The organism is Flavicella sediminum (assembly GCF_006381105.1).
GTDB lineage: Bacteria > Bacteroidota > Bacteroidia > Flavobacteriales > Flavobacteriaceae > Flavicella > Flavicella sediminum.
Map to the genome: position 1 here is coordinate 1 of NZ_VDET01000021.1, position 97,110 is coordinate 97,110.

Consider the following 97,110-nt stretch of genomic DNA (forward strand, 5'->3'; position numbering starts at 1 on the left):
TAATTCTACTTGGTTATCACCAAGAGCTTTTGCTTTTTCATTGTCCCACAAGTAATCAACGTAATTGAATTTTTTTATAATTGTATCCATAAGAAATATTAATGTATCTGATAACAAATATATTTTAAGAAAATTAAGATTCTGTCCTGTGCTGTACTGCAAAGAGGTTTTTAATTGAATTGTAATAGCTCATTTTCTACCTTATCCTTATCCTTAATTTTGGGTTTACCAAGATGTAATATTTAAGAAAAACTAGGAAATGGCGAGGGGAGTTTTTTTTTGAGTACCGTTGCAAGCATGCTAACTAAAAGAAAGCCATGTAGAACAAATCAAAGAAATATTAGTTCACTATTTCACAAAAAAATAGCGTGCTAATTTCTGTTAATTTAAAAAATAGGGATTACTTTTTTCTACTTTAAAAAAAACAAATTATTTTTTTAGAACCTAGGAATGTTTCCTTAAAAAAATTGCTATAACATCAATTTTTCATATATTTGTGTGCGCACACGAAAAATATTAGGTGTTCAACTTAAAAGTATATAAATGAATTTATTTAATGTAGAGAAGAAAGTAATACTGATCACAGGTGGTGGTGGTGTATTAGGCGGTCAAATGGCTGAGTATTTATTAGGAAATGGCGCAACTGTAGTCATTTTAGATTATAAACAAGAAATTGTTGATGTAGCCATAGAGAGATTTAAAAAAATCAGTCCAAATGTTTTTGGATTTGTTTGTAATGTGTTAGACGAAGCAAGTACGAAAATAGTTTCTGATCAAATTATTGCAGACTTAGGTAAAATTGATGTTCTAATTAATGCAGCTGGAGGAAATATGCCAGGGGCTACTATTGGAGAACATCAAAATATTTTTGATGTAAAAATTGACGATTTTAAAAAAGTAGTCGATTTGAATTTGTTTGGTAGTATCATTCCTTCTTTGGTTTTTGGAAAAGCAATGACAGAAAATAAACAAGGAGTAATTATTAATATTTCTTCAATGACGGCACAAAGTGCTATTACTAGAGTTGTAGGATATTCTGCTTCAAAAGCTGCAATTGATAATTATACCAAATGGTTGTCTGTTGAATTGGCATCGAAGTTTGGAGATGGTATGCGTGTAAATGCGATTGCACCTGGATTTTTTATTGGAAATCAAAACAGAGCATTGTTAACAAATGAAGACGGTACTTATACTGATAGAGCGAATACCATTATTCAAAACACTCCAATGAAACGTTTTGGAGAAGCGGATGAATTAAATGGATCGATTCATTTTTTATGTACGGATGCTTCAAAATTTGTAACAGGAATTGTAATTCCTATTGATGGTGGATTTAGTGCCTTTAGTGGTGTGTAATTAAAAGTTTAGAAAAATGGAACAAACATGGCGTTGGTACGGGCCAAATGATCCCGTACAATTATCAGATATCAAACAAGCAGGGGCAACAGGAGTCGTTTCTGCATTGCATCAAGTGCCAAACGGAGTGGTGTGGTCAAAAGAAGCAATTCTTGAAAGAAAAAATAGTATTGAAGCAGCTGGTCTGACTTGGTCTGTAGTAGAAAGTATTCCTGTACATGAAAATATAAAAACTCGTTCAGGAGATTTTCAGGTCTATATAGAAAATTATAAACAAAGTATCGAAAATTTAGCAAGTTGTGGTATTCACATTGTGTGTTATAATTTTATGCCGGTTTTAGATTGGACAAGAACAGATTTAGAATTTGAAGTAGAGGATGGTTCCAAAGCCTTACGTTTTGATGTGGATGCTTTCGCTGCTTTTGAATTATTCTTATTGAAAAGACCGGGTGCCGAAAATGAATATTCGGGTGCACAAAAAGCCAGAGCTAAAGAATATTTTGATTCGTTAAATGAAGTACGAAAAACAAAATTAGTCAATAATATCATTGCAGGTTTACCAGGAGCGGAAGAAGGTTATACTTTAGATCAGTTCCAACAAATATTGGATACATACAAAGATATTGATGCTGAAAAATTAAAAGAAAATTTAGTAGCTTTTCTAAAGGAAATTATACCCATAGCTTCAAAAAATGAAGTTTTAATGTGTATTCATCCTGATGATCCTCCTTATCAAATTCTTGGTTTGCCTAGAGTAGTAAGTACTGAAGAAGATTATGCTTATTTGTTTGAACAAGTACCAGATATTGCAAATGGAATTACCTATTGTACAGGTTCTTTAGGCGTAAGAGATGATAATAACCTGGTGCAAATTTTTAAAAGATTTGCCGACAGAGTACATTTCTTACATTTAAGAAGTACACAAAGAGATGCCAAAGGTAATTTTTACGAAGCCAATCATTTAGAAGGAGATGTAGATATGTATGGTGTCATCAAGGAAGTGTTGATTGAAGAAAAACGAAGAATTGCTGAAGGAAGAAAAGATGCTTTGATTCCTGTACGACCAGATCATGGTCATCAAATGTTAGACGATTTGTCAAAAAGAACCAACCCTGGTTATTCAGGAATTGGTAGATTGAGAGGTTTGGCTGAATTGAGAGGTTTGGCTCTGGGGATTTCAAAAAGTATGGAAAATGCAATTTAAAAAAGACGCAACAATCGATTTGGAAAATTTATTTCTGAATTCCGAAACGGCTAAAAACTTGTATCATAATTTTGCAGCTAAAATGCCGATCATTGATTATCACAATCATTTATCGGCACAGCAAATTGCAGAAAACAAACCTGTAGAAAATATTACAGATGCTTGGTTGGCCGCAGATCATTACAAATGGCGTGCAATGCGTGCCAACGGAATTGATGAAAATTTTGTGACCGGTTCAGCTTCTAAAAAAGAAAAATTTCAAAAATGGGCAGAAACGGTTCCTTACGCTGTAGGAAATCCTTTATTTCATTGGAATCAATTAGAATTAAAAAGGTATTTTGATATTGATGAAATATTACAAGCTTCAACAGCAGATGCCATTTACGACAGGGCAAATGCAGTTTTAGCGACTAAAACGCCAGCACAATTATTAGAAGATAAGCAAGTGCAACTAGTTTGTACTACTGATGATCCTACAGATTCATTGGAGTACCACCAGCAAATAGCTTCAGGTAATTTTTATACAAAAGTATTGCCAACCTTCAGGTCTGATAATTTGTTTTTTATAGGAGAAGAGAATTTTTCTTCTTATTTAAAGAAATTAGAAACTGTTTCTGGAATTACAATCTCCAGCTTGAAAAGTCTTTGCAAAGCCATTGCGGTGAGAATCGATTTTTTTGAAGAACACGGTTGTAAAATTTCTGACTATGGGATTACAGGAAAATTAGTTATAGAAGAAATTACAGATGAAGAAGTTAGCGCAATTTTTGATCGATTTTTATTAGGAATGCCATTGTCTGATTTGGAAATAGGGAAATATAGAACGTATATTTTGTTTTATTTGGCTCGTAAATACCATGAAAAAGGATGGGCACAACAATACCATTTAGGACCTATAAGAAATAACAACAAGCGTCTGACGGAATTGTTTGGTGCAGATGCAGGTTGCGATTCTATGGGGGATGATTCCATGGCGGCGCCTTTGTCTAAATTTTTAAATCAGTTAGATTATGAAGGGAAATTGGCCAAGACGATTACCTACAATCTAAACCCTGCATATAATGAAGTATTTGCAACCATGATGGGAAATTTTGCCTCTGGTGGTGAAGCAGGAAAAATGCAATGGGGTGCAGCTTGGTGGTTTTTAGATCAAAAAGATGGAATTAAAAAGAATTTGGAAACCTTGGCTAGCTTAGGCTTGTTAAGTCGCTCTTTAGGTATGTTAACCGATAGCAGAAGCTTTTTGTCTTTTCCTAGACATGAATATTACAGAAGAGTTTTATGCGATTTGTTAGGTGATCAAATAGAAAAAGGAGAGCTTCCTAATGATCTAGATTTTTTCGGAAAGTTGGTTGAAAATATTTCATACTACAACACCTTAAATTATTTTCAATTTGACGCGTAAGTAACGAAAAATAATTTATAAAGTTTAAGATGTCAAGTCATACAAATGATTTGGCATTTTTTTTTGTGCATAACAGGCTATTGTAAAAGCTTTCAAATTTTTAGGGCCCTTCCTTTAGCCTGCTAGGGCAATTTTTAGTACTTTTGCAAAAATTAAAATTACAAGAATGCTTACAGTATCTAATCTATCCGTACAATTTGGGAAACGTGTTTTGTTTGATGAAGTCAATACAAAATTTGTACAAGGAAATTGTTATGGAATTATCGGGGCCAATGGTGCAGGTAAATCTACTTTTTTAAAAATATTAACTGGTGAAATGGAGCCTATGTCAGGCCATGTTGCTCTTGAAAAAGGGAAGCGTATGTCTGTGCTGTCACAAGACCATTTTGCTTTTGATGAATTTCCTGTATTGGAAACAGTCATGATGGGAAACAAAGAAATGTTTGCTATTAAAAAAGAGATAGATGATTTGTATGCCAATTATACAGATGAAAACGCTGATAAAATTGGTGAATTGCAAGTAGTTTTTGAAGAAATGGGAGGTTGGACTGCAGAAAGTGATGCAGCAACAATGTTGTCTTCTTTAGGAATTAAAGATGATTTGCATTATACTTTAATGGCAGATATTGATGGTACGCAAAAAGTACGTGTCTTAATTGCACAAGCTTTGTTTGGTAATCCTGATGTATTGATTATGGATGAGCCTACCAATGATTTGGATTTTGAAACCATTGCTTGGTTAGAACATTTCTTAGCAAATTATGAAAATACGGTAATTGTTGTTTCGCATGACCGTCACTTTTTAGATGCGGTTTGTACACACATTTCTGATATTGATTTTGGAAAAGTAAATCAGTATTCTGGGAATTATACTTTCTGGTACGAGTCGAGCCAATTGGCTGCAAAGCAAAGAGCTCAGCAAAATAAAAAATCAGAAGACAAGAAAAAAGAATTAGAAGAGTTTATCCGTCGTTTTTCTGCAAATATGGCCAAGTCTAAACAGGCTACCAGTAGAAAAAAAATGATTGAAAAATTAAATGTAGAAGACATCAAGCCTTCTAGTAGAAGATATCCGGCCATTATTTTTGAAAGAGAAAGAGAAGCGGGAGATCAAATTCTAAATATTGAAAATTTATCTAAGGAATTAGATGGTGAAGTTTTGTTTAAAGATGTAAATATCAATTTAAGCAAAGGAGATAAAGTAGCAATTATTTCTAAAAGTTCGAAAGCTGTTTCTACATTTTACGAAATTATCAATGGGAATTTAGAAGCAGATTCTGGTGAATATTCTTTTGGTGTTACTACCAATCAATCGTATTTACCCTTAGAAAATGCAGCGTTTTTTGAAAATGCAGAATTAGATTTAGTAGACTGGTTACGTCAGTATGCGAAAACAGAAGAAGAAAGAGAAGAAGTTTTCTTAAGAGGATTTTTAGGGAAAATGATTTTTAGTGGTGAAGAAGCTCTAAAAAAATGTAATGTACTTTCTGGAGGTGAAAAAGTTCGTTGTATGTTGTCTAGAATGATGATGAAAAGAGCCAATGTGTTAATGCTAGATGAGCCAACCAATCACTTGGATTTGGAATCGATTCAAGCCTTGAATAATTCGTTAACTAATTTTAAAGGAACCGTACTTTTCTCAACACATGATCATGAGTTTGCACAAACTGTTGCCAATAGAATTATTGAAATTACACCGAAAGGAGTTATTGATAAATATGCAACTTTTGATGAATACTTGTCAGATCCAAAAGTAAAACAACAAAGAAAAGCGATGTATAAATAATTGTTTTTATTAAAACTAAAAAAGGAGATTTTCTATGAGAAGGTCTCCTTTTTTTTATGTCAAGTATTTTGTATTGAATTAAGTGATATATTTAAAACTTAATAATTAACCTAAACCTTAAAAGATGAAAAAATTACTAGTAGTATTCGTTGCCTTATTTATGTCGGTAGCAATCAATGCCCAAGCTAAAAAAAGTATTGAAGATTTTGCAGAGAAAGCAGGACTTACGACGGAACAAGTAACACAAATTAAAGCGCTGAATAAAGAAAAAGTAGCGGCGATTAAGGCAATTAAAGCAGAGAAGTTAGACAAAATGGTGGCTAAAGAAAAAATTAAAGCCATCAATAAAGCTACCGCTCCTAAAATAAGAAAAGTATTAGGAAAAGAGAAAATGAAAGAATATGCTGCTTACTGGAAGAAAGCTAAAAAATAAGAATATTTAAAAATTTCAATGAATTTATAGAGAAACCTTAGGGTTTCTCTATTTTTTTACGTGTACATACATTTTACAAACGCATACAGATATTTGGTTTTAGTGTAAATACTACATTTGAGGCATAACCAAATATGTAACATTAAAATAGAACACCCATGAAAAAATTATTGAGTATTGCCTTATTACTGTTTATAACCGTTTCTGTATCGGCACAAAAAACATCAAAATGGATTGACAAAAAAGCCAAAGTTGTATCTCAAGATATGAAAAAAGTGCTTTCGCTTTCAGATGAACAAACAACGGCTATGTATGATATTGAAGTCGAAAAGCTAGTGGCTATCTATGAAGCTAAAAAGAAAAATGGCGGTAAGAATATTTCTAATGATGCCCACAAAGCTTTGATAGCACCTTTTGTGGCGAAACAAACCGAAGTTGCTGGTGGAAGAAAGAAAATGAATGCCTACTATGTGTATATGAAGGAAAAAAGAGCTAAAAAATAATTCTAAAATAAAGTAAAAGTCCAATCAATTTGATTGGACTTTTTTTTTGAAATAAACTTTAGGAGAGTAGTTTGTTTTCAAGAAATTAATACAGATAGTTTTCCTACTTTTGCAGGGTTATAAAAAGAATATTCGTAGAATTAAAAAACAGAACACATATGTCATTAATAAAATCAATTTCAGGAATTAGAGGAACCATTGGAGGAGGAATCGGCGAGAATTTAACCCCTTTAGATGCTGTAAAATTTGCCAGTGCTTATGGTACTTGGTTGTTGAACAGAAATGCAGGAACTACTTCCGGAAAATTAAAAGTGGTTATTGGTAGAGATGCTCGTATTTCAGGAAAAATGATCAGCAGTTTGGTCAGCAATACTTTGGTTGGATTAGGAATTGATGTGATTGACTTAGGCTTGTCTACCACGCCAACGGTTGAGGTAGCTGTTCCTTTAGAAAAGGCGAATGGTGGAATTATTATCACCGCTTCTCACAATCCAAAACAATGGAATGCATTGAAATTATTAAATGAAGAAGGAGAATTTTTAAATGGTGAAGAAGGCGAGAAAATTTTAGTTTTGGCTGAAAACGATGGCTATTCTTATGCAGAAGTAGATGATTTGGGAGCCTATACAAAAGACAGAACCTATGTTAAAAAACACGTTGATGCTGTTTTAGCTTTGGAATTGGTAGATGTAGAAGCGATTAAAAAAGCAAAATTCAAAGTGGTTTTGGATGCTGTAAATTCTACAGGAGGAATTTTTATTCCTGCTTTGTTAGAGGAATTAGGTGTTGAATGTGTCAAATTATACTGTGAGCCAAATGGTCAATTTCCACACAACCCAGAACCATTGAAAGAACATTTAGGGGATATCTCAGCTTTGGTTGTTAAAGAAAAAGCAGACTTAGGAATTGTTGTCGATCCCGATGTAGATCGGTTGGCTTTGGTAAATGAAGACGGTTCTATGTTTGGTGAAGAATATACCTTGGTAGCTTGTGCTGATTATGTTTTAGGAGAATTAAAAGGAGGAAATACCGTTTCTAACTTGTCTTCTTCTAGGGCTTTAAGAGATGTAACTGAAAAGCATGGCGGAACCTATACAGCAAGTGCTGTTGGTGAAGTAAATGTAGTGATTGCTATGAAAGCAACAAATACGGTTATTGGAGGTGAAGGAAATGGAGGAATTATTTATCCAGAATCACATTATGGTCGTGACTCATTGGTTGGAACAGCATTATTTTTATCACATTTGGCAAAATGTGGTATGTCCTGTAAAGCATTAAGAGCTTCTTACCCAAGTTATTTTATGAGTAAGAACAAAATTCAGTTGACACCAAGTTTAGATGTAGATAAAATTTTGGAAGAAATGGCCAAAAAACACGCTGCTGAGGATGTGAATACGATTGATGGTGTAAAAATTGATTTTCCAACAGAATGGGTACATTTGCGTAAATCAAATACAGAACCTATTATTCGAATTTATACCGAAAGTACTTCTCAAGAAAATGCGGATGCTTTGGCAAATAAAATTATCGACGAAATAAAAGAAATTGCAGGTTTGTAAATTCTGATAAATATCATTTTGAATGCAGTTGACTTGCTTAATTTTGCACTTCAAATAAAGGAAAGGAATAATGAAAAAAATACTAGTATTAGTACTTGTGATGTTGTCAACGGTTGTTTCATCACAAGAACAAGAACCTACGGAAAAAAGAACCAACAAAGGAAGATTCTTTTTGTATTGGGGTTGGAATCGTGGGTATTATACAGATTCGGATATTCGATTTAAAGGAGCGGATTATGATTTTACCTTGTCGGATGTAAAAGCATCAGACAGACCAACAGAATTTACCGTGAATAATTATTTTCACCCAGGTAATATTACCATTCCACAAACAGATTATAGAATTGGGTATTTCTTTAAAGAAAATTATTCCATTTCTATAGGGGTAGATCATATGAAATATGTGGTGGATTATGGACAGGAAGTTGGTATCAATGGTCAAATTGATGCTTCTTATGGAACAGATAAAACCAATTATACAGGAGCGGATACTGAAATTTTAGATGCTGATTTTTTAGAATTTGAACATACGGATGGTTTAAATTATATAAATGTGGAGCTAAGTCGTTTTGATGATGTGAGTCGTTTTTTTGGAATGCACAGCAAAAATTTCTCGATCAATTTATCAGAAGGAGTAGGAGTTGGAGTTTTGTATCCTAGAACCAATACCACGCTTTTAGGAAAAGAAAGACATGATGATTTCCATGTGTCTGGTTTTGGAGTTTCAGCACGTGTGGGCTTAGATATCGCCTACAAAGGATTTTTTATTATGACCGAGTTTAAAACGGGGTATATCAATATGCAAGACATTAAAACATCGACTAGCTCAGCAGATTCTGCAAGTCAGACGTTTGGATATATTCAACCAACACTTGTGTTAGGAGGACGATTTTATCTTAAGAAAAGAAAGAAATAATAGTTTGAATTATAACTGTAAAAAAAATCCTAGTGTTTTACTAGGATTTTTTTTGTGCTTTCTTTTGGAACCTTGTCCATGTGCTTGAAACGTTTGTGTGTCCAAAAATAATACTCAGGTGTTTCTCTGATTTGTTTTTCTACTTTTTCTAAAAACAAATCTGTAATTTCATAATCTGGGGTTCCCTTCGGACTTTCAGCTAAGAGTTCAAAATCTATTTCATAATGACTTCTTTTGACTTTGTTTACGGTCATGTAAATAATAGAAAAATCGTGCTTTTTAGCCAACATCTCTGCACCAGTATGTATGGGTACGGTAACGCCTAAAAAAGGTGCCCAATAATGTGTCTTACGAATTCGTGGAGACTGGTCGCTTAGCAAACCATAAAGGGAATTGATATTGTTTTGTTTGTTTTCAATAATTTTTTTAATGGTAATTGCAGTAGGGATAAAATCAGAACCAAATCGACTGCGATTTTTTTTGATCAACTTGTCGTAATAAGGGTTGGAAAGTTTGGCATAAGCACCTACACAGTTCAAGCTTGTCATACTTTGAATATTAATAATCCATTCCCAATTGGCATAATGTGAGCCCATTAAAATGGCACTTTTATCCAAAGCTTCTATCTTTCTAAATACATCCGAATTTTTGTATTTATAGCGTTTGTTTATTTCTTCTTCAGAAATGGTAAACGATTTGATCATTTCAATAAAAATATCTACAAAATGATGGTAGAATTTTTTTCGAATTTTTTTCAATTCTTTGAGGTCTTTCTCTGGAAAAGAAATTTTTAAATTGTTTAAAACGACTTCCTTTCTATAATTAAAAACATAAAAAAGGAGTACATAAATACAATCAGATAAAAAATGCAATACCCAAAAAGGAAGTATGGAAAACAACCAAATAATAGGATAGGTTAATAAAAATACAATTCGATGCATAGAACATTATAATTTGACTGCAAATATCGGATATAATTTTATCTTTGACTTTAAAATAAACTATAAAAATGGGACAATTAGTTTTAGTATTAATAGCAGTAAACGTACTTATTTCATGGAAAGGATTGAACGATAATTCTTTTTTTGAAAAGTATAAATTTCAAATAGGTCCTATTGCCCATGGCGAAAAGATTAGAATGTTAAGTTCTGGTTTTTTACATGTGGATTATATGCATTTAGGTTTTAATATGTATGCCTTGTATATTTTTGCCGATGTGGTGATGTATAGAATGGGAGCTGTTGCCTTTTTAGTTTTGTATTTCGGAAGCCTTTTTGCTGGTAGCCTACTTTCGTATGTTTACAACAAGGGGAATAGTTATTACAGTGCTGTTGGAGCGTCAGGAGCTGTTTCTGGGGTTGTATACAGCGCCATTATGTTCAATCCTGATATGAACTTGAATTTTATTTTATTTCCTTTTATAGATATTCCTGGCTATGTTTTTGGAGTAGGGTATTTGTTGTATTCTATATATGGAATGAAAAAGCAACTTGGAAATATTGGACATAGCGCTCATTTAGGTGGAGCTATTGGAGGTTTTGTTTGTACTCTAGTATTGGCTCCAGAAATTCTTCAAGAAAATACATTTATGGTTATTCTATTAGCTGTACCCATTGTATTGTTGTTGGTTTTCGAAAAAAAGTTTCAAAAATAAAAAAGCTTCCCGGTTGGGAAGCTTTTTGAGCGAAAGACCAGGTTCGAACTGGCGACATTCAGCTTGGAAGGCTGACGCTCTACCAACTGAGCTACTTTCGCGTTTGGTATTGCGGTTGCAAATATACTACGTTTTTTAAATGTTGCAAGTTTTTTTTTAATAAAATTCACCATCTTTTCGTAACACCTTGATAAAGTGGTACCCATAAATTTCATAGCCTTCATTTAAATAAAATTTATGCGATTTTCTATTTCCTGTATAAGCATTTAGCTCTGTGGCTTCGTATCCAATTTCCTTTGCGTAGTTGTAAATCCACTCAAATAGCTGTTTTCCAAGTTGCTGTCCTCTGAAGGCTTCATCAATGACAACATGGTCGGGTTCTACTGTTTTACCAATATAATGTCTCGTTAAAAACCAAAGTCCGCTGATACCAACCAATTTAGCATCTATATATATACCTATACATTTGTAGTTCTGTGTAGACATATCTTTTAAACGTTCTTTTAAAATGTGTTCAGGGGTCGTTTTGTTTAGTTGTTGTAACAAAGGAATGATTGAGACCAGTTCCTTGGTAGGGATTATTTTTATTATTGGTTTCGTCATAAAAAATAGAAATAGATGAGCTATCAAAAATAGCAAATATTAATTTTTAGAGGCTTTTTAAGGGAAATAAAAATCACTTCAGACTTATGTATCTTTAAATTTGAAATTAGACCATAAAAAAATCTGACACTCCTAAGAGTATCAGATTTTTTATTGGCTTTTTTTCAAGGGGTTATAGACTTTCTCTTTCTTTAGAGAATAATTTTGAATTTGGTTTCTTGGGTAAAGTTTTTTGCCAAGCGCTAATTTTAGTTTTCAAATCGCTAACAACCGAAGTGTTTTGCTCCTTTACATCTGTTTTTTCATAAACATCACTGGCAATATCATAAAGTTCCACATAGCTTAAATCATGATTCGCAACTAATTTCCACTGTGCATCAACTACAGCATAAGATACCCAGTGATAAGGTTTTGTTTGGTTGATCGGCCAATGTGCTCCAATTTTCCAAAATAGTGGTTTTGTTCTGCTCAAATATTTTTCACCCATTAATGTGGCTACCTGACTAAGTCCGTCTGGTTTGTAATTTTCGGGTAGTTTAGCCCCAGCAATTTCACAAAAAGTTGGTAATATATCCACTGCAGAAATTAAAGAAGAATTGTCAACAACTCCTGCTTTTATTTTTCCTGGCCAACGCGCAATAAATGGAACTCCAATACCTCCTTCAAATAAGGCAGCTTTGTATCCTTTTCTACCTCCTGTTATTCCTTTAGAGGCTCCAATACCATAACCAACACCTGTTGCAGTATCTAAATAGGTTTTTAATTCCTTAACTGTAGTTGAGGCTCTTGCTGGGCCGTTGTCAGAACTAAATACAACCAAGGTGTTGTCTGTAATCTTTAATCGATCAAGTGCGTCTAAAACGTCTCCAATTCTATCATCAGCATGAGACAGAACCGAAGCATAGATATTATCAGCTTCTTCCAATTCAGGAAAACGCCATTGGTATTTAGGAACTACATGATGTGGTGTATGTGGTTCATGCATCCATAAGTTTATAAAAAAGGGATTATTTTCTGTGGTGTTCTTTTCTATAAATGCAATGGCATTTTGAGCATCTTCATGCACAGGCATTTGTTCTCCAGAGCAATTAAAAGCGCCATAGGTATCATAGCCATATTTAATTGGAGTTGGTGAGTCTGGAATCATATTGTTTGAAAGATGCCATTTACCAAAATGAGCCGTTGCATAACCACTTTCTTGTAACAATCGAGGCAATAAAGTGGTTTCGTAATCTAACCAATCGGGCATGTTTCTTTTAGCATTACTTGGTACCCAAGCAAAATGGCCGTCAATATTATGTCTAGCAGGAAATTGTCCGGTCATAATAGCTGCTCTACTTGGAGAACACACTCCACTGGCAACGGTAAATCGTTGAAAATCGGTTCCTTCTTTTACCAATCTGTCTATATTTGGTGTTTTTACGTAAGGATGACCATGGGCGCTTAAATCTCCCCACCCCCAATCATCGGTAAAAATAAAAATAATATTAGGTCTAGATTCTGTGCTTTCTGCTGTTTTGTTATGGGTTTCTTGTTTACAGCTAAAAAATAGCAGGCTTGTACAAAAGCAATAGTGTAGTAGTTTTTTAAAGTGCATATGTATAGGTTTTTAACAAAAGTATTTAATTCAAAAAAAAGGGAGTTGCTCAATTACTATTATTTCGTTCTCATTTCAATCATCTTAAAAAAAGTATGATAGATAGTGGTTTTAAGCTAGAGGATCTAGGTCTTAATGGGCTAGTTTGTTTTATAAAAAGTGTTTAAAAGGTCCGTTTTTAGTAGGTTTTTATAGGGAATACAATAATTCAGCAATTTATTGGGTCATTAGAGAAAGCTAATTGGTATTGAATTTATGATTTTTACATTTAAATATCGGAACATGAAAATTAGAACGCTACCCTTTCTCGTTTTTGGAATTTTGCTTTTTTTTATTTCTTGTAAAAAAGAGGTTGCCATTCTAGAATCGACGTTTATCAAAGCTCAAGAACCAGGAGCTTATATTTTGGATGCACCTGAAGATTGGTGGCATTGGTGTATGGCACCTATTTACGACAGCTCAGAAAAATTGCATGTGTTTATGTCGGCAATTCCAAAAGATGGAAGTTGGAGTAGAGATAGTAAAATTGTACATTATACGGCAAATTCACCAAAAGGACCTTATACGTTTGTGGACACTACTTTTACAAGTAAAACACATACCTATCACAATCCACAAATATCACAAGTAGATGATACCTTTGTTTTGGTTTATCTGTTGAAAAATAGAGATACCCCTGGTGAAAATCAGGAAATAGGTATTGCTACAGCAGCTTCTTTAAATGGGCCTTGGACAGAAAGTCCTTTCAATCCAATTATAAAAGCTTCGGGGAAACAAGGCAATGGCGCTACTATTGTACATGCTTCCAATCCAACTTTTGTTAAGGATAAAGATGGAAAATATAGAATATATTACAAGTCAATGACAGATGCTTATGGTTCAAAAAGATTTCGAGAAATTTCGTTAGCAACGAGTACTAAAATTGAAGGACCCTATGTCAATTATGAAAAAAATCCATTGATAAGTTATGCCGATAAAGGTTTAGACATTGAAGATTGTTATGCTTTTTTATACAAAGATTCTTATTTTATGATTGTTGAAGACCGAAAAGGTATAAAAGATATGTTGGATGGGAACTTGGTAAAGCCAGGAAGACCAGGAGGGTGGCGTCCGGGACTGATTTATAAATCGGACGATGGTTTGGAGTGGGAAAGACCAGAAATAGGGTATAAAACAAACAAACAATATTTTGGCGACAAATTGGCTAGAACAGAACGTCCGCATATTTTATGGAAAAATGGAGCTCCTGAATATCTTTTTCTTGCCTGTCACGATGATGATCCCTCTGCGGGTTTTTATGTGAAGATAAATGATTGGATTCCGAATTAAATTGATATATATAGCTGTGTTAAAAAGTAAAGATTACATGATGAAACTAATAAAAAAAGCAAGTTTTGTTTGCCTGAGTTTTCTTGCAATTTCTTGCGCCTCTTTGCAAGGGCAAACCACTTGGGAAAATAGTGATGGGAGTCATTTTCAACCGAAGGAATTTTATCCCAAATTTAGTTGGGAATCAACGCCCATGTATTATATGTTTGGAGATCCAAAAAGAGTTCTGACATCGAAGGAAATTAAATTTATAACGGAGCGAACAGAATTTATTTGTATTGAAAAGTCACATGGATTGCGACAGTTAGGTGCTGCAGAATTGGGGGCTAAACACGAAATAGCAGCCATTAAGAAAGTCAATCCCAAAATAAAAGTGCTTTTCTATTTCAATTCAGCCTATGCATGGCCATTTACCTCGTATAATAAAAATTTCACGTATAAAACGATAGAACAGCATCCAGAATTAAAGAAGTTTTTAATCTTAGATCCTAAAACTTCGGAATTGGAACAACGTGATCAGACTTTTTATTTTGATGTTTTAAATCCAGAATTTCGTGATTGGTGGGTAGCTACCGTAGCAAAAGGTGTTGAGTTTTCTGGAGCTGATGGGGCTTTTATAGATCAAATGCATGGTTTTGCTTGGTTGCGACAAGACAAAAGCAAGGAAGTACAGAAAGCCATGGGAATGATGATGGCAGCACTAAAAGAAAAATTAGGGCCTCAAAAAATACTCTTGGGAAATAATGCCCATGTAAGGGCTGCACAGTATGTTTTTCCTTCAATTGATGCCAATATGTTTGAGCATTATAAAACAGAATTTATAAGTAAAGAAAGCCTCGTAAAAGATTGGGCAGATATGTTGCGAATTTCGCAAGCAGGAAAAATGTCCATTTTTAGAATAGGTGTTGAATACACAAAAACGGCCCAAAAAAATAAACAATTTTATAAAGGAAGAAGTCGGAATGAAAGGTTTGTCGTTCTTGCGAAAGAAAAAGTAGCATTTTATCATGCCTGTTACTTAATAGGGGCACAACCTTATTCTTATTTTCAATATGGCTGGGGTTGGCAGCTTTCACATGGTTCTTTGGTAGATTTTCCGGAGTTTCAAAAAAAATTAGGCGCACCTAAAGGAGCTTATGTCAGAAAATCGGACAAAGAATGGGAGTTTACCCGGGAATTTGAACACGCCTCCGTTTGGGTGGATTTGGAGAAAGAGCAAGCTGAGATAAAATGGAAATAATGAAAAACACCTAGTTTGATTTCTTAAAGAAAGAGAATTTATGGGCAGATGTAGATAGAGTTAGGAAAATATAATTAATTTTATCAGTTCGCAATAGACAGCTTTACTATAAACAGAAGATTACTATTTTTTAATAGAACAAAATATGAAACAAATTCTTTGGGCATTGTTAACACTTATCCTCGTTTTCAATGGGCACTCTCAAGAGATAAATTTTTTACAAGCTCCAGAAAATCAACAACTTTATGCTAGAGATACAACGAATTCCGCCGAAGTTTTTCTGGAAGGAGAATTTAAAGAAAAAGCAAAGTCTAAATATATTGTTTTAAAAGTTTTTAAAAACGATAAACTGTTTGCCTCACAAAAATCACGAATAAAAAAGAACAAATTTGCAATTTCTACAAAAATTGAGGCAGGTTTACATCAATATAGATTTGAGCTGTATATAAAAAATAAAAAACAAGAGAAGCTTTGTTTTGTTGCCGATGATGTGGTCTGTGGAGATGCATATATTATTACCGGACAGTCTAATTCTCATGCCAGTAGCACCTTGTCAACCTATAGCAATCCTTTTTGTAGAAGTTTTGGTGTAAAAACAGGTTATAAAAGTTATACGGAAGCACATAAAAAAATAAGATGGGGCTTAGCTACCGGAAATTGTCCAGATTTAAAACGAGAAATTGGAGGATGGTTTACCGTAAATCCTTTGGGTGTTGGCGTTTGGGGAATGGAGCTAATGCGACTTTTGGTTGAAAAACATCAAATGCCAGTTTGTATTATAAATGGTGGAAGTGGATCTTCATCGATAGAACAAAACATGAAAAAAACATCCAAACCTACTTTGGATACTAGTTTTGGTCGGTTAGCATATCGTGTTGAACAAGCGGGATTAAAAAATAAAATAAAAGCTATTTTCTGGCATCAAGGAGAGTCTAATTCAAATACAGAAAAAAGTTACAAAGCCTATGCGGCTAATTTTGATACGCTTTTAACGGATTGGAAAAAGGAATACAACAGTCTTGAAAAAATATATCTATTTCAATTACATCCCGGTTGCGGAAAACAGGCGGTATCGTTTCATGCGGAATTAAGAGAAGTACAAAATCAGTTGGTAGAAAAATACGATATGTTGGAAATTATGTCGACTCTAGGAGTACCTGGACATGATGGCTGTCATTTTTCATACAAAGGCTATTTAGAGTTTGCCAATCGAATTTTTCCTTTGGTGTCTAGAGATTTTTATGGAGTAAAAGTAACTCATACAATAACACCACCAACGTTGCTAGAAGCAAGTTATAAAAGCCCTAAACAAATAGTGTTAAGCTTCGATCAACCTTTATACTTAGAAGAAAAGAAGGAGGTAAATGGAGTGCGCTATTTCTTAAAAGATCAGTTTTTCTTTAGCAATGAACAAGGAAAAACCAATGCAATAGAAAAAGTTGAAAATATTAAAGTTGTTGGAAATACGTTGATAATTTCCTTGGTATATGACGCAACCTACAAATACATTAGCTATTTGCCAGGTAAATTTTATACAGGTACCAAAGTTATTTATAACGGACCTTGGCTATTTGGTAAAGAAAATAATATTGGTGCCTTAAGTTTTTATCAAAGGCCTATTAAAACAATTGAAAAAAAAATAGTTCAAAAAAAACAAAATGATTTTAAAGGCTTCCAAATGATAACGGCAGCTTTAAATGGTGTCAACTACAAAGTTGTACTTCCTAAAAAAGCCAATAAAAATAGAGATTGGATTTGGAGAGCACGTTTTTGGGGACATGAACCTCAAACAGATATTGCCTTGTTAGAAAAAGGTTTTCATTTGGTGTATATAGAAGTTGCAGGTTTGTTTGGGAATGAAAAAGCACTGCGTATTTGGGATGATTTTTATGGGTTGATGACTACAAAATACCAATTGAATTCAAAAGTAGTTTTGGAAGGAATGAGTAGAGGTGGTTTGATTGTTTTTAATTGGGCAAATAAAAATGCTTCAAAAGTGGCTTGTATGTATGTCGATGCTCCTGTGTGCGATTTTAAAAGTTGGCCAGCTGGCAAAGGTTTAGGTGAAGGTTCTGCAGGTGCTTGGAAATCGTGTTTAAAAGTATATGGTTTTTCTGAAGAAGAAGCAATGGGATACAAAGGGAATCCGGTAGATCATTTAGAGAATATTGCGCTGAATAAAGTACCTGTTTTAAGTGTTGTTGGAAATGCGGATAAGGTAGTTCCTGTTTCAGAAAACTCATTGCTTGTTCAAAAAAAATTACAACAACTCGGTTGGGATGCAACCATCATTGGCAAACCAGGAATCGGTCATCATCCTCATTCTTTAAAAGATCCTAAACCAATTGTCGATTTTATTTTAGAACATACAGGGAATTCAATCAAATAATACTATTCGGAGTTTTATTTGATGGCTAACTTCTTTAGAGATGAAAACTTGGGTTTTTATAGTTTAAAAAGAGTTGCTTTTATAAAAGAATGTTCTGCTTCTGTGTTGTGCTCGTTTACTTATGTGGATAGCATTTTTTTGAGACAAACCGCTTTGGTCCAATAGGAAATACTGTATTTGCAGTAATAAAGAAAGTTCTTGATTGATTAGAGAAAGAGTTTCATGGAAAACGAGCTTATCTTTGCTAAAAAAGATAGCTGGAGGAGTAATACGTTGCCTTTTAATTGCGATTGTCTTTTAATAATTAGAATTCAGAAAATTATGAATAAAATTAAAAGGCATGCCCTTTTTTTAGCAGTACTTCTTGCTATATCCTTGAGTTCCTATGCACAAAACAAAAAACAGGGAACAACGAAAAAAACTAATATAATATTTATTTTGGCAGATGATTTGGGCTATGGAGATATTTCTAGCTACAATGAAAATTCAAAAATAAATACGGCACATATAGACAAGTTGGCTTCTCAAGGCGTTCTGTTTACAGATGCACATACTAGCAGTTCTGTTTGCACGCCTACACGTTATGGAATTTTAACAGGACGTTACAATTGGCGTTCAAAATTAAAATCGGGAGTGATCAAAGGTTTTAGCACAGCTTTAATTCAGCAAGACAGGGCTACCATAGGAGATGTACTCAAATCAAATGGTTATAAAACGGCGGCAATTGGTAAATGGCATTTAGGTTGGGATTGGGCAAATATTGAAGCAGGAGAATCAAAAGTCAATTATTCTAAAAAAATTAAAAACGGACCTACAACACTTGGTTTTGATTATTGGTTTGGTTTCTGTGGTTCTTTAGATATGGAGCCCTATGTTTGGGTAGAAAATGAGCAACCGACTATGGTTCCTACTAAATTTACACAAAATACAGGACAAGCGATGTGGAGGAAAGGACTGACTTCGGATGATTTTGATCATGAGCAAGTCTTGCCGAAAATTACTGCTAAAACAGTCACCTATATTCAGGAAAACGCAAATGGAGAAAAACCATTTTTCTTATACATGCCTTTGCCAGCTCCCCATACACCTATTTTACCAACCCCTGAGTTTAAAGGGAAAAGTGGTTTAGACAATCCTTATGGTGATTTTGTATTGATGGTAGATGCAGTGGTAGGAGCAGTGATGAAAGCTTTGGAAGATCAGGGAATCGCTGACAATACCATGGTGGTTTTTACGAGTGATAACGGATGTTCTAATCAAGCAAATTTTAAACAATTAGCGAAAAAAGGACACGATCCTAGTTATGTTTTTAGAGGACATAAAGCCGATATTTTTGAAGGAGGACATCGGGTGCCATTTATTGTTCGTTGGCCTGAAGAAGTCAAAGCAGGAACTTCGAATCAATTGGTGTGTACCACAGATTTTTTTGCAACAGTAACGGATGTTTTAGGACTAAAAATTGAAGACAATGTAGCGGAAGATAGTTTTAGTTTTTTAGCTGCCTTAAAGGTAAAATCCAAAGCGGAGGTTCGAGAAAGCATTGTACATCATTCTATAAATGGTTCCTTTGCGTATCGTAAAAATAATTGGAAAGCCGTTTTTTGTCCAGGTTCTGGTGGTTGGAGTTTTCCAAGACCAAATTCAAAAGAAGCCAAAGCTTTACCAAAATTTCAATTGTACAATTTGAAAAAAGATATGGGTGAAGAAGATAATTTAGAAAATAAAAAACCTGAATTATTAGAAAAATACCGTGATGAATTGGCACAGCTTGTTTTAAAAGGAAGAAGTACGAAAGGTGCGGTTCAAAAAAATGACGGTGCTGAACGTTGGAAGCAGTTAAGTTGGATGCAAGACAAATAATAGAAGAATAAAATAGCGCAATACAAATTAAAATAAATAAAAACCATGAAGTTAAAACAATTTTTTAAACTCCCTGAAAATCAATTCAAAAAGGGAATTAATTCAACCTCTTATTTCTTGCTTTTATTTGCATTGTTTTCTTTCGTTTCTTGCAAAGAAAAAGAAGGAAAGACTGCAGGTGAAAAAAAGAAACCGAATATTGTTTTTGTAATTACCGATGATCAAGGGTATGGAGATTTAGGACATACAGGAAATCCGATTATCAAAACACCTACCATTGATAAATTTGCAACTGAGTCTGTGAGTTTAACAAATTACCATGTGGGTACTACATGTGCACCTACTAGAGCAGGTTTGCTAACAGGAAGAAATTGCAATAGAAATGGAGTTTGGCATACCATTATGGGGGCTTCTATGTTGAATAGAGAAGAAGTTACGATGGCAGATGTGTTGCAGCAATCTGGCTATAAAACAGGTATGTTTGGAAAATGGCATTTGGGAGATAACCATCCGTTTAGACCGTATGAAAGAGGTTTTGATGAAGCTTTTTACCACGGTGGTGGTGGGGTGGGTCAAACACCAGATTATTGGGATAATGATTATTTTGATGATTCTTACTACAGAAATGGTGTTCCAGAAAAACAAGAAGGCTATTGTACTGATATTTGGTTTGATGAAGCCATGCGTTTTATTGAAGCTAAAAAAGAAGATCCTTTCTTTTGTTATTTGAGTTTAAATGCTCCACATGGTCCTTATAATGTGCCTAAAGAGTATTATGATATGTACAAAGATGAAACTGCTATTAGTGAAAAACAAAAGCGTTTTTATGGAATGATTACCAATATTGATGACAATTTTTCTAAGTTGTTGACTAAATTGGAAAGCCTTGGAATTGCTGACAATACAATTATTGTTTTTACAACAGATAACGGAACAGCTAGAGGTTATAAAGTTGATGAGAAATCAAATAAATTACTAGGCTACAATGCTGGAATGCGTGGTACTAAAGGAAGTGAGTATGACGGAGGTCATCGTGTACCTTTTATTGTTAGATGGCCAGATGGTGGTTTGACAGGAGGAAAAAGCTTGGGGAACTTAGTAGCACATGTAGATATGTTACCAACGTTTATGGGCTTAACAGGACAAAAATTTACTCCAACAAAAACCATGGATGGTGCAGATTTGAGTTCTTATTTATTAGGAACAGCTGAAGCTCCTAAAAGATATTTAGTAACAGATACACAGCGTGTGCCTTGGCCTGTAAAAGGAAAGAACAGTTGCGTGATGGATGATAACTGGAGATTGATCAAAGGACGTGAGTTGTATAATATTTCTGAAGATCCGGGACAGGAACATAATATTGCCGATGCACATCCTGAAAAAGTAGCAGAAATGAATGCTTTTTATGAAAGTTGGTGGAAAGACGTTATCAAGGAAACAAAATTTTCTGTGATTAATTTAGGTGTGGATAAAATAGATGCTTTGTCTTGTCATGATGCACGTACAATAGATTTTTACCCACCTTGGAACCAACAATTAATTAGAGCTGGTAAACCTATGGAGCCTGCTCCATTTACGGTAAACTTTGTAAAAGCAGGTAAGTATAAATTTCATTTAAGAAGATGGCCAGCAGAAAGTGGCTTGGCACTTGGTGCAGATTTGAAAGATGGAAGAGCAGCTACCTCACATACAGAAGAAATTGTGAATGGAAATGCATTGAAGTTTAAAAAAGCTTATTTAAAAATAGGGAAAAACAAAGTAGAAGTAGCTGTAGATAATAAGGCAACAGCGGCTGTATTAGAAATGGAAGTTGCTGAAGGTGAAACAGAGCTACTAGCTTATTTTGATATGCTTAACGGAAAACCTTGCAATGCGTTTTATATTGATGTTGAAAAAATAGACTAAAGATTTATCCTTTTTACGATAAGCGTATTTCAGAAAAGGTCATTCTAAATGTATTTAGAATGACCTTTTTTTGTACACCAAAGTATCTGATTTTATAAAACTTTCTTTCTCTATAGGAGGGTGAAGGAAGCTATGAATTCTTTTTTATCCGACTTACAACTCATCAACCATGCATACATTGTTTTAATTTGTTTGGTGAATTTTACGCCACTTATATTTCAAATTGAGTTCCTGCTAATTGAAGGTTGATGTCGTTTTTGTCAAGTTGCTAAATGGGTACAGTATAAAAAAACTTAGTAACGAAACTGATTGTATAGCTACCAATGAATGCAATTGTTGAATATCGCAAATGGAGTCATGTCTGAATGTGTTTTAACTTAAGGCTTCAGGTATTGGTTAGCGTGTATTTACAAGGTAAATATCTATTGGATAAGAGGAATATACGTTAAGTAATTGGTCTTATTGAAAAAGGCTATTGGAGAATGCTCTATATAGTCTTACACAAAGTATAGCTTGATGTGGCAAGGAGTTTATTGTACCCGTATAGTTGTATATAGGAGGGGGGAAAAGTGTAACGACACAAATATTTTATTCTGAGTAGCGATAAATGATTTTAGGGAAAAAATAAATGCTAGTCGTTCAAAAATAACGTGCCGTTATACTAAGTTACGCAGGGGTAGTAGCGTTCTAAGGTGTGGATATAATATTATTTTTTTATAAGCTTTAGAGAGGGGCTAATAAACACCTTCCAGTTTTTTTATTTAAGTGAAATTTTGTTCCAACTAAATATTGGGCTGTTTTTTAAAGGAACCATATGTATGGAAACAAATCAAAAACAAGTGGCAACTTTTAGTTGGAACGATATTTTTTATTTAATGATTTACAGGAACTAAAACAATCGATTTTAAGCTAGATGATTTAGGATTTCCTTCCACTAAAGAAACAGAAATGCTATGTTTTCCAGGTTTTTTAAACTCTAAAATCCCCATTTTGTAATCAACGTATTTTGCCGTTGCAGCTTGTTGATTTTGAATACGAATGTCTTCATCTGTTTCAATTTTCCATACCAATCTGTCTTCACCAGCATAACAAAGATTTACATAGTAATATCCAGCTTTTTGAACATTTACATCCCAAGTAACCTGACCATTTTTTTCCCAATTACCAACTTGATTGGCATGTTTCCATTCTCCAAACTTTTCCATCCAACGGATGTTCTTTTGCTCCGCATTGCTAACGTTTCCAAATTCAGTAATTAATTCAGTTTCTCTATTTGGGTAAATTCCTAATTCTTTGTCATCAACTGCTACTTTAGTTTTACTGGTCAACTCAATAATAGAAATAAGTTTTTCTGGTGCTTTAAATGGTACGTCAAAAACAACCCAATTATCTTTAGTTTGTGTGAATTTAATTTTCACACTTTTCCCTTCTGGATTTAAAATTTTTGCCGATTTAATTTTTGTCTTTACACCAGGTACGTATAATTTTCCATCCGTAGGCCAATCTGAAACCGCTAAAAACATAGCATTGTCTTTCGTTGTTACATCACCCCAAGGTAATTTGTATTCCCAAGGAGAAGGATCAGCATCATAAACAACTTGTGGGTAACGTTTCAACCATTTTCCAGTCTCTCTTAAAAATTCAGCACCAATTTCAGGAACTGTACCTAAATTGTTTGGCCCTACATTAAATAAGTAAGAACCTCCACGTGCCACAGTTTCTACCAATCTTGATAAAATGACTTTAGGACTCTTAAAATTATTGTCGTACCAAGCATACGACCAAGAATCGTTATTGGTATCACAGGTTTCCCATAAACCATTAATTCGTTTGGTTGGAACCTCCATATCACCTACACTGGCATAATCTCCTAATCCGTAACCAACTCTACTACACATCATTGCCTTAGGTTGTAATTCTCTGACCATAGCCGCTAATTCTACGACGTATTCTTTTTTCATATCACCAGGGGTATCAAACCATACAAAATCTATTTGACCATAGTTTGTACAAATTTCTTTAACCTGGGGTTTACATTTGTTATAGAAATAGTCTTTAAAAGTAGCTTCTTTACCATTGGCATCTGTTTTTGGCCCTCTAGCTCCTCCAGGAGTTGTCCAGTCTTGATTGTGTGAATAGTAAAAACCAAATCCAAGTCCAAGTTCATGACAAGCATTTGATAATTCATGCATCGGGTCTCTTCCAAATGGACTAGCATCTACAATGTCGAAATCACTTACTTTTGAGTCAAACATGGCAAAACCTTCATGATGCTTACTTGTAATAACAATGTATTTCATTCCGGCATCTTTTGCCAATTGTGCTATTTTTTTTGCATCAAATTCTGTTGGGTTAAAATCATTGGCAATTTTTTTATAATCGGCAACAGGAATACCTGCCATTCTAGGATTCATAATCCATTCGCCAATACCATAATATGTTTTATCATTCCATACGCCACCTAAATTGGAAAATAAACCCCAATGGATAAACATACCAAAATTGCTTTCGTCAAAGAATTTTCCTTTTCCATTTTTTAAGGCATCTATTGAAACGCTGGTTTCACCCCACATTTCTTCCATTCCTTTCTCTTTCTTGTCTTGAGAAAAGCTTAGGTTTGAAATACATAAAACCGCTAAAACTAACAATACGTATTTGTTTCTATTTTTTAAAATCATCTCTTAAATTTTTTAATTTCCCTATCAATCGTAAAAATTATATTTTCTTTTTATTGAAAAGCTAATACACTACAAAAGTAACTGTAGATGCTAGAAAATGACTTTCTCTGTTCTTTCATTCTATTGCTCAAATAGTGTTTTGTACTTAAAACAGTGGGCTATTTGTGTTTTTATTGCTTAAAATGGTGGATAAACTAAAATCCCCCTGCTTTGCATAAATGAAAAGTCAGGGGGATTTAAATTGCAACAATTACAAATTAGTAACCTTCGTTTTGTTTCCAACCATAGTTTAAGTTAATTTCTAACTGTGCTTGGGGTATTGGCCATAACCATTCATTGTCGGGCCATAATATTTTACCTGTAAAATCAGCTGATGCTGCTTTTAAAGTTCTAACAGAACCTTGTTCTGCTTCCCAAACAATATTTATGTCTTCCGTTGAGGTTGTAAGTCTGTCTGTACGAATCAAATCGAATTTACGTTTGTATTCACCTGCAAATTCACATCTTCTTTCTTTCCAAATAGCCAATCTAAAATCTTCTTGAGATAAGGCTGGAGTTAAATCGGCCAAGCCTGCTCTGTTTCTAATTCTGTTCACAGCGTTATAGGCTTCGTCACTTGGTGCTCCGTCAGCTTCATTTTGTGCTTCTGCAAAAATCAATAAAGCATCTGCAAATCGGTATAAGACTGTATTGTTGTCTGCATATCTAAAATCAGATCCTTCAACCAAAGTCAATACATCCGTATCAACAAATTTTCTAAACATTGGTTGCGTGAGGTATGTTGCTCCATTAGGAACGTCATATCTTGTTAAGATATTAAAATCTCTTCTTTCGTCACCATCTTCAAATTCATCGTATAAATGAGGGGTTGGTAAGAAAATACCTGCATTGTTCGTTCTAGGAAATTTTAAATCATCTACAGTAGCTGTATTTCCGGTATCATTGCCATCTTTATCAAGTAAAACAGGAACATCAGTAGCTCTTCCCCAATAATCTTTTCCATTACTAGCAGCTCTTCCTTCACGTGTCATCCAGTTTCCAATATCAGTTATTGGAAGATAGGATATTTCTAACATAGATTCTTTAGAAAATGAGTTGTTTTTATCCCAAGCAACTCCATATGCAGGTGCTGTTGTTGAGGCTTCAAGATTTAATGAATGTGGTGAATTGTCTATTACATCTTTAGCCATGTCTCTAGCCAAAGCATAATTAGAAGCTTCTCCAAATACAAATTCACCTGTTGAAGTACGTCTTTTTCCAGCTCTTGTTAAATAAACTTCTGACAAAATAAGTTTAGCGGTCCATTTAGTAATATGTCCATCATGCAATCCGTCAGAACAGTGTTCTCCTGCAAAAAGCAAGTCAGGAATAATAATTTGGTCATAAATAGCATTTACATCTGACCTAGGAATTTCCCAGTTGGCTGCATTTGTAATGATTGGCATATCTCCATAAGCTCTGACTAAGTTGTAATAATAAAAAGCTCTAAGTGCTCTTGCTTCTCCAACAATGAGATTGATGATCGCTTCATCAATATCCATGGCAGAGGCATTTTTAATAACATTGTTTGCTCTTCCAATTCCAATCCACCAATCAAAATACACATCATGATTGTCGTCAAATAATTCAAACGAAGGTGTGATATTATGCTTAGCCATTGGAATGGTCCAAACATTACTTCCTTTTTTACTCACAACATCATCTGTGTATAAATCAATACACATCCATCGTCTACCAAAAACATTGGCCATTCTTTCATACACACCATCTACTGCATTTCTAGCATCTTCAGGAGTTTTGTAAAAATTTTCAGCAGCAATAAATGTTGGTGGTTCTTCATCTAAAAAATCACTACAAGAAACAAGTCCAAGCGAAATGAATAGAATAATTACTATATTTTTTATATTTTTTTTCATAATCTATATCTTATAAATAGTTACTAAAACTTTAATTTTACTCCGACTCTTAGTATTCTTGCTAAAGGATAAGCTCCTTTATCATGACCTATTGCTCTTGTTGCAGAACCTCTAATAGAAACATCAGGAGAGTATCCTGTATATTTGGTCCAAGTATATAAGTTAGAAGCTGAAGCATAGATTCTAAATGAGGATAGATTCATTTTTTCAACTGTAGATTTCGGAAATGAATATCCAACAGTAATGTTTTGTAAACGAACAAAAGAACCATCTTCTATATATCTTGAACTAAAGATGCTTTGTCTGTTTTCAGTACTAACTCTTGGATAAACTGCACTAGGGTTTTCTGGAGTCCATCTTTCCATAACAATTGCCAAGGCTTGTCTATCCGCAAATTCAAATAATCTCATGTTTTGAATGGCAGCAATATCTTTTCCTATTTGAGAGTCAATAAAGAAGGAAAGATCTACGTTTCCAAAAGTAAACGAATTGTTAATTCCAAAGGAAACATCTGGTTGTGCACGTCCAATTACTTGTCTGTCAGCTTCATTGAAATCTCCACTTCCATCCAAATCTTCATACAACTGATCTCCAGGTCTGCTTCTATCAGCGGTAGCAGGTACGCCTCCGTTAAATCCATTTACAAAGGTATAATCACCGCGAGTAGGATCTGCATTGTATAAATCAATTTGTTCTTGATTAGTTAAACCTTGAAATTCTACAAAATCATCAAACTGTGCAATTCCTGTAGTTTGGTATCCGTAAAAAGCACCTACTTCTTCTCCAATAATTAAACGCTGTGTTCCTCCAGGAATGTAACCAGGATCCCAACCACTTTGTATATAATCGGATCCCATCTGGGTGATCACAGTTTTTCCAGTACCTAAATTAGCATTTACGGTCCAAGAAAATTTCTTATTATTTATAATATGGGCTTTAACATCCATTTCAAATCCTTCGGTTTGCAATTGTCCAAAATTTTCAGTGTAGGTACTAAAGCCAGATTGAATAGCAATGGCGTTGTCTGCAAATAAAATATCATTTGTTTCTTTAAAATAATATTCAAAACTACCTGTAACTCTGTTTTTTAATATTCCGTAATCGATAGCAAAATTTAACTGACTTGTTGTTTCCCAAGTAAGGTTTTCGTTTGTTAATTGACTTGGACTATAGTAGGTAGTTAATGCTTCGTTAAAACCTGTAATTCCTGCTTCATACTGATCTAAAGATTGGTAAGCAGAAATTCCTTGATTTCCAGAAAAACCATAACTGGTACGAATTTTTAACTCGTTTATAAAATCAATGTCTTCCATAAAGCTTTCTTTAGAAATTTTATAGGCAATGGCAGCAGCTGGGAAAAATGCCCATTTGTTGTTTGCAGAAAATTTTGAAGAACCTTCATATCTACCTGTTAAGGTGGCTAATATTTTACTTTTGTAGTTGTATGAAATTCTACCAAACCAAGAAGATAAAGCGGTCTTGGTGTAACTTACACGGTCAGGGTCGTTAAAAGTAGCTGTTTCCGGAGCATAAAAAGATAATAAGTCATTTGGAAAACCAAAGTTGGAAACAAAAACGGCTTCAGATTCTGTAGACTCTAAGGACTGACCTATAAAAGCCGTAACGGAATGTTTTCCAAATTTACCTCTATAGTTTATCGTATTTGTAATTGTAGAACGTGTATTTCTTGTGTCAGAAGTTTTAGCTCTTCCTCCTTCAGAAAAACGACCTAAGACATCATTTTGGTAATAGCGTTTGGCGGTGTTTTTGTTTTGATGACTCAATGCTGTTTTAAACGTGAAATTTTTATTGAATTTGTAATCTAGCTTCATGCTACCTACTAATTGTGTCAATAAATTGCTGTATTCATTTGCTAATAGTGAAGTTAGCGGCGAGTACCCATCAAGAAATTCAGGGTCATCATCATCTTCATTTTCTATAAATTTTTCATAAGGTTTGGCATTAAAGGCTCTTTTAATTGCACTTGTAGCACCTTTCCCGTCATTGTCTCCTGTGTTCACAGCTTTTTGGTTAGAGGTAACATGCGCATAATTAATAGATGTACTAACACTTAATTTTTCTGAAACAGCAGCTTTTAAATTAACTCGGGTCGTTATTCTATCTAAATCGGTACTTTGTACAACTCCTTCAGCACTTAAAATATTGGTTGAAATTAAATAGTTTAAGTTCTTGTCACCACCACTAAAATTAATATTGGTGTTAGAAGACATTCCAGTTCCAATAATTGTTTTTTGCCAATTTGTAGATTCTAATAAACCCAAACGAGCAGAATCTAATTGAGTTGAATTACCAACGGTACCGTTCGCATGAAATTTCGATTCGTTGTTGATAATTGTATATTCATTAGCATCTAATAAGTTGATTAAATTAGGTACTTCTATAACAGAATAATCATGATCAATACGAATAACTCCTTTTCCTACTTTTCCAGTTTTTGTAGTAATTAAAACAACTCCATTTGCCCCTCTCGATCCATAAACAGCGGTTGATGATGCATCCTTCAAAACTTCAATAGATTGAATGTCTGCAGGATTGATCATTGATAATGGACTGATACTAGAACTCTCTAAATCTTGATCTCCTAAACCAGCAGCGGCTGTGTTGTCCATAGGAACTCCGTCAATTACATATAAAGGTTCACTGCTTGTTAAAGAACTAAGTCCCCTAACAACAATAGATGCTGCAGAACCAGGCGCTCCAGAAGCTTGAGTTACAACCACCCCAGATGCTCTACCCGACAAGGCTTGTTCGATTCCGATTCCTCCAATTTTCGTAAGCTCTTCTGCTTTTATTGAAGATACAGAACCTGTTAAATCACTTTTCTTAACCGTACCATATCCAATAACAACGACTTCTTCAAGTTCATTACTAGCTCTAGTAATAACGGCATTCAGAATAGTTGAATCACCTACAGTCATTTCTTTAGTTTCCATTCCTATAAAAGAAAACACCAAAACATCTCCTGTTTTTGCTTTCAAAGAGTAATAACCGTCAAAATCTGTTACGGTTCCTCTTGCAACTCCTTTAATTAAAACAGTCACTCCTAATAGGGGCTCACCTGTTTCATCTTTTACGCTTCCAGTTATGTTTTTTTCTTGTGAAAAAACCCCAGTGCTAAACACTAGAAGGAAAATGGTTAAAATTTTTTTCATATTTATTTGTTAAAATTAGTTTAGGCTAATTTAGATAGATGCTTAAAAACAGACTTTCTTTAAATAACCATAAGTTTGCTCATTTTGTGCAATATACCAAAACGCTAGGCTTTTCGTGGGCTTAGAGTTTTGAAAGTAAGTATAGGGATTGAAATTATTTCAATTTAAGTAATTTTTAAGGAAGCTCTTTATTAGTCAATTTGAGCATGATTATGATGAATTCGAGAAAGCGTTATTTTGAATGGTTGTGTAATTTTATCCTATAAAAAAATAGTTATTGCCAAGTAGTTAGAAAATACTTTAACATTAGTGTTTGATGAAGTTAGTGTTAATTTTTTTTAAGATACTTATGCAACCCGTTGTTAGATTTAAAATAATTTTAAAAGAATGTCGGTCATGAAAAATTCTATAATCACCTGTTTGCTTGTTGCTTTATTTTTCGCAAATCCTATGATAGCTCAAAATAAAGAAGAACACACTAATTTACCAGAATTTTCTTGGGACACCATGCCCTTGTATATGCATTTGCGCAAGGCGACTGCTTTTTCAAAAGAAGAAATTAAATTTATAGCAAAACACCCTTTAATTACCTTTGAAAAAACGACTGGAAGTACAAGTTATGGCTCTACAGAAAAAGGAACTCTAAAAGCAGCTGCGGCAGTGAAAAATATAAACCCTGATACAAAAATATTGTATTATAAAAATGTGGTTATTAATTGGAGTGGTTATGGTGAAGATGAAGCTTTCTTAAAAAAACACCCAGAAGCAATTTTGAGAGATGCGAATGGGAAAAAAGCTTTAATGCCAAATAACAAAACAGGCTTCTTTGATTTGTCGCAAGAAAATGTTCGTAGGTATTGGTTAGATCATGTTACAAAAATGGCGAATAATCAAGAAATTGATGGTTTGTTTATGGATGCGAATATCAAAGTATTGGTTCCAGGTTTTTTTAGCGCTCGTGTAGGAAAAGAAAAACAAGCGGCAGTTGAAGCTGGCTATTTGACGATGATGAAAGAATTAGACCAAAGATTGGGAAAAGACAATTTGTTAATTGCAAATATTTTAAGAGTTCGTCCTGAATTTAAAGACGCTGGTAGAACTTATTTAAAGTTTTTTTCAGGCTCATATATAGAAGGATTTGAACATGAAAGCTTTGGAATGACCTACGAGGATTATTTAGCAAAAGGAATTGAGGCAGTTCAAAAATCAGCAAGAGAAGGAAAAGTAATTGCCATGTCTATGGGAATAGGAAAAGCATCTAAAAATGCGGTAGCTGGTATAGATGATGTAAGGCAAAAAGTAAATGCGAATGACGATTTAACGAAACGTTTGGACTATATCTTGGCCATCTTTTTGGTTTGTGCAGAAAAACACAGTTATATTTATCCACATGACGGATATGGAATTACCAAATCTGCAGTGTGGTTAAAAACATTTCCACAATACGAGAAAAAATTAGGGGCACCAAAAGGTTTTGCTAAAAAAGAAGGATATGTGTATACCCGATCTTTTGAGCATTTAGATGTTGTTTTGGATATTCAAAAGAAAACGGCAAAATTAAATTGGAAATAAACCGGAATAAAACCATGAGCTTTAACTATTTATTTTCTTTTTTCACATCGGTTCTATTAGCAGTAACTGCTTGTCAAAAAACAGCTAGCGAAACAACAGAAACGATTGAGGCGTCAAAAGAAGAACCGGTAGAAGAAATTGCAAACCCAAATTTGCCAGAATTTTCATGGGATACCATGCCCTTGTATATGCATGTGCGTAAAAAATCGGCCTTTACAAATGATGAGATTGAATTTTTAGCTGAATTTCCATTGATCACCTTAGAAAAAAGTACAGGTTATGAAACTTATGGATCTAATGAAAAAGGAAGCATTGAAGCAGCTAAGGCAATCAAAGCCATCAATTCAAAAGCAACCATACTCTACTACAAAAATGTAGTGATCAACTGGGGGAATTATGAAGAAGATGAAGAGTTTTTAGAAGCGCATCCGGAAGCTTTATTAACAAACAGTGATGGAGAAAAAGTATTCATGCCAAATGGTACGACTGGTTTTTTTGATATTTCTCAAAAATATATTCGTGACTATTGGTTAGAGCATGTGCGTAAAATTTCAGAAAGTCCTTTTATTGATGGAGTTTTTATGGATGCCAACATTAAAGTATTGGTAGAAGGTTTTTTTAATGGTAGAGTTGGTGAAGAAAAACAGCAGGAAATAGAAGCAGGGTATTTTAACATGATGGAAGATTTGAATACGCAAATAGGTGAAGACAATCTTTTAATCGCAAATATTTTGAGGGTTCGACCAGAGTTTACAGATTCTGGTAGAGAGTTTTTAAATTATTTTGACGGTTCCTATTTAGAAGGTTTTGACAATGCAAATTTTGGAATGACTTATGCTGAATATTTGGCTAAAGGGATAGAAGCTGTACAAAAATCGGCAAGAGAAGGTGAAGTAATTGCCATGTCTTTAGGCTTAGGAGAAGCATTAGAAGGTGCCAATGTAGGAATTGATGATGAGCGAGAATCTGTAGAACTCGACGAGGATTTAAGTGCTCGTTTGGATTATTTATTGGCGATCTTTTTGGTGTGTGCAGAAAAACACAGTTATGTTTACCCCCATGATGGTTACAATAGTTTAACCTCTGCTACTTGGTTAAAAACATTTACACAATACCAAAAAAGGTTAGGAGCACCAAAAGGCTATGCAAAAAAGGAAGGCTATGTTTATACTAGGTCTTTTGAATATGTAGATGTAACTTTAGATATAGAAAACAAAACAGCAATATTAGCTTGGAAATAAAAAAGAAGTAAAACAAAAACAATAATAAAAATGAAAAAAAGAAATAGTTTTTTGATAGGAATTTTAGCAGTTTCTCTTTTTTCTATGCCAGTACAGGGACAGAAAAAAAGCAACAACATACAGCCAAATATCATCATTTTTTATGCAGATGATTTGGGTTGGCAAGACACTCAGTTAAATAACTTAGATGAACCAAGTCCTTGGGAGACCCCCAATATTTCTAAATTAGCTGAAGAGGGTTTAAATTTTACCAATGGGTATTCACCAGCACCTACTTGTGCTCCTTCAAGAGCTGCAGTGCTTTCTGGTTTGCATCCAACAAAAACAGGGATTACACATGTAAGTGGAGGAAGTCTCCCGGTACCTGCAGGTCGTTCAAATTATATGGCACCTTTTTTTCCAATAGGATTGATGCCGGAAAACTTTACGATTGCTGAAGCTTTAAAAATGAATGGTTATAAAACGGGGCATGTTGGTAAATGGCATGTTGGAGGTCTTGAGATTCAAAAATCAACCAATCAAGGTTTTGATTTTGCTTATGAATCTAGAGGTGCGCATCAAGGGCCAAAGAAACCCGTTACTCGTTTAACTGAATTTGCAACACATCAAAAAAGTGATCCCTATCAATTGAGTGATGAAAAATATGCTCCTTTTACTAAAAATGCTCCTAATGGAATTTCGTATCCTAAAGATATGGTTACTGAAAAAGCACTTGAATTTATTACCAAAAGTAAAGACGAACCTTTCTTTTTATATTTAGCACATTGGTTGGTACATGCTCCTATTCATACCAAAAACAAAGAATTGTTACAATATTATTGTGATAAATTAGGAATCGATTTTCCTACAAAAAACATCCCTATTAAAACTGGCGGACAAACAAACCCTTTTTATGGATCTATGGTAACTACTTTAGATTGGAGTTTAGGACGTGTGGTAGATTTGTTAAAGAAAACAGACGACCCAAGAAATCCTGGAAAAAAATTATATGAAACTACCTATATTATTTTTTCTTCTGATAACGGAGGGGTAGAAAAAGCAAATGGAGACATTGTTACCGATAACTTTCCTTTAGATGAAGGTAAAAAATATGCGCAAGAAGGTGGAATTAGAGTGCCAATGGTTATTGCTGGTCCAAATATTCCAAAAGGAGAAACAAAAGATGTATTGATCAATCAATTAGACTTTTTTCCAACCCTTTTAAATATTACAAATAGCAAAATACCTGCTAAATATAGTTCAAATTTAGATGGATTAAATATCTCTAATGTTTTGTTTGATAATGAAAGTGTTGTAAAAAATAACAATGGAGAAACAAGAGAAGATTTATGGTGGCATTTTCCTCATAATTCAGATACTCAAATGCAATCTGCTATAAGAAGTGGCGATTATAAATTGTATAAAAACCATATCAAAGGTAATTATGAATTATACAGATTGTATAAAGACGGAAAAAGAGCAGATTTAGAAGAAAAATTCGATATAGCTAAACAAAATCCTAAAGTAGTAAAAGACTTGTCTACAAGATTAGAAAAATACTTAAAGGATAATGATGCTAAATACCCATATAAAAGTACTACAACACCTAAAGGAGGAAAAGCTTTAGAAAATGTAGCTGCTATTCCTGTTATTAGCAATGATACTTTCGATGCAGGAACTCGTAAAGTTGTTGTTACCTTAGAAAAAGGAAAATCTAAAGTACTAGAAAGTTATGCTTTGATAAAAATTGCAAACAAAGGAAGTAGAAAAGGAAAGCATTCTACAACCTTTATAAAAGCACCTTTAGAGGTTAGCAAAAATAATTTAGAATATACATTTACGGTTCCTAAAGACATTATTGAATATGGTGTTATTTTAATTGATGAAAATAGATTTATGGTTAAAAGTGAATTTCATCAAGTAGATGTAGCCAATACACCAATCAAAAAGGTGAAGAAGAACAGGAAAAACAAAAAGAAAAACAAACAATAGAAAATAGCGTATAAATAATTTTTAATATGAAAATCAAAAAAAGTTTTTTAGGTTTATTTCTCCTTTTACTATTTATTTCGAATGCTGTAAATAGTCAGGGTAAAGGTGATTTAATAAAACCCAATGTCATTATTTTTTATGCAGATGATTTAGGTTGGCAAGACATACAATTAAACGATTTAGATGAGCCATGTGCTTGGGAAACTCCCAATATTACAAAATTAGCGAAGGATGCTGTAAATTTTACAAATGGATATTCTGCTGCACCCACTTGTGCACCTTCTAGAAGTGCTATTTTAAGTGGACTACATCCTGCTAAAACAGGAATAACAAATGTTGTTGGAGGTGGTATTCCCAAAGCTCAGAGAGGCGCTAAGTATATCAGTCCTTATTTTCCAGAAGGATTAATGCCAGAAAATTTTACCATTGCAGAAGCTCTAAAAATGAATGGTTATAGAACAGGGCATGTGGGTAAATGGCATGCAGGTGCGCTTCAAATTCAGAGTTCTTCTAATCAAGGTTTTGATTTTGCACATGAGTCTAGAGGAGCACATCAAAGTCCTAGAAAACCAGACAATCGTGTGACTGAGTTTGCGACACATGATAAAAAGGATGCCTATCGTTTAAGCGAGGAAAAGTATTTTCCTTTTACCAAAACAGCTCCTAATGGAATTTCATATCCAAAAGATGAGGTTACGGAAAATGCACTTAAATTTATTACCGAAAGTAAAAACGAACCTTTCTTTTTGTATTTAGCACATTGGATGGTACATTATCCTATTCACACTAAAAACCGTGACTTGTTACAATATTATTGTGATAAATTAGGAATAGAATTTCCAAAAGAAGATGTACCAATGACCAAAGGAGGACAAAACAATCCTTATTTTGGAGCCATGGTTACTACCTTAGATTGGAGTTTAGGTCGTGTGGTAGATTTGTTAAAGAAAACAGATGACCCAAGAAATCCTGGAAAAAAATTATACGAGACTACTTATATCTTTTTCTCTTCTGATAATGGTGGAGCAGAACAGCGTAAAACAGAAATAATGTCTGACAACGCACCTTTGGATAAAGGTAAAAAATATACAGAAGAAGGTGGAATTAGAGTTCCAATGTTTGTGACAGGTCCAAACGTTTCAAAAGGAAAAACAAAAGATGTTTTAATCAATCAATTAGATTTTTATCCAACAATTTTAAACCTTACCAATAGTAAAATTCCTGCAAAATACAGTGCAAATTTAGACGGACTTGATATTTCAAATGTTTTATTTACGAAGGAGAATGATGTAAAAAATAGTCATGGTAAAGTTAGAGAAGATTTATGGTGGCATTATCCTTATGGAGACGAAACTAAGAATCAATCAGCTATACGGTCTGGAGATTATAAATTGTATAAAAACTTTATCACAGGCTCCTATGTATTGCATCGTTTGTATAAAAACGGAAAACGCCATGATTTAGAAGAAAAGTACGATATCGCTAAACAAGAACCTAAAATAGTAAAAGAACTGTCTAGTAAGTTGGAAAAATATTTAAAAGACTACGATGCAAAACTTCCTTATAAAGAGCCTTCTCAATTTAAGGGTGAAAAAGAGGTAGTTGCTATTCCAACAATTATTTCCGATTCCTATAATGCAAATTCTCGTAAAGTTTCTATACAGTTAGAAAAGGGAAAAACGAAAGTAACTGAAGGCTATGCCTTGGTGAAAATATCAGATACTCCAAAGAAAAATGGAAGGAGAGGAAGAATACATTCAACCTATATAAAAGTACCTGTAGATTGTAACAAAAATAAATTAGCGTACACCTTTACGGTTCCCAAAGAAGCAAAAGAATATATTTTTATTGTAATTGATGAAAATAGATTTATAGTGAAAGGGAAATTGCATAAAATCAAGTAATATGTAACATGAATAAAATCTTCCAGACCAGTCTTTTTTATGTCTCTATTGTTTTTTGTACAAATAACACAAGGACAAACAAATTTAAAAAGACTAAAGAATAGCCGTCCTAAGCTTATTTTTTTTATGATGGATGATCAAGGTCTGGGAGATTTATTGTGTATGGGAAACCAGGTGGTAAAAACACCAAATATTGATGCTTTTTATCAAAAATCAACACGTTTTACAGAATATCATGTAAGTCCACTTATGCCTTTACATGAGTTGCTTTAATGAGCGGTTGGAGTCATGTATACTATTCTCGAGCGTTAAATAATGGTCTTAGATGTGTTTGCTCTATTCAATAACTTAAACACAATAAATCTAAAATTATAGACTTGTAAAATATGTAATACCGCACATCGAAAATTTCACTTAAAGAAAAAGTCATAATTGAGACTTTATTTAGGTTTATGTTGTAGAATAATTGAATAAGATACAGTTTTGATTGGATTAGATATGAAATTAACTAAAAAGAAACAACAAATTAGTATCCTCAAAAAACAACAAAACAATAACGATGAATAATTCCAACGTTTCTAATAGAGAATTTATAATTACATCTAGAGGTGTTTGGAAACCAACTATTTTATCAATTATATTATTTTTTATTATGATGACTGAAAACACAAAGGCACAAGGAGGTTTTGCCAAAGATCTAACGTTTCTTAAAAACCACACAGAAATTATTGTATTAAGACAAGGACAGAGTGCTGTTGTTGTCGCTCCTTTATTTCAAGGTCGTGTTATGACAAGTGCTACCAATGCTTCTAAAGGTGCTGGTTTTGGATGGATTAACAAAAAAGTAATAGAAGCAGGTTTTTTAACAGAAGAAGAACGTAAAGGAAAAATAGAAAGTCAAATTTATGTTTTTGGAGGAGAAGAACGTTTTTGGTTAGGACCCGAAGGAGGACAATTTTCCATCTTTTTTAAACCTGGAGCAACGTTTGATTTTTCGAATTGGAAAACTCCAGCGGTGATAGATACGGATGCTTTTACTTTAGTGTCTAAAACGGAATACACAGCTAAATTTAAACATAGTTGTGAACTTATAAACAAGAGTGGAACTATTTTTAAAATGGGAATTGCTCGTACCGTAACTATTTTAAATAAAGTAGCTGTAGAAGCTGTCATCAAAAAAGAATTATCAGATAAAATTGAATTTGTAGGGTATCAAACAAAGAATCAAATTACAAATATTGGAGAAAAACCTTGGGTTCCAGAATCAGGTTTACCGTCTATTTGGATGTTAGGAATGTACAATCCATCACCAGAAACAACGGTGGTTATTCCTTTTGTAGAAGGAGATGAAAGTGAGTTGGGAGAAAAAGTGAATGATACTTATTTTGGAAAAATATCAGAAGATTACTTAAAAGTAAAAGAAGATGTTTTGTTTTTAAAGGGAGATGGTACCAAGCGAGGAAAAATAGGTGTAGGACCTAAAAGAACGAAAGGGATTGCAGGAAGTTACGATGCTAATGGAGGAGTTTTAAACATCGTAACCTATAATCAGCAAGAAGCAAAACATGGATATGTAAATTCTACTTGGGAAGAGCAAGTAGAACCTTTTGCAGGAGATGTATTAAACGCATATAACGATGGTGCTCCAGAGCCAGGAGTCGCTCAAATGGGGCCTTTTTATGAGTTGGAAACTTCATCACCAGCAGCAGCTTTAAAGCCTAAGGAAACAATGACTCATATTCAAACAACAATTCATTTACAAGGAGATAAAGAAGATTTGAATAGACTTTCAGAAGCTTTACTAGGAGTAAGTTTGAATGAAATTACAAATGCCTTTTAATAAAAGGCTGACCCAAGAATCTAAACAATATTTAAATACCACAATGAGCACTAAAATATTCATTCAAAGTTTACTGTTAACAGTCTTTTTAGGTCTATACGGATGTAAACAAAAAGAAACAACAAAAGGAGTAGCAACGCAAGCTTTTGACCAAACAGCTAATTGGGCAATTTTAGAGAAAGCAGATGCCGTTAAAGAAGGAAATATTTATACATGGAATATTGAGGTAAAACATCCTGTAGAGTATTTTGTACAAGTTGTTTTTGATGCTTTACCAACAAATACATCTGTAGCAAAAGTAAAGGTAGATGATCAGGAGTTAGCTGGAACATTTCAACAAGATTATACAACGTACAACCACAAAATAGTTTCTGAGTTTCAAAAATCAATAAAAATTAGGGATGTTGCTACTAAGCATCTAATAACTATAGAAACGGAAGTCGATTTTAAACAACTAAGATTAGTTCCTTCTTATAAAACCCCCGTAGGTTCTGGAGTACATCAGAAAGAGTGGTTGAAAATGCATGAATCACCAGAAAAACAAGCCGCTTTAGCATGGTTTAAAGAGGCTAAGTTTGGAATGTTTATTCATTGGGGACTGTACTCTCAAGCAGGAGGAATGTGGAAAGGAACTAAAATTAACAATTCACCTTATCCAGGACCAAAAGTAGCAGAATGGATTATGCATGCTTTTCAAATTCCAAGAGAGGTATATGCGCAGTTAGCAAAAACATTTAATCCAGATACCTCTTTTGCTCAGAATATTGCCAAGTTAGCTAAAAAGGCAGGGATGAAATATGTAGTGATTACTTCTAAACATCACGATGGTTTTGCTTTGTTTGATTCAAAAAGTTCTGAGTATGACATGGTAGATGCTACTCCTTATAAAGCAGACGCAGTAAAAGAATTGTATGAAGCTTGTTTAAAAGAAGGTTTAGATTTTGGAGTTTACTATTCTCATGGAAATGATTGGAATGATGGAGGAGATGGTAATTATGCGAATGTAAAAAAAGTAAATGATTCTTTAGGAATTTACACACATAGTTCAGGTAAAAACACCTGGGATCCGAGTCCAAATACTCATGCGGAATATTATCAATCTAAAAGTTATCCTCAAATTAAAGAGCTAATTGCTTTGTTACCAGAGTTGCGTTTAATTTGGTTTGATGGTGAAGGATTTACGACCGAAGAACAATCTTTTCATTTTTACAAAATGGTGTACGATGCAAATCCAAATATTTTGGTAAACAGAAGAGTAGGTTGGGACTTTGGAGATTATTTAGATGCAGGAGATAATAAAATACCATCAGCAAAAGAAAAAATAGATAAGTATTGGGAAACTTGTGGAACCACTAATAATTCTTGGGGATACAAGGTGTACGATCATGACTGGAAAAGCACGAGAGAGTTGTTGTACTATTTTGTAGATATCCTATCAAAAGGTGGAAACTATTTATTAAATATAGGTCCTGATGGAAAAGGACATGTACCAGAAGCGAGTTCAAAAGGACTTTTAGAAATGGGAGAATGGATTGCCACTAATGGAGAAGCTGTTTATGGAACAGCACGTTGGATTGTTGCGAATGAGGGTAAAGAAGAAACACTTTTAGACGGAACAGGTCATAGAGCTGCAAAAGGATTCAAACGTAGTTTTACAAAAAGCGATTTTTGGTTTACAACGAAAGACAATTCGGTTTATGCAATTTCATTAGTGCCTTCTTCTACAACGATATTAATTCGTTCTTTAAACAAAGAAATAGGAGTTATTAAGGACGTACATATTTTGAATGGACACCCAATTAAATATTGGTCACAAACAGACAAAGGGCTTTTAATTTATTTAAAAACAGCCGTTACTGCCGAAAATGGTTTTGTTGTAAAAGCAAATTTCAAACTAAATTAAGCGAGCCAAAATAAAAAAAGCATGGAAAAATCAGGGTTATTATGTTTAAACTTACTACTACTTTTTTTCTATAGTTGTTCCAATCAAAAAACAGATATTTATGTAAGTCCAACTGGAAATAACACAAATATTGGGACAAAAGAAAATCCGTTAAAAACGATTGAAAAGGCCTTGGCCTATGCACATTCCATAAAAAAGGAGAAAAACAATGCAACGACAATTCATCTTTTAGAAGGGGAGTATCATTTGTCTTCGACTTTGGTTATTGATGCAGAATTAAGTAATATTTCAATTGTTGGAGTAGGAGCAGATAAAGTTACCGTGAAAGGTTCCAAAATGCTAGAGGCAAAATGGGAACTGCTATCAGAAAATATATGGGTAACAACTATTGATCCTACTTTAGATTTTAGTCAATTATTTATTAATGATGAAAAGCAAGTTTTAGCTAGGTATCCTAATTATGATGAAAATGCAGGCTATTGGCAAGGTTTTGCTGCCGACGCCATTGATCCAAATCGAATTTCAAAATGGAAAAAACCGAAAGGTGGTTTTGTACATGCTATGCACAGTGGGCGTTGGGGTGGATTTCATTTTGAAATAGTAGCGATGAAAGAAGATGGTGAATTGGAGCTCATTGGAGGACATCAAAACAACCGTCCATCAAAAATGCATGCAAAATATAGAATGGTAGAAAATGTGTTTGAAGAATTGGATGCTGCTAAAGAATGGTATTTAGACAAGGATACGCACAAATTATATGTTTGGAATGATAAAAAGGTAGATTTAAATAAAGCTAAAGTCGAAGTAAGTGTTCTAAAACATTTAATTGAAGTAAAAGGAAGTGTGGAAATACCTGTGAAAAATGTGGATATTTCGGGAATTAGTTTTCAACATGCTGCCCGAACATTTATGGAAACCTATGAACCCCTTTTGCGAAGTGATTGGACTATTTATAGAGGTGGTGCTTTGTTGTTAGAGGGAGCAGAAAATGTAAGTATTCAGGATTGTAAATTTACAAATCTTGGAGGAAATGTGATTTTTGCTAGTGGATACAATAGAAACTTAAAAATTACAGGAAATCATATTTACGATTGTGGAGCCTCTGCTATTTCGTTTGTAGGTGATGCTTCTGCTGTTCGTTCTCCTGCTTTTCAATACAATGAAATTGTGGCTATAAAAGATATGGACACTTTGGTTGGTCCGAAAAATGAAGTGTATCCGTCAGATTGTCGTGTAGCAGATAATTTAATCCACAGAATAGGACGTGTAGAAAAACAAGTAGCAGGAGTTCAGATTTCTATGGCGATGAAAATTCATGTAAAAAACAATAGTATTTACGATGTGCCGCGTGCAGGGATTAATGTAAGTGAAGGTACTTGGGGTGGTCATATAATTGAATACAACGATGTGTTTAATACGGTTTTAGAAAGTAGCGATCATGGTTCTTTTAATTCTTGGGGAAGAGATCGTTTTTGGTACCCTAATCGAGCAACATCAGAAGGTTTGGTAAAAGCAAATCCGAAAATGCCTTTGTGGGATGCCATGCACACCACCATTATTAGAAATAACAGATTTCGATGCGATCATGGTTGGGATATTGATTTAGATGATGGCTCTTCTAATTATAAAATTTACAATAATTTATGTTTGAATAGAGGAATAAAATTACGTGAAGGTTATTACCGTGAGGTTAAAAATAACATTATGGTCAACAATACGTTTCATCCTCATGTTTGGTTTTCTGCAAGTGATGATGTTTTTACAAATAATATTGTGATGAAAAAATACGCAGATATTCGTTTAAAGGCTTGGGGGAAAGAAGTAGATGCTAATTTGTTTCCAAGCAAAGGTGCCTTGTTGAAAGCACAAGCCAAAGGAACAGATAAAAATAGTGTTTTTGGAAATCCGTTATTTGTAAATCCTGAAAAAGGAGATTTTACAGTTTCAGAAAATTCACCCGCACTAAAAATTGGTTTTAAAAATTTCTCAATGAATCAATTTGGCGTTCAAAAACCTGCCTTAAAGGCCATTGCAAAGCAACCAATAATTCCAACTTTGAAAATAGAATCTTCAGAAAATTCAAATTCGAAAACTAAAAATTGGAAGGGAATAACACTTAAAGAAATGGAAACCATAGAAGAGCAGTCTTCTTTTGGAACACACAATATGGATGGAGTTATTGTGTTAAAAATTGATAAAGAAAGTAAGTACTCAAAATCGACATTGAAAGAAGGAGACGTGATTGTGGGAGTTGAAAAAGAAAAAATTAAAGATATTTCTAGTTTTATAGACACCTATGGGAAATATGATTATCGAGAGAAAAGCCTATTTACGATAGTTAGAAATCAAAAGGAAATGGTGATTGTATTTAATAAATTATAGCAATGATGGTAGTGAAACAGTTAAAGGCAAAATTTCTATTTGCGTTTTTGTTATTTTCTTTTGTCATAGGAAACGCGCAAACAGACGATCAGTCGAATGGGATGTATGCGAAAATGTATACAACAAAGACTTGGCAAAAATTAGATGTGAATAAGGATGGTAAAGTTGTTGAAAACGAGCATACAGATCAAAGAGTTTGGAAGCGTTTAAAGGCATTTGACACAGATAAAGACCAGCAATTGAGTTTTAAGGAGTATGCCGCTAAAGTCAAAATTCCTTATTTGGAAACGGGAGGAAAAAGAAAACTAAATGTTTTGTACAAAAAAACAAAAGAAGAAGATTTGTACTTAGATATTTATTTTCCTAAAAACACAAAAGAAGGAGAACAAGTCCCTGTTGTAATTTATACCCATGGTGGTGGTTGGGCAGCCGGAAGCAGACATGGAGCTGCCAAAGCTTCTTTTAAAACGGTGCATTTAGCGCTTTTAGAAAAAGGTTTTTGTGTGGTGGCAGTTAGTTACAGGTTGTGGAAAAAAAATGGTACGACTTCAATGCGAGATTGTGTGATAGATTGCAAAGACGGGCTACGTTATTTGTCAAAACACAGTTCAGAACTAGGAATTGATAAAAATCGATTTTATTCTTTTGGAGATTCGGCTGGTGGACAAATTTCTCAAATGTTGTTGTTAAGTTCTTCTGAGAGTTTGGTTGGGGATCCAGATTTGGCAAAATACACCTATAAAATGGCAGCAGGAGTATCGTGGTACGGACCCTGTGATTTTGAAAAATCAAGTTTGTTTAACCATGATAATCGGGCTAATTTTAGAGATCGATTTGGACCTCGAATTTTAATGCCAACTACCAAAGTAAAAGATAAATTGGCTTTGTATAGAGAAATGAGTCCTATCAATTATTTAACAAAAAAAAGTGCTCCTTTGTTAATGCTACAAGGAGATAGTGATACCACTATCCCTGTAAAACATGCGTATTATATGCAAGAAAAATCTAAGAAAATCAAGGCTCCTGTTACAATTCGTATTGTTAAAAATGCAGGACATAATTGGCGTAAAGTGGGAGCAGATATCAATCCGACTAGGGGAGAGATTGAGCAAACGACTATTGATTTTTTTGTTTCAAATAAAAATTAAAAATACATTTTCATTAAATAAAACGAGAGTTATGAGTGTTTATACAAAAAAGGTTATGTACTTATTTATAGTAATAAGCCATGTTTTCTACACGGAAAGTTACGCGGTTTCTAAAGGACCCAAACCAAATATTATTTACATTTTAGCGGATGATTTAGGCATTGGGGATCTGACTTTTTACAACAAAAAGGGAAAAATACCAACACCTAATTTGGATAAGATGGGGGCCGAGGGAATGAAATTCACAGACGCCCATACCTCGTCGTCGGTTTGTACACCTACCCGATATGGAATTTTAACCGGAAGGTACAATTGGAGAACTCCTTTAAAAGAATTTGTGACTTGGGGAAACTCTCCTACGTTGATTCGTAAAGACCGATTGACGGTAGCCAAATTGTTGCAAAGTCATGGATATCAAACAGCAAATATTGGAAAATGGCATTTAGGATTGAATTGGTCTATGAAAAATAACAGTCCCGATTTTGAACATTTTTCAGACAGGAAAGATCGAGTAGATCAAAATAAAATAGATTTTTCTAAGCCGTTAAAATTTGGTGCTTTGAATTTAGGTTTTGATTATTCTTACATGATTCCTGGGTCTTTAAATATGCCTCCTTTTGTGTATTTGGAAAATGACAAGGCAACGATGCTTCCTACAAAGAAAACAGAAAGAAAAAGAAGTGAATACCCTTACTCTAGTTGGATCAAAGGAGTTGTTGCAGATGATTTTGTACACGAGCAAGTATTGCCAACTTTTGTCAAAAGAACGGTCTCTTATATCGAAGAAAATGCAAATAAAGAAAAACCATTTTTTATTTACATGCCTTTGCCTTCGCCGCACAGTCCTGTGTTACCAATAGCTCCTTGGAAAGGAAAAAGTGGTATCAACGAATATGCAGATTTTGTGATGATGGTAGATGATTTGATGGGAGTTATTTTTAAAACACTAAAAGAACAAGGGATAGAAGAAAACACGATGGTTGTTTTTACAAGTGATAATGGTTGTTCAGGAACAGCAAACCTTCCCTTGCTAAAAAAGAAAAATCACAGTCCGAGTTATATTTATAGCGGTTTTAAAGGAAGTTATTTAGAAGGTGGACATAGAGTGCCATTTATGGTAAAATGGCCTGAAAAAATTAAACCAAATTCTGTATGTGAGGAAACTATTTGCACCACTGATTTTATGGCAACCATTGCCGATTTGTTGGGCTATTGTTTAAAAGATCATGAAGGAGAAGATAGTTATAGCATGCTTCCTTTGTTAATTCAAAAAGGTAATTTTGTGAGAGAAGCCACCATTCATCATGATAAGTATGGGGTGTTTGCGATTAGAAAAGGAGATTGGAAATTGATCGTGTCTCCAAACTCAGGTATTGATGCAGCAGGGAAACCAGCAAAACATAAGAATAAATCTTCAGAAGATATATTGTACAATTTAAAAACAGATGTTAAAGAAACGACGAATATTGCCCATAAATATCCAGAAAAAGTAAAAGAATTGAAAGAGTTGTTAATTCAACAAATAAAAGAAGGAAGAAGTACCAAAGGGAAAATACAAAGTAATGATGAAATTACGACTCCTTGGCCACAAGCTGCTTTTGCCTTTCATTAAAAAGAAGTATTATTGCAATTAAACAGCTTAAAATTCCGTGTTACAAAAACAAGCATCTAAAAACGATTGTTGGTAATTATTTTGTAGACTAATAAAAAATAAAAAAATCAAGTATGAAATTAGTGAGCTTCCTATTCTTGTTTTGTTGTGGCTTTATGGCAAAAGGACAAATTTCTTATGAACCAGATGAAACACTGGTTTATAAAACAACACCACAAACAAGCTTAAAGCTGCATGTTTTTAAGCCAGAAAATCATAAAAAGAAGGACAAACGCCCTGTAGTAGTTTTCTTTTTTGGAGGAGGTTGGTCTGGTGGTTCGCCTAAACAGTTTTACCAACAAGCACGATATTTTTCAGAAAGAGGAATTTTGGCTATTTCAGCGGAATATAGAATTTTCAGCAAACATAAAACAACACCTTTTGATTGTGTGCGTGATGCCAAATCTGCCATACGTTGGGTGCGCGGACATGCTTGTGAATTGGGAATAGATCCTGATAGAGTGATTGCCTCTGGCGGTTCAGCAGGTGGACATTTAGCTGCAAGTACAGGTGTTATTGAAGGAAATGAAGAAGTAGGAGAAAAGTTGAAAATTAGTTCGGTGCCCAATGCCATGCTTCTTTTTAACCCGGTAATTGATACCACAGAAAAAGGCTATGGATTGAAGAAAGTAGGGGAAGCTAGAAAAACGGAAATATCGCCTACGAGTCATGTTCGAAAAGGAATTGTACCCACTTTAATTTTTCATGGAACAGCAGATAAAACAGTTCCGTTTGAAAATGTACAACGTTTTACAAAATTGATGAAAGAAGCAGGGAATAGCTGTGATTTGGTGGCATTTGAAGGAGAAGGGCATGGTTTTTTTAATGGCTCTTTTTTTAGAAAGAAGAGTACCGATGTTATTTTTAATGCAACCATGGAAAAATCTATGGAATTTCTAAAAGAACTTCAATTTATTGCTAAATAAATTGAAATGCTTATCTACAGCAATTACTTGTGTAATTTGAGTATGTAGCTGTCTTGTAAATCTTCGTAATAGCTCGGTTTAGTCGCATTTATTTTAGGAATGGCCGTATTCAGCAATTGTTTGAATGATATGAGAAAATAAAAGTTGAATTAGTTTTTTAGTTTAGCCTTTGTAATATTATACATCCAAACAATGAATCCATTTAGAATAAGTAAAACACCGCTATCGTATTTATTTTTCATTTTTTTCTACGGTCATATTGTACAAGCACAGCAAGTCGACTATAATGTAGATTTTGAACATTTTTTATCTAAACACGACATGGTGTGGGATGAAATTCCTACTACTTGGGAAACCGCAGCCTATACAGGAAATGGAAATGTTGGATTTTTATTCTACAAAACAAAAGGACAAGGAGATAATGTAATGTCTATTCATTTAGGTAGACATGATTATTCCGATCATAGAGAAGCTTCTAAAACAGATCAAATGTTATGGATCAAAAGAAGTCGTTTGCCTTTAGGCTATTTTAATTTAACATCTAAAGGAACTGTTACAGGAGTAAATTTAAAATTAGATTTATGGAATGCAGAGTTAACAGGTACTGTTAAAACAAGCCTAGGAAGTTATAACATAAAAGGATTTTCGCATAGTGGTGAAGATGTAGTTTATTTTGAAACAGATGCAAAAAACGAAGATGTAAAAATTACTTGGCATCCTAGAAAACCAGTTCCTCCAGTATACAGTGTTTTAAAAAAAGGAGGTGGTCCTAAAGCAGGAGGTTCATGGGCTAGAATGCGTGCAGAAGTTTTAGAAATGCCCGAAGAACCAACTTTGAGTAAAAAAGATGGTTATGAATTTTGTTTTCAGCCTTTGTACAAACACAGAGGTGAAACAACTACTGGATGGAAAATATCTGGTAAATCTAATGGAAAACAAGAATTGATGACAAGTGTGCATCATAGTTATCCTGAAAGAAATTCACTAGAAAAAGTAACTCAAAACTTAGATAAAGGATTTGAATTGTTACAACAAAAACAATTTGTAAAAACACATCAAAAATGGTGGCATGAATATTACCCTTTAAGCTTTGTAACTTTTAACGATCCTGAAAAAGAATCTTTCTACTGGATTCAAATGTACAAGTTTGGTTCTGCTACTAGAGGTAATGGACCTATAATGGATTTAATGGGACCTTGGTATCACGATACTTTTTGGCCAATGGTTTGGGGAGATTTAAATGTAGAATTACAATATTGGACTCATTTAACGGCCAACCGTTTAGAGGTGGGACAATCTTTACCTAACAATATAGATAAATACACCAAACATTTAGAAGGTAACGTACCAGAAAGATGGAAAGAAAGTGCTGCTATTGCTGCTTTGTTCCCTCAAAACATGGATGCTTATAATGGAGCAAAGGTTCCAGACATGTTGGTATGGATTTTAAACGATTATTGGTTGCACTGCGAGTTTGCAGGAGATCATGAGCGTATGAGAGACAATTTGTTTCCTATTCTAAAAAAAGCAGTAAATAGTTATTTAAATTATATTAAAGACAATCCTGTTGAAAGTACGGATGGTAAAATTCATATTAAAAATAGTTGGTCTCCAGAATACCCTAGCGGACATGGGCAAGATGTTAATTTTACCTTGGCATTAATCCGTTGGGGTTGTCAAACATTGGTTGACATAGATACTGAATTTAACCTACAAGATCCTTTAAAAAAGGAATGGCAAAACTTATTAGATAATTTGGTAGATTTTCAAGTAGACAAAAACGGACTTAGAATAGGAAAAGATATTGCTTTTGAAAAACCACACCGTCACTACTCACATTTATTAGCTTTTTACCCCTTATCTATTATTACTCCAGAAACCAAAGAAGATAAAAAACTATTAAAAACATCTTTAGACCATTGGTTAGACGTAACTTTTAATAGTGATATTAAAGTAAAAGCAATGCCTGTTACAGGGTATACTGCTACAGGAGCTGCATCTATGTACGCATGCTTAGGAGATGCAGACAAAGCTTATTATTATCTTGATTTTTTAATCAAACATAAAAACATTTCACCAACCACCATGTATGCAGAAGGTGGAAATCCTGTAATTGAAAGTCCTTTGTCTTTTGCAACAAGCGTACACGATATGTTGTTACAAAGTTGGGGAGGAAAAATTAGAATATTCCCTGCCACTCCAAAAAAATGGGAAGATGCTACGTTTCACAACTTTAGAACTCAAGGAGCTTTTTTAGTAAGTGCAAAAAAAATAAAAGGAATTACCGAATTTGTTGCTGTAAAAAGTTTAAAAGGAAAAAAATGTTTTATTCAGACAGATATAGAAAATCCTAAATTTTACATCAACAATAAAAAAATAAAGCTTCAAATAAATAGAAATGGATTTTATCAGATTCCACTAAAAGAAAATGAAACAGCAATTATTACTTGTAAAAAACTAGAAAAGACAGATTTATCAATTAATGAATTACCTGTAAAAGACAGTGATACCAATTTATTTGGATACAGTAAAAAAACAAAAAGACTACCTAGTCATAACTTTTACTCTAAATAAAAACAATGTTTAAATTAAACAAAATTCATTTCACGCTACTTCTAAGTATATGTTCTTTTGGTCTAGTTGCTCAGGAACGTAAAATTCAACCTACTTGGGAATCTTTGGCTCAAAACTATCAAGTGCCAGAATGGTTTCTAGATGGTAAAATTGGTGTTTGGATGCATTGGGGAATTCCATCTTCTATTAAAGGAGATAGACCACACGACGGTTCTCATTACGGAAGATGGGTATATGGTACCGAAGATTACATTCCTAAAGTACCTAGTGAAGCTGTAAGGAAAGCAGTAACCAAACTTAAAGCCTGGCATATAGAGAATTATGGTCCTTTAGAATACTTTGGATATGAAGATTTAATTCCTCAGTTTAAGGGAGAAAATTTTGATGCTGAAGCCATTGTAAAATTTGTAAAAGAGTGTGGTGCTAGGTTTATTATGCCTGTAGCCACACATCACGATAATTTTGACATGTACGATTCTTCTTTTCCCTACAATTCCGTAAAAATGGGACCTAAAAGAGATGTGTTACAAGAATGGAAAAATGCGGCTTATAACAACGGATTAAAATTTGGAGTTTCTACACATTTATATTGGTCTCCTCGTTTTTTTAATGGAGCTAGAAAATACCAAAAGCCAAATACTCCTGAATGGAAATTGTTTAATATGGATTATGATCCTGTAAGATTTGCTAGTCAAGACAGTTGGAATAAACATTGGTACCAACGCTGTTGGGATGTGATTGAAAAATACAATCCAGACATGTTTAACAACGACTCTCCCTACCCTGATTTAAAAACAGGAAAAGGAATTGGATTAAAATTGTTTACAGATTATCTTAATAAAGACTTAAAAGAAAACAACGGAAAACAAACCACCGTACTTTCTTTTAAAGATGCTAAAAAAAACAAAGCTGCTTTTACCTATAATATGGAACGTGGTATGTCTGGTGAAATACAAGAACATCCTTGGATGTGGGCTACAGATATTTCTGGTACATGGTTCTATAGAAAAGGAGCTTCTAATAGAATACTCCCATCTGTTTTAATAGGAAATGCTATTGATGCTATTAGTAAAAACGGAGTGGTGATGATTAATATTGCACAAAAAGGAGATGGTACTATTCCTGAAAATCAAATTAAAATATTAAGCGATTTTGGAACTTTTGTAAAAACAAATCAAGAAGGAATTTACAGAACAAGACCCTGGAAAATATTTGGAGAAGGTTCTTTAAAAATAGAAACTAGAAGAGGGGGTGAAAACTTAAAAGAATTCTCTGAAAAGGATATTCGTTTTACCCAAAAAGGCAATTATTTATTTGTTTTTGTACTAGCGCAACCTACACAAGATATTACTATAGAAAGTTTAAAAAAAGGAGGTCTTTTAAAAGAAGCTATTCTAAACATTACTTTGTTAGGAAGTACTGAAAAAATAAAATGGCAACACAACAAACAAGCACTTAGCATTCAACTTCCAAAAGAAGCAATGCCCAATCCACATGCTATTTGTTTTAAATTATATTTGCAATAAACCTTATTACAAAAAAACTTATCATGCAATTTAACACCTCTCGAATTTTACTAAGAACACTACTTTTTGTTCTACTTAATTTTTATTCTGCTGTAGCTTTTAACAAAACAGTTGTAAATAATCCAACAAAAATTGAGTTAGCTTCTCTATTTCAAAACCATATGGTTTTACAAAGAGATGCAAAAATTCCTGTTTGGGGAAAAGGAGAACCTGGTACAAAAATTACAGTACAGTTTGCAAATACTACAAAAAAAACAACCGTTGATAAAAATGGAAAATGGCAAGTAAAGCTACCTTCTTTAAAAGCTAGTTTTGAGTCTAGAACGATGACAATATCATCGGCTAAGGAAACCATAGAAATTACAGATGTTGTTGTTGGAGAAGTTTGGATTTGCTCTGGGCAATCTAACATGCAGTTTCATGTAAATTCTGTTCCCGAATTAAAAAAACTAATTCCATCAGCAAAGAATATTAGAAGCTTTCAGGTAAAAAACACCGTTGCTTTTACACCTCAAGACACTTGTGAAGGAACTTGGAAAACAGAAAACCCAAGCAGCGCTGTAGCTTTTTCTTTTGCTTATTTTTTAGAAGATGCGATTGATACTCCTATAGGAATTATTCAAACTTCTTGGGGAAGTTCTTCTTTAGAAGCTTGGATGCCTAGAGAATTAACAGCTAAAGTTCCTCATTTTAAAACAATGATGGAAGAGTTTGATGCTGATACTACAACCCAAAATAAAATTAAAACCATTTTAGAAGGACCAAAACCTTGGACTAGAAATGATGATGTTTTTTTACGCAGACAATCTAACATTCTTTACAATGCTATGATGCACCCACTAATTCCTTACGCTTGTAGAGGTTTGGTGTGGTATCAAGGAGAACGTAACACACAGTCTATGCAGGGTATGGTAGAAAAACCTTGGTTTTCTAGAAATTCTGGAATGTTAAAATACAGTAGTTCACTACAACAATGGATTCACAATTATAGAGATTCTTGGAATCAAAAAGACATGGATTTTTTAATTGTCATGCTTCCTGGTTACGGACAAATTTTAAAAGATAGTCCCGTAAAAGAAATGAATCATCCCAATGCTCATTCTTGGGCTTGGATGCGTGAGTCTCAGTTAAAAGCACTAGAAATTCCTCATACATCTGTAGCCAATACGATTGATTTAGGAGATGTTAAGAACATTCATCCTAAAGACAAATTACCTGTAGGACAAAGATTGGCTTTACTTGCACAACGTGATGCTTTAGATTTAAAAGTAAAAGCATCGGGTCCTGTATTTAAAAAAGCTAAAATAAAAAACAACACAATTACTATTTGTTTTGATGAAGCCAAAACATTAAAAACAACAGACGGAAAAGCTCCTAGAGAATTTTGGCTGGCAGATGATTCTAAAAAATGGGTACAAGCCAATGCTGAAATAAAAGGAGAAACTATTGTGTTGTCGTCTTCTAAACTAAAAAACCCAAAATACGTTAGATATGCGTTTACAGGAAAACCTAACGTAAACTTGGTCAACGAAATTGACTTACCTGCTTATCCGTTTAGAACAGATAACTTTAAACCTTAAAACTAAACCCTTATAAATGAAAGCTCTTATAAAAAACATTCTTAAAATTACTGGCTATGCTTTTACGGTAGCTATCTATCTTTCTTTTAATACGCTTTTGGCTAGTTCTAAAAAACCAAAGCCAAATGTTATTTTTGTGTTTTCTGATGATCAAAGATTTAATTCTTTAAGTATGACTGGAGATGCAGTTACTAAAACTCCAAATATTGATCAACTAGCTAAAGAAGGAGTGTTTTTTAACAATGCCTATATCACTAGTCCTATTTGTGGACCTAGTAGAGCTAATATATTTTCAGGGCAATGGGAAAGAAAAAACAAAATTGGTTTTAACTATGTTTCTAAAAACTTAATATCTGAAGAAACTTATCAAAATAGTTGGTTGGCACAGTTAAAAAAAGCAGGATATTCTACAGCATTTATTGGAAAAAGTCACACCAAAATTGCCGACAGAAAAAACACTCCTTTAAATAAAAATACGGATTTTGCTTATTACGGAGAAGGCCACTTAGGATTTTATCCTGCAAGAAAACACAAACAGTTTTCTAACCTAAAAAACAAAACTCAAATAGAAGGATTGTTAGAGGCTACAAAAGCTTATTTAACACAAGATGATAGCTACGATTATTTTTACAAAAATGCGTTGCCTTCTATTCAAAATCAATTACAAAAAAGGGATCCTAAAAAGCCTTTTTCTGCTTGGATTAACTTAAACCTTCCACACGCATCTAGTATTGGAGGAATGGGATCACAAGCCACAGATCCGGAATACTACAAAACACTTTATAACGATGTAAAACATCAAATTGAACTTCCGGAAGGATATCCGCAAGACATTAGTTTACCAGACAATGTATATGCTACCAAAGATTTAATGAAGTATTATGTAACATCTAACAAAAACAGATTGTTAAACGAGAAACTTAAGATGGATAGAGCAGTATACGCTATTGATCTAATGATGGGAAATTTACGTGCCTTTTTAAAAGAAATTGGAGAAGATAAAAACACCATTATAGTGTTTTGTTCAGACAACGGTTTGTTTTTAGGAGAACACGGTTTAGGTGGTAAAACTATTTTGTACGATGAATCAGTACACGTTCCCCTAGTTGTATATTCTCCATTATTCGATAAAAAAACAAAAGGTAAAGTAATTGATGAATTGGTAGTTGGACAAGATATTCCTGCCACTATTTTAGATATGTGTGGTATAGCTGTTCCTAAATCGTACCAAGGAAAAAGCATGCTTCCTTTAATTGAGAAAAATAAAACTCCTTGGAGAGAAGAAATCTTTTTGGAAAACTTATTTACAGATCAAGGTTATCCTCGTCAGGAAGGAATAAGAACAAAACAATACAAATACATTCGCTCTTTTAGTAAAGAAAATGACAGAAGTAAATATTTACCTGAACAGTCTATCAAAACAAAAGAAGCGCCTATTTACGAAGAATTGTTTGATATTTTAAAAGATCCTAAAGAGCAAAATAATTTAGCTTCCATTCCAAAATATAAAAGTGAACTGGATTATTTTAGGAAAAAATGTAGTGAAAAAGCAGAAGAATTATTAACCTCCTGTGACTAAGTTGTTTTTCATAATAGTAAGAAAAACAGGATCAATTAATGAGCTAATAACAGGTTTAGATAGTTTAGAGCAATTTTTTGATGAGATTGAGAAAACACAACTGTTCTTTTGAAGCTAACTTTGACCTAGTCAATCTACAGTCTTGGCGTAACAACAAGTCTGTTGATTTATAAGAATAGTTTTAAGGTAGCTAGACTTAAATAGTTTTCAGAAAAACAATTTATAGAAACTGCCAAAGGTGAAATTCAATTAAATTAGCAAGTATGAATAAATCGAATGTTTTTAATGCAAAATTAATTTTGGCAATGTTGTTAACTGTTGTTTTGGACGTGAATGCTCAAAAAAAATCAGAACAACCCAATATTGTTTTTATCATTTGTGACGATTTAGGTTATGGAGATGTACAGAGTTTGGCTCCAGAAACAAGTAAAATTAAAACACCACATATTGATAGGTTAACACGAGAAGGAATGGTGTTTACAGATGCACATTCTGGCTCATCGGTTTGTACTCCAACACGTTATGGTATCATGACAGGGAGGTATAGTTGGCGAACAAAACTTCAAAGCGGTGTTGTTCAAGGCTTTGCTCCAAATTTAGTTGCAGAGGATCGACCAACAATTGGTAATTTTCTTAAAAGTCAAGGCTATCATACTGCAATCATAGGAAAATGGCACTTGAATTTTCAATATCTAGATGCTGTTTCAAAAGAACCTATTTCAAAAATTGGAAAAAAACAGTTGCCACCAGTAGGTGCCATTATTCCTGATGGACCTATACATCGTGGGTTCGATTATTACCACGGTTTTCATCATGCCAGAGATATGAAAGCTGTGATTGAAAATGACAAAGTAATTCTTTATGATGATGAAATTAATATGTTACCTCGTTTGACTAGTAAATCGGTCAATTATATTCATCAACAGGCAAAAAATAAAGATGGAAAACCATTTTTTTTATATGTTCCTTTAGGCTCTCCACATACACCAATATTGCCTTCAAAAGAATGGCAGGGTAAAAGCGGAATGGGGGCATATGCCGATTTTGTGATGCAAACAGATGCAACGGTAGGATCGATTACAAAAGCACTAGATGAATCGGGCTTGTCGAAAAATACCTTGCTTATATTTACAAGTGATAATGGTACGTCTAAAGCGGCAGATATTCCAAATTTAGAGAAATATGGACATATTGTAAGTGCTGGATACCGTGGTTCAAAATCAGATTTATGGGATGGTGGTCATCGAGTGCCTTTTATTGTAAAATGGCCAAATAAAGTAAAAGCCCACTCAACCAATAGTTCGTTAATTTGTTTAACGGATGTTTTGGCTACGTTTTCTGAAATAACGCATGTTGCTGTACCAAGTAAAAGTGGTGAGGATAGCGTAAGTTTTTTAGCTGCATTAAAAGGAGAAAAAATAAAGAGTACCAGAGCGGGAGTAATTCATCACTCAATTAGTGGGCATTTTGCCTATCGATTAGGGAAATGGAAATTACTATTAGCCAAAGGATCTGGCGGTTGGTCGTCACCAAGAGAAAACGAGTCTTCTAAAATGCCAATTGCGCAATTATATGATATAGAAAAAGATCCGGCAGAAACTCAAAATTTGTACGAAACCCGTCCTGAAATTGCAAAAAAACTTTTAAAGCAATTGGAATTAGATATCAAAACAGGGCGAAGTACAAAAGGAGAATTCTCAAAAAATGATGTAGATAAAATCATTTTATGGAAAAGCGAAAACAGTAATAAGGCTAAAAATAAGTCCAAAAAAAATAAGAAGGCAAAAAAGAAAAGGTCTAAAAAGAAGAAGTCTAGAGAGGAGGTTTAAGATTTACTGTCTGAAAATAAATTCACCTCTAGTTGCTGTCAAAGGCTTCTAGAGGTGAATTGCTTTACAACAATAGGGTTCATGCCTGTTTACAGCAATGGTTTGATGAAAAAGAGAAAGTCGTTTTTTTATAGATAGACGTACTTTGTTTTCAAGTAAGCAAAACCAAACTATGTTCAAAAAAAATACAATTTTAATGCTGTTAATGCTGGCATTTGTAAGTAGTACACAGGCTCAATTTTTATGGTATGAAAATGAAACGAATACAAATCATTTAGAGTATTCCAAGACTTCCTCAGGAACTTTTTTTACGAATGTGGAAAATCCAGATACTTCTGGAATTAATGCTAATGCAAGCGTAGCTAAATTTAATAGAAATGAAGGTGTAAAGGCTTTTTTAGATTTTAACTTGTACAAGCCCATCACCAATTTAACGGGGTTTTCAATTACTATAAAAGCGTATTTGGACATACCTACGGAAGAGCTAACAACTGTTAATAAAAGGTTTAGAATGTATGTGTCAAGTTCTTCTGTAAATGGAGCAATTTATAAGCAACTTAATTTTACAGCAGGCCAAAAATGGGAATCTTTTACATTTGAATTTGATGGTGAAGCAATTTCTGAAGCGTTGAGTAACTCAGGTGGTTTTGATCAAATAAAAATAGGTTTTGCCAATAGCAATACTTCGCTTCCTGCGGCAAGTTATTATTTAGATAGTATTTCAGGAACTACAGAGCAAACAAGACCTGCGGCTAGTTGGATGGCTGGTTCATGGGGAGTTACTTTTCCAGTATTTGGAGGGGAACGACTGGATGCTGAAGTTGCAGGTGGTTATGATTTACTTGGTGGCGCTCAAGAAATTGTAGCAGAACTCCCAGCAGTTGGTCATGTAATTACAAACCTTTCTTATTTTGCACATTCGTATTATTTCCCTTTAAGAGAAAATAGGTATGTAGATGTTGCCAATGAAATTCATTCCAGTATTGTTCCGAGTGTTGAAAATGGAGAAATTATATATGAGGTTTTGCAAACTTTTAAAGACGCAAATAAAAAAGTCATATTGTATATTTCTACCAATTATTTTGAAAGAGCAAGTAATGAGGTGAAAAATGCATGGCTTGACTATTACACGGCTAAATTTGCTGGGGATGAATATGCGGCTTATGAAAATTTGATCAAAGGTTTTGTTGAGCAAGTAAAAAACTATGCTGATGGTTATTGGTTAGATACTACATCGTCATTAGCCAATGATGGAAAACTAGATGATTTTATTCTAATGCTAAAAGAAACGGATCCAGGAGCAGCGGTTAGTGCCAATTATCAAAAAAACTATTTTGTCGATGAAAATGAGGCATTTATTTATGTTGATTCAGACGGTATTGATGATGAAGATCCTACGGATTATAAAATTGTATTGCATGAGCCTTTAAATGCTTTTCAAGACTTTACCAACGGACATGTAACTCCGCTTGGACAAGGAGCTCCTCCTAATTCTTTTGGATACGAAGAGTATACCTTACCTAATATGGCAGCTGAACCTTGGTTTAATTTTGAAGGGAAAGATGTTTTAAAACATGCTTGGTTTCCTATTAGAGAAAGATGGCATGTACCAACGCAAGATTTGGTTTTTGAGACAGAGCAAGCCTATCGCTATGTAAGAACTGTGGTTGATGGGAATGCTTCGATTACTTTTGCGAATACAACCGATGATGGTCTTGTAAAAGCTGGGTATATGATGGCTGATGAAATGGCTATAATGAAAGAAATTAATACGAGATTACTTAGCAATCCAATTCCAAATTACGAGCCTTATGTCAGGCCAGAAGGTGCCTACCTTTTAGGAGAAGAAAATTTAGAAGTTCAGAGTTTTCCTACCAAAAAAGTTCATATTTATCCAAATCCGGTAGTTCATGAAGTAAGTTTGACCAAAAGTATTGCAGCGGCGTATACAGTTCACTTAATTTCTGTAACGGGTGTTTCTGTTTTGAAAACTACATGGTCGGGAGCGGAATTAACAAAAAAACTAGATGTTTCTCATCTTACTTCAGGTATCTACTTTTTAAAATTATCTGATGAAAAAAATCTGGATAGCATTCGGAAAATAATTATAACTCAATAAAAATAGTTAATATATAGCCTATGAAAAATTTATTATTGTCCTTGCCAATCGGAATCGGAATGTTGTTTTTAAGCGGCTTCATTTCTGTAAATAATGAACGAACTACGAGTCAAAGTTTTTGTAGTAAAAAAGTGATTCAAAATAAAGAAACCGCTAACTCACGACTTAAAATTTATTATATAAGGCATGCTGAAGGTGGACACAATGTAAAAAAGGAATGGGGAATATTTCCAGAGAGTACATGGCCTTCTTATGTAGGAAATCCGAATATGTTTACCCCTAAGGGAATTATGCAGCAATCTAGAGTTGCCAATAAGTTAAAACGATTTCATTTTGATTATGTAGCCGTAAGTCCCGCGTGGCGTTGTAAAAACACCATATTACCTTATTTAAAGGCTTCAAAAAAGAAAGCAGAAATTTGGCCTGAATTGGCTGAGATATATGCAACAAATTTGATGATTTCACCAGATTTACCCAAACATGAATCAAAAGAAAAAATTCTTGGAGCAGGTACATTAATAAAATTACTTCCTGAAGAAGAACCTTATTTTACCCTACGTAAAAATGGCTTGTATGAATTTAAGAAAGCTCGTTTTCCTAGAGATCATTCGGAAACTGCGAAAGAGAATGCCGCAAATAAAATTGTTATTGATAAGGTATTGGAGTTAATAGCTGATCAAAGCAAGTCTTCTAATACAATACTCTTATCAGGGCATGGAAGTAGTGGTGCCGCTATTTTAAGAATGCTAACTAAGAATCCATTGTATCATTTTCCACAAATTTCGAATACAGGCATTTGGATGGTGGAACAACAAGAAGATGGAGCTTTTCAATTAAAAATGTTCAACGATGTTCCTTTTCCAGGTTAACAAAATTATTTTCCGGCTTGTTTTTATAGAGTGCTCTGTAAAGTAATGACCATGAATTATTGAATCATAGCTCTTTGTTACTAAGAATTTTCTAGCTAAAGCAGAACCTTGTTGAAGTGATCTGTTTGTAGGTAAAATTCATTGCGTCAATATTTTAGGTGTGGGTTATGATAGTTTACAGCAATTTTTTGATGAGTTAGAGAAAAGGATATGGCTTTATAGAAGCTATTTTTACAAGGGCTTAAATCTTGGAAATAACCTTTGTGTTTAGGCTGATGAACGAATCAACCCAATAAAAGAATAATTTTAATTTGATTATCTTTTAGGAACATGAATACAATTATGAAAAGATTATATACCACAGTATTTTGCATTTTATTTCTTTTTGCTTGTTCTAAAGCCAAAGAAGGAGTTAAGATAGAAGAGGAAGTGCCCGAAGAAATAATTACGGAACCAACAACGACAGTAGATTGGTTGGCGGGTTCTTGGGGAGTTACATTTCCTATTTATGGAGGAGAAAGGTTAGATTCTGAAGTTTCAGGAGGCTATGCTTACTTAAATGGTGCCCAGCAAATTGTAGATGAACTTCCGGCTGTTGGGCATGTGATCACAAATCTTACCAATTTCGCAAAATCTTATTATTTCACTTTAAGAGGAAATGACAATGTGGATATTGCGACCGAAATTGACGAAAGTATGGTACCTAGTCTTCAAAATGAAAGCATCATTTTTGAGGTGCTTCAAAAGTTCAGAAAGGCAGGAAAGAAAAATATTTTGTACATCTCTACCAATTATTTTGATCGATTGGATGAGGCAACACATCAAAAATGGGTGAATTATTACACAAACAATTTTGCCGGTGATGAGTACTTAGCGTATAGAGATTTAATTCAAGGATATATTTATCGAGTAAAAGATTACGCCGATGGTTATTGGTTGGATACTACGGCTGAGCTAGACGATGATGGGCATATAGAAGATTTTGTTCAAATGATTAGAGATGCGCATCCAGGATGTGCTATTTCAGCTTCGCCAAACGGTGCTTATTTTCAAGAAAATGGTGAAAATATTTTAGTAGATTCTGATGGTCTTGATGATGAAGATGACAGAGATTATAAAATTGTAAGTTTTGAAGGAGTGAATAAGTACCAAGACTTTACAAGTGGTCATGTAACACCCTTGGGGCAAGGAGCTCCTCCTAATTCTTGGGCTTATGAAGAATTTACCATGCCTGCTATGGTGGCAAATCCATGGGATGACTATGAAGGAAAAACAATACTAAAACATGCTTGGTTTCCAATGAGAGATAAATGGCATGTTGCTTCAGCAAACCTAATATTTGGAACAGAAGATGCTTACAGGTTTACTAGAACTTTAGTAGATGCCAAAGCGGGAATTACTTTTGCAACTACGGTTTCTGATAAAGGGAGTAATAAAGGTTCTTTAATGACTGAAGAAATGACCATTATGAAAGAAATTAATACTAGATTATTAGCCAACCCTATGCCAAATTATGTGCCTTATGTTAGGCCAGAAGGGGCTTTTCTTGTGGGTGAATAAAACTTATTCACTAATTGTTTTGATAGATTATTTTTTTTAATAACTCTAAGCCTACTGCCTACAAGAAAAAAGCAATAAAAAGACTGAAATGAGTACAGTGAATAAAGCTATATATGAATTTATTTGCAAATAAATTCATATATAGCTTTTGTGTTGAGAAAAAAACAAAAAAACTTTAAAGTAATAACAGTTTTATATGCCATCTTTCTTTTATCTATATCATGTGGAGCTGTAAATACAGATTCTGATGTTGTAACTATTAGAAAGAGTCCTTCAGAAGTAATACTTGAAAATATACAGATGTGAATAATAAACTCTTGAAATTATGGCTAAGAAAAGTATTATAACAACAGTTGTTACCGTCATTTTGTTTTTGAGTCAAAACTTATTAGCTCAAAAAAAGACAGGTCAAAGGCAACCAAATATAATTTTAATTATGGCTGATGATGTTAGCTGGAATTGCTTTGGAACTTACGGTGCTGAAGATTATAATACACCTAATATTGATGCCTTAGCTTCTAAAGGAATAAAATTCAATCATTGTTATTCTACACCAATTTGTACGCCTTCTAGAGTGAAAATTATGACGGGGCAATATAATTTTAGAAATTACACCCATTTCGGATACCTAAATCCTAAAGACAAAACTTTTGGACACTTACTGAAAGATGCCGGCTATAAAACGGCTATTGCAGGTAAATGGCAATTAAATGGCTTATACCATAACGCGGAAGGAAATTTAGATGGGAAAAGGCCACAAAAAGCTGGTTTTGACGAATCTTATTTGTGGCAAGTTACAATACAAAAAAAAGGAATCAATGGAGGAGAACGTTTCTGGAGTCCACCTTTAGAACATAATGGGAAAATGATTAGTGTAGAAGATAATAATGGGAAATATGGACCTGATCTTATGTCTGACTTTGTTTGTGATTTTATTGAAGAAAATAAAGACGAACCTTTTTTTGTGTATTATCCTACTGTTTTAGTTCATAGTCCTTTTGTTCCTACACCAGAAACTATTGGAAACCAACCAAGAGATCAAAAAGCAAATAAAGTTCCTAAAGACGGAAAATTGAGAAAGGAAAATTATGTGGCAATGGTAAATTATTTAGATAAAATTGTTGGAAAAATTGTAAAAAAAATAGAAACAGTTGGACAACTAGAAAATACCATTATTTTATTTACCTCCGACAATGGAACACAATCTATCCTTTCTAAATGGAAAGGAGAGAATATTAAAGGGGCTAAAGGAAAAACAGTAGATATGGGTACACATGTGCCCCTGGTAGCCTATTGGAAAGGACATACCCCTGTAGGTGTAGAAAGTAATGATTTAATTGATTTTACAGATTTCTATACAACCTTTGCTGAGGCAGCTTCATTAAAAACGACCGAGAATGACCCTATAGATGGCCGTAGTTTTTTTCCTCAACTACAAGGGAAATCGGGAAATCCAAGAGATTGGGTCTTTTGGCATTATCAACCTTATTGGGGAAAAATCGGTAAATATAAAGGTGCTCAATTCGTCAGAAACCAAGAGTATAAACTGTATCGTAATGGAGGTATGTATCACATACCTAGTGATATTCATGAGAAGAAAAATCTGCTGTTAGAAGAACATAGTACTTTGGTTAAAAACACAAAAGAAAATCTTCAAAAGGTTTTTAATCAAGCTCCACCTGCTCCTTCTGTTGATGAAAGTAGAGAATCAAAAGAAAGACCTGTATATCCTACTTGGAAGAATATGGTGAACCCAAATGATTAAAGGAAGTATAATCATTTATTGTAGTTTCATTCAAAATTAACCCTAGACAAGGCAATAAACAATGGCCTATTTATAAACGACTTATAAATGAAAACAGAAAGATTAATATTTAAATTAAGAATTTTAATAATGAGAAAGCACACCTTTTTATTACTTGTTACTACATTGCTGTTTTTTAACAGCTTTAGTCAAACTAAACAAAAGCAAAATAGTCAAAAGCCAAATGTAGTCATCATTTTTATAGACGATGAAGGTTATGGTGATGTAGGAAGTTATGGAGCTACTGGCTTCCAAACACCTAATTTAGATCATATGGCAAGTCAAGGAATGAGATTTACAAATTATTATGCGGCTCAACCTGTATGCAGTGCTTCTCGTGCTGGAATTTTAACAGGGTGTTATCCCAATAGAATAGGTATTTCAGCGGCTTTAACGCCACTCCATAATAAAGGAATCAATTCCAAAGAATTAACAATTGCCGAAATGTTTAAAGAACAAGGATATAAAACGGCTTGTTTTGGAAAATGGCATTTAGGATGGCAAAAAGAATTTTTACCATTACAACATGGTTTTGATGAGTATGTAGGTTTACCATATTCAAATGATATGTGGCCACGTAACAACATAACTGGAGAAAAAGTACCCACAACACATAAACGTTCAAGATATCCAGAACTTCCATTGATGGAAGGGAACGAAATTAAAAAATATATAACATCGCTAAAAGATCAAGATGAGTTAACAACGCTTTACACAGAAAAGGCTGTTGATTTTATCAATAAAAACGCAAACGATCCTTTTTTTTTATATGTTCCACATGCTATGGGACATGTTCCTCTGGGAGTTTCTGATAAGTTTAGAGGTAAGAGTGAGCAAGGATTGTACGGAGATGTGATGATGGAAATTGATTGGTCTGTAGGAGAGATAAGTAAAGCATTAGAAAAGAATAAAATAGCAGACAATACCATAGTTATTTTTACCACAGACAATGGACCTTGGTTAAATTATGGGAATCATGCTGGATCAGCTGGAGGATTGAGAGAAGGTAAATTATCTAGTTGGGAAGGTGGTCAACGTGTTCCGTTTATTATTCGTTGGCCTGGAAATGTACCTGAAGGAACGGTTTGTAATAAATTAGCCTGTGCTATAGATTTACTACCTACCCTTGCGACTATTACAGATGGAAAACTATCTGAAAATAAAATTGATGGTGTAGACATTTCATCACTTTGGAAAGGGAATTTTGAAGCAACACCTCGTGAAACGATTCTTTATTACTATAGAAAAAACAATTTAAATGCTGTTAGAAAAGGAAACTGGAAGTTGGTTTTACCACATAAATATAATTCATACAATACCAAACCAGGAAATGATGGTGTTCATGGTGGAAAGTTAAAAATGGCTGTTGAGCAACCAGAGCTTTATAATATGTCAAGAGATCCTGGAGAGCAATACAATGTAATCACTTCTTATCCCGAAAAAGTAAAAGAACTAATGGTTGTTGTAGAAAAGTACCGAAAAGAACTAGGAGATTTAAATGTGGGAATCGCAATAGGAAGTGAAAATAGAAAAGTAGGTGAAATAGGAAAATAAATTAACAATCAGATTATTAGAATATCAAAGAAATCTAATAATTAAGTATTTTCCTTAATTAGCTTAAACAAAAGAAATCTAAAAAAAATAAAACACTATTCATGAAAAAATACGTCTCCTACTTTTTAATTTTAATGCTTATTAGTTCTTGTGGAAAGAAAAAAGAAAGCACAAATCAGTCCACTCAATATGTTAAAGAATTACCATTTACACGTATTGAATTAAAAGATCTTTCCAGTTTTCAGCCAACATCAAAAAATTGGCAAATTGTTGGTGATGTGATTGTAGACAGAACCCAAAGAAGAAAAATTTCTACAGCAGAAGGAATGGGGGTATTGGTAAACAATTCTAATAGAACTTTTAAAAAACACATTTTTTCAAGTTTTGATCATGGAGATATCGAATTGGAGCTAGATGTAATGATGCCTGTTGGGTCAAATTCGGGAATTTACCTACAAGGAAGATATGAGGTGCAACTTTTTGATAGTTGGCATAAAAATAAAGTTAAATTTTCTGATATAGGAGGTATTTATCAGCGTTGGGATAAAAGTGCAGCAAAAGGAAAAGAAGGGTATCAAGGTCATACTCCTGTTGTTAATGCAGCAAAGGCTCCTGGTTTATGGCAACATCTAAAAATTAAGTTTACAGCACCAACTTTTAATGAGTTTGGACATAAGACAAAAAATGCAAAATTTGACGAGGTTTGGTTAAACGGTGTATTACTACATGAAAACGTAGAGCTTACAGGACCAACGAGAGCCTCTCCTTTTATTTCCGAAACTCCTTTAGATCCATTTATGATTCAGGGAGATCATGGACCTGTTGCCTTTAAAAATATTAAATACAAATTATATAAAAAGCAGAATATTTCTTTTTCAGATTTTAAATTTAAAGAATATAATACTGCCTACGAAGAAAATATTCCTAACCTAAACATAGAAAAGGAAATTAAAAATAAAAAGGTAGAAGCTATTACTTTAGGAATGTTGAAAAGCAGAAGTTATAAAAAAACGTTTTCGTATTCAGGAAAATTAAATGTTCCTGAAACGGGCAAGTATTTATTTAACTTTAAAGTAGGTGAAGGTGCAACGGGTGTGCTTATTGTTAATAATGATACTATAAGCTCTAATATTATGCTATTAAAAAAAGGAGAACCGGTTCCTTTTTCTTTAATTATGAGCAAAACAAAACCTTTTATAGATGATTTTGAATTGTCTTTTGAAGGTCCTCATATTAAAAAACAATCTTTAGACTCTAAATTATCCCTATTAAAAAAAGAAAAAAAAGCAAACAAAAACATGAAGGTTAACGCTAAAGACGGAACCATTGTTCAGCGTAGTTTTTTAAGACATCAAGGAGAAATAAGAACACATTGTATTTCTGTTGGAACACCCGAAGGAATACACTATGCATATGATATGAACTTAGGGACTTTACTATCAGTTTGGAGTGGTGACGATTTTTTTGATGCTACTTTAATGTGGACAGCAAGAGGAGGAGAGCAATTTGGAAGAACAGGTTTGTTTACGATGTCTATGTTTGGATATTCTGAATTTTCTTTATTAAAAGATATGGAAAGTTCGTGGGTTTCTAATAATCAGAATACCCAATTTATGAATTACAAATTAGACAATAATGATCGTCCAATTTTTACCAATATTATAGAAGGAACAACTATTACTAACGAATTTTATCCTGCTGTAAAATATAGAGGAATCAATCGTAAGATAACAACAAACGGAACAAAAGAAATCTACCATAAAATAAACGAAGGGGAATCTATTAAGTTGTTAAAAGATGGAACTTATATGATTAATGATGATAGTTATTTTGTTAAGTTCTCTAATAAAAATTCACTAAAACCATTTATTCGTAAATCAAACGGAAAGGATGAATTACTTGTAAAAGTGCCTAGCGGAAAACAGAATATTAATTATACTATTATTTGGTAAATACAGCATTATGAAAGTAATTATAAAAATCACTAATTTCTTTATTATACTAATAAGTATAACAGCAATAGCACAAAAAAAAACAACTATAGATCTTGAGGAATCTGCATATTATAAAATAGTAGATGTTCCAATTCCTAAGAATATTCAATTAGAAGTAGGAGGATTAGCTATAACAGATGATAATAAACTTGGAGTCTCTACAAGAAGAGGAGAGGTTTGGTTAATAGATAAGCCGTATAGTAAAAAACCAATTTATACTAAGTTTGCTACAGGTTTACATGAAGCGTTAGGATTAGGTTTTAGAGATCATAGTTTTTATTTATCACAAAGAGGCGAGTTAACACGTTTACAAGACACAAATAATGATGGAAAAGCAGATTTGTTTAACACCATTTATTCATGGCCATTATCAGGAAACTATCATGAGTATTCATACGGACCAAAATTCAAGAAAAACGGGGATATGATTGTAACTTTAAACCTTGGTTGGTCTGGAGGTGGTGTAAGTTTAACCAAGTGGAGAGGTTGGATGTTACAAATTACTCCAGAAGGTAAAATGACACCTATAGCAACAGGTTTAAGATCTCCTGCGGGTTTTGCAATTAATGAAAATGACGATTTGTTTTATGCAGAAAACCAAGGAGATTGGGTAGGTTCTGGTAGATTAACTCATTTAGAGTTAGGAGATTTTGCAGGACATGTTGAGGGATTGAAATGGACAGATGATCCACAATCTCCGTTAAAATTAAAAGTTAAAGATATTGAAGAGTTTTCAGGAATGACCCTTTATGAATATGCTAAAAAAGTTCCTGAACTAAAAGCTCCTGCTATATGGTTTCCACATACGGTATTAGGAATTTCTACATCAGATATTTTATATCATAAAAAAGGGATTGGCTTTGGCCCTTTTGAAAATCAAATTTTTGTAGGAGATCAAGGACATAGTAAGATTATGCGGGTGTATATGGAAAAAATAAATGGAGTATATCAAGGAGCCACTTTCCCTTTTAAAGAAGGCTTTTCTTCTGGAATACTAAGGATGGTTTGGGGGAATGATTCTAGTATGTTTGTAGGAATGACAAGTAGAGGTTGGGCTTCTAAAGGAAGAAAACAATTTGGTTTACAAAGATTAACATGGACGGGAAAAATTCCATTTGAAATTAAAACCATGAAAGCACAAGCTGATGGTTTTTTACTGGAATTTACCAAGCCTGTTGATAAAAAAACAGCCAGTGATGTTGCTAGTTATAAAATGGTAAGTTTTACTTATAAATACCATAAAACTTATGGAAGTCCTATTGAGCAAAAAGAAAATGCAATGATACATGAGGCCAAGGTTTCCGAAGATGGAAAAAGTGTAAAATTATTGGTACATGGGATGCGTTTAGGATTTATTCATCAGTTAAGAGCTGATGGGGTTAAAAATAGTAATGGAGATTTTTTGCAACATAATTCTGCTTATTATACATTGAATGAAGTTCCGGGAGGAGTTTTAAAATCTCCACAAATGCCTAAGATGGTTAATATGGATGAAAGTGTACATCAACCAAAGCATACTTCAAACATGCCATTTACCTGGGACAATGGACCTGATAAAAAGATAACCATCAGTACAAAGCCAGGGATGAAATTTGATGTTAAAGAACTGTCTATTAAACGAGATACAAAATTAGAGTTGACTTTTCAAAATGATGATGATATGTTACATAATCTTGTGTTTGCAATGCCAGGTCGAGAGGTTCCAAATACTTTGGGTATAAAAGCACTAGAACTTGGTTTGGATGCACCTAAGTATAATTACGTACCCAATTCTTCATTAATTTTATATCATACGGCTACCGTAGGACCAGAATCTTCTGAAACAATATATTTTGAAGTTCCTCATAAAAAAGGACAATATTGGATTGTATGTACGTTTCCTGGCCATTCTAATACTATGAAAATAAAAGTAAATGTAATTTAAGAAATCAATTAATTACTAAAAAAAGCGATACAGGTGTATCGCTTTTTTTAGTAACATATATTTTATTGTTATATGTTGGTCTGCTTAATTCAAATGCTTTTTTCTTCTAAATATCACTGTCTACAAGAAAAAAGCAATAAAAAGACTGAAATGAGCATAGGGTATACAGGTACTAATTGATTAATTTGTAGAGAAGATTACCAACTCAATATTTACACAATGTTGAGTTTAAAAAATAAAATAAATCAAGTAAATTCATGAAAAAAGTAATTCTATCATTCGTTGTCTGTATGCTTACAGCAAGTAGTTTTGCACAAGAAAGACCTAATATTATCTTTCTTTTATCAGACGATCAAACAAGTATTGCTACGGGTTGTTATGGGAACGACCAAGTAATAACACCCAATATGGATAACTTAGCTGAAGAAGGGGTTTTATTCGAAAATCACTACAATACAACTGCTGTTTGTATGGCAAGTAGAGCCATTATTTTAACAGGTATGTACGAATACAAAGCAGGTTGTAATTTTGAACACGGTCCTTTAAGAAAAGAAAAGTTTGCAAAGTCATATCCTGTTCTTTTAAGAGAACAAGGATATTACACTGGTTTTGCAGGTAAATTTGGAATGCCTGTTTCTGATGGGAATAGTACAAGACATAATAGTTGGGATACACTTCCAATTGATGCATTTGACAATTGGGCTGGAGGTCTAGGTCAAACAAGTTACCAAACAGCAAAAAATAAATACATAGCAAAGTACGCAAAAGAATATCCTCATAGTACAAGAGCTTATGCTGCTTGGGCAAAAGATTTTATTGCAGAAGCTAAGCAAACAAACAAGCCTTTTTGTATGTCTATTAGTTTTAAGGCACCACATATGCCGTTTACTCCAGATCAATATTTTGATTATGTTTATAAAGGAAAAACCTATAAAAAACCAGAGAACTATGGGGCAGAAAATGCAACTCATTTAGCACCTCAGGCAAAAACGGGTAGACAATATAAAGAATATGGTTTTTGGAGAGATAGTGAAGAAAGCTATCAGAAAACCATAAAAAACTACAATCAGTTAATTCACGGAGTAGATTATGCTTTGGGAATGATTAGAAAGACCCTAGAAGAGCAAGGGGTTGCAGACAATACGATTATTATTTTTACAAGTGATAATGGCTATAGTTGTGGAGCTCATAATTTTGGAGGAAAAATATTGGCTTACGAAGAAGCTTCAAAATCTCCATTAATTATTTACGATCCAAGAACTCCTGAAAAAGAAAGAGGGGTGAGACGTGCAGAGGTTACTGCCAACATTGATATGGCTCCAACTATTTTAAATTATGCAGGAATCAAAGCTCCTTCCAATATGGATGGTGAAAATTTAAGCTTGTTAATAGAAAAGCCAAAGAAATTTAAAAGAGAAACCGTAGCCTTAACCAATATGTGGGGGAATGATGAAATACAAGCTATGGGAGTTGTTTCTAAAGAATGGAAATATATTTACTGGCAATACGAAGACAATCGTATGAAACCCACAGAAGAACTTTATCATATAGAAAAAGATCGTTTGGAAATGACAAATAAAGTTAACGATCCTTCTGCTGCAAAACAGTTAAAAGTAATGCGTTCCCTGTACGATGAGCAATTAGATAAACTTAAAAAAGAAGCTACGACAGATAATTTATATCAAAAATATGCTGTTTTATTTGATAGAGATGCGACCGCAGAAGATAAGAAACCTTATTTAATAGGAACTTATAAGGCTTCTGAAAAGAAAGCAAAAACAAGTAAGCCATCGACTAAAAAAAATAAGAAAAACAAAAATAGAAATAAAAAGAAGAATAAGAAGAAAAGAGACTAATGTGCTTTGCACAAAATACTTTCAGCTTATTTAGATGTACTATTTTAATAAATATATAATGACAATGTATAAAATATTCCTTTTTTCACTCCTTTGTGCTATAAATACATCGCATGTATTTGCTATAGAAACTCCTTCTGACGACAGTAAGGAAAGACCAGAAAAACCAAATGTGTTGGTCATTTTAACAGATGATTTAGGTTGGCAAGATGTAAAATGTTACGATATTGACCAGCCTTCTCCTTACGAAACACCAAATATTGATAAATTGGCTACGGAAGGCGTACTTTTTTGGCAAGGTTATTCTCCGGCAACAGTGTGTTCTCCTTCTAGAGGATCTATTTTATCTGGAAAACACCCTGTGCGTTTGGAAAGAACTAGTGTAAGAGGTGGGCACCCTCCGTTACCTTTTACTCATGGGTCTTCTTTAATAAGCCCTTGGATGAGAGGTGCTTTAGATACTTCTGAAGTTACCATTGCTGAATCTCTTAAAACTAATGGGTACAAAACAGGACATTCTGGTAAATGGCATGTTGGTATTGCTGTTACCGATTATCCAGAGCCTAAAGATCAAGGATTCGATTTTTCAAAACACGGTTTTGGTTCTCATAAAAAAATGAAGGATCGTACCAAAGGATTTGCGACAACAAAACGTTCTGATCCTTTTTATTTAGACGAAGAGGGTTTTCCTTTTGATGATATTACTCAAGATGGTCTAGACTTTATGGATGAAAGCAAAAACGATCCATTTTTTCTTTTCTATTGTTCTCGTTTGGTGCATACGCCAATACATACAAGAAGTGAAGCTTTATTGAAAAAATACTATCAGAAATTAGGAATTGACTACCCTAGAGAAAGTGATGTATGGGATGAAGAAGGTCAAAGAAATGCTTATTATGCAGCAATGATTGAAACCATTGATCATTATACTGGTTTGTTGATTCAGTACCTTAAAGAAACAGAAGACCCTAGATGGCCAGGGCATATGTTGATTGAAAATACCTATGTCGTTTTTACGTCTGATAATGGAGGTATGGAAAGACATACAAAAGAAATTATTACAGACAATTATCCTTTAGATAAAGGAAAGATAAACGCTAAAGAAGGGGGTACTAGAGTTCCTTTTATTGTTACAGGTCCTACCATTTCTTCAAACATACAATCAAATGTGATGATAAATGGTCTAGACCTTTATCCTACGATATTGAGTTGGACAGGTACAAAAAAAGAAAAAAATCAAATTTTAGATGGGGCTGATTTATCAACATTATTAGCCAAAGATCCAACAGACGCAAAATTAGTTTTAGATCCGGAAACAGGAGCGCCAAGAAATTCGATGATGTGGCATTTCCCAAACAGTTCTATGCAATCTACGTTGCGTATTGATGGCTACAAATTGGTACGTGAATATATTGCTACAGAGCAAAAAACGCGTTTAGCTTTGTATCAATTGTACGAAAACGGTTCAAAACGTGTAGATATAGAAGAGTCTAAAAATTTAGCGGCTAAAATGCCGGAAAAAACAAAAGAAATGAATCGTCTTTTGGAAGAAAGGTTAGAAAATTTAAACGCTAGATATCCTTATTTAAATCCTACTAGCAAAGCAGATTTACCAAATAAAGCAGAAGTCCCTACGGTTGTTACACATGGTGTAGATGGTGATAAAGTTTGGTTGGAATACAAAAATAATGGAGCTAAGCTTGTGAAAGCAGAGTTGATGTATACTAAAAATGGAGGTATTGCTGGTGAAATTTGGTTTCCTGTACCAATGAAACTAACCAACAATAAAGTTTGTGTAACATTGCCAAAAGGAACCACTCATTATGTGTTTAACTTAGTAGATGAAAATAATTATTTAGTCAGTTATCCTGATGCAGGCTACCAAAAAACCACAAAAATATTTGCAACAAAAGCAATTGCAGTAAAGTAAAAAATAGTTTTTTTAATAGATGAGGAAGCTCTATAGAATCGTGTTCTATAGGGCTTTTTTGTTTTTGAAATTTTATAAAAGCAGCAAAACAGGTAATGCAAACTATTTTTTTTTTGAAAAGGCTTCATATTTTAGAAGGGAAGCCTTTTTCTTGTTTAGGATTGTGTATTTTTGCAGCCTAAATATTTTATTGATGAGAACGAAATCTACCAAGCAAAATAAAATCAACGTAGTAACCTTAGGATGTTCAAAGAATGTGTACGATTCTGAAGTACTAATGGGGCAATTAAAAGCGAATGATAAAGAGGTGGTTCATGAAGATGAAAATGATGATGGGAATATTGTTGTTATAAATACTTGTGGTTTTATTGGAAAAGCAAAGGAAGAATCAATCAATACGATTTTGCATTATGCGGAAAAGAAAAACGCAGGAGAAGTTGATAAAGTTTTTGTAACCGGATGCTTGAGTGAACGTTACAAACCCGATTTAGAGAAAGAAATTCCAGATGTTGATGAATATTTTGGTACACACGATTTGCCAAATTTATTAAAAGTATTAGAAGCAGATTATAAGCACGAGTTGATTGGTGAGCGTTTGACAACGACTCCGAAGCATTATGCTTATTTAAAAATTGCAGAGGGTTGTGACCGTCCGTGTTCCTTTTGTGCCATTCCACTAATGCGTGGAAAACACAAATCGACACCTATTGAAGATTTGGTGATTGAAGCAACAAAATTAGCAGAAAAAGGAATTAAGGAATTAATTTTAATCGCGCAAGATTTGACCTACTACGGGTTGGATATTTATAAGAAAAGAGAATTAGCCAAATTACTAAAAGCTTTGGCTGAGGTAGATGGAATTGAATGGATTCGTTTGCACTATGCATTTCCAGCAGGATTCCCGTTAGATGTTTTGGAAGTAATGCGTAACGAGCCTAAAATTTGTTTTTATTTAGACATTCCTTTGCAACATATCAATACAGAAATATTGCAATCGATGCGTCGTGGTACAACGCATGAAAAAACGGTTTCTTTAATTGAAAAATTCCGATCAGAAGTTCCACAAATGGCTATTCGTACCACATTAATTGTTGGGTATCCTGGTGAAACGGAAGAAATATTCGAAGAATTGAAACAATGGGTTATCGATTCTCGTTTTGATAGATTGGGGGCTTTTGCTTATTCTCATGAAGAAAACACACATGCTGGTACTTTGAATGATGATGTTCCTGAAGATGTAAAAGAAGCGCGTGTCGCTGAAATCATGGAAATTCAAGCACAAATTTCTTTTGAGTTGAATCAAGAAAAAGTTGGAAAAACCATCAAATGTTTGTTCGATAGAAAAGATGGAAATTATTTTATCGGTAGAACGGAATTTGATTCGCCAGACGTAGATAACGAAGTTATGGTTGATGCGACCAAACATTATATACAAGTAGGACAGTTTGTCAATATAAAAGTTACGGAAGCAGGTGATTTCGATTTATACGGTGAACCAGTCTAGCTTTTGGTTATTAGCCTTTTGCTATTAGAAAAAAACAAATAAGCTAAAAGCCAATGGCAAAAAACTAAATGCAAGATAAAAATGAAGATTGCTATAAGGATAAAGACCAACAGCAAAGTTGGGATACCGGTTTTTGGTATTGTGATTTGCTTCCCGTAAATCCGTAAAATATATTAAAATCCTAAATCTATTGAGTATCTTTGAAGTCCAATCTTGAACTTGAAATAATTTGTCTCTTTTTACTGCTAAAAATTTTATAAATGTAATTTTACCCTTGCCCTTGCAAAGGTTGTTTACCTATAGTATTACAGAAGCGGAAGTAGATTTTTTGCAAAAGGGAATGCGTGTTGCTGTACCTTTTGGTAAATCGAAAATTTATACGGCCTTAGTGCATGAAATTCACCAACAGGCACCACAAGAATATGAGGCAAAACCTATCCATCAAATACTAGATGACAAGCCTATTGTAAATGAAATACAATTGGAACATTGGACTTGGGTAGCCAATTATTATATGTGCTCTTTAGGCGATGTGTATAGAGCAGCTTTGCCTTCAGCATTTTTGCTAGAAAGCGAAACAATTGTTTTAAAAAATCCTTCTTTTACAGACGAATCTCTTCTAACAGATACTGAATTTTTGGTTTTTGAAGCTTTGCATCATCAATCTCAATTGTCGGTATTAGAAATAAGTGGGATTCTTTCAAAGAAAAACATATTGCCCTTGTTAAAATCTATGCTAGCGAAGGAAGCGGTGGTTTTAAAAGAAGAAATTTACGAGCAGTACAAACCGAAATTGGTGAAATATATTCGGTTGGCTGAACAGTATAAAGGTGGGGCGGCTTTAAACGAATTGCTGCAATCTGTAGCCAGAGCTAAAAAACAGCACCAAGCATTAATGACTTATTTTTCTTTGGAAGGTCAGACAAAAAAGCCAATCAAAGCGAAAGATTTAGAAGAAAAAGCAGCGGTTTCCAATGCAGTATTAAAAGGCTTGGTAGACAAAGAAATATTAGAGTTTTACCATATCCAAGTCGATAGAATTAGTTTTAAGCAAGCAGAAGGGAAATTGAAATCTTTGAATGAATTTCAAGAAAAAGCCTTTCAAGAAATAAAAACTTCATTTGAAACCAAGGCCGTCACTTTGTTACACGGTATAACCAGTAGTGGAAAAACAGAAGTATATTCAAAACTAATTCAAGTACAATTAGAATTAAAAAAGCAGGTTTTATTTTTAGTTCCAGAAATAGCCTTAACCACACAATTGATCCAAAGACTGCAAGAAGTATTTGGAGGGAAAATAGCCGTTTTTCATTCCAAATATTCCATGAATGAACGCGTAGAGGTTTGGAACAATGTTTTAAATAATAAAGAAAAAGCACAAATTGTATTGGGTGCTAGATCTTCGGTGTTTTTACCTTTTTCTAATTTAGGACTAGTTATTGTAGATGAGGAGCATGAAAGTTCTTACAAGCAATTTGACCCTTCGCCACGTTACCATGCTAGGGACGCTGCAATTTTATTGAGTCATCATCATAAGGCACGTACGCTGTTAGGTTCTGCTACACCAAGTTTAGAAACCTATTTTAATGCAACGAATAATAAATACGGTCATGTTTCATTAAACAAACGTTTTGGTGAAGTGCAGTTGCCAGAAATGGAATTGGTAGACGTCAAAGAAAAGCATCGAAAGAAAAGAATGACTGGTCATTTTTCAGATCGCTTGCTCAAAGAAATTACGACTGCTATAGAGCATAAAGAACAAGTGATTTTGTTTCAAAATAGAAGAGGGTTTTCTCCTGTTGTAGAATGTGAAACCTGTGCCGTAGCTCCGCAATGCCCAAATTGTGATGTCAGTTTAACCTATCATAAATACAGAAAAGAATTGCGTTGTCATTACTGCAACTACCGACAAGCAATGCCTTTAAAATGTGGAGCCTGTGGTTCGGAAAAATTAACCACTATTGGTTTTGGAACGGAGCAGATTGAATTAGAGCTAAAAGAATTATTCCCAGAAGTAAATGTGGGAAGAATGGATTTGGATACGACCCGAGGAAAATATGGCTATCAAAAAATAATAGGTGCTTTTCAAGCGCATGAAATTGATATTTTGGTAGGAACACAGATGCTTTCTAAAGGACTTGATTTTGGCAATGTAACCTTAGTAGGTGTTTTAAATGCCGATACCATGTTGAATTTCCCCGATTTTAGGGCGCATGAAAGAACCTATCAAATGTTAGTGCAAGTAGCGGGTAGGTCGGGTAGATCAAAAAAACGAGGGAAAGTAATTATTCAAACCTTCAATCCTTACCATCAAATATTGCAACAAGTATCTACCAATTCGTATTTGGAAATGTACAAGGAGCAATTGGCAGATCGTTGGCAATTTCATTATCCGCCTTATTATAGAGTATTAAAAATAACCTTAAAGCATAGAGATTTACTTCGTTTGGAAGAGGCTTCAGAATGGTTGGGTCAATCTTTAGGAAATGCTTTTACAGATAATGTTTTAGGTCCTACAGCTCCTTCTGTTTCTAGGGTTCGAAATTTATATATCAAACATATTATTGTTAAAATTCCGCCGAAACAAAATTTGGCAGCGACAAAAAAACATATTGAAAAAATAAAAAGCACCTTTGTTGCCATCGGTGCTTTTCGTTCTGTTCGTTTGGGAATTGATGTAGATTCTTATTAAGCTACGATCTAAAAAAATGTACTTTAAATGTTTTTTTGTTGACGTTTTTTGGAATAAAAATTAGTATCCTTAATTTACAAGCTAACATTCAATAGCTGTCTAGTGTAATTCTTTAATTTCAATATTTTTAAATTCAACAGCATGTCCTTCTGCTTGAAAAGCAATATAGCCACTTTTTAAAGGAGTTCCGGCAATACTAAATTTAGGATCTGCACCTTTGGCATTCATATTTCCGCCAATATGTGGTTTTGAATAACGCAAGACTTCTAGTCCGTTTACCTTATGTATGACTAAAGAGTCTCCGTAAACAATCAATTCTCCTTTTTGCCATTCATCCCATTGAAAAGTTTTTGAAGTCGAAATAACACAATGTTTTTTTGCCAATTCATCATTAAAAATAACTTCTGTAGAAGGAGAACACATATTTGCTGTAGGTCTTTCTACACCCGCTTCTCGTTCTGCTAAAATTTGGTATTCCACAGAAATTGGCCAGTTTTGATCTTTTAATATAGTACGAGGATCTTGTGAATGAAACATGACACCACTATTTCTGTAGGTATGGTAAGGCGCATCTTCTAGCCATTGCTCTTTAAATCTTGTTTCAAACTTTAAATGGTACGAAGAAAAAGGTTCTTTGTAAAAAATATGCCCAAAACGATCGTCAAAAGTTGTGTACTCACTATAATCTACCACTAATTTTCCATCGGATACTTTAAAAGTATTTGCGTAATTGTCGTTGTATTCATGATGGTGAATTTTTATATTCCATCCGTCTAAATTTTCTCCATTAAATAAGGTTTTCCAACCCGATTTATCTTCTGGAGTTTCTTCAAAATATTTGAAAACGAAAAGAGCTAATACAAAGGAAGCACTAAGAATTAGTAGTTTTTTATTTTTAATCATGAGCAGTTATTCTAGGATCTAAATTAATTAGCGTACAAATTACATTAAATAATTCAATTCAATTATTTTTTTCGCGTCAATTTATGTTCTAGGTTGATTGTTAGTCCCAAATAAAAATTAATTCCTTGGTTGTTGATGTCCATAGTTTTTAAGCGAGATAGATGGTCAATATATTTTGTATTGAAGATGTTTTTTATTCCTGTATTTATTTTAAGAGGAGTTTCTTTAGAAGCTATTTTAAAATTCATTCCTAAATTTACGAGCTGGTATTTAGGACTTTCAGTTTCATTTAACCCAATGTTGGTTTGTTCAAAATTATAGATATGATTTAAAAATAGACTTTCAATTTGGAATTTACGTTCGCCTTCAAAAGCAATTTTCAAGGAAGAATTTATTTTGGTTGCCGGTATCAAAGGCAAGGCATTTTTGTCGTCATCTTCTGCATAAACGGTAGCTAGTGTACTTTCTAAATGCAGCCAGTGGTAGTTGTGTGGGTGAAAATGAATACCCAATTCACCACCATACAAAGTGGCATTGTTTTGTAAGTATTCAAAAACAGGATTGTCTTCAATGTTTGTTCCAGTAGGTGACAAATAAATATAGTTGTTTATTTTATTCAAATACGGATTGAAAGATAAACTCAAATGATCGTTGTTGTAATTCAAAGAAACATCAAACTGTTTTGCTTTTTCACTTTTTAAAACACTATTTCCTTTAACGTATTGACTGGTGCCATGATGTACGCCATTTGCAATCAATTCTGAAGTATTTGGCGCTCTAAATCCGGCTGAAAAATTTGCTTTTAAAATAAGCTTGTCGAAAGGGTATACCACACCCAATGAATAATTTGTGCTTTTGAAAGTTTTAGTTAAAGCTTCAAAGTCTACATGCTCTGAAGTTTCTATTTTTCGATAATCCCTTCTAAGTCCACCCTGCAATTGTATACTTTCTAAATCCCAATGAAGCACTGAGAAAATTCCAAAATCTTTGGTCACAGCATCTGGAATTAGTAATTCTTCTCCTGAGTTTGTATTCGTTTGATGCATTCCTTGTGAGCCAAGAATAATTTCAAAATTATCTGATATAGTAGGACTGAACCATTTGATATTATAGGTATAGGTTTCTAAATTCATGTTTAAAGCAGCTCCCTCTTCTTCATGCTCGTCATGTTCTTCTTCTTCATGTTCTTCGTGTTCTTCATGATGTTCAAATTCTTTTCTTCTGTTTCCTGTATAGCCCAAAACAGCATTTATTTTCGCTTCATCAAATAAGAAGGTATTTTCAAAACTAAGCGCGTGGTTTTTAATTTCTTGATACGGAATTTCAAAATTTCTTTTTGTACCGTTTCCGTATTTTTCATCGGCTTCAATAATTCCAAAATTATTTTGAAGGAAACTATATTTTATATGACTGATCCAATTGTCTTTAGAATAACCAAAAGCTCCTTTTATATTGGCTTCATCAAATCGACTATTAAAAACACGGTCGTTGTTAGGTGTTTTATAATCTGCATGAGAATTATAGGCACTAAATAAATTCCATTTAAAATTCTTTTTATGGTATTTTATACCTGCCGAAGTTAAGCTAGCTAAGGTATTTGACTGAAAATTGGTGCTTACAAAACTTTCTACGCGATTGGGTTTTGCATACAGAGCATCAATAAAATACAAAACACCACCTAAGGCATCAGAACCATAAAGTAGAGAAGAAGGACCTTTGATCACTTCTACGCTTTCAATACCAACATCGCCTATGCCTAAACCATGTTCGCCTCCCCATTGTTGGTTTTCCATACGAATGCCTTGAGCATAGGTAACAATTCTATTCCCTGATAAACCTCTAATAACAGGTTTTCCAATACCAGCTCCAGTGCTTATTTGTGAAACTCCAGCAATATTTGTGATGGCTTCTGCCAAGGAAACACTTGCTGTTTGTTGCAATTCTTTTATGGATTTATGCACTATTTGTAGACTGTTTTCTGTTTGTAGTTTCCCTTTTGGCGCTACTAGAAAAACTTCTTTTAAGTCGTGTAAACTTTCTTCAAGGAAAAAGGTTTTTTTACCCTTTTTGGCAATATTTATAATTGCTGTTTTTGATTTGTAACCAACAGAGGTAATTTGAATTTTAAGTTTATTATTAGGAAGGTTTTCTAAGGAAAATTCACCGTTTTCATCGGCTACAGTTCCTGTTTGTAATTCTAAAAAATAAATGGTGGCAAAGGGAATGGTACTGCGATTGCTTTTGTCTTTTACTACACCAACAAATTCTTGCGAGTTTGCTTGAAAGCTTAAAAAAAGAATACTGAATAGGAATGTGAATTTTTTCATTAGATAGTTTATATTTGTAACGATGTTGCAAATATATAAAACTTATTAAATGCAACAGTGTTGCAAAGTAAAAAATATGAAAAATTTATTACGCCTTAAGAAATTAAACGAAACTCCTTTCCGTAAAAGGGTTTTAGACATATTTAATAAGTATCCTTATGCCATTTCTATGGGGGTAATTGAAAAGGAATTGAAAGACTATAACAGAATTACGCTTTATAGAACCATGAAGGCATTTGTAAAGAATGGATTGATTCACGAAATTTTAATGGGAGGTGAGGAAACGAAATTTGCACTTTGCAAAGAAATCTGTAGCAATGAAGCACATCAGCATCAGCACATACACTTTAAATGCAAGCAATGCAATTCGGTAACTTGTGTTGAAATTGCTAAGTTTCCTGTAATTAGTTTACCAAACTATAAAATAGAGGAATTAGAAATTCAAGCTACAGGTGTATGCGCTGCTTGTCAGTCTTAAATAGTGGCTTATTATAATTTAAAATCCCATTCATTAGAATTTCCATACCACAAAGCCCCTTTGTCAACATATAAAGGAGAATTAAAATTATTGGTAAACAAACCACCGGTTCCTAAACCTTGAGGCATTGTTGTTTTTAAATGAGCAGTCCATTGAGCAATTGCATTTAACCCGATGTTAGATTCTAGAGCAGAGGTAATCCACCAATCAATGTTATTTTTCTTTGCAATTTCGATCCATTCGTTGCTACCCTTTATTCCTCCAACCAAGCTCGGCTTTAAAATAATATACTGCGGTTGAATGTGTTCAATTAATTTTTCTTTTTCGTTTTTTTCAAATACTCCTATTAATTCTTCATCCAAAGCTATAGCCAACGGCGTATTGGCACAAAGTTGCGCCATTTCATCTGCTTGCCCTTGTTTAATGGGCTGTTCAATAGAATGCAAATCGTAGTCAGAAAGTTTTTTTAATTTTTCCAAAGCTTCTTTAGGAGCAAAAGCACCATTGGCATCTACTCTAAGTTCTATTTCATTGGAGTTATATCGTTTTCTAATGCTTTGTAAAAGTTCACATTCTTTATCAAAGTTTATGGCGCCAATTTTTAATTTAATAGTATGAAATCCTTGTTTGAGTTTTTCTTCTATTTGCGTTTGCATAAATTTGGCATCTCCCATCCAAATAAGACCGTTAATTGAAATAGGTTGATTTTTATGAACAAAGTCGCTAGGAAATAATTCAAAGGGATTCGAGCGTTCCAAAGATAAAAATGCCTGTTCTAAGCCAAATTGAATAGAAGGAAATTCTTTTAATTCAACCAATAAAGCAGCCAAGCCCAATTCAATATTTCGGCAGGTCCATGCTAGTTTTTCTTCATAATCTGGTCGGTCGTCAGCGCTTAAACCACGAAACAAACCACATTCACCAATTCCTTTTTTTTCATTCTTAAAAAGCTGAATAAAAAAGGTTTCTTTGGTCTTTAATATTCCTCTGGAAGTTCCGCTAGCTTGTTTGAACTCAAGAAGGTGTTTTTTATAGCTGGCTTTTAGCATGTGTTTTGTTTGGTATCGGGTAATTAGAAATCTAAAAATTTCCTGAATCTATTGAAGGTATTGCAATTCATTTATAAAGCTACCGTTTCACCAATGGCCAATAGCATTAAATCTTTATTTTTATCGTAGAATTTTTTGATGGCTTGTTTTTGGTCAATTTCTATATAGCCAAACGTATCAAAATGACAACCAATAATTTTATCACATTCAATAAAGTCAGAGGCAATAATGGCATCGTCTACATTCATGGTAAAATTATCTCCAATAGGTAATATGGCGACATCCAATTTCGCTTTTAAAGGAATTAATTTCATATCGTAGGTTAAGGCAGTATCCCCAGCGATATAAATATTTTTATGTTCGCCTTCTACTATAAATCCACCAGGATTTCCTCCGTAAGTCCCATCAGGAAAAGAGCTAGAGTGTACGGCGTTGGTATAACTTACTTTTCCAAAGTCAAACTCCCAACTTCCGCCAATATTCATAGGGTGTCCTTCTAAGCCAAGTTTTCCGAAATATTTAATAATTTCAGCATTGGATATTAAAATAGCCCCTGTGTTTTTTGCAATCGCTTCCACATCTAAAATATGATCTTTGTGGGCGTGTGTAATTAAGATATAATCTGCTTTTAACTGCTGAATGTCAATTTGTTCAGCCAAAGGATTACCCGTAATAAAAGGGTCAATCAAAAGTGTTGTATCGCCAATTTGTATAGAAAAGCAAGCATGGCCTAAAAATGTAATTTTCATTGAATAATAAAGTTAGGTTTGGAAAGTAAATATACATTCTTAATTTAAGTTTTTGTTAACAGGAAGAGAGACTTTATTAAGTATTTTCATGCCTCATTAAATTTTAAATTTTTATTATGAAAAAACAGTTACTATTTCTTTGTGCATTTGTGTTATCCGTAGGAATGAGTGCCCAAGTAGTTACACCACAGCCAAGTCCTTTTTCTAAAGTAGAACAAAAGGTGGGCTTGACAGATGTTACGCTAGAATACTCAAGACCAGGAGTCAGAGGAAGAGCGATTTTTGGAGATTTGGTTCCCTTTGGTAAATTATGGAGAACAGGAGCTAATAAAAATACCAGTATTACTTTTAGTACGGATGTGAATTTTGGAGACAAAAACATCAAAGCAGGAACTTATGCTTTGTTTACAATTCCGAACAAAGATTCATGGGAAATAATTTTATACGCAGATGCTTCTAACTGGGGAACACCAGCACCAGAAAAATGGAGTGAAGCGCAGGTTGCTGTTAGAGTGAATGCAAAACCTATGGACTTGCCTTTTTCTGTAGATACCTTTACCATTGATATCAATAGCATTCATGTAAATGGTGCGGCTTTAGAAATTATTTGGGACAAGGTGGTTGTAAGCGTTCCGTTTACGGTACCTACCGATAGAATTGTATCTAAAAGTATTGAAGATACCTTGAATGGACCAGGAAAAAATGATTATTATGCAGCAGCTGCTTATTATTTAGAAGTAGGAAAAGATATCAAACAAGCAAAAACTTGGATTGATTTGGCTGTTGAGGAATATGGAGACAAAGTACCTTTTTGGATTTTGAGAAGACAAGCTTTAATTCACGCAAAAAGTGGCTCGAAAAAATCAGCGATCAAAGCGGCTAAAAAATCTTTAGAGTTGGCAAAGGAAGCAGGAAACGTAGACTATGTTAAAATGAACAAAGACTTTTTAAAAGAAATGGGGGAATAAGTAAATTTCCTTTACAAGTAAAAATCCCTCTAATTTTTTTTTAGAGGGATTTTTTATTTTATCCAATGACCTTGAGTTTAGAGAACTTCAAGATTAGTTTTTTTAAGCCTTCCTTTTCAAAACGAATTTCAGCTTTGGCATCTCCACCAACACCTTCCATTTTTAAGACCTCTCCTTTTCCAAAACGACCGTGTTCTACCAAATTACCGACGGTTATTTTACCGTCAAATAAATTTCCGCTGCCGGCAGCATTGCTAGGTTTTACTTTTTTAAAGTTGCTTGGTGGTGAAAGGATTGATTTTTTTACAGGAGCCCCTGGTTTACTTGTTCGTACATTGGCTGAAGTTCTTGGAATCGGTTTTCTAAATCGAATTCGATCTTTAGGAATGTCGTCTTCAAATAAATTATTGTCTACAAAATTATTGGTTCTAGGCGCCAAACGTTTTGGTGTTAGATACTCTAAATATTTTGGGTCTATTTCTTCTAAAAAACGACTAGGTTCTGCGTCTGTCAATTTTCCCCAGCGGTAACGTGTATTTGCAAAACTTAAATAGGCTTGTTCCTCGGCACGCGTTAAGGCGACATAAAACAATCTACGTTCTTCCTCAAGTTCACTTCTGGTATTCATACTCATGGCAGAAGGAAATAGGGATTCTTCCATTCCCACTATATATACATATGGGTATTCCAATCCTTTGGCCAAGTGAATGGTCATTAAGGAAACCATTGGTTCATCATCTTCCTTATCACTGTCCAAATCAGATTTTAGGGCAACATCTTCTAAAAATACTGCCAAAGAATCTTCTTGTTCTTTTTCTTTAGAATCGTCTACAAAATATTTTATACCGTTTAAAAGTTCTTGAACATTTTCTACCTTACTAACTCCTTCCGGAGTACCATCTGCTTCTAAATCTTTAACAATTTGAATTTGTTTGACCACCTGATCTGCAATTTCAAAGGCATTTACTTTTTGTGCTCCAATAGTAAATGCTTCAATCATATTGGCGAAATTCTTTAATTTCGTTTTTGTCCCCGCATTAATTTTAAGATCTATTCGATCAATATTTTTAACAATCTCAAACAAGGGTTTTTTATAATGATCGGCAGCAATATCTAATTTATCAATAGTGGTAGCACCGACACCACGTGCGGGGTAATTGATAATTCTTTTTAAGGCTATTTCATCATTCGGATTTACCAAGACTCTTAAATACGACAGAACATCTTTAATTTCTTTTCTTTGGTAAAACGAAGTACCACCGTAAATTTTATAAGCAATTCTCTTTTTACGCAAAGCATCTTCCATAGCACGAGATTGTGCATTGGTTCTATAAAGAATACAAAATTTATCATTCGTTAATTGATGATTCATTTTGTTTTCAAAAATAGAATTGGCCACCCAACGTCCTTCTTCTCCATCAGAAATGGTACGCATAACCTTTACTTTAGGGCCATCTGCATTTTCAGTGAAAATTTCTTTGTCTAATTTGGTTTTATTTTTTTCAATCAAACTATTGGCCGCTTCTACAATATTTTTTGAAGATCTGTAGTTTTGCTCTAGTTTGAAGGTTTTTACATTTTCGTAATGCTTTTGGAAATTTAAGATGTTGTTAATATTTGCACCACGGAAAGCATAAATACTTTGCGAATCATCTCCTACCACACAAATATTTTGAAAACGATCTGCCAAGGCTCTTACAATTAAATATTGCGAGTGGTTGGTATCTTGGTACTCATCCACCATGACATATCGAAAACGATCTTGATATTTGGCCAATACATCTGGAAAACGAGATAATAATTCGTTGGTTCGCAGCAATAAATCATCAAAATCCATGGCACCAGATTTAAAACAACTTTCTACATAGGCCTTGTAAATTTCTCCCATTTTTGGGCGACTCGCCATAGTATCTGCTTCTTTTAAGTCGGTATTGGCAAAATAAGCTTTTACGGTAATCAAGCTGTTTTTGAATTGAGAAATTCTACTCAACACCTGTTTGGCTTTATAGCGTTCTTTGTCTAATTGTAAATCTTTGATAATACCACTAATTACCTTTACAGAATCCTGAGAATCATAAATGGTAAAGTTGGAAGGATATCCTAGTTTGTCAGATTCAGAACGTAAAATTCTAGCAAATACGGAGTGAAAAGTTCCCATCCATAAATTTTTAGCCTCACTTTCTCCAACAACCGAAGCAATACGCTCTTTCATTTCACGAGCGGCTTTGTTGGTAAAAGTTAAGTTTAGGATGTTAAAAGCATCAACACCACTTTTCATTAAATGGGCTATTCTATAGGTTAAAACCCTAGTTTTACCTGAACCCGCACCTGCAATAATAATCATAGGTCCTTTTAATTGAAGTACTGCTTCCTTTTGAGAAGGGTTTAATCCGTCTAAATAATGTGCCAAAATAGTCTTGTATTAAATCATGAAAAAGGCTTCCTTTTTTAGCATACTAAAAAAGCATTAGCCAGTTCAAAAATAAGGGTTCATATAATGGCATGCAATAAAAGTTATCGACAGTTTTAGAATTAAAAACTTTGTTTACTTTAGCGTATTAAATTTATGAATTTCACTTTCTTATGACAGCTACTTTTTTGACAATGATCTCTTATGTTTTGCCGGCCTTGGTTGTTGGTGCAGTTGCTTATTATTTATTTCAAATGCATTTTAAAAATGAACAAAATAGACGAAATTTTGAATTGATAAAAGCAACAAAAAAAGAGACGTTGCCTTTAAGAATTCAAGCTTATGAACGTTTGGTGTTGTTTTTAGAAAGGATAAATCCCAGTAATTTATTGGTCAGAATAAAACCTATGGGAGATGAGAAACAAGCTTATTTTAATTTACTAGCGGCTACCATTGTTCAGGAATACGAACATAATTTAAGTCAGCAAATTTATATTAGTGAAGAAAGTTGGAATTTAATTACCACCGCTAAAAATACGACGATTCAAATATTAACGGATGTTGTAGCAGATGCTACTGTTGAAAACTCACAAATGTATCGCGAAGCTGTGTTAAAAAAAATATTGAATGCCAATCCGCCTTCTGCAATTGCTATTTCAATAATTAAGAAGGAAGTCTTAGAATTATTATCTTAAATAGTAAACCTAACAGGTTTTAAAAACCTGATAGGTTTGTAAATAAAATGAATTATATAAAAAATGCCTCATATTATATGAGGCATTTTCTTTTCATAGCAATTTTACTTATTTCTATTTGAATTAGTTGAAATAAATTTTTGAAGCAGCCAATGCCACATTAAAAGTATTTGTTTCTTCTTTTGTAGAAAGATCAAATACAGAAAGTTTACTTAATTTAGAGTAACTAGCATTTACAGAAAAAAGCTTGTTGTTTTTGATAGCCATGCTGTAAATACTCTCAACTTCTAGTATAGGAGTGTCTGATAATTCAGCACTATTTGCTGCAATTTTGTATATTTTATTACCTACTGAATAATAGAAATTATTATCATTTTCAACTAATAATTTTGGATGATCTCCTTCTGCAAAAGTTAATTCAGAAGTTATTGTGTTGGATGCAGTATTAATTCTAGCAATACTTCCAGGAGTCTGAGAAAGGATCGTTACTTCTGGCCAATTTGAATAATCAGCAACAACGTTTCCTGCAGAAAGCACAATTAAGTCGCCTGCATTATCAAAGAAAATTTCATCAGGATTGTCGTTAACAGTTATTTCTACTATTGATTCTGTATCAATATTTATAACACTTACAATATTATTTGTCGTAAATGCGCCTTGGTGTGAAACATAAAGATTACCGTCTTTTTCAATAATACGTTCAGGTCCATTTCCTACAGGAATAGTGCTTGTTACTTCAAAAGTACTTAAGTCAATTACAGCTATATAATCATCGGTTTCACTTCCTGTGCTTCCCCAGTTTGTAGAATATCCAATTCCATCTACAACGGTCATATATCTAGGGTGATCTAAGCCAGTTATGATTTTTCCTTTTTCTTCGAAAGTATATCTGTCAACAACAGTTATTGTAGCAGCATTGTCAACAGAGATGTATGCATTTTCGTCATCGAAAGCGATAGATTGTAAGTAGGTTCCAAGCTCTTCATTGTTAATGGTTTTAAAAATTTGGTTTGCTTGAACTGAAAAATCATTTGAGATAAAAGATACAGATCCTGTTCCTGCACTAGAGCCTTCTCCACTAATTAGAATTCCGTTTTTATAACTGGCTCCTTCTCCGTTAAATAAGACTTCATTATCGTTACACGATATAAATAGAACGGCAAGAACTAAGGATTGTAGTATTAATTTGTTGATTTTCATGATTTAAAATTTATAATTGATATGTATGTTAAAATTTCTATTAGGCATTGGTCTACGAGGTGAAATTTGATAAATTTCATTGTAGATATTATTTATTTTGACTCCAAAACTCAAGTTTTGTTTTTTTGTTTTTAAAAGTTGGTAATCAACACCAATATTTGAAATATCATAGCTTGGCATAGCGTTGCTGCTAATATTATCTTCCGATGTATATAACTGTCCGTTGAATAAAAATTGGTAGAATGCACTCCACTTTTTGTGTGAATAGCCTAAATTAAAGTTGGCTATATGTTTCGGAACAAAAATTAATATCTGATTTGTAATTTTGTCTTTGGCTAGTGTATAAGAGTAGTTTCCATTAAAATTGAATGTGTGATAACCAAGAGTATAATGTTTGGTAATGCGTAATTCTATTCCAGAATTTTGAGTTTCTGCAATATTATTTGGCATCCATACACCTGGTCTATCAGGGTCTCCGTTAGGACTCCAAACAATTTTGTCTTTAGAGCGAATATAAAAGTAAGAGAAGTCTATTTTTGTCGTACTTGTTGTATAATTCAATCCAATTTCACCTTGTTTTGATGTTTCAGGAAATAAGTCTGGATTACCTTGACCGGGCCAGTACAGGTCGTTATAACTTGGTACTCTATAGTTTTTAGATGCATTTAAACGAACGGTTAATTTATTGTTCAAAGGTATTTCGGCACCTATTGCCATTACAAAAGGAACTTCGTAATCGGAGTTAAAGTCTTGTCGAATTTTTAAATTGTATGAAAATAATTTTTCAAGCTTTTGAGAAAAAATAATTGCCTGAGAAAACTGAGTTCTGTTTCGAGTATTTATTTTATTTGTCCAACCATTAATAGAGGTATATTCGGTATAACTGTCAATTTTAGTGTTCTTATTAAAATTGTAAGAAAAGTCATAATTGAAAAGCCAAGTAGCCGATTTACCAAAATCATATGTGGCTATATTTTTATCAGAAAAATAATTATATTCTTGTGTTAAATAAGCTGCTTTGATAATATGACTAAACTGATTGGAATTATTTTCAAAAACCAATAAATTTCTTTGGTTAAAATCTCTATATTTTTCTCTAGCAGTAGTAGGGTTTGGAAGTTCTCCGGAAAATAAGCGATTTGCTTTGTATTTAGAAATGTAGAATTTAAGGTTTGAAAAATCAGAAATCTTGAAGGCACTGCTAATATTCCAATTTAAATTATCATAAGCCGCATTGGTGTTTTTGAAATTGGTACCTAATAAAGGATAATTATTGTCAGACTGGTTGTATGAAAGGCCTGCTTTTAATGCAAATTTTGAATTTCCATAGGAAGTTTTAAATAAACTTTGATAGGTATCATAACTTCCGACACTGCTTATAATTTGATTTTTAAAATGCTTCTTAAAAGTAAGATTTGTATTTAAATGAATGGTTCCTCCAATTGCTCCAGAGCCATATTTTATACTTCCTCCACCGCTTCTAATGTCAATGGCATCTATCAAATTTACAGAAAGTGAGTTGAAACCTGTTTGTCCGTTGTTGATAGAATTTATATTAATTCCATTCCAAATAACGGCGGTATTAGAAGAACTTGTTCCTCTAAACCTTGCAGAGCTTGTCCCTCCAGAACCATATTCTCTTAAATAAATAGGAGCAGTAAATCTGATTAAGGATGTAAAAGATTCTCGATTATTTTCGATAACAGAATCCTTTAGGCTTATTTTTTTGAGGCCAACAGAATTCTCTTTGTTGTTTTTATCAACAACAAGAATAACCTCTTCTAATGTATGTACAATAGAATCTTTTTGAGCTTGTACCCCCAACCCTGCTAAACAGCAAAACACAATTACCAGTATATTTTTCATCATCTAAAACCTTTCACCCCGAAAGCTTGTTTAATGTTCTGAATAAGGCAGGTCTCCTGGCTTGCGTCTTGTTGTTACCTTCCCGTGAAAAAATCACAGTGGTTTAAGTTTACAACAAGCGTCAAATAAATTGACAAAGCTTACAGTTGCGGGGACAGCTATCGAGTTAAACGATATTCCCTTTTAATTTCATTTCGATATTTTAAAATGAAAACCAAATTCGCTGCAAAAGTAGCTAGTATTTTAGGAATGACAATTTATTATTTTGATTTTTTTAAGCTGATTAAAACAATCGTGTTGATCGTTTTATAGTTTCCTAAGAATTTTTTTGTCAATATAAAATGTGCCGAAAGGAATAAAACAAGCCAAAATAATTTTCCAAGTGGTTGTCTTAAATTTCCAGTTTTGCTCTACACCAACACTAAGGGTATTCATCATAAAAAGTAAAAAAAGTGCGCCGTGAATTGGACCTAAGTTTTTTGTGAGACTTGGATTGTGGAAATAATATTTCATAGGTACAGCTACAGCTATAAGTAGTAACAGCGAAATACCTTCAAGAAAGCCAAGTAGACGAAGTCGGCCAATTTTTGTTTTCAATAATTGTATCATAATAATCGGATATATGGTCGGTTTGCTAAAGGAGAAAAAGGCCAAGGAATGGCTATAAATATGATAAGTAAAGCAATACAATACCAATAAAATTGCGTTTTGAATTTTTCTTTATCTGTAGGTTTTCTTTTGGTTAAGGCAGAACCTATGGTTATTATAATAATTGCTGTTAGCATACAAACCAAATGTACTATTGCAAAAAAACACGTTTCAGTATGTTGAAGGGCTGCTTTTTTGTTTGCAAAAAAATACAAGATAATTGGACTTTTAGAATAAACTAAAATTCCTAAAATTAATTGAATATGTGCAATTGTGGCCGTCCAATGTCTCGTTAAATTATCTGCTTTTACAAAAGGCAAACTTGAATAATAACCCCGAAATGCACGATAAATGGAATACACTAAACTTAGTAAAACAAACCATCTGAAAATGGAATGAAAAAATAAAAGTACTTGATACATTGCAACTTTATTTAAATAAAAGCACAAATATAATCAGAACATACTAATTAGTATGTTTTATGTGTGGGTTATTTTAAATTATTTAAATAGCGTTTTAATTCATTTAAATAATCGCGGTAACAGTTAGTGCTAGTAGCTATTTTTGCTAGGTTTCTTGTCCCCCAATAGCTAGAAATAACAAATTGCGCTACTTGTTTCGGATTTGTGGTTTTAGCAATAGTTCCATTTTCTATTTCTTTTTGAAGGCAGTTTTCTATGGCAGTTTTCCATTCAAGGACCAATTCATTCAGAGCTTTGGAAAATTCAGTATGCCATGGGCTCATTTCTTGGATCAAATTTCCGGCAGGACATCCATATGCTGGTTTCAAATAAGGAGTTTCTAATAAAAGCGAAGTGATCATTGCATAAATTTGTTCTATGGGATTGGCTACATTTCTTAATGGAGCTATATATGCCTCTTCCATGGTGGGTTTTACAATTTCGTTGATAATTGCAATTCCCATTTCGTCTTTGGTTTTAAAATGGTAGTAAAAAGCGCCCTTGGTGACTTTAGTAGTTGCAATAATTTCGTCTATACTTGTAGTTTGATAGCTTTTAGTATAAATAATATCAAATGCTTTTTCAAGTATGTTTTGGCGGGTGCTTAATGCTTTTTTCATAATAAATAAGAATTAGTAGCTTGGTTAAGACTACATTCAATGGAATGAATGTTAGATAAATTTGAAGAATTTATGTTGCAAGTTTTTAGAAACTTCATAAAATTCAGGATGAATTATTTTAGCTAAAATTTCAATTCCATTTACCAGCGTACTGGCAGAGGGTTGTGTAAATAAATCAAAGTCGGCAATATATACCGCCTTATTTTTAACCGCTCGTAAATTTTTCCATTCAGGTCGGTTGGTTAAAAAAGGCATGTCTTTTAAAGTTGTTTCGGTAGTATAGCCGCAAGGAGCAATGACTAAAACTTCAGGATCATACCTTACAATTTTTTCCCAATCTACAACGATGCTATCACCAGAAGGATGAGACAATAAATCGATTCCACCAGCATAGCCAATTTGATGAGGTATCCAATGTCCGCAATTAAATAAGGGATCAATCCATTCTAACAACATCACTGATTTTTGTTGCAGTCTGTTTTTTCTTTGGATATCAATCACAGCATCTACTCTGGCAAGTAATTCATCTTTGTGTTTTTGTCCTAGCTCAGGTTTGCCCATAGCTGTCGCAATAGTTAACAAAGAATCAAAAACATCTTGCAAAGAGGCGGGGTTGATGGGAATTAATTCAGGTTGCTTTTCTAAATTGGCAACGGCTGCAGCGGTACATTTGGTGTCTATCTGACAAACTTCGCAAACGTCTTGCGTAAAAATAACATCAGGCGCAATTTTGGACAATTCCGCTTCGTCTACAAAATACAAACTTTCACCGGTGGCTTTGCTATTTGAAAACAAAGTGTTGATTTCATCACTGGTATAATTTTTTCCTTCTAGCACACAACGAACAACTCTCGTTTTTTCATTTAAAGCTATTTGTGGACATTCAAAGGTAATTCCGTCTAAGGAATCTTGTAAGCCCATATCGTAAATCATTTGTGTAATTGCGGGTAAAAAGGAAGATACTTGCATCGAAATAATTGTATTGTTTGGGGTCAAAAGTAGTTTTATAAAAAATATAATCCTCATTTTTTTTGCTATTATCATAATTTTCGCTCAATCTTTGCAGAAGTTAAACGAGTGTCTCCTTGAGGAGCGTCGAAAGGTTGTTTTACGAATAAGTTCCTAAAAATAGATCTCGACTCCGCTCGATTTGGCAATTAAGAACTGATGAAAGATGTTTGTTTCATTTTTATTGGTTTGCTAATTAAAGTGACAGATTTTAAAAAAAAACTCAAAATTTAACGATGATATATTATATAACCGGGGGAGAGCGATCAGGGAAAAGTTCGTACGCACAAAAATTAGCGGAAGACTTGTCTGACAAACCTTTTTATTTAGCGACCTCTAGAATTTGGGATCAAGATTTTCAAAAACGAGTAGATCGTCATGTTTCTGATAGAGATGAACGATGGACAACAATTGAAGAGGAAAAAAATATTAGTAAAGTCGTGCCAAACGGTGCTGTGGTAGTTATTGATTGTGTGACATTGTGGTTGACAAATTTTTACGTGGATACCAAATACGATGTACAAGAATCATTACGATTAGCAAAAGCAGAAATAGAAGAACTAAGAAAAATTGAGGCTACCATTATCATTATTTCCAATGAAATAGGAATGGGCATTCATTCAGAACACGAGTCTGGAAGAAAATTTACAGAATTGCAAGGTTGGACCAATCAGGCCATTGCAAAAATTGCCGACAAAGCTATTTTTATGGTGTCTGGTTTGCCTATGGTTTTGAAATAAGTTAATTAAAAAATAAAAGTTGCCCCATGGAATTTAATATTCAAGCCCTCAGTTTAAAACTGAAAAAAGAAATACAACATAAAATAGATTTCAAAACAAAACCCACGGGGTCTTTAGGTGTTTTGGAAGAGATTGCCTTAAAAATTGGGTCGATTCAAAACAGTCTCACGCCAATAATTTCTAAACCAGCAATTGTCGTTTTTGCTGGAGATCATGGTGTGGTGAAAAATCAGCCGGTAAGTCCTTTTCCTCAAGAAGTAACAGCTCAAATGGTTTTTAATTTTTTACAAGGTGGGGCGGCAATTAACGTGTTTACAAAACTGAATAAAATTCAATTAAAAGTAGTAGATGCTGGAGTAAATTTTGAGTTTGAAAAAGATTCAAAATTAATTGATGCCAAAATTAAAAAAGGAACAGAAGATTATACAATTTCGGGGGCTATGACCCTTGAAGAATGTTCTAAAGCCATTGAAAAGGGAGCAGAGATTGTCACTAAAATTTATTCGGAAGGCTGTAATACCATTGGCTTTGGTGAAATGGGGATTGGAAATACCGCTTCTGCTTCTTTGCTGATGAGCGCTTTTACAAAGGAACCTTTGGAGGTGTGTACGGGAAAAGGAACGGGACATACCGAGGAAGGTGTTTTGAATAAAATTGAAATCTTAAAAAAGGCGCAAGAATTACATAAAGGAGCATCGGATCCCCTACATATTTTGGCCAATTATGGAGGTTTTGAAATAGCCATGATGACAGGTGCTATGTTGCAAGCAGCTACATTAAAAATGTGCATTGTTATAGACGGATTTATTGTGACTGTTGCTTTGTTAGCGGCTTTTGCTAAAAATAAAAATGTATTAGATTATTGCTTGTTTGCACACAATTCTGGAGAAAAAGGGCATCAAAAAATGTTAGACTATTTAAAGGTAAAACCCATTGTGAATTTGGGCTTGCGTTTAGGAGAAGGAACAGGAGCTGCTTTGGTAATTCCAACGATAAAAGCTGCTGTTGCTTTTTTTAATGAAATGGCTTCGTTTGAAAGTGCGGGGGTGACGAATAAATGATGTAATGTTGACCCTTCGACAGGTTCAGAGTACCAACTAAATAAATATACCACACTGAGCTTGTTGAAGTGTATAAATTATGAAAAAATGAAAAAACAAATCCATATCTTCTTTACAGCCTTAATGTTCTTTACTCGGATTCCTTGTCCAAAATGGGTAAACCATGCACCTGAATATTTAAATAAAAGCACCAGTTATTTTTCTTTAGTCGGAATTATAGTCGGTAGTATTTCTGCTTTTGTATACTTAATAAGTGGCTTGTTGTTTTCCAATGAAATAGCCTTGTTGTTAAGTATGGTTGCTTCGGTATGGACAACGGGTGCATTTCATGAAGATGGCTTTGCAGATGCTTGCGACGGATTTGGCGGTGGTTGGACAAAAGAGAAAATTTTGTTGATTATGAAAGACTCTCGACTAGGTACTTATGGTGTGGTTGGGCTCTTTTTTTTATTGGCTACTAAATTTTTAGCCTTGAATGAAATGCCTTTAGAATTAACGGCTTTGGTAATTGTTAGTGGCCATAGCGTAAGTCGATTTGTGGCTTCGGTTTTAATTTTTACACATCCATATGTTAGAGAAACAGACGATAGTAAATCAAAACCTGCAGCCAATAAAATGTCTTTGAATGCTTTGGTAATGAGTGCGTTTTTCGGGTTGTTACCTTTGGTGTTTTTTCAGGATTATAAGTTCTTTTTGGTATTAATTCCGCTAGCAATTACTAAAATATGGATGGCTGGTTTTTATAAAAAATGGATTGGTGGACAAACAGGAGATTGTGCAGGAGCCTTGCAACAATTATCGGAAGTTGTTTTTTATTTAAGTTTAGTCGTATTATGGAAATATATTTAGTCAGACATACAACGCCAGATATAGCAGCAGGAATTTGCTATGGGCAATCAGATCTTCCACTTGCGGCGACTTTTAAAGAAGAAGCAAAAGTCATTTTAGACAAAATTCCATATTCAGAAAATAGAAACGTATTTAGCAGTCCTTTGCAGCGCTGCAAGTTGTTAGCAAATTTGTTTGACAAGGAAGTGTTTGTTGATCAGCGTTTGATAGAATTTAATTTTGGCGATTGGGAATTAAAAGAATGGGAGGCCATTCCGAAAGAAGAATTCACGCCTTGGATGGAAGATTTTGTCAATGTTACTGTTCCCAACGGTGAGTCTTATGTAGCATTATCAGTACGAGTAATGGCCTTTTTTACAGAAATTCTAAAAAGCGAAAATGAACAAAATATAGTGGTCGCTCATAGCGGAGTTATACGAAGTATTTTGGCAAATTTAAAGGACATACCTTTAGAGAAATCATTCGACATAAAATTAAGTTACGGTCAAATAAGTAAAATAACCATCAGCAAAAAGACGACAATTGTTGATTGCCTATAAAAAAAGATGATGAAAAAAATATGTATTCTGTTTGTAAGTGTTTTGGCACTCATTTCTTGTCAGAACAAGAAGGAAATAAAAATTGATCAAAAAAATAGTTTAGCGTATGCCAAAGGATTTACAATCATAAATTATGATACTTATAAAAAAGTAATCATCCACAATCCATATAAAAATGCAGATAGGAAATATGAATATTTATTAGTTCCAAAAGAAAATAAAATCCCAAAACATAAAGATGCAGTACAAATCATAAGAACACCAGTAAAAAAAATAGTGGTGACTTCTTCGTCTCATATTCCGTTGCTAGAATTGCTAGAGGAAGAGCAAAGTTTGGTCGGTTTTCCAAATACAGATTTTATTTCTTCAACAAAAACAAGAAAGCTAGTCGAGACCGGTGACGTTAGAGAATTGGGAAAAGCAGAGTATTTAAATACAGAAGTATTGTTAGATGTAAATCCAGAAATAGTGATGAGTTTTGCTGTGGATAAGCCAAATAAATCTTTTCAAATGATTCAAAAATTAGGCGTTCCTGTTTTATTGAATGGTGATTGGTTAGAAGAAACACCTCTGGGAAGAGCAGAATGGATTCGCTTATTTGGTGCTTTATATCAAAAAGAAAAAGAGGCAGATAGTATTTTCAATCATATAAAAAAGGAATACAATGCGGCTAAAGAATTAGCGATACGTGCAAAAAATAAACCAACGGTATTGTCGGGTTCTATCTTTCAAGATGTTTGGTATTTGCCTGCAGGAGAAAGTTTTATTGCGAAGTATTTTGAAGATGCTCAAACAAATTATTTATGGAAAGATTCTAAAGGAACGGGCAGTTTGTCTTTGAATTTTGAAAACGTATTTGAAAAAGGACAAAAGGCGAATTATTGGATTGGTTGTAGCTTAACAACTAGCAAAGAAGAATTGGTAAATGCCAATGCGCACTATCAAAAATTTGATCCATTTATCAACGATCAAATTTATACTTTTGGAAAATTGAAAGGAGCTAAAGGCGGACTTTTTTATTTTGAATTAGGGCCTATTCAGCCACATATTATTTTAAAAGATATCATAAAAATTGCCCATCCCGAATTGTTACCAAATTACAAACCTTATTTTTTTAGCAAGTTGGAATAAAGCTTTTTCTAAATAGAAGCTTATAATTTCATTCATTTAAAATCAAGACCTTGCGCATCGTTAGAATATATTTATCTTTGCAGCTCTAAAATTTATAAAAATGAATAACGGATTATACGCTAAGTTTAATACTAGCAAAGGAGCAATTTTGGTTGAATTAACGTTTGATAAAACTCCAGGAACAGTGGGTAACTTTGTTGCTTTGGCTGAAGGAAATATGGAAAATGATGCAAAACCTCAAGGAAAACCTTATTATGATGGGTTAAAATTCCACAGAGTTATTGCAGATTTTATGATTCAAGGAGGTTGTCCTCAAGGAACTGGAACAGGTAGTCCGGGGTACAGCTTTGAAGATGAATTTCACCCAGAATTAAAACATGACAAGCCAGGTGTGTTGTCTATGGCAAATTCAGGACCCGCATCAAACGGAAGTCAATTTTTTATTACGCATGTAGAAACTCCTTGGTTGGATAACAAACATACCGTATTCGGATTTGTTGTTGAAGGACAAGATATTGTTGATGCAGTTGCACAAGGTGATTTAATTGATAGTTTAGAAATTGTAAGAGTAGGAGCAGAGGCTGAGGCCTTTAATGCTATTGAAGCTTTTAGAAATTTTGAAGGAGCAAGAGAAGAAAGAATTGCCGCTGAAAAAGCAGCACAAAAAGCACAATTAGACGAGGTTGCTGCAGGTTATGATGAAACTGAAAGTGGTTTGCGTTATAAAATTATTCAAGAAGGAAATGGAACTAAGGCTACAAAAGGAGCAGGTGTTTCAGTACATTACAAAGGTCAATTATTGGACGGTACTGTATTTGATTCTTCTTATAAAAGAAAACAACCTATTGACTTTACAATTGGAGTTGGACAAGTAATTAAAGGATGGGATGAAGGAATTCAATTATTAACTGTTGGAGCCAAAGCCCGTTTGGTAATACCTTCTAGTTTAGGATATGGTGCTGCAGGAGCTGGTGGAGTTATTCCTCCAAATGCAACCTTAATTTTTGATGTTGAATTGGTTGCTGTAAAATAAGTAACAATTTGAATAAAATAAAAATCCGCTTTTGAGCGGATTTTTTTATGCTTAAAAATGAGCATTAATGCATTTAAAAGGGTGGAATAGAAACCATATATCTGATTTAAAATGTTCATATTGGAGGATGATTTACGATATAAATATCGATAAAATCTAAAAACACCAAACGGGTTCCGTGTGAAGTAAGATATTTAATTAGTGAAGAAAAAATTCCTGATGGAGATAGTTATAGAGGACCTTCCATTAGAGTATTGAGTCATAAAGATATCGGCATAAAAGCAACAAATATATTTGGTGAAGGCTATTTATATACCTCTATAATTTAGTTAGGTGAAGATGAGGGTGAAAAAAAATGACCATAGAAAAAAAAGTTTTATTATAATTAACTAGTTCTTAAATAATTAAAAAAAAAATGTAAAAAAGTAGTAAATAAAATAAGTTTTTTCTTGTAAAAACGTAGAAAGAGCGTATCTTTGCAGGGCAATACCACGCGAAAGTAGCTCAGTTGGTAGAGCGTCAGCCTTCCAAGCTGAATGTCGCCAGTTCGAACCTGGTCTTTCGCTCAAAACCTCTTAATTTATTAAGAGGTTTTTTTTATTCCTTATTTTAGGTAATTGTAAGTTTTCAAAAATTGAATATGTTGCGAATTCCAACTACTTTTGTTGTTTAAATAGATTTTTATGAAAGTTATTAAATTTGCCGAAATACAAATAAAAGAATATGTAGAAGCTATTCGTCCTCCTGAAGATTTTAGAGACCAAGTAGATGTTTCGTATTGGTATAAAAATGATATTATAGAAATCTTTGAAATTCGTCCAAATTGGCAAGATGAAAAGATTAAAGAAAACTTTCCTATAGCTAGAACAAAATATGTAAAGAGTAAAAAGATTTGGAGAATTTATTGGTTGACAGGAAATCAAAAGTGGATACAATACAAACCGAATGCTGAAGTAAAAAGTATTTTAGAATTTATTGAAGTGCTCAAAAAAGATAAAACAGGTTGTTTTTGGGGCTAAATTATTTTGTATAAATAATCAAAAGGTTCTTTATGCTCATAAAAAAAGCTAGAATTAATGTAGGGTTGATAACAACAATACATCAATTCTAGCTAGAATTGTAATTTAAGAAGAGGAATTAATTGATGGGTTTTAATTTCATTGCTCTTAAACTAGAACTTACGGCATCTCCTTCTACTAAAGAAACAGCTACAGTGTGATTTCCGGCAGTTTTAAACTCAATTATCCCCATATTATAGAAAATATATTTTTCGGTAGCAGCTTGCTGATTTTGCACTTTTACGCCTTCATCTGTTACAGCTTTCCAAACCAATCTTCCTTTTCCTTTGTAATTTAAGTCTAAATAGTAGTATCCTGGTTTTTGAACATTGATCGTCCAAGTCACTTTTCCGTTTTCTTGGATCAGGTGCAATTTCTG

Annotated in this window: 69 protein-coding genes, 2 tRNA genes and 1 riboswitch; of the genes, 52 read left to right on the forward strand and 19 right to left on the reverse strand. The window is 33.7% G+C overall.

The features are described from left to right. The first annotated feature begins 543 nt into the window (after nucleotides 1-543). From FGM02_RS15585 to FGM02_RS15620, 8 genes are all read left to right on the forward strand, one after another. Nucleotides 544-1,356 (forward strand): SDR family oxidoreductase, encoded by an 813-nt coding sequence (locus FGM02_RS15585; RefSeq protein WP_139959430.1) that lies wholly within the window; start codon nucleotides 544-546, stop codon nucleotides 1,354-1,356. Between the two features lie 16 nt (nucleotides 1,357-1,372). Continuing rightward, nucleotides 1,373-2,560, forward strand: a complete 1,188-nt coding sequence (uxuA, locus tag FGM02_RS15590) for a mannonate dehydratase (protein WP_139959431.1) — start codon at nucleotides 1,373-1,375, stop codon at nucleotides 2,558-2,560. Next, on the forward strand, nucleotides 2,550-3,965 hold the full coding sequence (gene uxaC, locus FGM02_RS15595) for a glucuronate isomerase (RefSeq protein ID WP_139959432.1): 1,416 nt from the start codon (nucleotides 2,550-2,552) through the stop codon (nucleotides 3,963-3,965). Before uxuA ends, uxaC begins: the two co-directional genes overlap by 11 nt. Nucleotides 3,966-4,131: 166 nt before the next feature. Then, nucleotides 4,132-5,751 carry an ABC-F family ATP-binding cassette domain-containing protein gene (locus FGM02_RS15600; RefSeq protein ID WP_139959433.1) on the forward strand — a complete coding sequence of 540 codons (1,620 nt, stop codon included), beginning with the start codon at nucleotides 4,132-4,134 and terminating at the stop codon, nucleotides 5,749-5,751. A 124-nt stretch (nucleotides 5,752-5,875) separates the two neighbouring features. Next, nucleotides 5,876-6,184, forward strand: coding sequence for a hypothetical protein (locus FGM02_RS15605; protein WP_139959434.1), 309 nt, complete (start codon nucleotides 5,876-5,878; stop codon nucleotides 6,182-6,184). Between the two features lie 158 nt (nucleotides 6,185-6,342). Next, nucleotides 6,343-6,687 carry a hypothetical protein gene (locus tag FGM02_RS15610; protein ID WP_139959435.1) on the forward strand — a complete coding sequence of 115 codons (345 nt, stop codon included), beginning with the start codon at nucleotides 6,343-6,345 and terminating at the stop codon, nucleotides 6,685-6,687. 158 nt (nucleotides 6,688-6,845) lie between these two features. Beyond that, on the forward strand, nucleotides 6,846-8,246 hold the full coding sequence (glmM, locus tag FGM02_RS15615) for a phosphoglucosamine mutase (RefSeq protein ID WP_139959436.1): 1,401 nt from the start codon (nucleotides 6,846-6,848) through the stop codon (nucleotides 8,244-8,246). Between the two features lie 70 nt (nucleotides 8,247-8,316). Further along, nucleotides 8,317-9,162, forward strand: a complete 846-nt coding sequence (locus FGM02_RS15620; RefSeq protein WP_208021531.1) for a hypothetical protein — start codon at nucleotides 8,317-8,319, stop codon at nucleotides 9,160-9,162. A 29-nt stretch (nucleotides 9,163-9,191) separates the two neighbouring features. Here FGM02_RS15620 and FGM02_RS15625 read toward each other — a convergent pair whose 3' ends face one another. Further along, nucleotides 9,192-10,103: a lysophospholipid acyltransferase family protein gene (locus FGM02_RS15625; RefSeq protein WP_139959437.1), complete on the reverse strand. Its 912-nt coding sequence runs from the start codon at nucleotides 10,101-10,103 to the stop codon at nucleotides 9,192-9,194. A gap of 68 nt (nucleotides 10,104-10,171) precedes the next feature. On the opposite strand from FGM02_RS15625, the gene FGM02_RS15630 reads away from it, so the two are divergent. After that, nucleotides 10,172-10,816 carry a rhomboid family intramembrane serine protease gene (locus FGM02_RS15630; protein ID WP_139959438.1) on the forward strand — a complete coding sequence of 215 codons (645 nt, stop codon included), beginning with the start codon at nucleotides 10,172-10,174 and terminating at the stop codon, nucleotides 10,814-10,816. 28 nt (nucleotides 10,817-10,844) lie between these two features. On the opposite strand, the gene FGM02_RS15635 is transcribed toward FGM02_RS15630, so the two are convergent. The 3 genes from FGM02_RS15635 to FGM02_RS15645 all read right to left on the reverse strand — a co-directional run bounded on the left by FGM02_RS15635 (nucleotide 10,845) and on the right by FGM02_RS15645 (nucleotide 13,016). After that, nucleotides 10,845-10,917, reverse strand: a tRNA-Gly gene (locus tag FGM02_RS15635). Between the two features lie 55 nt (nucleotides 10,918-10,972). Further along, nucleotides 10,973-11,419: a GNAT family N-acetyltransferase gene (locus FGM02_RS15640; RefSeq protein ID WP_139959439.1), complete on the reverse strand. Its 447-nt coding sequence runs from the start codon at nucleotides 11,417-11,419 to the stop codon at nucleotides 10,973-10,975. A gap of 172 nt (nucleotides 11,420-11,591) precedes the next feature. Next, nucleotides 11,592-13,016 carry a sulfatase-like hydrolase/transferase gene (locus FGM02_RS15645; RefSeq protein WP_139959440.1) on the reverse strand — a complete coding sequence of 475 codons (1,425 nt, stop codon included), beginning with the start codon at nucleotides 13,014-13,016 and terminating at the stop codon, nucleotides 11,592-11,594. 282 nt (nucleotides 13,017-13,298) lie between these two features. On the opposite strand from FGM02_RS15645, the gene FGM02_RS15650 reads away from it, so the two are divergent. From FGM02_RS15650 to FGM02_RS15670, 5 genes are all read left to right on the forward strand, one after another. Beyond that, nucleotides 13,299-14,345, forward strand: coding sequence for a glycoside hydrolase family protein (locus FGM02_RS15650; RefSeq protein WP_139959441.1), 1,047 nt, complete (start codon nucleotides 13,299-13,301; stop codon nucleotides 14,343-14,345). A gap of 37 nt (nucleotides 14,346-14,382) precedes the next feature. Beyond that, on the forward strand, nucleotides 14,383-15,585 hold the full coding sequence (locus FGM02_RS15655) for a putative glycoside hydrolase (protein WP_208021532.1): 1,203 nt from the start codon (nucleotides 14,383-14,385) through the stop codon (nucleotides 15,583-15,585). Nucleotides 15,586-15,730: 145 nt separating this feature from the next. Then, nucleotides 15,731-17,974 carry a sialate O-acetylesterase gene (locus tag FGM02_RS15660; protein ID WP_139959443.1) on the forward strand — a complete coding sequence of 748 codons (2,244 nt, stop codon included), beginning with the start codon at nucleotides 15,731-15,733 and terminating at the stop codon, nucleotides 17,972-17,974. 321 nt (nucleotides 17,975-18,295) lie between these two features. Further along, entirely contained in the window at nucleotides 18,296-19,834 is a 1,539-nt protein-coding gene (locus FGM02_RS15665) for a sulfatase family protein (RefSeq protein ID WP_139959444.1), read from the forward strand. A 45-nt stretch (nucleotides 19,835-19,879) separates the two neighbouring features. Continuing rightward, nucleotides 19,880-21,739: an arylsulfatase gene (locus tag FGM02_RS15670; protein WP_139959445.1), complete on the forward strand. Its 1,860-nt coding sequence runs from the start codon at nucleotides 19,880-19,882 to the stop codon at nucleotides 21,737-21,739. Nucleotides 21,740-22,611: 872 nt separating this feature from the next. Here the strand turns inward: FGM02_RS15670 and FGM02_RS15675 are convergent. The 3 genes from FGM02_RS15675 to FGM02_RS15685 form a co-directional block, all read right to left on the reverse strand. Continuing rightward, nucleotides 22,612-24,417, reverse strand: a complete 1,806-nt coding sequence (locus FGM02_RS15675) for an alpha-L-fucosidase (protein ID WP_139959446.1) — start codon at nucleotides 24,415-24,417, stop codon at nucleotides 22,612-22,614. A 257-nt stretch (nucleotides 24,418-24,674) separates the two neighbouring features. After that, the gene (locus FGM02_RS15680) at nucleotides 24,675-26,333 is read right to left on the reverse strand and encodes a RagB/SusD family nutrient uptake outer membrane protein (protein WP_139959447.1); all 1,659 of its coding nucleotides are present in this window, start codon (nucleotides 26,331-26,333) and stop codon (nucleotides 24,675-24,677) included. Between the two features lie 23 nt (nucleotides 26,334-26,356). After that, nucleotides 26,357-29,506 carry a SusC/RagA family TonB-linked outer membrane protein gene (locus tag FGM02_RS15685; RefSeq protein WP_139959448.1) on the reverse strand — a complete coding sequence of 1,050 codons (3,150 nt, stop codon included), beginning with the start codon at nucleotides 29,504-29,506 and terminating at the stop codon, nucleotides 26,357-26,359. Nucleotides 29,507-29,902: 396 nt separating this feature from the next. Here FGM02_RS15685 and FGM02_RS15690 point away from each other — a divergent pair, with 396 nt between their 5' ends. From FGM02_RS15690 to priA, 27 genes are all read left to right on the forward strand, one after another. After that, complete coding sequence (locus FGM02_RS15690) at nucleotides 29,903-31,078, forward strand: putative glycoside hydrolase (protein ID WP_166461202.1); 1,176 nt, start codon at nucleotides 29,903-29,905, stop codon at nucleotides 31,076-31,078. A gap of 14 nt (nucleotides 31,079-31,092) precedes the next feature. After that, entirely contained in the window at nucleotides 31,093-32,319 is a 1,227-nt protein-coding gene (locus FGM02_RS15695; protein ID WP_139959450.1) for a putative glycoside hydrolase, read from the forward strand. Between the two features lie 30 nt (nucleotides 32,320-32,349). Further along, nucleotides 32,350-34,290, forward strand: coding sequence for a sulfatase (locus tag FGM02_RS15700; RefSeq protein WP_139959451.1), 1,941 nt, complete (start codon nucleotides 32,350-32,352; stop codon nucleotides 34,288-34,290). 26 nt (nucleotides 34,291-34,316) lie between these two features. After that, complete coding sequence (locus FGM02_RS15705; protein WP_139959452.1) at nucleotides 34,317-36,194, forward strand: sulfatase; 1,878 nt, start codon at nucleotides 34,317-34,319, stop codon at nucleotides 36,192-36,194. A 126-nt stretch (nucleotides 36,195-36,320) separates the two neighbouring features. Beyond that, nucleotides 36,321-36,467, forward strand: a complete 147-nt coding sequence (locus tag FGM02_RS18100; protein ID WP_166461203.1) for a hypothetical protein — start codon at nucleotides 36,321-36,323, stop codon at nucleotides 36,465-36,467. A gap of 286 nt (nucleotides 36,468-36,753) precedes the next feature. Further along, the gene (locus tag FGM02_RS15710; protein ID WP_208021533.1) at nucleotides 36,754-38,034 is read left to right on the forward strand and encodes a DUF6786 family protein; all 1,281 of its coding nucleotides are present in this window, start codon (nucleotides 36,754-36,756) and stop codon (nucleotides 38,032-38,034) included. A 43-nt stretch (nucleotides 38,035-38,077) separates the two neighbouring features. Continuing rightward, nucleotides 38,078-39,937 (forward strand): alpha-L-fucosidase, encoded by a 1,860-nt coding sequence (locus FGM02_RS15715; protein WP_166461204.1) that lies wholly within the window; start codon nucleotides 38,078-38,080, stop codon nucleotides 39,935-39,937. Between the two features lie 21 nt (nucleotides 39,938-39,958). Beyond that, nucleotides 39,959-42,319: a PDZ domain-containing protein gene (locus FGM02_RS15720; RefSeq protein ID WP_139959454.1), complete on the forward strand. Its 2,361-nt coding sequence runs from the start codon at nucleotides 39,959-39,961 to the stop codon at nucleotides 42,317-42,319. Nucleotides 42,320-42,321: 2 nt separating this feature from the next. Then, a complete protein-coding gene (locus FGM02_RS15725; RefSeq protein ID WP_208021534.1) occupies nucleotides 42,322-43,467 on the forward strand; it encodes an alpha/beta hydrolase in 1,146 nt (381 codons plus the stop codon). Nucleotides 43,468-43,522: 55 nt separating this feature from the next. Next, nucleotides 43,523-45,079 (forward strand): sulfatase family protein, encoded by a 1,557-nt coding sequence (locus FGM02_RS15730; RefSeq protein WP_139959491.1) that lies wholly within the window; start codon nucleotides 43,523-43,525, stop codon nucleotides 45,077-45,079. A 113-nt stretch (nucleotides 45,080-45,192) separates the two neighbouring features. Further along, nucleotides 45,193-46,044 (forward strand): alpha/beta hydrolase, encoded by an 852-nt coding sequence (locus tag FGM02_RS15735; protein WP_139959455.1) that lies wholly within the window; start codon nucleotides 45,193-45,195, stop codon nucleotides 46,042-46,044. A 192-nt stretch (nucleotides 46,045-46,236) separates the two neighbouring features. Next, on the forward strand, nucleotides 46,237-48,618 hold the full coding sequence (locus tag FGM02_RS15740; protein WP_139959456.1) for a glycosyl hydrolase family 95 catalytic domain-containing protein: 2,382 nt from the start codon (nucleotides 46,237-46,239) through the stop codon (nucleotides 48,616-48,618). 5 nt (nucleotides 48,619-48,623) lie between these two features. After that, the gene (locus FGM02_RS15745) at nucleotides 48,624-50,144 is read left to right on the forward strand and encodes an alpha-L-fucosidase (protein ID WP_139959457.1); all 1,521 of its coding nucleotides are present in this window, start codon (nucleotides 48,624-48,626) and stop codon (nucleotides 50,142-50,144) included. Nucleotides 50,145-50,167: 23 nt separating this feature from the next. Further along, nucleotides 50,168-51,724, forward strand: a complete 1,557-nt coding sequence (locus FGM02_RS15750) for a sialate O-acetylesterase (protein WP_139959458.1) — start codon at nucleotides 50,168-50,170, stop codon at nucleotides 51,722-51,724. Between the two features lie 16 nt (nucleotides 51,725-51,740). Continuing rightward, nucleotides 51,741-53,303 carry a sulfatase-like hydrolase/transferase gene (locus FGM02_RS15755; protein WP_139959459.1) on the forward strand — a complete coding sequence of 521 codons (1,563 nt, stop codon included), beginning with the start codon at nucleotides 51,741-51,743 and terminating at the stop codon, nucleotides 53,301-53,303. Between the two features lie 263 nt (nucleotides 53,304-53,566). After that, entirely contained in the window at nucleotides 53,567-55,132 is a 1,566-nt protein-coding gene (locus tag FGM02_RS15760; RefSeq protein ID WP_208021535.1) for a sulfatase family protein, read from the forward strand. Nucleotides 55,133-55,304: 172 nt separating this feature from the next. Next, nucleotides 55,305-57,251 carry a T9SS type A sorting domain-containing protein gene (locus FGM02_RS15765; protein ID WP_139959460.1) on the forward strand — a complete coding sequence of 649 codons (1,947 nt, stop codon included), beginning with the start codon at nucleotides 55,305-55,307 and terminating at the stop codon, nucleotides 57,249-57,251. 20 nt (nucleotides 57,252-57,271) lie between these two features. Then, on the forward strand, nucleotides 57,272-58,120 hold the full coding sequence (locus FGM02_RS15770; RefSeq protein WP_139959461.1) for a histidine phosphatase family protein: 849 nt from the start codon (nucleotides 57,272-57,274) through the stop codon (nucleotides 58,118-58,120). 342 nt (nucleotides 58,121-58,462) lie between these two features. Next, the gene (locus FGM02_RS15775; protein WP_139959462.1) at nucleotides 58,463-59,680 is read left to right on the forward strand and encodes a hypothetical protein; all 1,218 of its coding nucleotides are present in this window, start codon (nucleotides 58,463-58,465) and stop codon (nucleotides 59,678-59,680) included. 325 nt (nucleotides 59,681-60,005) lie between these two features. Beyond that, the gene (locus FGM02_RS15780; RefSeq protein ID WP_139959463.1) at nucleotides 60,006-61,445 is read left to right on the forward strand and encodes a sulfatase-like hydrolase/transferase; all 1,440 of its coding nucleotides are present in this window, start codon (nucleotides 60,006-60,008) and stop codon (nucleotides 61,443-61,445) included. Between the two features lie 87 nt (nucleotides 61,446-61,532). Further along, nucleotides 61,533-63,038, forward strand: coding sequence for a sulfatase family protein (locus FGM02_RS15785; protein ID WP_208021536.1), 1,506 nt, complete (start codon nucleotides 61,533-61,535; stop codon nucleotides 63,036-63,038). Nucleotides 63,039-63,139: 101 nt separating this feature from the next. After that, the gene (locus FGM02_RS15790) at nucleotides 63,140-64,990 is read left to right on the forward strand and encodes a 3-keto-disaccharide hydrolase (protein ID WP_139959464.1); all 1,851 of its coding nucleotides are present in this window, start codon (nucleotides 63,140-63,142) and stop codon (nucleotides 64,988-64,990) included. Between the two features lie 10 nt (nucleotides 64,991-65,000). Next, entirely contained in the window at nucleotides 65,001-66,956 is a 1,956-nt protein-coding gene (locus FGM02_RS15795; protein WP_139959465.1) for a plastocyanin/azurin family copper-binding protein, read from the forward strand. A gap of 257 nt (nucleotides 66,957-67,213) precedes the next feature. Next, a complete protein-coding gene (locus FGM02_RS15800) occupies nucleotides 67,214-68,812 on the forward strand; it encodes a sulfatase family protein (RefSeq protein WP_139959466.1) in 1,599 nt (532 codons plus the stop codon). Nucleotides 68,813-68,876: 64 nt separating this feature from the next. Next, nucleotides 68,877-70,742 carry a sulfatase gene (locus tag FGM02_RS15805; RefSeq protein WP_139959467.1) on the forward strand — a complete coding sequence of 622 codons (1,866 nt, stop codon included), beginning with the start codon at nucleotides 68,877-68,879 and terminating at the stop codon, nucleotides 70,740-70,742. A 193-nt stretch (nucleotides 70,743-70,935) separates the two neighbouring features. After that, nucleotides 70,936-72,246, forward strand: coding sequence for a 30S ribosomal protein S12 methylthiotransferase RimO (gene rimO, locus FGM02_RS15810; RefSeq protein WP_139959468.1), 1,311 nt, complete (start codon nucleotides 70,936-70,938; stop codon nucleotides 72,244-72,246). Nucleotides 72,247-72,475: 229 nt separating this feature from the next. After that, the gene (gene priA / locus FGM02_RS15815; RefSeq protein ID WP_166461205.1) at nucleotides 72,476-74,938 is read left to right on the forward strand and encodes a replication restart helicase PriA; all 2,463 of its coding nucleotides are present in this window, start codon (nucleotides 72,476-72,478) and stop codon (nucleotides 74,936-74,938) included. A gap of 99 nt (nucleotides 74,939-75,037) precedes the next feature. Here priA and FGM02_RS15820 read toward each other — a convergent pair whose 3' ends face one another. Both FGM02_RS15820 and FGM02_RS15825 read right to left on the reverse strand, forming a co-directional pair. Beyond that, entirely contained in the window at nucleotides 75,038-75,841 is an 804-nt protein-coding gene (locus tag FGM02_RS15820; RefSeq protein ID WP_139959469.1) for a 3-keto-disaccharide hydrolase, read from the reverse strand. A 62-nt stretch (nucleotides 75,842-75,903) separates the two neighbouring features. Beyond that, nucleotides 75,904-78,168, reverse strand: coding sequence for a TonB-dependent receptor (locus FGM02_RS15825; protein ID WP_139959470.1), 2,265 nt, complete (start codon nucleotides 78,166-78,168; stop codon nucleotides 75,904-75,906). Nucleotides 78,169-78,244: 76 nt separating this feature from the next. Here FGM02_RS15825 and FGM02_RS15830 point away from each other — a divergent pair, with 76 nt between their 5' ends. After that, complete coding sequence (locus tag FGM02_RS15830) at nucleotides 78,245-78,646, forward strand: Fur family transcriptional regulator (protein WP_166461206.1); 402 nt, start codon at nucleotides 78,245-78,247, stop codon at nucleotides 78,644-78,646. A gap of 11 nt (nucleotides 78,647-78,657) precedes the next feature. Here the strand turns inward: FGM02_RS15830 and FGM02_RS15835 are convergent, their stop codons facing one another. Together FGM02_RS15835 and FGM02_RS15840 are read right to left on the reverse strand one after the other, a co-directional pair. Continuing rightward, entirely contained in the window at nucleotides 78,658-79,695 is a 1,038-nt protein-coding gene (locus FGM02_RS15835; RefSeq protein WP_139959472.1) for an o-succinylbenzoate synthase, read from the reverse strand. Between the two features lie 71 nt (nucleotides 79,696-79,766). Continuing rightward, nucleotides 79,767-80,444 carry a metal-dependent hydrolase gene (locus tag FGM02_RS15840; protein WP_139959473.1) on the reverse strand — a complete coding sequence of 226 codons (678 nt, stop codon included), beginning with the start codon at nucleotides 80,442-80,444 and terminating at the stop codon, nucleotides 79,767-79,769. Nucleotides 80,445-80,560: 116 nt separating this feature from the next. Here FGM02_RS15840 and FGM02_RS15845 point away from each other — a divergent pair, with 116 nt between their 5' ends. Continuing rightward, nucleotides 80,561-81,412, forward strand: a complete 852-nt coding sequence (locus FGM02_RS15845) for a DUF2911 domain-containing protein (protein WP_139959474.1) — start codon at nucleotides 80,561-80,563, stop codon at nucleotides 81,410-81,412. A gap of 58 nt (nucleotides 81,413-81,470) precedes the next feature. On the opposite strand, the gene FGM02_RS15850 is transcribed toward FGM02_RS15845, so the two are convergent. Continuing rightward, nucleotides 81,471-83,822, reverse strand: coding sequence for an ATP-dependent helicase (locus FGM02_RS15850; RefSeq protein WP_139959475.1), 2,352 nt, complete (start codon nucleotides 83,820-83,822; stop codon nucleotides 81,471-81,473). A gap of 173 nt (nucleotides 83,823-83,995) precedes the next feature. On the opposite strand from FGM02_RS15850, the gene FGM02_RS15855 reads away from it, so the two are divergent. Continuing rightward, a complete protein-coding gene (locus FGM02_RS15855) occupies nucleotides 83,996-84,517 on the forward strand; it encodes a DUF7935 family protein (RefSeq protein ID WP_139959476.1) in 522 nt (173 codons plus the stop codon). Between the two features lie 123 nt (nucleotides 84,518-84,640). Here FGM02_RS15855 and FGM02_RS15860 read toward each other — a convergent pair whose 3' ends face one another. The 6 genes from FGM02_RS15860 to FGM02_RS15885 form a co-directional block, all read right to left on the reverse strand. Then, nucleotides 84,641-85,717 (reverse strand): YncE family protein, encoded by a 1,077-nt coding sequence (locus FGM02_RS15860; protein WP_139959477.1) that lies wholly within the window; start codon nucleotides 85,715-85,717, stop codon nucleotides 84,641-84,643. Between the two features lie 3 nt (nucleotides 85,718-85,720). Beyond that, entirely contained in the window at nucleotides 85,721-87,586 is a 1,866-nt protein-coding gene (locus FGM02_RS15865) for a TonB-dependent receptor plug domain-containing protein (RefSeq protein ID WP_139959478.1), read from the reverse strand. Between the two features lie 26 nt (nucleotides 87,587-87,612). Next, nucleotides 87,613-87,817: riboswitch (cobalamin riboswitch) on the reverse strand. 72 nt (nucleotides 87,818-87,889) lie between these two features. Then, entirely contained in the window at nucleotides 87,890-88,192 is a 303-nt protein-coding gene (locus FGM02_RS15870) for a DUF3817 domain-containing protein (protein ID WP_139959479.1), read from the reverse strand. Further along, nucleotides 88,189-88,653 carry a hypothetical protein gene (locus tag FGM02_RS15875; protein WP_139959480.1) on the reverse strand — a complete coding sequence of 155 codons (465 nt, stop codon included), beginning with the start codon at nucleotides 88,651-88,653 and terminating at the stop codon, nucleotides 88,189-88,191. The genes FGM02_RS15870 and FGM02_RS15875 overlap by 4 nt, the downstream gene beginning before the upstream one ends. Before the next feature lie 68 nt (nucleotides 88,654-88,721). After that, a complete protein-coding gene (locus FGM02_RS15880) occupies nucleotides 88,722-89,312 on the reverse strand; it encodes a TetR/AcrR family transcriptional regulator (RefSeq protein ID WP_139959481.1) in 591 nt (196 codons plus the stop codon). Between the two features lie 51 nt (nucleotides 89,313-89,363). Beyond that, complete coding sequence (locus FGM02_RS15885; protein WP_243739426.1) at nucleotides 89,364-90,338, reverse strand: ABC transporter substrate-binding protein; 975 nt, start codon at nucleotides 90,336-90,338, stop codon at nucleotides 89,364-89,366. Between the two features lie 218 nt (nucleotides 90,339-90,556). On the opposite strand from FGM02_RS15885, the gene FGM02_RS15890 reads away from it, so the two are divergent. The 8 genes from FGM02_RS15890 (at nucleotide 90,557) to FGM02_RS15925 (ending at nucleotide 96,692) form a co-directional block, all read left to right on the forward strand. Next, on the forward strand, nucleotides 90,557-91,060 hold the full coding sequence (locus FGM02_RS15890; protein WP_139959482.1) for a bifunctional adenosylcobinamide kinase/adenosylcobinamide-phosphate guanylyltransferase: 504 nt from the start codon (nucleotides 90,557-90,559) through the stop codon (nucleotides 91,058-91,060). Between the two features lie 26 nt (nucleotides 91,061-91,086). After that, nucleotides 91,087-92,121 (forward strand): nicotinate-nucleotide--dimethylbenzimidazole phosphoribosyltransferase, encoded by a 1,035-nt coding sequence (gene cobT, locus FGM02_RS15895; protein WP_139959483.1) that lies wholly within the window; start codon nucleotides 91,087-91,089, stop codon nucleotides 92,119-92,121. An 87-nt stretch (nucleotides 92,122-92,208) separates the two neighbouring features. Further along, a complete protein-coding gene (locus tag FGM02_RS15900) occupies nucleotides 92,209-92,970 on the forward strand; it encodes an adenosylcobinamide-GDP ribazoletransferase (protein ID WP_139959484.1) in 762 nt (253 codons plus the stop codon). Next, nucleotides 92,955-93,509, forward strand: coding sequence for an alpha-ribazole phosphatase (cobC, locus tag FGM02_RS15905; RefSeq protein ID WP_139959485.1), 555 nt, complete (start codon nucleotides 92,955-92,957; stop codon nucleotides 93,507-93,509). The genes FGM02_RS15900 and cobC overlap by 16 nt, the downstream gene beginning before the upstream one ends. A gap of 6 nt (nucleotides 93,510-93,515) precedes the next feature. Further along, nucleotides 93,516-94,640 (forward strand): ABC transporter substrate-binding protein, encoded by a 1,125-nt coding sequence (locus tag FGM02_RS15910; protein ID WP_243739427.1) that lies wholly within the window; start codon nucleotides 93,516-93,518, stop codon nucleotides 94,638-94,640. Nucleotides 94,641-94,740: 100 nt separating this feature from the next. Continuing rightward, nucleotides 94,741-95,673: a peptidylprolyl isomerase gene (locus FGM02_RS15915; protein ID WP_139959486.1), complete on the forward strand. Its 933-nt coding sequence runs from the start codon at nucleotides 94,741-94,743 to the stop codon at nucleotides 95,671-95,673. A 493-nt stretch (nucleotides 95,674-96,166) separates the two neighbouring features. Beyond that, nucleotides 96,167-96,239, forward strand: a tRNA-Gly gene (locus FGM02_RS15920). A gap of 117 nt (nucleotides 96,240-96,356) precedes the next feature. Beyond that, complete coding sequence (locus tag FGM02_RS15925) at nucleotides 96,357-96,692, forward strand: DUF3024 domain-containing protein (RefSeq protein ID WP_139959487.1); 336 nt, start codon at nucleotides 96,357-96,359, stop codon at nucleotides 96,690-96,692. Nucleotides 96,693-96,810: 118 nt separating this feature from the next. Here FGM02_RS15925 and FGM02_RS18105 read toward each other — a convergent pair. After that, a partial coding sequence (locus FGM02_RS18105) for a hypothetical protein (RefSeq protein WP_208021537.1) occupies nucleotides 96,811-97,110 on the reverse strand: 300 nt, incomplete at its 5' end.

Coding starts and splice junctions, on each gene's coding strand:
- FGM02_RS15875 (WP_139959480.1), bottom strand. CDS start 88,653: ATGTATCAAGTACTTTTATTTTTTCATTCCATTTTCAGATGGTTTGTT.
- FGM02_RS15610 (WP_139959435.1), top strand. CDS start 6,343: ATGAAAAAATTATTGAGTATTGCCTTATTACTGTTTATAACCGTTTCT.
- FGM02_RS15860 (WP_139959477.1), bottom strand. CDS start 85,717: ATGAAAATCAACAAATTAATACTACAATCCTTAGTTCTTGCCGTTCTA.
- FGM02_RS15645 (WP_139959440.1), bottom strand. CDS start 13,016: ATGCACTTTAAAAAACTACTACACTATTGCTTTTGTACAAGCCTGCTA.
- FGM02_RS15685 (WP_139959448.1), bottom strand. CDS start 29,506: ATGAAAAAAATTTTAACCATTTTCCTTCTAGTGTTTAGCACTGGGGTT.
- uxuA (WP_139959431.1), top strand. CDS start 1,373: ATGGAACAAACATGGCGTTGGTACGGGCCAAATGATCCCGTACAATTA.
- FGM02_RS15710 (WP_208021533.1), top strand. CDS start 36,754: ATGAATAATTCCAACGTTTCTAATAGAGAATTTATAATTACATCTAGA.
- FGM02_RS15745 (WP_139959457.1), top strand. CDS start 48,624: ATGTTTAAATTAAACAAAATTCATTTCACGCTACTTCTAAGTATATGT.
- FGM02_RS15845 (WP_139959474.1), top strand. CDS start 80,561: ATGAAAAAACAGTTACTATTTCTTTGTGCATTTGTGTTATCCGTAGGA.
- FGM02_RS15840 (WP_139959473.1), bottom strand. CDS start 80,444: ATGAAAATTACATTTTTAGGCCATGCTTGCTTTTCTATACAAATTGGC.
- FGM02_RS15790 (WP_139959464.1), top strand. CDS start 63,140: ATGAAAAAATACGTCTCCTACTTTTTAATTTTAATGCTTATTAGTTCT.
- FGM02_RS15770 (WP_139959461.1), top strand. CDS start 57,272: ATGAAAAATTTATTATTGTCCTTGCCAATCGGAATCGGAATGTTGTTT.
- FGM02_RS15755 (WP_139959459.1), top strand. CDS start 51,741: ATGAAAGCTCTTATAAAAAACATTCTTAAAATTACTGGCTATGCTTTT.
- FGM02_RS15915 (WP_139959486.1), top strand. CDS start 94,741: ATGAATAACGGATTATACGCTAAGTTTAATACTAGCAAAGGAGCAATT.
- FGM02_RS15680 (WP_139959447.1), bottom strand. CDS start 26,333: ATGAAAAAAAATATAAAAAATATAGTAATTATTCTATTCATTTCGCTT.
- FGM02_RS15640 (WP_139959439.1), bottom strand. CDS start 11,419: ATGACGAAACCAATAATAAAAATAATCCCTACCAAGGAACTGGTCTCA.
- FGM02_RS15650 (WP_139959441.1), top strand. CDS start 13,299: ATGAAAATTAGAACGCTACCCTTTCTCGTTTTTGGAATTTTGCTTTTT.
- FGM02_RS15660 (WP_139959443.1), top strand. CDS start 15,731: ATGAAACAAATTCTTTGGGCATTGTTAACACTTATCCTCGTTTTCAAT.
- FGM02_RS15750 (WP_139959458.1), top strand. CDS start 50,168: ATGCAATTTAACACCTCTCGAATTTTACTAAGAACACTACTTTTTGTT.
- cobT (WP_139959483.1), top strand. CDS start 91,087: ATGGAATTTAATATTCAAGCCCTCAGTTTAAAACTGAAAAAAGAAATA.
- FGM02_RS15585 (WP_139959430.1), top strand. CDS start 544: ATGAATTTATTTAATGTAGAGAAGAAAGTAATACTGATCACAGGTGGT.
- FGM02_RS15830 (WP_166461206.1), top strand. CDS start 78,245: ATGAAAAATTTATTACGCCTTAAGAAATTAAACGAAACTCCTTTCCGT.
- FGM02_RS15825 (WP_139959470.1), bottom strand. CDS start 78,168: ATGAAAAAATTCACATTCCTATTCAGTATTCTTTTTTTAAGCTTTCAA.
- FGM02_RS15835 (WP_139959472.1), bottom strand. CDS start 79,695: ATGCTAAAAGCCAGCTATAAAAAACACCTTCTTGAGTTCAAACAAGCT.
- FGM02_RS15725 (WP_208021534.1), top strand. CDS start 42,322: ATGATGGTAGTGAAACAGTTAAAGGCAAAATTTCTATTTGCGTTTTTG.
- FGM02_RS15870 (WP_139959479.1), bottom strand. CDS start 88,192: ATGATACAATTATTGAAAACAAAAATTGGCCGACTTCGTCTACTTGGC.
- FGM02_RS15625 (WP_139959437.1), bottom strand. CDS start 10,103: ATGCATCGAATTGTATTTTTATTAACCTATCCTATTATTTGGTTGTTT.
- FGM02_RS15760 (WP_208021535.1), top strand. CDS start 53,567: ATGAATAAATCGAATGTTTTTAATGCAAAATTAATTTTGGCAATGTTG.
- FGM02_RS15900 (WP_139959484.1), top strand. CDS start 92,209: ATGAAAAAACAAATCCATATCTTCTTTACAGCCTTAATGTTCTTTACT.
- FGM02_RS15700 (WP_139959451.1), top strand. CDS start 32,350: ATGAAAAAAAGAAATAGTTTTTTGATAGGAATTTTAGCAGTTTCTCTT.
- FGM02_RS18100 (WP_166461203.1), top strand. CDS start 36,321: ATGATGGATGATCAAGGTCTGGGAGATTTATTGTGTATGGGAAACCAG.
- FGM02_RS15690 (WP_166461202.1), top strand. CDS start 29,903: ATGAAAAATTCTATAATCACCTGTTTGCTTGTTGCTTTATTTTTCGCA.
- FGM02_RS15705 (WP_139959452.1), top strand. CDS start 34,317: ATGAAAATCAAAAAAAGTTTTTTAGGTTTATTTCTCCTTTTACTATTT.
- FGM02_RS15925 (WP_139959487.1), top strand. CDS start 96,357: ATGAAAGTTATTAAATTTGCCGAAATACAAATAAAAGAATATGTAGAA.
- FGM02_RS15730 (WP_139959491.1), top strand. CDS start 43,523: ATGTACTTATTTATAGTAATAAGCCATGTTTTCTACACGGAAAGTTAC.
- FGM02_RS15720 (WP_139959454.1), top strand. CDS start 39,959: ATGGAAAAATCAGGGTTATTATGTTTAAACTTACTACTACTTTTTTTC.
- FGM02_RS15855 (WP_139959476.1), top strand. CDS start 83,996: ATGACAGCTACTTTTTTGACAATGATCTCTTATGTTTTGCCGGCCTTG.
- FGM02_RS15675 (WP_139959446.1), bottom strand. CDS start 24,417: ATGATTTTAAAAAATAGAAACAAATACGTATTGTTAGTTTTAGCGGTT.
- FGM02_RS15715 (WP_166461204.1), top strand. CDS start 38,078: ATGAGCACTAAAATATTCATTCAAAGTTTACTGTTAACAGTCTTTTTA.
- FGM02_RS15695 (WP_139959450.1), top strand. CDS start 31,093: ATGAGCTTTAACTATTTATTTTCTTTTTTCACATCGGTTCTATTAGCA.
- FGM02_RS15665 (WP_139959444.1), top strand. CDS start 18,296: ATGAATAAAATTAAAAGGCATGCCCTTTTTTTAGCAGTACTTCTTGCT.
- FGM02_RS15620 (WP_208021531.1), top strand. CDS start 8,317: ATGAAAAAAATACTAGTATTAGTACTTGTGATGTTGTCAACGGTTGTT.
- FGM02_RS15600 (WP_139959433.1), top strand. CDS start 4,132: ATGCTTACAGTATCTAATCTATCCGTACAATTTGGGAAACGTGTTTTG.
- FGM02_RS15735 (WP_139959455.1), top strand. CDS start 45,193: ATGAAATTAGTGAGCTTCCTATTCTTGTTTTGTTGTGGCTTTATGGCA.
- FGM02_RS15910 (WP_243739427.1), top strand. CDS start 93,516: ATGATGAAAAAAATATGTATTCTGTTTGTAAGTGTTTTGGCACTCATT.
- uxaC (WP_139959432.1), top strand. CDS start 2,550: ATGCAATTTAAAAAAGACGCAACAATCGATTTGGAAAATTTATTTCTG.
- cobC (WP_139959485.1), top strand. CDS start 92,955: ATGGAAATATATTTAGTCAGACATACAACGCCAGATATAGCAGCAGGA.
- FGM02_RS15670 (WP_139959445.1), top strand. CDS start 19,880: ATGAAGTTAAAACAATTTTTTAAACTCCCTGAAAATCAATTCAAAAAG.
- FGM02_RS15655 (WP_208021532.1), top strand. CDS start 14,383: ATGATGAAACTAATAAAAAAAGCAAGTTTTGTTTGCCTGAGTTTTCTT.
- FGM02_RS15890 (WP_139959482.1), top strand. CDS start 90,557: ATGATATATTATATAACCGGGGGAGAGCGATCAGGGAAAAGTTCGTAC.
- rimO (WP_139959468.1), top strand. CDS start 70,936: ATGAGAACGAAATCTACCAAGCAAAATAAAATCAACGTAGTAACCTTA.
- FGM02_RS15775 (WP_139959462.1), top strand. CDS start 58,463: ATGAAAAGATTATATACCACAGTATTTTGCATTTTATTTCTTTTTGCT.
- FGM02_RS15880 (WP_139959481.1), bottom strand. CDS start 89,312: ATGAAAAAAGCATTAAGCACCCGCCAAAACATACTTGAAAAAGCATTT.
- FGM02_RS15765 (WP_139959460.1), top strand. CDS start 55,305: ATGTTCAAAAAAAATACAATTTTAATGCTGTTAATGCTGGCATTTGTA.
- FGM02_RS15785 (WP_208021536.1), top strand. CDS start 61,533: ATGAAAACAGAAAGATTAATATTTAAATTAAGAATTTTAATAATGAGA.
- FGM02_RS15800 (WP_139959466.1), top strand. CDS start 67,214: ATGAAAAAAGTAATTCTATCATTCGTTGTCTGTATGCTTACAGCAAGT.
- FGM02_RS15780 (WP_139959463.1), top strand. CDS start 60,006: ATGGCTAAGAAAAGTATTATAACAACAGTTGTTACCGTCATTTTGTTT.
- FGM02_RS15865 (WP_139959478.1), bottom strand. CDS start 87,586: ATGATGAAAAATATACTGGTAATTGTGTTTTGCTGTTTAGCAGGGTTG.
- FGM02_RS15885 (WP_243739426.1), bottom strand. CDS start 90,338: ATGAGGATTATATTTTTTATAAAACTACTTTTGACCCCAAACAATACA.
- FGM02_RS15630 (WP_139959438.1), top strand. CDS start 10,172: ATGGGACAATTAGTTTTAGTATTAATAGCAGTAAACGTACTTATTTCA.
- FGM02_RS15820 (WP_139959469.1), bottom strand. CDS start 75,841: ATGATTAAAAATAAAAAACTACTAATTCTTAGTGCTTCCTTTGTATTA.
- FGM02_RS15795 (WP_139959465.1), top strand. CDS start 65,001: ATGAAAGTAATTATAAAAATCACTAATTTCTTTATTATACTAATAAGT.
- FGM02_RS15740 (WP_139959456.1), top strand. CDS start 46,237: ATGAATCCATTTAGAATAAGTAAAACACCGCTATCGTATTTATTTTTC.
- FGM02_RS15605 (WP_139959434.1), top strand. CDS start 5,876: ATGAAAAAATTACTAGTAGTATTCGTTGCCTTATTTATGTCGGTAGCA.
- FGM02_RS15805 (WP_139959467.1), top strand. CDS start 68,877: ATGTATAAAATATTCCTTTTTTCACTCCTTTGTGCTATAAATACATCG.
- glmM (WP_139959436.1), top strand. CDS start 6,846: ATGTCATTAATAAAATCAATTTCAGGAATTAGAGGAACCATTGGAGGA.